This is a genomic window from Streptomyces sp. NPDC096048, from assembly GCF_044763415.1.
In the GTDB taxonomy this organism is placed as follows: Bacteria; Actinomycetota; Actinomycetes; order Streptomycetales; family Streptomycetaceae; genus Streptomyces.
On sequence record NZ_JBIWGG010000010.1, the window covers coordinates 1 to 115,343 of the forward strand.

A 115,343-nucleotide genomic window follows, 5' to 3' on the forward strand; every position below is an offset into this window, starting at 1 on the left:
AACTCCTTCGGATACGGCTTGGGCACTGCAACATCCTTCCAGGCCGCCTCTCAGCAAGCCAGGTCAGGTATCACCTATCCGTGCAGCAGTCCCTTTCTCGGCCTCGCCGCCGCCTTGTGCTGCTACAAGCGACTCGTCCGCCTCACCACGTAGGACACCGTCTAAAGGTCTGGGCAAGCTCCGCTACGTCGTGGAGCACACCTTCGCTCTGCTCCACCAGTTCAAACGCCTGGCCGCGCGCTGGGAGCAACGCCTCGAACTCCACGACGCCTTCGTCTCGTTGGGCTGCAGCCTCATCTGCTGGCGACGGCTCAAGAAGGCCGGATCATGATCGCGTTACGAACTCTTATGGTGTACAGAGATCAAGTACAAACCAACACTCTTGCATCACCCCAGGTCAGGCAGGGGATTCCCGCGCCCTCCGCTGTGGTCTGGTGCATGGCAGCGTGAGCGCGACGGCTCAGACCCTGGAACGTTATAGGTACGCAGGGCAGCGGGGGCTCTCCATGCTGGGGTGCATGTGTCACGAAGCGAGCATGGACGCTCGTACTGAAATGGGGAGTTACATATGACGGCTGTAAGGCACCTTGCTGCTGTGACGGGGAGCGTCGTCCTGGCTGTGAGCGGTCTGACCGCGCTGACCGCCACGTCGGCCACTGCGGCAGGCAGCTGCTTGAAAGCCCAGACGAAGGAAGTCACTGGCGCAAAGATCACGTACAGCAGGTGCGTCAACGGCGATGGTGAAACCCTGGTTCGGGGAACCCTCTACGACACCAACACGAACGACAGGAAGGCAGCCTACGCCGCGATCAAGATTGGATCCTGGACATCGCCGACGCTAGGAACGCCTAGCAGTGAAACCTACTCGACCGGGTGGCGCAAGTCTGGCACGGTCAGCGTCGCCGTTTGGGCTGCCGGGTAAGCGCTTCTTAGTGTGGAAGGGGCTGACTATTCAGAGTCAGCCCCTTCCACCGTTGGTTACGCGGCTTCTTCGCTCACCCACGTAATCCCTACCCGCTCGGGTCCCTTGAATCTGAATCCGCGTCCGCGTGCCTGGTTCACGCTGATGTGGTCGACTGCGAGGCTAAGTGAGCGTTTGATTCTCGGTTGTCTGTTTCATTTGGCTTAGCTCTCGCGCCAGTTGTGGGTGGTTTCGTGGGTGAGGCGGCGGGTCATGAGGTTGATGGCGGCGAGTTGGATCATGGCTGCCGATCGGTGGGGGTGGGCTTCGTAGTCGCGGGCCAGGCGGCGGTGGTGCATGAGCCAGCCGAGGGTGCGTTCGACGACCCAGCGGCGGGGTTGGACGTGGAAGCCGCGGGTGGTGGGGTCGCGTTGGACGATCTCGAGGTCGATGCCGATCTGTGCGGCGTGTTCGACGGCTTTGGTCTTGTAGCCGTTGTCGGCCCAGGCTTTGGTGATGGTGGGGTGGCGTGCGGCGATGTCGGCGAGGAGTTGGGTGCCGGCGGCGGAGTCGTGGACGCTGGCGGCGGTGACGGTGACGGCCAGGAGGAGGCCGAGGGTGTCGGTGACGATGTGCCGCTTGCGTCCGATGATCTTCTTGGCCGGGTCGACGCCTTGGCTGGTCAGGGGGACGGTGGCGGAGGTTTTGATGCTCTGGCTGTCGATCAGGCAGGCGCTGGGCTCGCTGGTGCGGCCTTCGGCTTGGCGGACTTTGCCGCGTAGCAGGCCGGTGAGCTGGTCAAAGATGCCGTCGGCTTCCCAACGGGCGAAGTAGCCGTAGACGGTCTGGTGGGGTGGGAAGTCGTGGGGCAGGTAGCGCCAGGGGATGCCGGTGCGGTCGACGTAGAGGATGGCGTTCATCAGGGCGCGCAGGTCGTGGGTGGGTTTGCGGATGCCGTTGCGGGCCTGGCGCCAGGCTTCGAGGGTGGGGCGGACGAGTTCCCAGCGGGCGTCGGACAGGTCGCTGGGGTAGGGGCGTGAGGATCGCATGGTGTCTGCGTACGTGGCGGATGCCGGCCTGAGCAGGGCGTGTGCGGGGGTGCCGGGTGCACCAGGGCGTGTGTTTTCAACTCGGTGCGAACCGGTGGGTTCCTGAATGAGACAGGAGCTCTCACCAAGAAACCGGCGCATTACCGCTCTACCGATTACCGCAGAAGCTATGTTTTCCGGCGAATCGCATCGCTAGGCGCTCGATATGGCTCCTTGAAATCTACGCGAACCATCCAGTATCGGAACCAAACGCTCACTAAGACGGTGTCCTACGTGGTGAGGCATCGTTGAACTCGGCATGGGGCGGGATACGTGGAGCTGGATCGTTCCGGACGGGCTGTGGGAGATCGCGAAGCCGTTGATCCCGCCGTCGAAGGTACGGCCTCAGGGCGGCGGAACGCAGGACACGCCTGATGAGACGCTCTTCGCCGCCATCATCTACGTGCTGGTCAGCGGCTGCGCCTGGCGGGCTCTGCCGCCGTGCTTCGGGGTGTCGAAGTCGACCGCTCACCGCCGGTTCCTGATCTGGTCGAGAGCCGGTGTCTGGGGCCGACTGCACGAGGCCGTGCTGCACCGGCTTGACGACGCCGGCCTCGTCGACGTCACCCGCGTCGTCCTCGACACCGCCCACGTCCGCGCTAAAAAAGGGGCGGACACACAGGGTCGAGTCCCGTGGACCGGGGCAAGCCGGGTTCCAAGATGCACGTCCTGTCGGACTCGAACGGACCGCCCCTCCTCGTCGGCGTCTCCGCCGGCAGCGTCCACGACAGCGAAGGGCTGAAGCCGATGGTCGAGGGTCACCAAACGAGACACGACCCCCACCACGGCCGGTACTTCAAGCCCCAGCGCCTACACGCCGACAAAGCCTACGATCGGGCCGACCTGCGCAGATGGCTCCGCGGGAAGCGCATCGGCGTGCGCATCGCCCGCAAGGGCATCGAGTCCAGCGAGCGATTAGGGCGACGCAGATGGGTCATCGAGCGGACGATGTCGTGGCTGTCCGGCTACCGCCGGCTCAACCCTCGCTACGAACGCGATCCCCGCAACTACCTGGCCTTTCTCGGCCTCGCCGCCGCCTTGTGCTGCTACAAGCGACTCGTCCGCCTCACCACGTAGGACACCGTCTTACGAGTTGGTGTGTGATAGCGGGTCAGTTGCTTCCAGCGTTTGTGATCGGCGAGGGCGTGTTCGACGGTGATGCGGTCGGAGGAGTGCCCGTGGCGGTCCCGTTCCCACTGCTCGACCCTGCCGGGCAGTGCCCCCGGCCGCGGTTTTCTGGGCGGTGTGATGGCTTGGCCACGGTGGTCGCGGCTCAGGCCGAGATAGCCGTCGTCCAGGAGGACCTCGACGTCGGGGAAGTGCTGGAAGCAGACGGCGATGCCTTCGTTGCGTGTGGCCGTCGCGTCGTGCAGACACCCAGGTCGCAGGGCATCGGTCCATAACGTGCGGCCGCGCCAGTCAGCAATCACGGTGGCCTTCATCGTGTTCTGCTTCTTCTTGCCCGAGACGAAGGCACGACGTCCGCCGCGGCCGGCCGGTGGCCGACGGACCTGGATCTCGGTGGCGTCCAGACGCAGCTCGACGCCTTCAGCCTGGACATAGGCAAATACATCCGTCAGCGTCCGTAGCCGCAGGCCGGGACGGTCGGGAACCGTGCACCCCCGCTCCGCCAGGAGCGTGCGCACCTCTCCGATCGCCCGGGTGACCGTGGAACGGTCGACACCGAACAGCAGGCCCAGCACCGAGTGCGGCAGGCCGTGCCTCAGATGGATCAGCGTGGCCACCAGCCTGTCGACGAATACCAACTGATGGCTGGCGCCGGCACCCGCAGCCCGCTTCCTGGCCCCGCCCCGCGTCGCATGGCGACGACCTTCGACCCCGGCCTGCCACGGCTCGGCCAACTCTTCGACCAGACAAACAAGATGAGGTCGAGAGAGCCCCGTGAACAGCCGATGCGCCCCCGCGGCCGGGCCGGCATCGTGCGGTCCATGGCGGGCCGAGGGCGTCGTCCGCACGGTGGAAGGACGACGAGTCGCGTGAGTGGAGCCGGTGAGAAGACGCAGGCCCCAGGCTTGGCGCTTCCGGGGTGCTCGGCCCGGACCAGCGGATGATCCTCGGGCTACGACGTGCCCTCCTCCTAGTGATCTGCCGGGGCTGGGAGATACCCGTCGGCGACCAGGCCGGCGAGGACTGCCTGGCCCAGGACCTGCACTGCGGACTGCGGGCGAACCATCACCGTGAATTCCTTGATCCTTTCCTCCGCGTCGAACTGCAGCAGGTCGATGCCGTGGATCTGCTTTCCGTTCACGGTGGCCCGGAACAGCAGGATCGTCGATGGGGCCTCACGGCCGTCGGCGCTCGTCTCTGCCGTGCCGTCGAACTCCCCGATGTAGCGGAAGTCCTCGAAGGTCCGCAGCAGGACACCGAAGAGCCCAAGGACCATGGGCTTGTCCTCGAACGGGGTGAACTTCACTGGGCTGTAGAAGCGGACGTCATCGGTGAACAGGTTGTCCAGGGCAGTGAGGTCGCGGTTTTCGACGGCGGCGCGGAAGAGGTCTGCTGTGGCCACGGCTTCTCCTCAATACTCTTAAAGTTGATTAGTCATTTTCTTGAGTATCATGAGTGGAGACTCGATGGCTAGAGGGAGAGGAGGCGGTCCGATGGCTTTGCGTCAGGCGGTTCTGGCGGCGCTGTTGGGTGAGGAGCTGAGCGGGTACCAGTTGGCCAAGTCGTTCGACATGGGTGTGGCCAACTTCTGGCACGCGCTGCCTCAACAGCTGTACGCGGAGCTGGCCAAGCTGGAGAGGGACGGGCTGGTCACGGGCCGGGAAGTGGTTCAGGACACCCGGCCGAACAAGCGCCTGTTCAAGGTCACCGAGGCCGGTCTCGCCGAACTGGAACGGTTCGCGGCCGCCTCCGCCAAGCCCTCCTTCATCCGTGAGGATCTGCTGGTCAAGGTCCATGCCTCCGATCGCATCGACACCGAGGAGGTCATCGCGCAGCTCATGGAACGGGCCGCCGTGGCCGGAGCCAAGGTCGAGCTGTTCGGGAGGATGCTGCGGAAGATGCGCGATGACCGCAGCGAGGAGGAGTTCCTGCGCCACGGCGAACGGATCGGGCCCTATCTCACGTGCCTGGCCGGCCTTGCCTTCGAGCAGGGCAACCGAGACTGGTGCGAGCGCAGCGCGGCGATCCTGCGGGAGAGGCAGACGGTTCATGTCGAGCGGTGAGTACCTGCGTTATGTCGCCTTGGGTGACAGTCAGACCGAGGGGCTCGGCGACGGTGACGACATCATGGGTCTGCGGGGGTGGGCCGACCGGCTCGCCGAACAACTCGCCGAGCACTGCCCGGGGGTCCAGTACGCCAATCTGGCCGTGCGCGGCCGCACCGCCGGGCAGGTCCGCGCGGAACAGCTCCGCCCCGCCATCGCCCTGCGTCCCGACCTGGCCACCGTCGTCGCCGGGGTCAACGACCTGCTGCGTCCCCGGTTCGACGCCGACGAGGTCGCCGGCCACCTGGAGGCGATGTTCGCCACGCTCACCGCTCAGGGTGCCTGCGTGGCTACCCTCACCTTCCCCGACGTCACACGGATCACCCCACTCGGTCGCCCGATCAGCTCCCGCGTCGTCGCTCTCAACCACCGCATCCGTGAAGCAGCACTCCGGCACGGAGTCGCTGTCGCCGAGACCTTCCGCCATGAGGTCGTCACCGATCCCCGCATATGGAGCCCCGACCGGCTCCACGCCAGCCCACTCGGCCACGAACGGATCGCCGCCGCCATCGCCCACGCCCTCCGACTACCCGGCAGCAGCAACTCCTGGACGCACCCACTGCCTCCCCCGGAAGCACCCACTCCCGCCGGATGGCACGCCACCGCCGCCGAACTGCGCTGGGCTGCCTCATTCCTCGGCCCCTGGTTCGGCAGGCGTCTGCGCGGCCGGTCTTCCGGAAACGGCAGAACAGCAAAACGCCCGCAGCTCCGACCTGTCCACGCACTCCCTGGCAGCGGAACAGAACAGTCCGGTCTACGCTCCGCCGACGATCCGTCACTCTCATGAATGAGTAGTTCTGAGAGACCGCAGACCCCCACCGGACCGTGTCCGGTGGGGGTCTGCGGTCTTCATTCGCATAACCTCTCGCAAAACAGCATTCGCAGAAAGCCCCTCGCGATAGGTTCTGCGACATACCGGACCTCGCCGAGCCAGCCACCGCCGTCGAACAGTTCGACGGCCCCACCTGTGAGGTGCCCGCCGGAAGCACTTGCCGCACCCGCGGCGGCAAAGTCGCCCCGAAGTACCACACCCCGCGCTTCATGCTCGTCCCCCGACTCCGCGCCGAACTCGAAGTCCGCCCCCCGCCGGCCGCGGACCGGACCATGCGTGGGAGATGGGCCCGGCCATGGACGCCGCGGTGCCCGAGGCCACCACGAAGCCCACAAGAGTGGGGTACGCGAGGTGCAGCACCGCCCAGCAAGAACTCCAAAGCCAGCTCGACGCCCTCGAAGAAGCGGGCTGCGATCCCGTCTTCTCCGAGAAGATCAGCACCCGGATCAAGGTCCGGCCGGAGTTCGTCAAGGCGATGGACTTCGCCCGCACCATCAAGAAGGCCGTCCCGCACCAGCGGGTGATCTTCACCGTGCACGAGATGAAGTGCCTGGGGCGCGGCGCCGCCGAGCTCCTGGCCATCGCCGAGGAGTTGCGCCACCACGACATCCAGCTCGAACGCCTCACCGGCCCCCTCCAAGGGGTCTACGACCCGTCCGGGCACGGCGCAGCCCTCTTCGCGTTCTTCGCCGGCATGGCCGAGTCCGAGCGCGAGTACATCCGGGAGAAGTCCCTCGAAGGCCAGGCGTCCGCCCGCAAGCGCGTCGAGTCCAGCGAACGCTTAGGGCGCCGCCGCTGGGTCATCGAGCGCACCATGTCGTGGCTGTCCGGATACCGTCGGCTCAGCCCTCGCTACGAACGCGACCCCCGCAACTACCTGGCCTTTCTCGGACTCGCCGCCGCCCTGTGCTGCTACAAGCGACTTATCCGCCTCACCACGTAGGACACAGTCTTAGGGGGCCTGCGACGCCCCGGCGTGGGCGAGGGCGCTGGGGGTCAGGCAGCCGACGATCGCCGGGGCTTCCCGGACGAGCGTGTCGTCGGTGAGCGCTTCCACCATGAACAGCGCGAAGTCCACCCGCCGCGTCAGGTTGCCGGCAAGTACCGGGTCGCCCACGTGCCGGCTCCACACGGGCAGGCCCTGGCTCTCGCCCTCCTCCAGGGAGCTGCCGCGCACCACGGTCCACCGGGTGTCGCTGGCGAACACCCGTCGGCACGCCTCGACCTGGTCGTCGATCTCGACAGCGCGGACGAGCTTGCCCAGCACGGCGGCGATCCGGACGCCCAGGGTGAACAGCCGTGAGTACCTGTCCTTGCCGTCGCGCGTAATGTGCCAGCCGCAGGAGAAGACCAGGCGCGCGCCCGGCCGTGCGTGGTCGAGCACCGCCTGCGCGGTGCCCGACGCGTACTGCCGGACCCCCCACGGCACCAGCACCGTCAGCACGCCGTCGCATCCGGCGACCGCCCGCCGGATCACCTCCGGGTCGTTGGTGGCTCCGGGGACGACGGTCATCCGGCCCTCGAACGCGGCCAGCTTCGGCACGCTGCGCTCCCGGCACACCCCCACCACCTCGTAGCCGCGCTCCAGCGCGTGCCCGACCATGTACTGCCCGAGCTTCCCCGAGGCCCCGATGATGCAGACCTTCTTCACGCGATCCGTGCCCATGGCTCGGCCCCTTTCAACGGGATGCCTACCTTATGTTGTAAGGTAAGCTAGCCTTATGCTGTAAGGCGGTCAAGGGAAGCGCCGAAGACGCCAGAAGGAGGGCCTGGATGCGCGAGGGAAACACGGGCCGGCGGGGGGCGTCGGCGCGCACTCCGCTCAGTCGCGAGCGCGTGATCGGCACGGCGATGGCAGTGGCGGACGAGAAGGGAGCGGCCGCGCTCACCATGCGGGCCATCGCCGAACCGCTGGGCGTCGAGGCGATGTCGCTCTACCACCACGTCGCGGGCCGGGAGGACATCCTCGACGGCATGGTGGACGCGGTGTTCGGCGAGATCGACCTACCGCCGCGCGGCACGGACTGGAAGAGTGCCCTGCGCCACCGCGCGGACTCCGCCCGCGCCGTCCTCCTGCGCCACCCCTGGGCCGTCGGCCTCATGGATTCCCGATCCCAGCCCGGCCCGGCGACCCTGCGCCATCACGACGCCGTCATCGGAGCGCTGCGCGCCGGAGGGTTCTCCGTCCCCATGGCCGCGCACGCCGTCTCGCTGATCGACAGTTATCTGTACGGGTTCGTGCTCCAGGAGCTGAGCCTGCCGTTCAGGGGCGCGGCGGAGCTGGACGAGGTAGCGGGTGCCATCCTGCGCGACATGCCCGCCGACACCTACCCCCACCTCACCGAACTGGCCACCGAGCACGTCCTCAAGCCCGGCTACGACTACGCCGGCGAGTTCACCTTCGGGCTCGCCCTCATCCTCGACGCCCTCCACCCAGACGAGGCCGCGAGCACATGACGAGTACGCGGGATGGGGTTCGAAAGTCCCGCACAGCACCCACGGCGCCCGGCACGCAGTCATGATGCGAGGGCGAGGTTGTGCATGTGGGCAACGGCCAGGCCGACGACCGCTGGTCGGCGCGCCACTGGCGCCAGGCAGCCCAGCGGGCCCTCACCGCCTCGGGCGAGCAGTGGACCACCGGCACCAGCCGCGACCGTCGGCTCCTCGTGGGCTGCCTGCGTCAGGACCTCACCATCGCCCGGGACTACAACCTCGACCCTGGCTGGCTCACCGACGCCGCCTGGACCTACGTCGGCGATTCTGTCTGGGAGCCGATCACCCGACCAGCCCCCGACGCCCCCACGCCCGGCGCGCCCGCCGACGCCCTCGTGGAACTCCTCAGCACCCTCACCCGCCGCCAGCACGAGCACCGCGCTCGCACCGTCAGCCGGCTCACCGCCGACCTCGACGCCGGCCTGCTGCCCGCCGACTCTCAGCAGATGGCGCTCTACTACCGGGCCAAGGCGCTGCGCGACACCGGCCGAGCCGCCCCATCATGCCGCGACTACCAGCACGTCGCCGACCAGGGCGGCCGCCTCGCCCCGGCCGCCCGCCGCGGCCTGGCCTACGCCGCCTGCCTGGCCAGCGACTCCCCTACCCCCCCCTCGCCGCCGCCCAGACCCTCGGCTGGAAAGGCCGCCACCAACGCGTGCTGGGCGACCTGTACTGGCTTCAAGACCACCCCGAGCGCGCCGCCGCGGCCTACCTCGCCGGACGCACCGAAGCCGAACAGCACGGCAAGACCGGCGAGGCTGCCCACAACCAGGCCCTGCGCGCCTTCGCCATCGCGCTCTACGCCCCCGACCAGGCCAACACGGAAATCGACCTCGCCCACCAGCTCCTGACCGGCCTCAACCCGCGCACCACCACCATCAACGTCTGCCGGGCCGAACTCATCCGCGACACCGGCAGCGACGGCGTCGACGACCCGATCACCACGCTGCGCACCGAACTCGACATCGCGGGCCTCACCTCACTGACACCCGCGATCGAACTGACCCGCGCCTTCCACCAGGCCGTCCTCGACGACCACACCGCACTGCACGCCGCCACCGCCCGCCTACGGGAACAGACATCCGCCGACGATCACGCCTACTTCGTCGACATCGCCCAGCTCCTGGCCGACATGCCCGTCGATCAGGCTGCCGTAGTCCGGTGGCTCGACAGTGAACAGGACACCGCAGCCGCTGGCGTGGCCTGATCGTCGCCCGGCAGGTGCGCCTGCACGCCGGGCGCTGACCGAAGAAGGGGGCCGTCTCCCGCGGGATTCGGCCCTGCGACGGCACGGATCAGGCGGGGTTCAGCGGAGTGCTGCCGATACCCGCGTACAGCTCGGGTTCCAGCGACAGGACCGTCAGCAGCTCGCCCGCCTTCACCGCGTGCCAGGCGACCGCAGCAGCGTGGGCCACCGGCCAGTCCACGTTCCTCCAGTCCATCGCGTCCACCGCATGAGCTGCGGTGAACGGAACGTTCGCCGCGAACCTCAAGGACGCGGCGTGCTTGTCTCTCGCAGCGATTTCCGCAGCCAATTCATGCGCCGTGTCGTACCACTTGCGACCGCGTCGCCTTTGGTCCAGTCACGGTGCCGGCCAGCCCTCATAATGCGGACTGGCCGTCAGCGTGCCGGGCTGGTGGCGGATGTCATCCCGTTGTGGGGGACTCCTGTTCCGCAGCGTTGCCGCGTCCGACGGTGAGGGCCCAGGTGACGGTCGAGGGCGCGGTGACTGCCACGGTGCCGGCCTTGTGGGCGGCATTCATGATGAGTTGGTTGTAGGTCACGGCGGGCTCTGCCGTGCTGCACTCAAGCGGGAAGTCCGTTCCCAGTACGGGGACCGACACCTTGATGGTGCCTGTGCCCCGGCAACTGACCACGACGATGAGCGCCTTGCCCCGGGAGCCCGCGTCGTAGGAGAAGCTCGCGTTGCCGCGAGTCTCACCACGCTGGCCGGCTACGACTTCACCGGCCTCGGGATCGAGTTCCGGCGGCGTGAGTGTACCGCTGTGCTTACTGGTCGGCGGGCTCGATGTCCTGGGGGTTGGAGTCGTGGGGGTGTCATCCGTCTCGTTGCCGGAGGTGCAGCCTGCCGCCGCCAGGGTCAGCAGCAAAAGGGCTGGCGCCGCTGTCCTGCGGCGGACCGTCACTTGGTTTCCCACAGCACCCAGCCGGTCCGGCGGGGCGTGTGGACGGTCACGTTCTTCTTCACGCCCCTGGTGCAGTTGGCGTACACGTACTGGTTGTAGCCGTGGGACTTGAGCCGGTACACCCCGTAGCGGGCGTGGGTGGTCCGCTTCGACGGAGTGTCGACGGCGATAGTGTTGCCCAGCTTCGCCGTGAGTTCCACGGCCACGTTGACGCTGAACTTGCCCTCGATCTCGGCGACCACGACCGAGGCTCCGACCTTCAGCTCACCGGTGTAAGCGATGCCGACCTTTCCGGTTACCTCGGAGGTGAAGGTGGACCTCGCGGTACGCGAGGTGCCGTTGTAGTTGGCCTGCTCGGCACCAACGCCCTTGTGGTAGTCCTTGTCCTTGCTGGTGGGCGTGTACCGGTAGCCCGGTTCGCAGGGCCTCGCGTCCAGGGTGGCGCTCGGCTTGGACATCGGCAGGTCGTTCTCGTCGTCTCCCGCGGTGGCATCAGGTGCGGGCGATGTTGTTGACGCAGGAGCCTCGCCGGTGGGAGCGCCCTCCACGAGGTCGGTCTCCTCAGGCTGTGGCGGCGGAGCGGTCTCGACGACTGTGGAGTCGGTGGCCGTCGGTGACGGCTCCTCAGCGAATGCTGTGCCGCCGGTGGTCAGTCCGGCGATGACAGACAAGCAGGTAAGGGCCAGCACTTTTCTGGGTATGCGGGCTCTGCTCATGAAGCCACCAGTTCCTGGTGGATCGCCCCCCGTGGCGATCGAGTGCCCCGAATGCTAGACGCAACGTCATGCTCACAACCATCACAGGTGCGTTTCCTGAGCATGATTTGAGCAACCAGCACGATGAAGCGGCCCGTCCGGTCGGCCAGACCCTCATTCGAGGGAGGGCACGCCATCGTTCCCTGCCCCACTGCCCCGGTCCGCGAGCACTGACAGCGGCACACAGTCGGCCCGTTCGGCCATCCCTGACAAGCTGTTGCTGTCCGCTCAACGCGAGGCACTGCTGACCGACATGTGTGAACGCTTCTGTCGGCATGCGCAGGGGTCGGCTGCTCGGTCGTAGGCGATGCCCAGGGCGGTGGTAGTGAGGGTACGGGCCAGGGCACTGTATGAGCAGACGATGATCAGTATGTGACGTGTACGTGGCGTCCTCGAGCGCCCTGCTGGTGAAGCCGGTGGGCCACACGTCGTGTTCGGTGCGCGCCTGGGCGAACCGGGCCGCAGCCGCCCCGCAGTACCTTTCTCCGCCGGAGGGATCGTGGTGACCCCTCTCCTCCGAGCCGGAACGTCGGGTGCCTCGCCTCGGCAAGGACGCCCGGGGCCGTTCCCTTCCTGTACGTAAGGGCGCTTCTGTGTCTGGTTGATGTCAGTCGGGCAGGCATGCCGCGTCGTGGTGGGTGCGGGGCGGTCTAGCAGGCAGCGGCCTCGTCCACCGTCTCCCTTACCGTCAGGACGGTGTCGACCGCGGTGAGCTGCAGCAGTCTTTTCAGTTGCCGCGCGGGGGCGGCCACGCGAAAGTCGGCTGCCTGGTGGGTGAGGATCAGCAGGTTCAGCAGCGCGGAGTCCGCGAAGGTGATGCCGGAGGCGTCCAGGACCACCTTCGGATGTTCCTTGGCCGCGGTGTCCAGCGCGTCCGCCAGCGGCGTGACCGTAGACATGTCATAAGGGCCTCGCGCGCCGACCACCCAGGCACCGCAGCGTTCGTACTGCACCACCGTGGCCCCGTCAGTCACCGGCAGCCGACTGCCGCCGGTGCTCCTCGGCTGCCCCGCCGCTTCGTCCACCGACACCCCGGGCCCCTCCTCTGGCTGCCCCGAACAGATTTACGTCACGTGTTGCGTGAAAAGTATGTCATGTATTGCTTGTCGCGCAAAGGCGGTCCCTAGAATGCTGTGCATGGTTGAAGTGCCTGGCTCTCACAGCGGATGGACGTTCGTCACCAACCACGCGCGCGTGCTGGCGGCCATCGCCGACAATCCGAATGTCCGGATCCGTGACATCGCCGCCCACTGCCGTCTCACCGAACGCGCCGTCCAGCGGATCATCTCCGACCTCGAGCAGGACGGTTACCTCTCCCACACACGCGACGGCCGCACCAACACCTACCGCATCCAGCCCCACAAGGTCCTGCGCCACCCCGCGGAAGCAGGCCTGACCGTGGCCGCGCTGCTCTCCCTGCTCGTGCAGGACGAAACCGACCGCACACGCGAGCCGGACAGCCACGCACCCCACCCGACCACTACCGGCGGCACGCGATAGCGAGAGGCGCCGGCCGCGGCACCCGCCTTACGGCGCCCTGGGGAGCGGCAGAGCGGTCCCCAGGGATCCCCGCGGCCGGCAAGCGCGAGGCGCCCGGGCCGCCTGGATACCGAGCCGAGGCAACCGCGCTTCCCACGAACGGCTTTGCTCGCGTTCAGCGGTGCGACAGCGGTACGTCCGTGGTCGACTCGGCTGCCCGTCGTGTCCTCGATAGCATGTGATCGTTTGCAGCGGTGCGACGATCAGCGAGCTTTCGGCGCCGGCTGCGGGCCGGGCCGTGGTGGCCGCCGTGCCGACGCTGCTCCTCGCGCCGCCGTCCCCAGCCTCCGGGGCGCACCTCGCGTGCCGGGGACTTCTGCCGCAGCGCGACGGTGCGGATCGCCGTGTCCCCCGGCCGCCTATGGGCATCGAACGGGCCACAGCGGAGGCCGCCGCGGTACCAGCCCCCGTCGCGCACGGTGTTGTCCGGGCATGAGCCGCGACGACGAGAGAAGCGAGGGCCGCGCGGTGGGCCGGGGGCTCGGTGGGACCGCGGTGCGCCCGCAGGGCGCCGGCCCCGGTGGTCCCAAGCGCAGCTTGGGTCCGCAGCGCGAGGGAGCGCAGCGGACCGCGCGTCGCGTCAGGGAGCGGCCGTTCTCTGCATCGAGCCATGAGCGGCGACTTCACGCGCAGCCTCACCGCGACGCGGCGGCCGCCGCCGCCGCCTCGGGCGTAGACGACGAAGCCTTCGGAACGGGCGAACGCGCACGGCGGACCTGGGCGCAGCCGATATCGCCGACGGGTAGACAGGCGGCCCGCCCTCGACTGGGCTGTCGGGCCTGCCGGGGCCGAGCAGCCCGTCACCGGGCGCACCGGCGTACATCCCAGACCTCGTCGCCGAGTCAGCCGGGGGTCGGCGACCGCGGTTCCGTCTCATACTGCCGGATGGTCTTCAGACTGCTCGTGAGGCCGGTGGGCGTCTTCCGGGCATCCGCCGCTGTGACGGAGTTTCGTTCCTCCAGGGGGCTTCTGCTTCAGCCGCCTCAGCCCTGGGGAGCCCGGTGCCGTTTCAGCGGGGGTCCAGCCCGGCGGCACACCATCACGGCCCGGCGCGGCCCCGGCGCGGGTGCAGCGTTCTGCGCGGAGGGCGCGTACGGGCCGGCGGGCATCCGCAGCCTGCGCGGCGCCGTCGCCGCGGGTGGCGCCGTAGTGTCTGCCGCGCCCTCGGGTCATGGCTGTGTGGCGGCGGCGCTGTCGGGGTGGAGGGGGAAGATCTGGTCGAGTCCGACCAGCCGTAGGACGCGCAGGGTGTGGTCGGGGACGGCAGCGAGTGCTACGTCGGCCTGGGCGGTGCGGGCGTGGTTGTGGGCTGCGATCATGGCGGTGATGCCGCTGGAGTCGCAGAACTCCAGGCCGGCCAGGTCCAGGACGAGGCGCTGGCCTGGCTTGAGGGTGAGCGCGGTGATCAGTGCGCGGAGTTCGCCGGCGGTGGTGTAGTCGAGGTCGCCGTTGATCTCCAGGACGGGTCCGGTTGGAGCGTGGCGGGTGGTGGTCTGCAGCGGGTTCATGCGGTGGCTTCGGTCCGGGGGGTGAGGGTGGGGACGCCGAGGGCGAGGAGGGCGGTGTCGTCGTCGAGGCCGTCACCGAGGTCGTCCAGCAGGCCGGTGAGGGCCTGGATCACGTCTTCGGCGGGGCGGCCGGCGTGGTCGGCGGCGAATTGGAGCAGAGCCTCTTCGCCGTAGAGGGCGGTGCGGTCCTCGCCGGTGCGGGCCTCGGTCAGGCCGTCGGTGTAGAGCACGAGCGTGTCCCCGGGTTCCAGCACTGCCGTGGCGGCGGTGAAGGTGGGGGCGGGCAGGACTCCGACGAGGAGGCCGCCGGGAGTAGGGAGGTGTTCGGCCTTCCCGTGGCCGCGCAGGACAAGGGCCGGAGGGTGACCGCCGGCGGCGAGACGGACGGTGACCCGCCCCGTGGTGGGGTCGGGGTCCAGGGTGCCGAAGATCGTGGTGCAGTAGCGCGGGTCACCGCCGGTGTAGCGCTCATGGAGCACCTTGTTGAGGGTCGTCAGGGCGGAGACGGGGTCGGGGTCGTGCACGGCGGCGGCGCGCAGGGTGTAGCGGGTCAGTGAGGTGACCGCGGCGGCTTGCGGCCCTTTGCCGCACACGTCGCCGAGGAAGAAGGCGAAGCGATCGGCGTCGAGGGGGAACACGTCGTAGAAGTCGCCGCCGAGCCGGTCCGGGGAGGCGGTGCGGTAGTGGGCGGCCGCCTCCAGTCCGGGCATCGAGGGCAGGGTGGCGGGCAGCAGCGACTGCTGCAGCACGGCCAGGGCGTCCTGCAGTCGGGCACGGTCCGCCTCCGCCTCCTTGCGCGCCTGCTCGGCCGCTTCGCGGGCTCTCAGGAGTTCTTGCTCGTAGGCGCGGCGGTCGCGGGCGTCGAAGACGGTGGTGCGGATCAGCTGGGGTTCTCCGCTGCTGCCGTGTTTGACGACGGAGGAGACCAGGACCGGCATGCGCCCGCCGCCGGCCTCCTTGATCTCCAGGGCGATTCCGCCGATCTCGCCCTGCATCCGCAGCAGGGGCGCGAAGTGCGTCTCGTGGTAGAGCTTGCCGCCCACAGTCAGCAGATCGGTGAACCGCATCCGGCCCACCACCGCCTCCCGCTCCAGGCCGAGCCAGTCCAGCAACGTGGTGTTGATCTTGGCGATGGTGCCGTCCATCAGCGTGGACAGGTATCCGCAGGGCGCGTTCTCGTAGAGCTCCTCGACGCTGTCCTCCAGCAGCGCGGCGAACGCCGCGGCCGATCCGTCATCGCTGTTCTCCTTGTCGGCGTCGTGCGGGCCGGACTCCTGCCCGGTGCGGCACATCACGGCAGGCGCGCCAGGAAGTCGGTGATCGCTTCGTTGGTGGCCTCGGGCGCGGAAAGGTGTGGGCAGTGCCCGGTCGCGTCGAGTGTCACCAGCTTCGAGCCGGGAATCGTCCGGTGGACGAAGGCGCCGACCTCCCGGGGGGCGATGACGTCCTGGGTGCAGTCCAGGATCAGCGTCGGCACCGCCACCGCCTTGAGGTCGTCCCGCGAGTCCGACAGGAACGTGGTCCGGGCGAAGACGCGGGCCATGTCCGGGTCGGTGGCGCAGAAGCTGTTCTTCAGTTCCTCACCGAGTTCGGGCCTGTCCGGGTTGCCCATGATCACTGGTGCCATGGCCGCCGACCAGCCCAGGTAGTTCGACTCCAGAGAGGTCAGAAGTTCGGCGATGTCCTCGGCGCTGAAGCCGCCCCGGTAACCGTCGTCGTCGATGTACCGAGGGGACGGAGCGACCATCACCAGCGCCCCGAGACGCTCCGGCGCCCTGCCAGCCGCCAGCACGCCGATCATCGCGCTGACCGAATGGCCCACGAACACCGCATCACGCAGATCGAGCGCCTCACAGACCTCGACCACATCCTTCGCGTAACCGTCCAGCGAGGCGTAACGATCTTCCGAGAACGCGGACAGGTCCGAGCGGCCCGCGCCGACGTAATCGAACAGCACCACCCGGTAGTCATCGACCAGAGCAGGCACGGTCAGCCGCCACATGTTCTGATCACAGCCGAACCCATGAGCCAGCACCACCGCCCGCCCCGACGGGTTACCGGTGACCGTGACGTTGTTCCTGCGTTCGATATCCACCCCCCCACTCTCTCAGGCTCTGTCCACTCCCCCGGCACGGCCACGAACGACCTGCCCGCACACCGCCGCCCGGGACGAGATCTCCGCCCACCTCGAAGCGGTCGAGGAACTCGAGCAGACCCCGCACCCGCTCGACCTGAGCCTCGTCGAGCCCGGCGGAGACAATCTCACCGCGACCTTCTCCCGCGGCCTCGTCGGCACCCAGGTCTGCGTCATCGACGTGACCGGCGACGACGTCCCCCGCAAGGGCGGCCCCGGCGTCACCGCCGCCGACCGCCTCGTCGTCAACACGGCCGACCTGCCCCCCCCCTCCGTCGGCGTCGGCCTGGACGCCATGAGGTCCGACACCCGCAAGCAGCGCAAGGACCTGCCGTACGCCCTCACCAGCCTCACCTCGCCCGACGGCGTCCAGCGGTCGCCGACCGGGTCACCGGCCGCCGGGCAGACGCCCGGGCGGCGCGTGCGGGGCGGGTGTACGCCGTCGTGTACGCGCGCTGCCCCCGGTCTGTGTTCCCTCGTTAGAGGGTTGTGGGGCGGCACGGACTGGCGTGGCGCTGGCCCGATGCGGAAGCGTCGTCTCCGGACTGGTGTGTGGCTGAACGGGAAGGCGAGGGATGCGGCGCGGGCTGGGATGGTTTGAGCGGGGGAAGGCCCCGGTGTGGTTCAGTCGGCTCGCTGCCAGGTGCTTCGCTCCTGTCGATGGGTGGCTCGGCCGGGTCAGCAAGGGGCGGTGGGGCTTTGGCCAGGTCCTGGGTGCACCGTCCCTTCTGCTGGTGACGACGGGCCGGTCCAGTGGGCTTACCCGGCGCTCGCCGCTGCTGTATGTGCCGTGGCAGGGGTCGTTCGCGGTGGTGGGTTCGAATTTCGGCAAGGATCAGCATCCGGGATGGACGGCGAACCTCTTGGCGTGTCCGGAGGCGTCCGTGGTGGTGGGGGGCCGCGAGGTCGCGGTGCGGGCCCGGCTGGTGAGCGGTACGGAGCGGGTGCGGCTGTGGTCGGCGTTCGTGGCAATGGCCCGGAGCTATCAGGCCTACGAGCAGCGTTGCGACCGTGGTCTGCGGCTGTTCCTTCTCGAACCGCTTGCGAAGCCGTCTCCTGCCCCTGCGGCGCGTTCGGCACGGACGGAGCGGGGGGAGACGAGCGAGCCGGTACCGGACGGCGGCGGGCGTTGAGCACCATGAACTGGCGGGGCCGGCTGCTTCGCAGCCTCGTGCGCGTCTCCTCTGCGGCAATGTTCGTCCCCCTTGCGCCCGTCGCTGTACAGCGGGCGCTGCTGGGGGCGGCTTCGCGGATGATCCCGGCCCGGGCGCAACCGGCGGTGGCCGTGGACGCGGCCGAGGGTTTGGCCGGCGAGGTGGTGAGTGTCCGGGAAGTGGTGCCGCAGCGTGTGGTGCTGTACTTCCACGGGGGCGGTGGTGTGCTGGGTTCTCCGCGTCAGGTGCGGGTCATGGCCTGTCATCTGGCGCGAGCGATGGCGGCGCGGGTCGTGGTTCCGCGGTACCGGCTGGCACCGAAGCATCCGGCGCCGGCGGCGTTGGTGGACGCGGTCAACGCCTATCAGCGCCTCCTCGCGGAGGGGACGGCGCCGGGACGCGTCGTGGTGGGCGGGGACTCGGTCGGTGCTGGCCTTGCCCTCGCGCTGGTGATGACGCTGCGCGACCGCTCCCTTCCGCTGCCTGCCGCTGTGCTGATGGTGTGTCCGTGGGCGGACATGTCGCCGGACGTGGCCGGCAGTCGGCCGGGCGGTCGGGCGGACGCGATGCTGAGCCCTGGGGTGCTGGCTCGCTGGGCGCGGGCATACACGGCTGGACGTGCCGTGAAGGATCCGGCCGTCTCTCCGCTGCACGGCCGTTTCGAGGGTCTGCCGCCGCTCGTGATCTCGTCCGCGGGTGACGATCCGCTGGCCCCGGAGGCCGAACAGCTGCAGGAACGGGCTGCTCGTGCCGGGGTGGACGTGGTGCATCACCGCAATCCCGGCTGCTGGCACGACTTCCATTTCTGGGCAGGGGTCCTGCCCGCGGCGCGCCGGGCGGTGGGCCAGCTCGCACAGTCGCTGATCCGGCTCGTGCCCGATCACCAGTCGAGCGGGGACCGCCTCCGTGCAGTCGGACCGCGGGTCGGGATCGTGGGAGCGGGGCCGGCGGGCCTGTGTATGGGGGTGAAACTGCGTCAGGCAGGGCTGGAGAACTTCACCCTGTTCGAGAAGGCCGGTGAGGTGGGCGGCAGCTGGCGCGACAACACCTATCCCGGTGTGGCCTGCGATGTCGCCTCCCAGTTCTACTGTTACTCCTTCGCCCTGTCGGCTGCCTGGCAGTACCGCTTCGCTCCCGGGCACGAGGTGCGCCAGTACTTGCTGGACACGGCCGCCACGTTCCGTCTCCAGGGGCACATCCGCACGCACAGCGAGGTCGTGGAAGCCCGGTGGCAGCAGGGCCGGTGGCGGCTGAGGCTGGCCGACGGCGGACTCGACGACGTCGACGTGCTCGTCGCCGCGACCGGAGTGCTGCGGGTCCCGCACACGCCCGACTTCAAAGGCCAGGACCGCTTCCGAGGTCCCGTGTTCCACTCGGCCGCCTGGGACCACGGCGCGGCGCTGACCGGCGCGCGTATCGCGGTCATCGGCAACGGGTCCAGCGGGGTGCAGATCACCACTGCGCTGGCCGGGCGGACCGAACACCTGCACCTGTTCCAGCGGACCCCGCAATGGATCTTTCCCGTGCCCAACCGGAAGGTGTCCCCCGCCGTCCGGGCGCTGATGCGGAACGTCCCCCCGCTGCGCCGGGTCTCCTACCACTTCTACCGGCTCGTGCAGGAGGTCTTCGGTCTCGCCGCGACCCGTCCGGGCCTGCTGCGGTGGACCCTGGCGCAAGCGTGCCGCCTGCACCTGCGTCTCGCGGTCGCAGACCCCGCGCTGCGCGCGAAGCTGACGCCGGACTACCGGCCGATGTGCAAGCGGCAGGTGTTCTCCGCGGGTTTCTACCCGGCCGTGCAGCGCCCGGACGTGACGCTGGTGACCGAGCCGATCAGCCATTTCGACGAGCACGGCATCGTCACCGCCGACGGCGTGCTGCACCGTGTGGACGCGATCGTGCTGGCCACCGGATTCGACACGCACGCCTATCTGCGCCCCATGGCGGTGCACGGCCACGCCGGCACCCGCCTTGAGGACGTATGGGCGGACGGTGCCTTCGTCTACCGCACCGTGGCCGTGCCCGGCTTCGCGAACTTCTTCCTGCTGATGGGACCACACAGCCCCATCGGCAACCACTCCTTCATCGCCATCGCCGAAACACAGGCCGACTACATCACACAGTGGATCAAGCGGCTGGCGCGCGGCGAAGTACGCACCGTCCACCCCACCACCGCGGCCACGGCCGACTTCAACGACCAACTGCGGCGGGCAGCGCGGGACACCGTGTGGGCCAGCGGCTGTGCCAACTGGTACACCGGGCCCGACGGAGTGCCCGAGACCTGGCCCTGGTCCACCCGACGCCACCGGCGCCTGCTGCGCCGCATCGAGGACAGCGACTTCCACCTCGAGCTGCCTGCTGCCGGCGAGCACGGCCTGTGACCCGCCGGCCCGCCCAGGACGTTCCCGCGAATGAGATGAGACCTGCACCGTGCATGACGCAGCACCCCTCCCCCAACGGCTCGATACTCCCGTCGTCGTGGTCACCGGCGCGGCCCGCGGTATCGGACAGGCCATCGCCACCCGGCTGCACCGTGACGGGTACCGGCTGGTCCTGGCCGACGTGGACGTGGCCCGGCTTCACGCCACCCGCGACGCCCTGTCCCCCGCCCACGCGGCGGTGCGCGCCGACGTCACCGAAGCGGCTGATCTGGATGCCCTCGCCGAGACGGCCGTGCAGCAGTTCGGGCGGCTGGACGTGTGGATCAACAACGCAGGGCTGATCCCGAGCGGGCTGCTCACCGAACAGAACGGGACGGACCTGTCCCGGGCCTGGCACACCAACCTCGGCGGCACCGTCCACGGCTGCCGCGCCGCTCTCCACCACATGCTGCCCGCCCGTCGCGGCCAGGTGATCAACATCGCCAGTCTGTGCGCCGTCAAGCCGCTGGCCGGCCTCGCCCTGTACAGCGCGACCAAAGCCGCCGTGGTCACCCTGTCCGAAGGGCTGCGCCGCGAGATCCGCGGCAGCGGCGTGCACATCACCTGTCTGCTGCCGTACATGGTCACCACCGACGCCAGCCACACTCTGCGGCCCCGGCTGGTCCCGGCTCTACGGCCCGACGACGTCGCGCGGGCCGTGACCGGGGCCATCCGCCGCCCCCGCCCCCGTATCTACACCCCGCCTCTGCTGGGCTGGGCACTGACCGCCGCGTCCCGGCTCCCGCACGGCGTACGCGATGCGGTGGACGACGTCATCCGCATGGACGAACTGGCGCTGCGTCCCGACCAGACCGGCAGACGACGCTTCCGGCGGTGCCGGACCGCACCGAAGCAGCACGGCGGCGGTCCGGGCAACTGACCTCGTCAGGGGCGCACCGGTAAGGGGACGGCGCGCCCGGGGCCGGACGGGCGGGGGTCCTTTTTCCGGCTGCTGTTCTTGGACGCCGGGTCAGGCGATGCGGTGGCTGGAGACGACGTGCCGAGCCATCTCCCACATCAGCTCCGTGCGCGGCGACCGCGGCAGCAACGGCTCCAGGTCTCGCCAGGTGGAGGCCAGCAAGTCCTCCGCATCCGCCATGCAGGCATCGAGCGCACCGCACCCCTCCAACCGCGCCCTGATCGCGGCGACCGTCTCCTCGTCGGCCGTGGCGTCCCGCACTCGGCCCCACATCCGTGCCGCCTCATCAGCCGGCAGCAGACGCACCGCGTGGGCCAGCGGCATGGTGACCTTACCGTTGTGCAGGTCCTCCCCAACCCGCTTGGTGGCCCTGCCCCCGCGCTGCGCCCCCCGCAGGTCGGCGACGTCGTCGGTGATCTGGTACGCCGTGCCCACCGCCGATCCGAAGGCGAACAGAGCGGCACACGTCGTCTCCCCGGCCGCCACGACCTGTCCCGCCATCCGCAGACTCGCCCCAACCACCGCGCCGGACTTCAACTGATGGGCGAGCCGCACGCACGCCAGCAGTTCCTGCGGGCAGCCGCCGCCCAGCGTGCGCTCCATCTCCTCCCGGTGACCTCGCACATCCAGCCCCTGGCCCGCGTGCGCCGCCCGCAGCGCCGCCAGATACGTCTCGTACAGACCGGCGCGCAGCACCGGGTCGTGAGCGGCGGTCGTTCGGATGGCGGTGTCGAAGGCGAAGTAGGCGGCCGTTCCGGCGTTCAGCGCCACGGATGTGCCGTACACGTGGTGTGCGGAAGGCCTGCCGCGTCGCAGCACAGCGTCGTCCTCGACGTCGTCGACCATGAGGGAGCCGGTGTGCATGGCCTCCACGGAAGCCGCCAGGGGAGCGAAGTGCTCGCTGTCGCCGCCCAGTACCTCGATGGCGACCAGCATCAGGCCGTGCCGCCAGCGTTGGCCGCCGGCCTCGATGAGGTGACGGACCGGGGTGGTCAGCGCGTCATGGAGGCGGCTGCGGGTCTGCTGCTGCTGTGCGGGGGCGAGAGCGTCCCAGGAAGGTGCCGAGGAGGTCAGGTCGGTGAGGTGGTCCCCCTCGGGCGTGGGCGGGTACAGCGCTTGGAGCTGGTCTTCGATCCGGCATGCCAGGTCGTCCAGCGTGCGCAGCAGGGCGGGCTTGTCCCGCAGGGCATGGTCCGTTGGGCCGTCGGTGAGGCGCGCGGGTGTGTCGGCGGTTTCGGATGTCATGACGAGGTCCTTCTCGGCGGGGCGAAGTGGGAAGGACGCGACCAGCTGACTGCAACGGCGGTCCGGTCGCCCTGCCCAGGGGGCGGGCGCCGCATGGGGCTGAGCCGCGGGAGGACGGTCGAGTGTCGGGCAGCGGCTGAACAGAGGCCGGGGCGCGAGCCGTGCGGTGACACGGCGCTCATTGCCGCGGTCCTGCCGTGAGACAGGCGTCGTACACGGTGAGGGCCGCTAGGGGCCGACTGCTGGTGAGGTAGTGCAGCGGTCCGCTGGGCCGGCTGATGAGCCGGGCCCGGGCCAGCCTGGCCGTGCCGGTCAGGTGCAGGGGCATGTCCTGGGCCGCTGCGGGCGGCTGGTCCAGGAGGGCCGGCTGCAGCAGCCGGGTGCGCAGCGGCCGCCGCAGGGGAAGACGCAGCACGTCTTGGTGCAGCGCTGTCACCCCGTCGGGAGGCTGTCGGCCAGAGTGGGTCCCGGCCCCGTCCTGGGGGATCATGCACGCGCGGTGGGTTCCCCTGCCCAGGCCCCGCCGTCCAGTGCGGCTGGTAAGAGCAGTACCGCCGAGGATGAACGCTCCCCGCTGCGCCGGTATATCCGACAGCACCGGCACAGGCGTCTGTTCGTCGCTCGTCCAGGCCTCCGTGACCGACAGTGCACGGCCACGGCCGTCGCACACAGCGAGGGCCACCATCAGCTGCTGACGGCGCAAGAAGCCGCCGGCCGGGCAGTCCGCCCACAGAGTGATCACGGTGGCCGCGCCGCCCACCAGCGACAGCCGCGCGCCCATCGGCAACCGCCACTGGCCGGGCAGATGCTGGGGCGCACTGCGCCACACGGCCAGCCGCAACGTCCCGCTCATCGACCACCGGCCAGGTCGCGGCTGCTGCTTGTCCACGGTGGAGCTCCTGCCCTTGAGATCGCCGGACGGGGGTTGCTGTGCTGGGGGTGGTGCAGCCGAGGGCTGGCACCTGCAGGCGAGCGCCAAGGCCCGACGTGCCCCGAAGAGGCGACAGTCGAGAGGGCTCACCTTCCCGTGTGGCCTCCAGGACCTCACGTCGCAGGAGTGCCTTCCGCTTGCTGCAACGGCCTCGACAGCCCAGATGTCACGGCCGACGGCAAGACGTGCCTATCTCATGGGCCCGGCCGATGGAGTGCGCGCGTGCAGTGGGCAGATGAGGGTTCAGCCGCGCCGGGTACGGCAGGTAGAAGTTCGGGAGTTCGACCGGCTGGCTCATGCCCCGGCCCTACCCCTGCGCCGTTGCCTGTACCCGTCACGCAGTGCAGGTCCACACGTTCGCGTGAACGGGCAGTGCGCGTGCCCGCGGTGGCCGGCCCGGTGCCGCGCCCGGTGGTCACCCTCCCGTTCCTCACCAGCCGCCCGCCCTTCGTTCCTCACCAGCCGCGCGCCCTGGCCTCGTGATCGATCCAGCAGGAGCGAAGGACAGATACGGGCCGGCGGCAGGAGCACGAGTTCACATCCCGCGGGGCGGAACCTGTCGCGCGCTGGGGTTGGTCGAGACGTGAACCGACTACGGCGGTCGTGGCGGGCTGTGGGTGTGCCGCTCTGGTGCCGCCGGTTTGGCGCAGGGCGCCGTTCTGCGCGCGTGTCCGGGCGCGCTCGGCGCTGTCGTCGGTGTCCTGGCGGGGAACCCGGAGGGCGCTGTCGCCTTCCGGCCGGTAGCGCGGCGAGCGTGACACCCAGGCCACTGATCCGGCCATGATGCTGCGCAGGCGGGGCGAAGCGCCCGCGGCCTCGCCCTTTTGTGCGCCGGATCGGTGAGGAGGTGGTCGTAGAACCCCCACGGCGACGTCCAGCCGCTGATGCGCTTCAGTTCTTCCGCCGGCGCGGTGGGGAAGGCCAGGACCGGCCGCGCTGGCAGGTCGTGGAGCATCTGCTGACGGATCATCTCCGGGCTGCCCGGGATCCCCATGGACTCCAGCCACGAAAGCGTGTGCGCGCGCTGCCTCTCGGTGCGGATGGCTGTCGGCGTCCCCCGGCTCAGGAAACGGCAGATCGAGCCTCCACAACCGCGGTTCTTCCGGGTTCTCACACCGCACCATGGAGCCCATCACGGAACCCTGCTTTCCTCGCATGCGCTGCCGGAGGACTCTTCAGCACGCAGCACTCCGCCGCGGACCTGCAACGCCGAGGCGAGGCTGTGCGGGTGAGGAAGAAGAAGCGAACCGCCCCCAGGGGCACACGGTGACGACCAGACGGTGGCAGCTCACGTGCCTTCCTGCGACCGGCCGGCCACGCCACCAGGCCAACGATACGAAGTCAGCGCGTCGTGCCCTTCGCGTCTGGCGGGGCGCAGTGATGTGCGGGCAGGGGCTTCCGGCAGAGCGGCTCATGGGGATGCCGCCCGGTGGTACGGCGATGAAGCCGCCACATCTCGCCTGCGCTGCGCGCTCCGGTACGCCCCGTTCGTCACTCCTCCGAGGCAAAGACCCGGCCAGCCGCGGCTGCGACGGTTGCTGAGCGTCCAGCCCCGCCCTGACGATCCGGGCGGGGCTGTGCCTCATGGCAGTACTCGCGCTCACGCAAAGGGGAGTTGGCATGGCAGACATCGTGCAGGCCCTGGCCAGGAGAGGGGCCGGATCAGTGGCTGGCCTGCCGCAGCACTGCTGGCGCTCGCGGCCCTGGCAGGTGCCGTTCCCGCGAACGGTGGCGCTCAACCTGCTGAGGTCACCCTCCCGCTCGGGAAGGCATCAGCCGGCTCCGAGTCGCGGTGGAGGACCGGACCGGCCACGACCGCAGCCGTGAGTTCGGCTCCGCGTGGACCGCTGCCGACCGCGACGGCCGCAACCCCCGCCAGGAAGTCCTGATCGCCGAAGCCGTCACCCCGCCGGCCGTGACCGGCCACCGCACCCTGTCGGGCGGAACCCGGTACTCCTGGTACTACTGGTGCGTGGCCAGAAACGGCAGGAGGACGTCGGCCATCTCGTCCGGTACTTCCTCTGCGAGGTCATGGCCGGCGTCGAACGTGTGTCCGGTGACGTGATGGGCCATGAGCCGCATCTGGGACTCGTTGCGGTCGCCGATGAACGCGGATCCACCGAGGGCCAGGACCGGTATATCCAGTTTCTTCTGTGCGGTCCTTCGGTTCTGTTCGGCGTTGACGAGCATGGCCCGGTAGATGGAGAGCATCGCGCGGATTCCGCCGGGCATGGAGTAGCAGCGCACGTATTCGTCGATCGCGTCGGGGGTGGCGCTGTCGGGCCGGCTGCGCTCGTACTTGATCATGAAGGTGATCAGCTCGCGCTCGCGTCCGGCGATCAGCATCTCGGGTATGTCCGGCTGGAAGTAGAAGCCCAGATGCCACAGGTGCATGCCGCTGGAGACGTTCTCAGGGGTGAGGGCCGTGTGGTCCTCGAAGCCGAAGCCAGGGAACAGCGCCTCGGCGAACACGAGAGCGGTGACGTGGTCGCGGTGGCGGGCGGCGAGCTGGTAGCCGATCACCGCTCCCCAGTCCTCGCCCGCCACGGAGTATGTCTCGTGTCCGAGGTGGTTCATCAACTCGGCGATGTCGTCGCTCATCGTCGCGGAGTCGTAGCCGTCCGACGGGCGGGCGGAGTCGCCGAGACCGCGAAGGTCCGGGACGACGACGGTGTAGTGGGGCGTCAGCTTCGGGACGAGGTGACGCCAGTGGTAGCTGGTCTTGGGCACGCCGTGCAGGAGCACCACCGCGGGGCCAGATCCGGCCGTGCGGTAGTGCAGACTCGTTCCGTTGACGGCGGCTCGGCCCGTGCGGACGGGCGTTCCGTCATGGTCGAACATCATGTTTCTCCACCTTCCTGGTGCACTTCGCGGTGTGGGTGTCAGTGGGCTTGCAAAGGGGCGACGAGGTCACTGGGTGGCTCGGTCCGCTGCCGCCGGGGGGCGTCGGAACGGCGGACGGCCGGCGGGGCGCAAGGATGACGCTTAATACCCTGGAGCAGCGGCTCCGTTGCGGTGGAGAAGCCGGGCGGTCAGGGTGGTGCCGGCCGCGGGGAAGGTGTCCCAGCGGCTTCCGCCGAGAGCGGGCGTACTCGGGGTGGGTGCGGGGGGGGGGCATGGGGCCTCTGGAGTCTTCGATTGAAGCGGGGGCGGGGTCGCCGGATCCCGTGTCCGAGCGGGCACCAGCGACTTTTCTGGATCGACTGATACAGATTCCGGGCATGAAAAAGTCAGTCGAGGGCGGCCAGCGCGACCTCCACAAGGGGTTCGAGGGCGCGGACGTCCGGTGTGATCTTCGAGGAGACCAGCAGTCCGTTGAGGAAGGTCACGAGGAAAGCGGCGAGGGTGTACGGGTCGTGCCGCGCCGCGATCTGACCCTGCTCCACCGCGACACGCAGCACTTCGGCGAGCGCGTCCCGGCTGGCGTCCTGCATGTCGCGCACGGTGCGCCGGGTCGCCGCATCCTCCGGCAGGCGCTCGCAGGCGGCATTGACCACCAGGCAGCCCCGGCCGTCGTCCTCCACGGCGATCCGGACGCGCTCGACCAGCATCGCGCGGATCGCCGACCGGGCATCCGCCCCCTCCTCCAGACTGCGCAGGGCGGCCGCCGCGAGGGTGGTGCGGTAGTGCTCCAGCGCCGCCCGGTACAGGCCGTCCTTGCCGCCGAACGCGGCATACAAGGACCCCTGCCCGATCCCCAGGTGCCCGGTCAGGTCGCGTACCGAGGTGGCCTCGTAGCCGTGCGTCCAGAACAACTCCATCGCGCGGCTCACCGCCGCCTCGGTATCGAACTCCCGGGTCCTTGCCATGATTCCACCGTAACCTATCTGGATCGTGCGCTCAAGAAACGAGCTGCGGCTATGGCCATTCACTGACCTGCAGGCCGGCCTCACGACTACTCGTCGTCGGCGTCCTCAGCGGTGTCCGGGTCGCGCAACGGGCGCAGGCCCTGGACGAATCGGTGGTCGGTCGTCACGACGGTCACGCCCTGACCGTCCGCGCCCAGATCACCGACGGCCAGATACTCCCCGGCCTGCCCGCCTGAACTCCCGGCAGGAGCGATGACGAGGCACCCCTACCAGGTCGTGGCACGGTGCACCGACCCGTCCTACCCGGGCACCACCCCCCTGATCTGCACCACCCACGCCACCTCGATCGAAGAGGCCGCGGCGAAGGTCCAGGCGCCGCGCCTCGCCAAGATGGCTCTGGGGCTCTACCGCATCACGCAGGACGGAGCGCGACCCGGAGTGCACCTGTGCCACCCCCGGACGCGGCGGGCGACGCGCCGGCGAACCCAGGTACCTCAAGGGGGAAGCAGCCGCGGACGCGCGCCCCGTGCCTGAGTGGAGCAGAGCGGCCCCACGGCCGCCGTACGGCCGATACCGTGGCGACACACGCCCGTTCGCGCCCTGAAGGCCCTCGATGAGCGAACAGCCGGCCCCCGCCGCCACCGCCCGGCAACAGCTGGAGCCTGACGCCGCCGACGGGGTGCGGGCGTACGCGGCCCGACTCCGCGAGAGCGCCGACCAGTTCGCCACCGTCCTGGAGGGCATCGCCGCCAACGCTCTGCCCTCGGTGGAGGACTGCACGCCGTGGGAGGAGCTGCACGAGACTCATCTCACCCGGCTCGCCGCCCAGCGTCCAGTCGTCGCCTGATGCCCGCAGTCAGCCGACGGACGCAGCGCTTTGGGGTGGCCGCTGACCTGGTCGAACGGCTTGATGCCGACGAGTGCGTACACATCGAGCGGGAGTGGTGCCTGAAGCGGGCCGGCTTCTCCCGCAGGCCGAACTTCTGCGCCAGCGGGGAACGGAAGCCGGAGGAGTCGACCAGGTACTTCGCCCGGTACTGCTCGGGTTCGGCGCCGGGTGCGGCACTCTGGCCGGTGACGGTCACACCGTCGTCGAAGTCGACCTCGGTGGCCCGCCAGGCCTGCCGCGCGGTGCACCCGTACTTGACGGTGACGTAGAACATGAAGGCGTCGCTGTCCTGCCGGAACATGTGGCTGTTGTGCAGGAAGATCTTCGGCAGCGCCGGCTGTGTGGCCTGCCGGGGGTCCGGCTCCTGGCCCACCTCGTGCTTCATGAACCCGAAGTGCCCCTTGGTGCCGAACGTGGGGGCGATGTCGCGGGTGGAGGCGTTGACGCTCGCCAGGCTCTTGAGCTCGGGGATCCGATGGCGTTCGGAGGCCGGCTTGCCCGCGCCGGCCGGGGTCAGCGGGCGGGCGAGGTTGGCGAGGTTGCCCGCGTAGGTGAGCAGGTCGAGCACGGTCACCCGGGCGTCGCGCCAGGCGGGGTAGGCGCCGGTGAGCAGTTCCCGTACGTAGGCCGATCCGATGAAGCCGGCCCCGCCGGTCACGAGTACGCGCATGTCCGCCCCTTGTGGTGACCGCCGGGGAGCGGGCGCCGCTCCCGGAGCGTGTGCCGTTGCGGGAGCGATGCCGTCTCACGGCCCGTGCGGGGTGCCTGGGCGGCGGAGCACCGGGGCTCGCCGCCGGGTTGGTTCGTTGCCGAGGCCGAAGCCTTCACTTCGCCTCTCCCTCCGCTTGCGTGGTCACAGGCCGGTCCGCGCCGTGCGGTCGCGTCGTGGGCGGTACCGGGGTGCTGGGCGCTCACCGCGGCAGACATGCCCGCCCGCACGGAAGACGGGGATCTCCGGGCGGGCGGAGCGGCGCGGGGCTCAGGTTCGCGTACGGCGCGTCAGCTGTCGGCCTTCTTGAGGGGCTTCGCCGCCTCGTCCCCGCCCTCCTCGGCGCTCTCCTCGGGGGCCGGCGGCGGGCCCGGCACCCGGGCGTCCCGCAGCAGGGTCACGGCGGCGGCCAGCAGGACGGCGAGTCCGGCACCTACGAGCACGGTCGCCTGCAGGCCCTGAACGAATGCGTCACGGGCCACCGACAGCAGGCGGGCTCCTTCGGTGTCCGGCAGGGTGCGGGCGGCGGCCACCGCGGCGGCGAGGGTGTCCTTGGCCGTCGCGGCGACGTCGTCGGGCAGCCCCTCGGGGAGGTTGTCGGACAGGTTCGCCCGGCAGGCGACGAAGCCGATGCTGCCGATCACGGCGACGCCCATCGAGGAGCCGAGGTCGGTGCCGGTCGAGGAGATCGCGGACGCGGCGCCGGCCCGCTCGGGCGGTGCGGATCCCACGATCAGTCCGGTGCCCAGCGAGATCATCGGCCCGCGCCCGAGTCCGCTCACGGCCGCCCCCGCCACGGCCAGGTACTGGTCGTCGGCACCGCCGACCCGGGCCAGTAACACCATGCCGAACGTCGCGATGACCAGGCCGCTGGCGAGCAGCGTGCTCAGCTTCATCCGGCTCGCGAGGGCGGGGGCGCCCATCGCGCCGATCATGACCGCGACGGTGGTGGGAATCGCCCAGAGCCCGGCCGACACCGGGGACAGCCCGCACACCAGTTGCAGGTACTGCAGGACGAAGAACTGCGAGCCCGCGGAGATCAGGGTCCCCAGGACGAGCATGGCGAGGGCCGAGCTGAACAGCTTGTTGCGGAACAGCGAGAGGTCGACCAGTGGCTGCGTGAGCCGGCGCTGACGGGCGATGAAGAACACGCCCAGGAGCAGGCCGGCGACGATGGCGATGGCCGGTTCCGGGTGCAGGCCGTCCTCGGCGATGCGCTTGAGGCAGAAGACGAGGGCGAGGACCCCGACGGTGGACATGATCGCGCCGACGACGTCCGGGCGGGTGACCGACGCGTCCCGGTACTCCGGCAGCAGGGACGGGCCGAACATGATCAGCAGCAGCATGACCGGGACACCGAGCAGGAAGGCCGATCCCCACCAGAACAGCTCCAGGAACGTGCCGCCGACCAGCGGCCCGATCACGGGCAGGATGATCTCGGGGTGGCGGGTGTGGTCCCGGCGTCGGAGCCGTCCTGGACCGGCCCGCTCCTTCTCCGCGTCCGCCGCCGACCGCAGCATCAGCCCTACCGGCCCCCGGCTCGTGCTCCAGCCCCGCTAACGGCCCCGCGAGGACACCGTGCGCATCGTGAACGGCGCCCTGGTACCCACCCGCGACCGCAACGTCGCCGGGCAGTCCGAGAACTACCACTGCTCCACCGCCCATCAGGTCGTCACCGACGCCGACACCCGCCCGGCCGCCGTGGACGGCCCGCCGCTCCCGGGCTACCGCCGCAAACTCCTGCGGCCGGCAGGAATCCGGCGCCAAGGACGCCGCCGGCGCGACGACGACGATCGCCGACGGCGTCTATCAGGGCACCGGCCTGGTCATTTCGCACCGCCGGACCAAAGGCGAAGAGCTCCCGGCCTGGAAGGAGGAACACAGCCGTAAGCGAGTGCGTGCCCTCGCCGAGCACGCCTGCACCCGAATGGTCAGACGACCGTTCACCCGGGCCCCGGCGGGCCCGTTCTCGGCTGCACCGGTGCGCGGATCACCTACTGGCCCGCCGGTCGAACACCTGGCACAGCCAACAACCCGGCGGTGCGGGGCCACAACTTCCCGGCGGAGACAGAGCCGGGCCCGGGCCCCATCGCGCCCCTGAGAGCCGGGGTGCCAGGGTGCCGGGGTGCCGGTTTATGCGGCCGGGGTGAGTTCGGCACGGCCGAACAGCAGCGCGTAGCCGGTGGGGAGCCGGCGGAGGACGCGGGTGATGAGGTCGGGGCCGGCCTGGGCGGCGACGGCCGCCAGGACGGAGCCCGTGTCCCAACGGGTCGTGGCCAGAGAGGCGCCGGAGCGGGCAGCGAGGTCCTTGACGAAAGCCCACCCGGTCAGCGGCTGGCAGTCGGGGATCTGCGCGGTCAGGACACGTGCGGCCTCCAGGGGCAGGCAGGCGGCCAGGTCGACGCGTTCGTCGCCGGTCAGCTGGCGCCCCAGCCCCGAAAGGACCAGGCGGACGACTTCCTCGGCCTTCTCACGGGTGGGGTAGGCGCCTTCGTAGCGGACTTTCTCCAGTAGCTGCTCGTACGCCGTCCCGTCCGGCTGCTGGCGCTCAAGCGGTGCGCGCGCGTCAGTGATCACTGCGGTGCATACCTTTCGTGGGCTCAGGGTGGGTAGGGGTCAGGTGGGCTGGGGGCGGCCGAAGAGGAGGTCGTAGCCGGCGGGGAGCTGGAGCAGGACCTGCCCCAGCAGATCGTCGCCGGCCGTGTCGGCGACCGTGGACAGCACGGCGCTGACGTCCCACGTCGCGGTCTGCTCGGTGGCGCCCTCGATCCAGGCCGCGGTCGCCCGCACGAACCGCTCCGGCGACAGCGGTTCGGCGCTCTGGAGCGGGTTGAGGAGGACAAGGGCGAAGTCCTCCGGCAGGCGGGCCGCGAGCTGGGAGCGGACTTCGCCGACCAGGTGCGCGCCGAGCAGGGCGAGCACCACGCGGGCCGCGCGCTCGGCTTCCTCCACAGTGCCGTACTCGCCGCGTTCCTTCACGTGGTCGAGGAACGGTTCGCGTCGCAGAGGCATTTCGGCCGTCACCCCTTTCTTGTCCTTCGCACCGCCCACCGGGGTGCGGAGGGCGGGGTGAGGGGGGATACAGGCGCCCGTCCTCCGCACACCTCCGGCCGGTGTCAGCCGGAGATCTCCTTGCGGTCGGATCCGACGCCGACGGAGATCTTGCGGGGCTTGGCACGCTCGGCGATCGGAATGCGCAGGGTGAGCACGCCCGCGTCGTAGTCGGCCTGGATGTGCTCGGTGTCGAGGGTGTCGGCGAGCACGATCTGACGGGAGAAGACGCCCAGCGGCCGCTCGGACAACTCCATCTGCACGTCGTCGGACTTCGCCACCGGCCGGCGCTCGGCCTTGACCGTCAGCATGTTCCGCTCGACGTCGATGTCGATCGCGTCCGCGGTGACGCCGGGCAGGTCGAAGGTCACCACGTACTGGTCACCCTCGCGGTAGGCGTCCATCGGCATCGCCGACGGCTTCGACCAGGTACCCGGCCCCATCAGCTGCTGCGCCAGCCGATCCAGCTCACGGAAGGGGTCAGTGCGCATCAACATCGTGAAAACACCTCCAGCGGGTTCAGGCAGTTGCTGCCAATGCGCCTCACTGACACTGTTGTAACATGTCATCCGAAGGATGACAAACATGATGTCGTCGAAACGATGACAATCTCAGGGAGGTGTCCGTGACCCCGGCCGACCAGCCGTCCTCGCCCAGCACCGACGTCCACAGCCCGGTCTCGTTCCTTGCCGCCGCGGCGGCCCTTGACGCCATCGCCGACGCACTGGACGAAGCCCAGCACACAACCCCGAACGCCCCCGTCCCCGATCCGGAACAGGCCCTGGCCTCCTTGTCACTGCTGCGGCAGGTACGTGAGCAGCTCGCCGGATGGGAGACCGGCCTGATCGAAACGGCCCGCGACGCAGGCGCCAGCTGGGCCGACCTCGCCCGCCCCCTCGGCGTCGCCAGCCGCCAGGCCGCCGAACGCCGCTACCTGCGCGGCCGCCCCGGCCCGGCCGGGACCACCGGCGAGCAACGCGTCCAGGCCACCCGCCAGGCCCGGGCCGCCGACCGCAGCACCACCGCCTGGGCCCGCCACCACGCGGCCGACCTGCGCCGCCTCGCCGGCCAGATCACCGCCCTCACCGACCTCCCCTCCGCCGCCCACCACCCACTCAGCGAACTCCACGCGGCCCTCGCCCACGACGACCCCACCCACCTCATCGCCCCCCTGACCGCCACCCGCCCACACCTGACCGCCACCCATCCCGACCTCACCGCCCGCCTCGACACCCTCACACCCCCCTGACTCACCCACACCACCAACCCCGAACCACACCCCAGACCTCCCCCCTCGACTTCTCCCACACCGAAAAGCACCACTGACAAGCCACACACCCGGCCCTCACAGCCCTCCGAAACAACCAGCACGCCACGTCGCCCTTCGAAACAACCAGCACGCCACTCGTCACACAGACCACCAACCCGACCAGCCCGACCCCATCACCAAAACCGAACCAGACCCACCAGCCCCGGCCTGTAGGGGTGTTGCAGAAGGCCGTGATCCCACAGGTCGCGTTTGCGGTGCGGGACGTCAGGCCGGGGTTGATAGGCGCTGTCGCCGAGGACCGTGACACCTGCGCAGTGCATGGCCAGGGCGCCTTGTCCCCGGCAGCTTCAATGCCGATGTGACTGAGCACGCCAGTTGGCCGGGATCACCAGGACGTGGCCCTACAGAGGGGCAGGACGCCCGAGCGGTTCTGACCTGCTCGGCCACGGGCAGCGGTCATCGACCGCAGTAGGTATTGCGCAACAGCGTGTTGAGCCGCTTGCCGTGGCCTCGGTCACCTTGTGGTTCCCGGTGCTGAACCGCCGCGCGGCGACCTGGTCCGGGTTGTCGGCGTTCCGCTGAAGGGCGGTGCAATGCACATCGGCGTGGCCAGGCTCTCAGGTGCGCCGAGTGCCGGATCGATATAGCGCAGACCGCTTTGAAGGGCAGCGCTGAGGACCGCGCGAAACGCCTCCTCGACTTGGTCGCCCGCGTCGGTAACGGAGTCCGCCGGGAGACTCTCGTCGGTGGGGCGGGAGGCATCACTCGGACTCTTGGGTCAGCGTGGTGTCCGGACTCGGTGACTGCGCTGCTGCGCTCGCCGACGTCCGGGCCGCGCTTGGTTGGTCTGGCGCGGACTTGCCTGAACCTTCGTTCCCGCACCCCACCAGCAGCAGGGCCACACCACACCCGGCGCGAAGAGTACAACGAGGATGCCTGGGCCTCATGTGGAGAGCTTCTCGCGCATGGGCTCCGCTCCGTGGCCACCACCAACGGCTGTCCTCGGCGAACCCATGATGGCGTACCGCGCCCGGGACCGGTCCCGGGCGCGGTACGTGACGACTACGGCAGGGAGCGGATCCCCACTACGCAGCTGAGCCGAGAACTCGCGGATGCGCGGGCACACGCCCAGAGAGGCCATCTGAAGCTCAATGGCCCACCCAGTCACAGCCGGTGTGACTGAGCGCTTCGGTCGGCGGGTTCCGCCCGCTGAAGCGCTCAACCACCTTCGCCGGTGCGTCAGGCCGGTTCGACAGGCAGCCACAGTTCGCAGGTCGCGGTGCTGAAGTCGTCCGCTCGCTCGAGGGTCGCCACGATCGAGGGACCCGGTCGCAGCCGCCACGGGTTCGAAGGGAACCACTCGGTCGCGGTCGCCGCCCACGCCGTCTGCAGGGCCTGGGGGTGCGGTCCGCTGGTACGGAAGACCGCCCACCTCCCAGCCGACACCTCGATGCTGTCGAGACCGTCAGGGACCGCTGTGTCGTGGGCGAGGGCCACGCCGTGCAGGTAGGTCAGTTCGCTGCCCTCCCGACCGTCGGGGTCGACGCCGTCGGAGATCTGAAGCAGACCTCCCGGCTCGGTGTCGCCGAGAGCCTTCAGCCGTAGGTGTTCCTCCTCAGGCAGTGCGGCGATGTGCCGCAGGATGTGGGGATTGGCGCCCTGGTGGATGAGCGGGACCCGGGCCGCGTGTCCGGCGAGCCGGAACGCGGGTCGGTCGATGAGGCGGGTGTCCATGGGGGAGCTCCCTTCGACGGTCAGGCGGAACCTGAGCTGCGGTTGTGTGCGCAAGGGGCCTCCATCGCGGCGCACGTCACCGGGGCCGGCGCCGTGGACCGCCCGGAACGCGCGTCCGAACGCCTCCCCCGAGCCGTATCCGTGCCGGACGGCGATACTCAGCAGATCACCCTCGCCCCGCACGACGTCGGCGGCGGCAACGGTCATCCGCCGCCGACGTACGTACTCCGACAGCGGCATGCCCGCCAGCGACGAGAACATCCGGCGCAAGTGGTACTCGGTCGTGCCGAGCGCCCCTGCCAACCCGCGTACGTCGGGATCCTCCGCGAGGTGCTCCTCGACGAGATCGACGAGCCTGTTGAGTGCCGAGATCACGAGACCCCCTTTCGATGTCAACCCTGGCAGCAGCCACCCCGGCCGCGCCCGACCGTTCCGAACCGATCCGATCACCCGCCCGGACTGACAAGCAGACACACACGCCCGACCTCGTAGTGGTTCCGCCAGGTACAGCGCTCAGCCCTCCAGCAACGGCGCTCACCCGCCACCTGAAGCGCTCAGTCACAGTGGTCCGGGGTCGCGCCGGACGTGGCCGACGTCACGGCCGGGCCCGCCTGCCTCCGACCGACCTGATCGTCGCCTCCGGCCGCGACTCGGACGGCGCGACCGCGTCCGCTTTGAACTCCTGCGGGTGGTCCCGCATGACCATGAGATGTCCGTTCTCAGATATTCATGGTCCAGTCTCTCTCGTGTGTCGATTCAGGGTCAGGCCCGAGGTTGGAGATGCCGAGCGACAGTGGCAGGCTGGCAGGCCCTGTTGGTCGACGGTGGGGTGGACTTCCTGTCCTTTCTTGCCGTGGCCGGTCGGATTCGGTCCCGGCAGCTGCCCCGCGCGAGGGCCGGAGGCAGCTGCGTGGACGGGCCGACGCCAAGCGCGCCTCAATCCGACTGGAGACCGCGAAGAAGCTACTGGAGAAGGCCGGCGATCGCGGCCTCCCCGCCACGCGTCGACAGCTCGCGGCGGTCGTGGCGAACTCCGCCGAATGGGACGGCACACAGGCCAGCTTCATCTCGAGCGTCAGCGGTGACCTGCGTATGACGGGCCGCCGAGTGGAGCAAGCCGAGGACTGAGCGTACGCCGTGAGACGGGCGGCAGCTCGGTACGGCTCCACTCCCCTGCCCTTCCCGGCTCCCACTTCCTTTCCCGGACGTCCGATACATGCCTGACCACGACCACGACCACCACCACAACCCTCGACTGGCCCGCTCGGCCCAAGCCTCGCCCGGCCCGCCCACGGCCCACACGATCAAGCTCGGAGCCACCTCGGCCGACCCCACCAGCGGGGAGGTGACCCGGATGGGCGTCAAGCACGGTCTGCTCTCCACTGGGGCGCCATTGACGCGCGTAGCGTGTTGCCGCATTCTGAGGCGTCGGATGTTGTCGTCTCAACGGTCGGGAGGCCGGGATGTTCAGACGCACGTCACGTCTACTACTCTCACTTGTCATGCTCATGGCTGGTGCGGTGGTCGGGGTCGGCGCCACCGCCGGCGCCGCGCACGCCGATTCCTGCTACACATGGAACCGCACCCTCTCCCAGGGGTCCTCCGGCAGCGACGTGACCCAGCTGCAGATCCGGGTCGCCGGCTGGGTGACCTCCGGCGAGCGGCTCTCCTACGACGGCCAATACGGCGCGCGGACCGCCGCCGCCGTCAAGAAGTTCCAGGCCGCGTACGGACTGAGCGCGGACGGTGTCGCCGGACCCGCTACCTTCAGCAAGATCTACGCCCTCCAGGACGCGGACTGCACACCCGTCCACTTCAGCTACGCCGAGCTCAACAAGTGCAACTCCGACTGGTCCGGCGGCGCGGTCTCCGCGGCCACCGCCAAGTCGAACGCGCTCAAGACCATGTGGAAGTTGGAGGCGATGCGGCACGCCCTCGGTGACGTCCCGATCACCATCTCCAGCGGCTTCCGCTCCCGCGCCTGCAACAACGCCGTCGGCGGCTCCGCCACCAGCCGTCACCTGTACGGCGACGCCGCCGACCTCGTCGGCTCGCCGAGTCTGTGTCGGCTCGCACAGCAGTCCAGGACCCACGGCTTCTCGGAGATCCTCGGCCCGGGCTACCCCGGACACAACGACCACACGCACGTGGCCTTCGACCCGTCACCGTACTGGTCGGCTCCCACCTGCGGCATCTGAGTCACCATGACCGGCGCGGGAGCGGGGCCAGGGCTCAGCACGCGATGATGTAGACCGCCGGCCCGTCCCGAGCAGGCGTTCTTCGCCGTCTCGGGCGGCTGCCCTGACGGTAACCCGCTACCCGCGGCCGGTCCTTGGGAGCGAGGGAGAGCAAATGGTGGGTGTCCACGCACCCAGAGCTGGAGCGGTTCTTCTTCCTCGATGACGACGACCGTGAGCTGATCGCGTCGCGGCGTACGGACGCGCACCGACTGGGCATGGCGGTGCAGATCTGCACCGTCCGCCACATCGGCTGGTTCCTGGGCGACGAGCCGCTGGCGGTGCCGTGGGAGGTCGCGGAGTACCTCGTCGAGCAGCTCGGCAGCGAAGACGCGTCGTGCGTGAAGCGGTCGCCGTCAGTAACCCCAACTGTCCAGACCCGCGCGCCGCCGGGCGGGCGCGGTCGAGACCGGCCTTGCAACGGTCGACAATCAAGAACGGATGCACCGCCGGGCACTTGCAGTCTCGAACTTTGATTCGATTATCATCTTGCCCGTGCATGAGAACCCACGTGCTCGGCGACGCGGCCGCTCCCGCCGGGAGCAACGACGTCGCCGCAGGGCCAGGCGACGTCGTATAGCGTGGACCACGACGTCGGTCGTGGTCCTGATCGGCGGTGCCACCACCTACGCCATCACCGGAAGCGACTCCGGCGAGTCGTCCGCGTCCGCCCGGGCGAAGGCTCCATCCGCACCGGCCGTCTCGGCCCGGGCGAAGGCACGCGAGGTTCCTGCGGACCCGCCGAAACCGCTACCGTCGCCCACCCCGGCGCAGAAACCGTTCGATCTCGGACCGGCTCTGGCGCCCGTGACCGCGCTCTTCGGCGACAACCGGATGTCCGTGGCGATACTGGACGTCGAGAGTGGTGCTATGGCGACGTACGGGCACGACGCCTTCGACACCGCCAGCATCGTGAAGGTGGACATCCTGGCGGCCCTGCTGCTCCAGGCCCAGGACCAGGGGCGGAGGTTGAGCACCGAGGAGCGCGCCCAGTCCGCTGCCATGATCCAGAAGAGCGACAACGACTCCACCAGTGCCCTGTGGACCCGGATAGGCAGTGCCCCGGGGCTCGACGCGGCCAATGAACGGCTCGGCCTGCTCCAGACACACGGCGGTAAAGGGACCGTCTGGGGCATCACCCAGACCACGGCGGAGGATCAGATACGCCTGCTCCAGTCCGTGTTCGGCGACAAGTCGCCCCTGAGCGAGGCGTCGCGTGCCTATATCCAGGATCTGATGCGGCACGTCGTGGGAAGCCAGACCTGGGGCGTGTCCGCAGCAGCCGACTCGGGCACGATCGCACTGAAGAACGGGTGGCTCAAACGGACCCAGACCAAGAAGTGGGACGTCAACAGCATCGGTCGGATACAGCATGAGGGCCGCGTCTATCTGATGGCGGTACTTCTCAACGGCTGCAGTACCCAGGAGGTCGGCATCAGCATCGTGGAGCAGGCGTCGCGCGCGTCGGCGACGGCGTTCTCCCGGAAGCTCAGGGAGAAGTCCACTACTTGACGCCAGCCTGGACCCGGGCCGTTCAGAGGCGCAATGGACTCGAAGGCAGGCCGCTCGCGGTCGGTGATCCGTAGCAGTTCCTCGATCCGCCCGGCCAGGAGCTTGCGCTGATCGAAGAGGGCGGTGAGCGAGGCGGCCAAGCTCGGGACGATCAGCGCGACCGCCTCGGTGCCGGGCACCACCACGGTCTGTTCGTCCAGCGCGGCGTCTTCGAGGACTCCGTCGCTCCCGTCCACGCGGCCGGACAGACTCTGCCCTGGGTGGGACGGCGGCCATGGCATCGACGCCAGTCTCCGCCTGGAACCCGCCCCAGGACACACCCCGGGTTCTTCCGTACTCACCCTGGTTCCCAAGGGCGACCGCGCCGTCTTCGTCGGAGATTTCCTCCAGGTGATCGGTCATGGAATCACCAGGCGGTATCAGCCGCGTACCCCGGCGCGGGCGGTCCGCCGATGGTCCCCTCGCGGCCTTGGACACCTGCCCCCGACAGAGTGCCTTCGAGTACGTCCCGGAGTTGTGACCGGGCGGTGATGCCCAGCTTGGGAAACACACGGTAGAGGTGAGAGCCGACCGTACGCGGCGAGAGGAACAGCTTCTCGCCGATCTCACGATTCGTCAGTCCTCGGGCTGCCAGCCGCACGATCTGCTGCTGCTGGGGGCTGAGTTCGGCGAAGGCACTGGGGACGACGCTGCTGGCTTCGATGCCGGCGGCGCGCAGCTCTGTCTGTGCCCGCTCGATCCAAGGCCGCGCTCCCAGCCGCTCGAAGGTCGCCAGGGCGGCGCTCAGCAGCGGGCGGGCCTCGGCGATGCGGCGCTGCCGCCGGAGCCACTCCCCGTAGTCAAGCCGTGTCTGCGCCCGTTCGAACGGCCACTGCTCACCTGTGGCGTCCGCGAGCGCCGCCTGGAAGTACGGCTCCGCGAGCTTGGGATCCGCCAACAGGGCGCGGCCCCGGGCGATCAGCGCGGCTACCCGCGCCGACGTGCCCGTACCCAGGCGTCGCGCCGACCGCTCCAGCAACTCCGTGACGTCCCCCCGGCGCCCTCGGCGGACGGCCGACGCGGCGAGTTCGGCCAGGACGGTGTAGGAGACGTGGTAGTGGACCGGATCGCCGTCATCGGTGAAAGCGGAGCGGAACTGCGTGTACGCGGTGTCGTAGTCGCCCTCGGCCACGGCCGCCATCCCCAGAGCCCGACGTGCGAAGACCGCGACGGAGCGGCTCTCCAGCGGATCGACCAGGGCCAGCGCCTGCTCGACGAGCCGGCGTGCGGCGGCCGTGTCACCGAGCAGGCTGAGCACCGTGGAGTCGAGGGTGCGAGCACACGCCTCGGCGTGGTGAAGTCCGGCCGACGATGCCATGGCGGCGATTTCGGCCGCCACCGACCGGGCCTCGGCCCACCGACCCTGCTCCAGATAGGTCCAGCCGGCCGCGCACCCCAGTCCGTCCGGGAGCGGTCCGTGGGCCTGCCACCGGTCGAACGCCTCGTCGAAGGTCCTGGCGGCCAGGGGGGTCTGGTCGAGGAGCCAGGAGACGATGGCAAGCATGGTCAGGCGCTTGGCGTCGTCCTTGGCCTCGGCGATGAGGCCGGGCAGCAGCGCTCCCAGGGATGCTCCTGCGCCGCTGGGGTCGGAGACGGCCAGCACCCAGGCGTGCAGGGCTGCCCTGGCGTCGTCGTCGGGCACGTGGGAGAGCAGGCCCTGGATCTCCCGCTGCTGGAACTCCTCACCCGAGTAGTAGCGGACCACGGCCGCCGCGGCGAGCGCGTCCAGTACGCGAGGCGACCGGGCGCCCGCCGCCTCGCGGGCGACGCGCAGGAGCATGGTGAAGGCCGCCGTGTGGTGCTCGCCCATGGCCATGAGCTGCCCGGAGGCCAGCGAGGCCTCGGCTGTCAGTGCCGGGTCGTCGGTGGTCTCGCGGACTTCGGCGGCCAGGCGTTCCACCCAGCCGAGCTGACCGGTGAAGACGGCTGCGGCGGCGGCTTCCGTCAGGAGTCGCGCCCGGTCCTCGCCGCGTGGGCTCAGTTCCGCGGCGCGCTCCAGAGCTGCGGCTGCGGCCGCATAGCCACCCCGGCGCCGGGCTCGGTCGGCCGTCCGTTGCAGGGCGGCCGACACCTCCTGATCGGGGCGCAGGGTTGCCGCGGCGAGATGCCAGGCTCGGCGGTCGGGCTCCTCACGCAGCAGCTCCGCGAGATCAAGATGCGCCCGGCGGCGTTCCTCGAAGGACGCGGCATGGTAGACGGCCGAGCGGATGAGCGGGTTGCGGAAGACGACCCTGGGGCCCTCCTGGCGTACGAGACCGGCCTGCTCCGCGGGCACCAACACCTTGTCGTCCGCCTCGGGGAGTCCCATGGCGGCCGCCGGCGCATCTGTCGCACCGGCGGCAGCGAGCAGCAGCAGGGTGCGTCGGGTCGGTCCCGGCAGGTCGGCCGCGTGTTCCGCGAAAATCTGCTTCAGCCGGTCGGTGAGCGGCAGTGGGCCCTCGATGCTGCTGCCCTCGAGCTGCCGGATCGCGGCGACGCGGGCGAGTTCCGCCAGGGCCAGCGGGTTGCCGGCCGCCTCCTCAAGGATCCGCACGCGGATGCGGCCGGTGGGCGGCGTCGGCTGCTGGTCGAGCAGCCGGTTCGCCGCCTCGATACCCAGTGGGCCGACCTCGAGGCGCTCGTATCCCTTGTCGAACCCGGGCAGCGCAGCCGCGGTGCGGACTCCCACCAGCAGCGTGACGGGTTCGCTGTCCATGCGTCGCGCCACGAAGGAGAGAACGTCCAGTGTTCCGCGGTCGATCCACTGGGCGTCGTCGACCACCACCAGCAGCGGGTCGGTTTCCGCCAGGTCCGACAGCGAGGTCAGGACCGCCAATCCGACGAGCATGGCGTCAGGCGTCTCGGTACAGTCGTCGAGACCCAGAACGGCTCGGAGCGCGGAGCGCTGCCGCGACGGCAGGCTCTCCATTTCGCCGAGCACCGGGCGCAGCATCTGATAGAGACCGGCGAACCCGAGGTGCGTCTCGGATTCGCTGCCCACCGTCCGCAGCACTCGGCGGCCCGAGCTTCGCGCGTGGTCCGCCGCGAGGTCGAGCAGCATGCTCTTTCCGGCACCGGGCTCGCCCGTGATGATCAACACGTCGCTGTGGGACCGGTCGGCGCCGACACGCCGGATGATTTCTGCGGTCTCGGTTTCTCGGCTCACCAGCGCCGGAGCGAAATCCCGAGTCGAGCGCTGGTCCCCACGAGCCCTTCCATTGTTTCGCACGGATGCTCCAGGGAATTGAGATTTGCCCAGATGATAGCGCGCCCGAACCGCGACAGTGCCCGCAGGTGCGGCGTCACCGGACTCGGGCCGTCTTCAGCCGCCTCAAACACACGCATTACCCGAGATATTCCGGCCGTCGCCTTGTCGGTTCGCCACAGACCGGCGCCCGGCCCCCTGCCGTGCGGGCTCCCGACCGGGGCGTCGAGGTCGCCGGGGCAGACACGACCGGCGCCGACGGTGGCGCGCTTCTGCGCAGAAGACCACCGAAGCGGCACATCTCTGACAGGAAAGGGCGCTTTCATGGTCACCGATGGCTCGTGGCTGGTGGGACTCGGGTTCCGCACGCCTTGCGGTCGGCTGATACGCCACTTCTACGTGATCGACGGCGCAGCCGATGCGGAGCACGCCCGCAAGGCAGCTTCTGAGAGAGCGGGCCATCCGCACGCCCGCGCAGCCCGCGCCGATCTGTGGCTCGAGGACGGGTGGGTCGAGATACGCCGGGTGCTCCGCGGTCCCATGGGTAGCCGGCGACTGTCCGTCCCAAGTACGTTCACCGCTCACCACCTCGACGCCTGAGCACGCGTTGCTCTTTCCCTTGCGATTTCGGCGGCAGTTCCCGCATCAGTCACGTGACTGATGCGGGCTTTTCCCATCTCAGTCACGTGACTGATACCCATTGATTGCCCCTTAAAGCACCATGGTTATAGCGGCCCTGATAACACGGACTCGGCCTTATCACGGTCCTGGCGGCCTCCCATGGCCGGCGCAATAGGACGTCATTTGTGGACTTCGCCGGAGTGCAAAAAGTGGATAGCGAAAATCATTCACGTTCCCTGAGCCGGCGCGGCTTCGTCGGAATGACCGCGGGCATCGGCGCGGCGGTCGGTGCCGCCGGCCTGTTCGGCAGTCGGCTCCCGGCGTCCGCCGCCGAACGCCGCACGCGGGTCCAGACGATCGAACTGGGCAAGGTCACCATCACCCGTGTCGTCGAGTTCAGCGGTCCCGTGGGCCTGACGTCGCACCAGTTCTTCCCGGGAGCGCGCCGAAGCTGTGGCAGGAGAACGAGACTGGCTGAGCCCGGACTTCTGGAACTCCAGCCCGGAGCACACGGGACACGGCTCGGCGCATCGGGGAGTGCAGCCCGTCTCCCGTCTCGGTGACGGGCTCCCGTGCCCGTTCCGTCACGACCCTCCGGAAGCAGTCGCCTGACGCATACCGGACGGGACCCCCGCTCGTCGAGACTGAGGACGCGGCAATGAGTCGGTCGGGACCTCCAGACCCCTCTCATCATCGTCCGGCTTGTCGCGGTGACGTAGAGCCCCACGCGGACTACCACCACGCGGTGGCTCCGCGCCGTCAGCCGTAGGCACGACCTCCACAGGCGGAAGGGTGACGGAGGACCCCATGGTGGCAAGGACAGAATCGCTGTGGGACCGCTTCACCGCCACTGACCCGGGGCTGATGCGTCTCACCTCCGCGATGCGCGCCGTGCTCGCCGCCGCCGCGACCCTCTCCGTGCTGACAGCGCTGCATGGGTCCGACACGGCCCTGCTGGCCGGCGGTTTCACCGCGATGGTGACGTCGCTTGCGATCAGTGACCTGCACCCGCGCAACCAGCTCATCACGCTCGGGCTCGGGGCTCCACTCTCCCTCGCGGCCCTGGCCGCCGGAGCCGTGCTGGCTCCGTACCCGACGGCAGCCAAGGTGCTGTTCCTGCTGCTGATCTTTCTGGCTGTCCAGGCCCGCCGATTCGGCGCGCGAGGGCTGGGGCTGGGGATCTTCGCCTTCATGGCCTTCTTCTTGTCGCAGTTCGCCCAGGCCCGAGTGGTCCAGCTTCCGCAGCTCGGGGCAGCGGTACTCATCGCGTTCGGGGCCGTCGCGACCGTGTGGTACTGCGCGGGCCCCAGGACGGCGTACGGCGTCCTGACGCGGCTGCGGCGCGCCTTCGACGGGCGAGTGCGCGATGTCCTTCGGGACACAGCCTCGATGATCGCCGCTGGTCAGGAAGTCCACACCCGGAGTCGTGCGTTGGAGCGCCGCCTGGACAGGCTGCACGCGTCCGTGCTTCTGATCGAGGACTTCCTCGATGAACGCGCGGTCGACCCGGCCACCGACGACCTGCTGCTGCAGCACATCTCTCGTGCCGAGGTGGCTGCGCAGCGGCTGGCCGTGCTCACCGTCCGCGCGGCCCGAACGCAATCGAGCCTCAACGACCTGGGCGAACGGACAGCGCGCCGGTGGCTCGCGGGACGGATTCAGGTTCTCCGACACCAGCTGACCGTTGGAACGGCCCCTCCCTCCGAGCACTACGAGGAGCAGCCTGAGGACGGTCCGGCACCCTGGCCGGCCATATCCGCACACCTGCGGGACTGCTTCCGAGCAGTCGACGAACTCACCGCGGCCCTGTGGGCTCTCGGCCCGCGCGTCGGCCTCCGGCCTGAGTGCGGGACGCCTCCTCGCGAGCCCGCTCCGCGGCGGAGGCAAGCCTTCGCAGTGGAGCGGAGCGGGGAAGGGGACACGAGAAGCCTGAAGCGCGCAGCCACCCGACAGGCCTTCCAGGTGACCGCTGCCTCGGCACTCGCCATCGTGGGCGGTCACCTCCTGTACCCGCACCTGTGGTACTGGGCCGTCGCGGCGTCCTGGGTCGTATTCGTCAAGAACGAGAGCACCGGCGAAGTCCTGTTGCAAAGTCTCCGGCGGCTGACGGGCACCGTCATCGGCGTGGTGGTCGGCTACGGTCTCGCCGGCCTGGTCGGCGGAGACGGCTTACTTCTCCTGGTCCTGCTGCTGGTCTGCATGTTCGGGATGTTCTACACGCCGTCCGTCGCCTACTGGGCGGTGACCTTCTTCATCACCTGCACGCTCAGCCTGCTGCTCGCGCTCCTGGGCACCTTCTCGACGGACATGCTGCTCCTGCGCGTCGAGGAGACGGCACTGGGAGTGGCCTGCGGGATCCTCGCCGCCGTCCTGGTTCTGCCCACCACGGTCCGCCGGGCCAGTGACGAGGAGTTGGTCAACTTCCTGCTGGTCCTCCACCACCTCCTTCGGGCCACCGCAGGAAGCCCGGACGCGGGAACATCGACGAGCTGGGTGCGCGCGGCACATGACCTCGACCAAGCGCTGGAGTCCTTCGGCAAGGCGTCTCTGCCACTCACCCACCCGCTCAACCCGCAGCGTGGCCGACGTGATCGCGCCCGCCACCTGGTGGAACTGCTGGAGGCTGCTGCTTACCACGCACGGAGCCTGGCCGTCACGGCCGGGCGTTCTTCGGCGGGCCAGGGCGCAGAGTGCGCCACCCGGCTCACCGCCGCGGCCGACCACGCACGGGAGACCGTGACACAGTTGATCCGCATCACGCACCATCGACCGGGAATCGCCTCGCGTACAGCACGCCCCAGGGTCACCAGGGCGCTGTCCCTGCTCTCGGACGAGCGACGCATGCGTCGCCCGGAGCAGCGCCTGCTCCTGCACATCGATCACCTCGACGCGACCTTGATCGCGCTCGCGCGAGCCTTGGATCCGCTCGCCCCGGAACCCGGCGGCGCCCCGGGCCGTCGTCCGCACGACACCGGGCCACGACCGGCCACACCACTTCGCGGGACGTGCACGTCCGCGGCTGCGGCCGTCCCCTGTGCCCACCACGCGTAGACGGCGACCGACCGTGTCGCCCGCCGGATCGAGCAGCCCCGAAGCCTTGTCGGCCGCCACCTCTCTCCCCTGACGGCGCAGGCCTGGGCGTGGGCCGGTGGGCACGGATCGTCGATGAGGCGCGCTCCCGTGCAGCGGTCGGCGGTCCGTCGTGGCCAGGTGCAGTCACGTGACGTATACCGCGGCACGGGCCCGGTGCCGCAGCATCGTGGTGCGGGGGCGCTCAAGGAGCGGTCGTACTCGCAGGGAGGCGGCCCTGTCGCCACCCGGCGGAGACTCGGACACCGCAGCCTCGGCCGTCTCCCACCCGGGTGGGCGTCGGGCGGAAGCGGATGTCCAGCCCGTCCCGCGGTCGCGTGCCGGCACGTCGAAGGCGCCCCGACCCGCGGCTGCGAGGCACCCGCGTTCCCGTAATGAACAGCCGCTCCTCCGCATCCGTGCCGCGCCACGGTCCCGAGCATGCGGATCCGATCGAACTGGAGATCAATCATGGATACCATCGCCCTGGGCGATGTCACGATGACTCGTGTCTGGGAATACTTCGGCCCCGTCGACATGACCCCCGAGGCGTTCTTCCCGGAGAGCCCGGCCCAGGCGTGGGAGACCCACCGTCCCTGGCTGGTTCCGGACTTCCTGGACGCCGAGACCCGGATCGTCAACACCGCGATCCAGACGTGGGTGCTGCGCAGCGAGGGCAGAACCATTCTGGTCGACACCGGTGTCGGCAACCACAAGGAACGCCCCTACGCGCCGGTGTGGAGCCGCCTGAACACGAATTTCCTGGACAACCTCGCCCGCGCCGGGGTCCGGCCCGAGGACGTCGACATCGTGATCAACACCCACCTGCACATCGACCACGTGGGCTGGAACACCCATCTCGACGGCCGGACCTGGGTACCCACGTTCCCGAACGCCACCTACCTCATGCCCAAGGCGGACTTCGACTTCTGGAACCCGGCCAATGAGCACAAGCCCCTGCTGGGCCGCGGCAACCAGAATGTCTTCGAGGACAGCGTCGCCCCGGTGCACCAGGCCGGTCTGACCCTGCTTTGGGAGGACAGCCACCAGATCGACGCCAACCTGCGCCTCGACCTCGCCCCCGGCCACACCCCGGGCTCTTCGGTCCTGACGTTGGACTCCGGATCGGACCGGGCGGTCTTCGTCGGCGACATGATGCACAGTCCGGTCCAGATCCACGAGCCCGACTCCAACAGCTGCTTCTGCGAGGACCCCGTCGCGGCCCGCGCCACCCGGCGGAAGATCCTGAGCTGGGCATCCGACAACAACGTTCTCGTCGTCCCCGCGCACTTGGGCGGCTCCGGCGCCGCCGAGGTGCAGCGCGACGGAGACAAGTTCGCGATCAAGTCCTGGGCCGCGTTCTCCCCGTACGCCCAGAGCTGATCAGCCGAGAGAGGCCCAACCGGTGACTAACCACACAGACCCCATCGTAAAAACCGCGCAGGGTGCCGTCCGCGGTCTGCGCCAGGACGGCGCCGCTGTCTTCCTCAACATCCCTTACGTTGCACCGCCCGTGGGTGCCGGCCGCTTCGCGCCCCCGCGGCCCCACGCTCCGTGGGACGGGATACGCGACGCCACCGAGGCCGGGCCCACGGCACCGCAGGCCAAGCGGGACGCGTTCGGCGATCTGGACATGTCCCCGTACTTCGGCCCCGGTTGGATCCCCGGTGAGGACTACCTCACCGTCAACGTATGGGCGCCCGAGGGAGCGTCCGGCGACCTTCCCGTGATGGTCTTCGTGCACGGCGGCGGGTTCGTGGCCGGCTCGACCCGGTCCGCGCTCTACGACGGCGGCGCGTTCGCTCGCGACGGCGTCGTCTTCGTGACCCTCAACTACCGACTCGGCATCTCCGGCTTCCTCGACTTCCCTGACGCCACCGCCAACCGGGGCCTGCTCGACGTCGTCGCCGCCCTGCGGTGGGTGCGTTCCAACATCGCGGCCTTCGGTGGCGACCCGGGCAACGTCACCCTGCTCGGTCAGTCCGCGGGAGCCACCATCGTCGGCGGTGTCCTGGCCCATCGTGAGGCGGAAGGTCTCTTCCAGCACGCCATCGTCCAGAGCGGCAGCGGGCTGGGTGCCTTCAGCCCCGAGCAGGCCGCCCGGGTGACCCGGGCGGCGGCGGAGGCCCTCGGCGTCGAGCCCCGTGCGGACGCCTTCGCCGCCATCCCCGACGAGCGGTTCGTCGAGATCATGCCCAAGCTGACGGGTATCGACCTGAGGACCGATACCCACTCCGATCCGCTGATCGGCCTGAGCCCCTTCAGCCTGGTCCTCGATGTGCAGCCGGCCGACGCCGTGGCCGCGGGTGCCGCCGAAGGCGTCGACCTGCTCGTCGGAACCAACTCCGAGGAGGGAAACCTCTACCTCGCCCCGACGGGCAACTACGCCACGTCGACCGACGCCGACGTCGACGCCGCCGCGACACGCTCGCACCGTGATCCCGCCGGACTCGTCGAGACCCTCCGCCGGGAGCGTCCGCGGGCATCCTCCGGGGAACTCCGGTCGGCCATCATGGCCGATGCGCTCTTCGGCAGGGGCAGCCGGCGTATGGCCGAGGCCCACGCCTCCCGGCACCCGAGGTCGGACACGTACGCCTACGAGTTCGCCTGGCGCTCCCAGGCGCTGAACGGTGAGCTGGGCGCCGCCCACGCCATGGAGCTCCCCTTCGTCTTCGACGTCACCGCCCTGCCGCAACTGCACGGCGCGAAGGCCATCCTCGGTCCGGTGGAACCTCCCGCCGAACTGCCGCGCCGGGTACACGCCACCTGGATCGAATTCGCCAGGAGCGGCTCCCCCGGCTGGGACCGCTACGAGACCACGCGTCGGGCCACCATGCGCATCGACAGCGAGTGGACTCTCACGGAGGATCCCCGCAGCGCGGAGCGACAGTTCTGGAGCTGAGCGCCGCCCTCCCCCGGGGGCCGCGGCACACGACGGCTCCCCGGGCTCCCGGCAGCCGCCCTCACAGGTAGGCGCAGGCCGGCTCCGGAACGGGGCGGGCGTCCGCGTCCGCCCTCGGGGCCGGGCATGAACCGAATCGGTCCATCCGCCCCCGCCCCCACCGGATCTTGACAGCCCGGGCCTCCCGCCCCGTAGCCGGGCGGCCCCCGCCGAGGTCACCCACTGAGACGCCTCGCGATCCTCCGCACCACGGATCCGGCCGTCTCGCAGACATGCGCCTCTGAAGAGAACCGAGGAAACTCCCATGAGCAGGACCCTCATCAGCACCAAGGACGCCCCCGTGCTTCCCGCTCCCCTGTCCCAGGGCGTGCGCAAGGGCGGACTCGTCCAGGTCGCCGGCCAGCTGCCCCTCGACCCGGCTACCGGGAACATCGTGGGCAGCACGGTCGCCGAACAGACCGCACAGGTTCTTCGCAACGTCACCGCGGTCCTCGAAGCGGCCGGTGCGAGCCTGGAGGACGTGCTCATCCTGCGCGTCTACCTCACCGACCCCGCTCATCTCGCCGAGATGAACCAGGCATACGCCGAGGCGGTGGGCGAGCCGTTCCCGGCCCGTACCACCGTCTACATGGCGCTTCCGCCCTGCATGCTGGTGGAGGTGGACGCCCTCGCCGTCATCGATGGCTGACCAGGCCCATCGCAGCGCGGCCGATTGCGACGGCCCGCCCCGGATCGCTGCAGCCGATCGGCCGCGTCATGACATACGGCACCCGTGAGGGCCATCGCTGACCCGGTGGCACCCGACGGACTTCTTCGGAGAACGGAAGGGCATGACCGATCGGTTGCCGCAGGCGTGCCGCGCGTTCCGCGTCACCAGGGCCGGCCTCGTGGACGCGGTGTGCGAGCTCTCGGGCCGACCGGTGCCTCCCCGGGGAGCGCACCCTGTACGGGTCCGAGGCCCGCTCGAAGACGGGCCCGAAGGTGCGGCAAGGCCCGCACCGTTCGGCCCGGAAGTCGATGATCACGAAGTCGTTTCCGGAGATGACCTGGCTGAAGTCGTCTGCGGTCGGCTCGATGGTGCTCACGAGTGCTGCGCCTGCGAGTGATCGGGGTATCGACCTACGCCGTGGCGCTGTGTCGCAGTCGGGCCCACCGCGAGGTCGCGGCGTGCCCGACTGCCGCTGCCGTGCAGGCGGTGTCGTGTTCCGTCCGCACGGAGTTTCCGCGCGGTCAGCGAGCGACGACGTTGTCCGTGACCCCGGTCTCGGGGGCTGCCTCGGCATCGGGCCGGAGGGGTGCGGTGTTCTTCGGGCCGCGCAGGGCGACGTAGACGAGCAGGGCGGCCATGACGGCGGCGCCGACCCACATGGACTGCTGCCAGCCGTCGACGAACGACTGCTGTGCGGCGTGGATCAGATCCTGGGCGTGGCCTCCGGTGGTGGGCGCGACCTCGATGGCGTTGGCGATGCCCTCGCGTGCGGTGTCCGCGGCCCCGTCGGGGATGCCGTCGAGCTTGCCGTCGATGGCGCCGCGGTAACCGCTGGCCAGCAGTGCGCCGAGCATCGCGATACCGAGAGCGGTGCCGAACTCGCGGGTGACGTCGTTGAGCGCGGAGGCAACACCCTGCTTCGCGCGGGGCAGAGCGCCGGTGATGGCCTCGGTGGAGGGTGTCATCGACAGACCCATGCCGATACCCATGACGATCATGCCGGCCAGGATGGACAGGTAGCCGCCGTCGACGGAGACGAACAGCGCCATCAGCGCCAGGCCGAGCGCGGAAAGGGCGACGCCCACCATCATGGTGGAGCGGGCGCCGATCCTGGCGGCCACCTTGGGGGCCAGGCCTGATCCCATCATCATCATGACGGCCATCGGCATCAGCGCCACGGTGGACAGCAGCCCCGACATGCCGAGCACGGCCTGGAAGAACGGGAAGAGGACCACGGCGATACCGGCCTGGACACCGAAGACGACCAGCAAGGTGATCGAGCCGCCGGCCAGTCCGCGCTCACGGAACAGGCGTACGTCCAACAGTGAGGCATCGCGGCGGCGCAGTTCCCAGGCCACGAAGGCAATGGAGGTGGCGACGCCGACGGCCAGGCCGACCAGCGTGACGGGGGCGGTCCAGCCGCGCTCGGGGCCTTCCTGCAGGACGAAGATGAGACCAGTCACGGCGATGATGGAGAGCAGCGCGCCGATGGTGTCGAAGGAATGGGCGGAGAGTTCGCGGGAGTCGGGCACCGACTTCAGTGTCATCGCCAGCGCCACGGCCCCCAGGACAACGGGCAGCACGAACAGCCAGCGCCAGTCGGCGACGTCGACCAGCAGGGCGGAAAGAAACATGCCTACGATGCCGCCGCCTCCGGCGACACCGGTCCATACACCTATCGCCTTGCCGCGTTCCTCCTCGGGGAAGGTGGAGGTGATGACGGCCAGTGTGATCGGCATGATCATCGCGGCGCTGACGCCGGCGGCCACCCGGGCGGCGATCATGATCCCGGCCGACGGGGCGAGTCCCGCGAGGACGCTGGCGGCGCCGAAGATGACCAGCCCCGCGATCAACATGGGCTTACGGCCCAGGCGGTCACCGATGGCGCCGAGCGGCAGCAGCAAAGCGGCGAGGGCCAGGGTGTAGCTGTTGATCATCCACAGGACGGTGTTCTGGGAGGCGCCGAACTCGACGGCGAGGTGGGTCTGGGCGACGCTCAGCCCCGACACCGAGGCGATGACGGCCATCAGCGCGATCGAGACGGTGATCAGGACCGCGCGCAGCTGACGCGCGTCCAGCGCATCCTCGTCGCCGACCGGGGTGTCCGACGTGTGGAGAGGCTGATGGGTACTCATGGTTTCCTTCCAGAAGGGCATGCGGAATCAGCGCCGGGGCGGAGCCGGTCGCCAGTTGGGTGAGACAGGGACTTGCTCACCGCGCGGACCGCTGATGGCGGCCGCGCGGTTGTTCAGCTGAAGGGCCTACGTGTCAGCCTGTGGCCTTCTGTGCGGCGGCGAGCGCGGAGTCGGTATCCGCAGTGGCCAGCATCGCGTTGATGTGGGAGGCGGCCAGGGCTCCGGCCGCCGCGGCGGTGCCGGCCTGGGCGGCGAGGTCTGTGGCATTGCCGGCCACCCACACACCCGGGATCTCGGTGGTGCCGGCCATGGCGGAGGCGAAACGGCGCCCCATGTTGTCGGGCAGGTCCTCCATGGGCAGCTTCAGCCCGTCCAAGCCCTCGGTGCGGGCCTCCATCCTTGTGGTGACGGCCAGGACCCGCCGCTCCACGAAGGTGTCGTCGGCCAGGCGGACGCCCGCGAGGGCGCCGTCGGCGTCGTCGACGACCTCCCTCACGTCGGTCTCGATGACGCGGATGCCCCGGGCGGCGAAGCGGGCGCGGGTGTCGGCGTCCAGGTCGGTGCCGCGGGTGAAGTAGGTCAGGTCGTCGGTCAGCTGGCGAAACAGCCAGGCGTGGTGGACGGAGAGAGGGCCGGTGGCGAGGATGCCGATGGGCTCGTCGCGCACCTCGAAGCCGTGGCAGTAGGGGCAGTGCACCACGCTGTGGCCCCAGTGCTCGGCCAGGCCGGGCACCTCGGGCAGCATGTCGCGCAAGCCGGTGGCCACCAGCAGCCGGCGCGCCGTCAGGGTGTGGCCGTCGGCCAGGGTGACGGTGAACCGCAGATCGCCGTCGGCCGAGGGAGCGGTGGGTTCCGCTGCGGCCACCTCCCCGAAGACGATCCGGCCGCCGTACTGGCGTACCTGCTCGCGTCCCCGCTTGAGGATCTCGGGCGGCGGGGTGCCGTCCAGGACGATGAAGCCATGCATGGCGGCGGCAGGGGCGTTGCGCGGGGTGCCGCTGTCGATCACGACAACCGAACGGCGCGAGCGGGCCAGCATCAGCGCGCCGTTCAGGCCCGCGACGCCACCGCCGATCACCACGACGTCGACGGTCTCGGTGGGCAGTGCATCGCTCTCGTGGTGGGAAGTCTGCGCAGACATCACGCGCCCTTTCGTCGTACCAGGCCCCTGAGCTGGGCCAGCTGTGTTCGACGTTAAGCCCACATTGCATCAAGGGCATACCATGTTGCCCATGACGCAAGAAGATGGTCAGCTGGACAGCCTCGTACGCAAACGGATCCGCGCCCTGCGCGTGGCACAGGGCTGGTCCCTGGAGGAACTGGCCACCCGGGCCCACCTCAGCCAGTCCTCACTGAGCCGCATCGAGAACGGTCAGCGCCGCCTCGCCCTGGACCAGCTCGTCACCCTCGCCCGCGCCCTGGACACCACCTTGGACCAGCTCGTGGAGAACGCCGCCGACGACATCGTCATCAGCCCGATGATCGACGGCGCCCACGGGACGATGCGCTGGCCCATAAAGGGCGACCCCGGTATGAGCGTGATGCGCCAGCGGATGACCGACCCGCCGCCCGACAACCCGGCCCGAATGCGCGCCCACCCCGGCCGCGAATGGTTCGTCGTACTGTCCGGCACCGCCGTCCTCATGCTCGGCCATCGGCGCTTTCGCATCGAGACCGACCAGGCCGCCGAGTTCCCCACCATGATGCCGCACGCCCTCGGGGCCGAGGGCGGCCCCTGCGAGATCCTGGGCATCTTCGACCGCGACGCCCGCCGGGGCCATCAGAAGGACGCCGGTGTCGGCGCCCCCGACGCCGACACCGGAGGAACCCAGGGCCCCTGCGAATAGCAGGCCGCGGTCGAGCCGAAGGCTCAAGGCGCGGCGGACACCGTTGCGTGCGGGGCAGCACGTCAAGCCATCTTCTTGCACACACGCAAGTGATCATGCTGGACGCGCATGACTGACTTACGGTGGAGCCGTGACCCACACTCATCAGCACACTCACCGCAGCAAGAGCGCTCGCCACCCCGACCACGGATATGGCGGCCACCACGAGCACAGCGATCGCGGTCAGGCGGAGATTCTCGATCTGGACGCCGAGGTGCTCGCCGAGCACACCGCGTCCATTACCGCCTGGCTTCCGCTGACGGACGAGCCGCGCCACATCGTGGACCTGGGCTGCGGGACCGGCGCGGGAACCTTCGCGCTCCTCGATCGCTTCCCGGACGCGCACGTCACCGCCGTCGACACCTCGGCCGGGCACCTGCAGCTCCTGCGTGAGAAGGCATGCGCCCGCGGTGTCCAGGGGCGCATACGGACCGTGCAAGCCGACCTCGACGCCAACAACTGGCCCGACCTCGGCAGGCCGGATCTGGTATGGGCCTCGGCTTCGATGCACCACGTGGCGAACCCCGACAACGCACTGCGCAACATCCGCGAACTGCTGGCCCCCGGCGGCCTGTTCGCCGTCGTCGAGCTCGCGGGCGTCCCCCGCTTCCTGCCCGCCCACGCCCCGGAGAACCGGCCCGGCCTCGAAGAGCGCGCCCATGCCGCGACCAACAGCTTCCACGCCGAGCGCGTCCCGCACCGGGGCGCGGACTGGGGCCCGATGCTGACAGCCGCCGGCTTCACGGTCGAGGACGAACGCGCCCTCACCGTCAGCATCGGAGGGGCGCGCAGCGAGGCGATCGGCCGTTACGCCTACGGCATTCTGCAGCGCGTCCGCGGCGTCGCCGCCCCGGTCCTCAGCCCGGAGGATCTCGCCGCCCTCGACGAGCTCCTGGACACCAGCAGCCCGACCGGCCTTCTGCGCCGCGAGGACCTCGCCGTACGCACCGAGCGCACTGTGTGGGCCGCCCGCCGCGCCTGACGAGCGGCCAGGCACCGCGGGGTGCTTGTCGGGTCCACATACGTCTCGTCCAGCTGAACCGCTCGCGAACGACGCGTGCAGCGGGTGTCCCGCCACCCTGAGCCCTGACACCCGCCACCAGTCCGATGCGCCGCTGCAGCCAGCACCGTCACCTGGCCCCGGCGAAATGGGCTGCGTCACTGCTACAGGGGCAAGTTGTAACGGAGGTTTCTGAACCGCCGCCGGGCCAGGGTGAGCCGACCTGACTCGGCCGGTTTCTCGCACGAGCGAAGGAGATGGACCACAAGGGGCTGTCCCACCCGGCGATCGCGACGGGAGCAGGCCGCCGCTCGGAGCGGCCTAGACGCACGCGTCATGACTGTTCATCGATGGGCCACCTTGTCGAGAAGTGCCATCGCGGTGATCACCGCTCGCACTTCCTGGTCGGTTCCGCACTCCTGCAGAGCGCGGGCGAGCCATGTCTGGCGCGCCAGGCGGTCGCCTTTGCGGCGAGCAAGACCTCGCTCGGTGACGGTGATGAACTGACGACGGCCGTCTTCCGGGTCCGGGCTGCGGGCAACGAGGCCGGCCTGCTCCAATGCGCCCACGGTCTTGGCCATGGACTGCGGCCGCACCCTCTCGATGGCGGCAAGGTCGCTCGCGGAGGCGGGGCCCTCTTTGGCGAGCCGCCGCAGGACCGATGCCTGCGACGGCGAGAGCTCGATCTCCCCGCCCTCTGCCGCAGTGGTTGCCGTGGCGCTGACGTCCAGGGTCTGCAGTCGTCGACGGAGCCTGCCCGCCACCACCCACACATCACCGGCCGCCTGAAGCGCTACTTCGCTAAGGGGTTCCTTGTCTTCGGGCACCCCATGACGATAGATCAACAGCCCAGGCAGTTCGATTTGGACCGTGGAAACGCCGCCAGGTACCCCGGGCGCTACCGGGGGGTGTGTCTGAGCCGTGCGGACGCGTCGCGTCGTCCAGCCCTCTGTTCCTCGGCCGGCTCATTGAGCCGACGCGGCAGGCTAGCCGCGAGAGAGTCGATGAACTGGCTGATCCACTGCGGAATGTGGGCGTCGGCCGCGATCAGCGGGTAGACGCCGGTCGGCGGGATGGGGAGGCTCGGAAGGACCCGTACCAGATTGCCACGGTCAAGACGCGGCCCGATATGCCAGCGAACGCATGATGAGGGCTCTGCCCTCCGCCCAGCCAGTCACCACGGCACCGTCGTTGCCGTCGTTGCCGTCGTTGCCGGAGAGCCCGCCATGGACGCGAACGTGGCGAGTGCCGCTTGTGTCGCCGAACCGCCGGAGCGCGGCCACGTCGAACTCGCGGAGGTGCGACAGCAGCGCCGAGGCCTGCAGCCTGGCGCGCGGATCGGGATGGGCCTCGGCGGACTCGCCGAGCGGCGGGGCGATGTGCGTACGCCCCGGGCCGAGTACCGCTTCGACGAGAAAGGGTCTCGCTCAAGCAGACCACCTGGAAGAACTGCAGGTCGCCCAGGGGCACTCGGTGCGCACCGCCGCGTTGTCAGGAAGAACGAGCGCTTTCCATGCGGGAAACCCTACCTTGCGCGCAACGGCGTTGTAACGCGCCGCATGGCTGGCCAGGGTAGAGCCCAGGCCGCATGCCGGCAGCAGCCCGCCCGGGCTCTGAGGCATGCGCCATCACCGATCGACGGTCCCCCACCTGCTGCCTGTCTGCCGAGGAGTGAGTTCGTGCCGAAGAGCTACCGCACCGCGGTCATCCCCGGTGACGGGATCGGCCATGAGGTCGTGCCCGAGTGGCCCCGGTGTCCGCAGTCCGCGGCCGACGTGCATGGACTCGCCCCGAGGGTCGCCCAGTTACGCCTTCGGCCTCGCTTGCACCGTCCGCACAAGCACCTCACGTGGGCGACGAAGAGCAACGGGACCTCGATCTCCATGCCCTACTGGGACGAACGCGCCGCCACCATGTCTGCTCGCGGCCGCCCTGGACAAGTGGGTCAGCACCGGTCGCCCGATCCCCTAGCAATCGCACGCTGCTGTACGTCTTTCCATCGGGACTGACGGACCGGCTGCTCCTGGGCCCTCCGCCGCTGGAAGCTGCAGAGCAACACCCGTGAAAGGCAGAAACACTTGATGTGCAGGATCCATCGCCGGACCCTACTCAAATCGATCGGGGCGAGCGCCGCCGTCACCGGAGCGTCTGCGTTGACGTCCGGCTGTGGCAACGAAGACGTCGGCAAGGAGCCCGGCCAGGAGCGCTCCGAAGTGACGTACATAAAGAACGCGAGGATCTTCGACGGCGAGCGCGTCATCGACGCTCGCACGGTGGTCATCGAAGGCCGCAAGATCGTCCAGGTCGGCGGTAAGGCACCGAATCACTCCACCGCCATTGATGCCGCCGGCGCCACCCTGCTGCCCGGCCTGATCGACAGCCACACGCACACCTCGATCGAAGGCCTGAGGAACGCCCTGGTCTTCGGCGTCACCACGGAGCTCGAGATGCAGGGCGGAGGGCATGACCGCGCTGAAGTCGACAAGCGCGACGACATTGCCGATGTCCGGTCGGCCGGCACCGGTCTGACCGCTCCGGGTGGGCACCCGAGTGAACTGTTCCCGGACGGCGCGCCTCCCGGCGCCCCGAGCGACGGGGAGGAGGGTGAAGGATCAGGCCCGCCACCGGACGGGGAGGTCTCGAACCCGAGGGAGGCGATCAAGATGATCCGTCGCCTCGTCGCGGACAAGGCCGACTACATCAAGATCATGATTGAGGAAGGCACGGTGCTGGGCGAGCCCGACCTGCCCACACTCAGCAACGACACGATCGTGGCCGCTGTGACCGAGGCGCAGAAGCTCGGCAAGATGACCCTGGCACACACACTGACCATCCCAGCGACCGAGCAGGCGATCGACGCGGGAATCGACGGTCTGGCCCACCTCTTCATCGATCAGCCTCACACCTCCAGGGTCGTGCGCAAGGTCGCGGAATCCGGCGCATTCGTCACGCCATGCCTGTGCCTCAACCGATCGATCATGGGCGAGACCGGCGCCGACCTCGCTGCCGACAAGCGCGTGAGCTCCAAGCTCAGCACGGAATGGCTGGACACCCTGCGCCACGGCAGTCTCAACAAGTACCCACGAGGCAACTTCGATGACGTCCTTGCGAGCGTCGCCGCACTCCACAAGGCGGGAGTGGACATCCTGGCCGGCACCGACGTCTCGGTGCCCGTCCGCTACCTCGGCGGCCTGGCCCACGGCGCCAGCGTCCACCACGAACTGCAACTACTTGTCCGAGCAGGACTTACCCCTGCCGAAGCCCTGAGAGCAGCGACCGCCGTCCCCGCTCGCCGATTCGGCCTTGCCGACCGCGGCCGCATCGCCGAGAACCTGCGCGCCGACCTCCTGCTGGTCGATGGCGACCCCACCACCGATATCTCAGCAAGCCTCTCCATCCGCGCTGTGTGGCGCAACGGAACCAGGCAACCGAGCCACTGACACAGCACGACACCGAGGGCAAGCAAGAGGGAGTCCGACATACACCGCCCGCTTCACGAAGAGCTCATGGTTGGGCTCCCACATCCCACGTGGCCTCCCGGTTGACTGGGGGACCATGAACGGCTCTCACGTCACCCAGCCGCCAGGGCCGTGTCCGCAAAGTGGCGGTGTCGTTGGCCTGTTCGTGGTGCGTCGTCATGAGCTGACCGATGAGCCGTGGGCGGTGATCGAGCCGTTGCTGGCTCCGCCGCGAACGGGCCGGCCGGTGCGGGATCGCCGCCAGGTCAACGACAGCCTGTGAAAAGCGCCGGTCGCGGCGGCCTGGCGGGACCTTTGGCCGTCCACCGACTCCAGTTCGCCCACCCACAACCTGACATCAGCAAGGTCACCACCCATGACCACACCAATGAACGGGCTGGCCAGCGGTCACGGCAAACACCGCTGCGGTACTTGAGCATATTGGGAGCGGCGACCTGTTGGATGCTGCTGCTCAGCATGCGAAGGCCTCCACGTCGGCTTCGTCAACGGGACAGATGGTGGGTTCCGGCCCCGACAGGCTTCCGACCCTGGCCGTCGGACACCTCGAAAAGGGCCGAGACCAGGTCACCCCCATGCGTGCCGCGCGCCCGGCGCGCAAGCCGTGACGGACGGCTGTCGCTCGGCAGTTGACGAGTTCACGCGTGCTTGACGGCACAGGATCAGCGGGCAGGAACCCGTCGAAGCCGGCGGGTCCCACCGCCGGGCAGCGGAAGCGGTCAACCACTCGCCGTCCGGCCGGGTTCACGGCGCTTCACGTAGAGTCGGTTGCTGGCCGGGCCGGTCCACTCCAGCCCTACGACACCCGGCACAGCCGCGTCGGCTGCATGCGCCGGGTCCTTCCAGTAGCCGGCGACCGGGTTGCGGAAGAACGTCGCCCACAGGAGGCCTCTGTGGTCCATGAAGATGTTGTTGTGCCCTGCGCCGACACCTAGGGTCCACCGCTCGGAGTACGGGCCCTCGAACCTGTCAGAAACGGCGACGATCGCGTCGTACTGGTACTGCACACGGCCAGTGCCTGGCGGATCGTAGGCGTTGCGTGTGCTTCCGTAGGCGTCGACCGACGACCGATCCCACGCGGCGTGCACCAGGTAGTACTTCTTCCTGTAGTGGAACACGTACGCGCCTTCGAGGTATGGCTCTGGCGAGTAGGGTGCCTGCCGGAATGTCGGCAAGTCCGTCGTGGTGACGATGTCTTCCATGTCGTGCCGGAACTTGGCGTACAGATCGTTGTGCAGTACGAGCCAGGCGTCGTCGCCCTCGCTGTAGAGGCCGCCGTCGATGTGGTGGTAGGCGCCGGGCTCGATGAAGGCGGGCCCGCCGGTGAACGAGTCGCCGAACGGCTTGTCGAGGTTGCCCTCGACAAGCCGGTACGGCCCCTCGACACCTCCCTCGCTCACGAGCATGAACGACCCGACCTTGCGGGAGTGGTCGCCCATGCACGCGACGATGTACCACTTGCCCTTGAAGTGGTGCACCTCCGGGGCCCACACGTTGCCGCGTTTGCCGAATCGCTCGTCGTGCCAGTACTCCTGCCAGGGAGCGACGACAGTGCGCCCGGGCCGGTTCTCCCCGAGGAACTCGGGTGACCACACCTTGCCCTTCTCGGCGTCCGACCGGATGCCGGTGGTGTCGGCCAGCTTCCACGGCCCCTTGAGGGAGCGGGACACCCAGACGAAAAGGCCGTCGTTCCACGGGCCGGCCGCGTCCAGTCCGGGCACGCGCGTGGTACCCGAGGCGACGTAGACCGGGCGACCGTCGACAACGAAGCAGTTGACGTAGGTGTCCCGCATCCAGACCCGGCCGAGTTCCCGGTCACGAGGGCGCAATTCCAGCGGAAGGACGAAGGAGTTGTCGTCACGCGGCCACAGATCCAGCCGAGTGTCCGCGAGGCCGTAGGGCTCAGGGTCGGGCCAGTTCGCCGGATACCTCCGTTGCTGCGTCTCATTCACCGGTGCCGCTGGTAGGGCCTGGGCGGCAGTCATGGGCAGTGCCGCCGCAGCTCCCAGGCCCACAGCGCCGGCTAGGAAGGAACGCCGATACGTCGCACCGTCGTTGGTGGCCATCAGTCATATTCTCCTTCGTCGTCCGTCTACCCGGCCAGGAATTGATGTCCAGCTTCTCCACCGGACGGCCACGTCGCCGCCGGTCGGAGTCGAGTCTGCTGGCGACGACGGCACCGTCCGCGACAAGCTTGGCGACCGTGTCGTACAAGGTCGTCCTCGAGAGGCCGCTGATCTCTTGAAGTGTGCTTCGGCTGAGTGGGCCGTTGGTGCGCAGCAGGTCGAGTACGAGTGCTTCGCGCCGCGCCGAGGGCGTGGGAGGGCTGTCCCTGGTTGGCATGCGGCACAGCATGAGAACGATCCGTCTTTTACGTCAACAAGGCGGATGAATAATCCGGCCTCTCGATGACCCTCGACTGCGGCGTTCATCGCGAAAACCTCAAGGTCGGACACAAAATCGACCAGCCCCCCAGCAGTGTCACGATCTCATAACAGGAGGCCGCTCCGGTCATCTCCGCTGGTCGATGACGCTCCGCTGCAGGTACCGACCCTTTGCTTCTTCGCGGAACGACCACGCCGCATTGGATCGAGAACCACTCCGGGGTTTTTCTGCCGGGGTGTTGACGGAATAATTGCGCCTACCTACCTTGACCGACATGCAAACGCCCAGCGGAGTGCACGCACTGGTCAGGCGTACCCATGAGGAGCGCGTTCTGCGAGCGTTGCAGGAGAGCGGAGCAATGAGCCGCGCTGAGATCGCACGGATCGTGGGCCTGTCCCGAACCACCTTGTCGGAAATCACCGGAAACCTGTTGCAGCGGGGTGCGATCGTCGTCGTGGACACCGATGCCTGGCGTCGCGAGGGCAGTGGCCGGCCAGCCGAGCGGCTGGCGCTCGATCCGGCGTCAGCGCAGTTCATGGGCGTCGACTTCGGCCATCGACGCGTCAACGTCGTCGTGGCCGACGCCTCGCACGAGATCATGGCGTCGGGTTCCGTGCGCTATGAGGACGCCACGCCTTGGCAGGAGCGCACCGGACTGGCCCTCGAACTGGTCGAGCGTCTGACCGCCGAGGCCGGTGCCCACTACGGAGCGCTTCAAGGCATCGGCATCGGCGTGCCGGGGCCCTATCCGGTTTCGGATGGCGCAGCCCGGCCCCGCACCACCCGGTTGGGAACGGTACTCCGCCCCGCCCCCGAAGGGGTCGACGTGGCCTTCGCCGAACGCTTCGACGCGCCGGTGCTCGTCGACAACAACACCCGCCTGGCCGCCCTCGCCGAGGCGATCAGCGGCACCGACAGCGTGGCCGACCTGGTGTACGTACGTCTGTCGGACGGCGTCGGCGGCGGACTCGTCGTCGGCGGCCATCTGGTGACCGGTTCGGGAGGGCTAGCCGGCGAACTCGGGCACGTGACCGTCGAACCGGCGGGCCGGCCCTGCCGGTGCGGCAAACGAGGCTGCTTGGAGACCGTGGCCTCGGTCCCCGCGATCCTCGCCGCCTGTTGGGAGTTCGGTCTGCCTCTGGAGGACCTCAACGACCTGGCGGAAGCAGTGGCCCGCGTGCACCCTGTCGCCGACCGAGTGTTGCGCGAGGCAGCCGCCGCGCTCGGCCGCGTGGTCGGAGCTGCGACGATGACCCTCAACCCCTCAAAAGTCGTCATCGGTGGCGAGATCGCCCAGCTGGCGCCTGTCGTCGTGGAGCAGGTCGCCGCCACCCTCGCCGCCGATCTCTTCCCGACCGCGTCGGTCGGTCCCGTCGTCGAGGCGGCCCGCCTCTCGGACGACGACGGCGCCCTCGGCGCCCTCGCCGCGGTCTTCCACAGCTCTCCCCTCCTGGCGCGGTACCCCGAAACCGCCGACGTGAAGGGCCGTTCCGATGCACCCGACTCCGCGACCGAGGAAGCCGCCCATGTCCGTTCTTGACAAGCGAGGTGCCGACCCACGGCGCCCCCTGCCCGTGAAGTCACCCGCGGACTCGCCCGCTTCCGCCGTGGACGGCGCGAAGACCGCGCCGGAACGCGCGCGATCGAGCCGTCGCGGGCTGCCCCTGGTCCTGAACGCCGTGTCCGTCGCGTTGGGCATCGCAGTCTGGTGGGCCCTGGCGTCCGCCGGCTTCAAGCTGCCGACCCCGCCGGAGGTCGTGTCGCGGGCAGGGACACTGATCGGCGACGGAACGCTCGGCGACGACGTCCTGGCCAGCCTGACGCGGGTGCTCATCGGCTTCGCCCTCGGCACGGCAGCGGCTGTTCCGATCGGCTTCCTCATGGGCTGGTACGGCATTCTGCGCGGCCTCATCGAACCCTGGATCCAGTTTTTCCGCACCATTCCGCCACTGGCGATCATCCCGCTGGCGGTGGTCGTCATGGGCATCGACGAGACACCGAAGATCTTCGTCATCTTCCTCGCCGCGTTCCTGGCGTGCGTGATATCGACCTTCCAGGGTGTGGTGAACGTCGATCGCACACTGATCGACGCCGCCAGGGTCCTGGGCGCCGGGGACGCGACGATCTTCGCCCGCGTGGTGGTCCCCGCCTCCACCCCGTTCATCCTCGTGGGCATGCGGGTCGGCCTCGGCTCGGCCTGGGCGACCCTGGTCGCCGCGGAGCTGATCGCCGCCCAGCAGGGCCTCGGCTACCGCATGCAGAACGCCCAGCTCTACTACGACCTCCCGACCATCTTCGTCGGACTCATTTCGATCGGAATCCTCGGTCTCCTCATGGACCGCGTACTCCTTCTCGCCGAACGAGGGCTCACCGGATGGCAGGAACGCCGATGACCAGCAAGCCGGCCAAGATATCCGTCCAGGGCGTAACCAAGAACTTCGCGCTGGGCCGGGAGTCCTTCACCGCCCTCGACGACGTGTCGATCGACATCGCGGACCACGAGTTCGTCACCGTCGTCGGCCCCTCGGGCTGCGGGAAGAGCACCCTGATGAACATCCTCGCCGGGCTGGAGACACCCACGTCGGGCCGTGCCCTGGTGGACGGCGCCCCCGTCTCAGGACCAGGACCCGAGCGCGGCGTCATATTCCAGCAGTACGCCCTCTTCCCCTGGCTGACCGTGCGTCAGAACGTGGAGTTCGGGCTGAGGACCACGGGCGTGCCGAAGCGTCAACGCCGCGACCGGGCCGAGCACTTCATCCAACTGGTGGGCCTCGAACGTTTCGCGGACGCGCTGCCCAAGACCCTGTCCGGCGGCATGCGCCAGCGCTGCGCCATCGCCCGCGCCTACGCCGTCGACCCGTCGATCCTGCTGATGGATGAACCGTTCGGCGCCCTCGACGCGCTCACCCGGGTCACGCTCCAGGAGCAACTGCTGGAGACCTGGAGCCAGGACAGGCGCACCGTACTGTTCATCACCCACGACGTCGACGAGGCCGTGTTCCTGGCCAACCGGGTGATCGTCATGGCGGCCCGCCCCGGGCGGGTCTACGACGTCATCGAGGTCGACCCCGCCATCGAGCGCAACGAGGGCTTCCGGCTCAGCGCCGAGTTCGCCGCACTGCGCAACCGAGTGTGGCACTCCGTGTACCACCAGGAAGGCCGCACCGCCGTCCTTTCCGGTCCCGGCTCCTCGACGACATGATCCGGAAGGAACTCACAGTCATGCCACCCACCCTCACCCGCAGACACCTCTCCGCCACCCTCGCCGGCGTGGCCGCGATGGCGCTGGTGGCCGCGTGCGGCAGCGGATCGTCCTCCGGCGGGTCGGGCGACAAGGTCCGCTTCGGCTACATCAACGACTTCAACGGCGCCAGCCTGATTGCGATAGCCGAGGCCGAAGGCCTGTGGAAAAAGCACGGGCTGACGGCGGAGAGCAAGGTCTTCACCAACGGACCGCTTCAGATCCAGGCCTTGGGGACGGACAACCTCGACTTCGGCTACATCGGCCCCGGCGCCATGTGGCTCCCCGCCTCCGGACAGGCCAAGGTCGTCGCGATCAACACGCTCGGCAACTCCGACCGGGTCCTCGCCCAGCCGGGTATCGACTCGATGCAACAGCTCAAGGGCAAGACCGTCGCCGTCCCCGAGGGCACCTCCGGCGACATGATCCTCTCCCTCGCCCTGGAGAAGGCGGGGATGACCAAGCGCGACCTGAAGGTCGTCCCCATGGACCCGTCGACCATCGTCTCCGCCTTCTCCTCCAAGCAGGTCGACGGCGCCGGCTTCTGGTACCCCGCTGCGGCCACGATCAAAAAGCAGGTCCCCGACCTGGTAGAACTCGCCAAGAACACCGACTTCGAGAACGACGTCTCCTTCCCCACCGCCTTCGTGGCGGGCAACAGACTCGTGGCCGACCAGCCGGAGAAGGTCAAGAAGGTCCTCGCCGTACTCCGCGACGCCATGGCGTTCCGCTCCGCGCACTCCGAGGAGGCCATCGCACTCACCGCCGACAAACTGAGGATTCCCGTCGACCAGGTCCAGGCCGACGCCGCCAACAACAAGGTGCTCAGCGTCGAGGAGCTGGACGCGCTGACCCGGGACGGCACCGTCGCCAAGTGGCTGACGGGCATGAACGACTACTTCGTCGGGACGGGGAAGCTGAAGAAGCCCGTCGACCCGAAGACGTACTACACCGGCGACCTCTTCACGGGAGCGGGCAAGTGAGCCAGTCCAGCACGTCCAGCCATTCCAGCACGTCCAGGAAGAACATCCTCTTCCTCATGACCGACCAGCACCGGACGGACACGCTCGGTGCCTACGGCAACTCGCGGGCGCACACCCCCGCACTCGACGAACTCGCCGCCACGGGGACCCGCTTCGACCGCTGGTACACGCCCACCGCGATCTGCACCCCGGCCCGGGCCAGCCTGCTGACCGGTCAGGCGCCCTTCCGGCACAAGCTCCTCGCCAACCACGAACGCAACGTCGGCTATCCGGAGGACCTGGCAGAGGACCGGTTCGCCTTCTCCCGTGCGCTCCGGGAGCACGGCTACAACTGCGGGCTCATCGGCAAGTGGCACGCGGGTAACCGCCGGACGGCGGCCGACTACGGCTTCGACGGCCCCGAACTGCCGGGCTGGCACAACCCCGTGGACCATCCTGACTACCTCGCCTACCTCGCCGAGCGCGGTCTGCCGCCGTACGAGATCAGCGACCGGGTGCGCGGCACGCTGCCCAACGGCGGCCCCGGCAACCTGCTCGCCGCCCGGCTGCACCAGCCGGTGGAGGCCACCTTCGAGCACTACCTGGCCACCCGGGCCATCGACAGACTCGAACGGTACGCGGCGGACTCTCGCGAGCGCGAGCAGCCCTTCTTCCTCGCCCTGCACTTCTTCGGACCGCATCTGCCTTACATCCTGCCCGACGAGTACTTCGACCTGGTCGATCCGGCGGACGTGGAGCTGCCGCGGTCCGTGGCCGAGACCTTCGAGGGCAAACCGCCGGTCCAGCGCAACTACAGCGCGCACTGGACCTTCGACACCATGCCGATCGAGACGACCCGCAAACTCATCGCGGTCTACCGGGGCTACGTGGCGCTCATCGACAAACAGATCGGCCGGGTCATGGCGGCCATGGAACGGCTCGGCCTGGTCGACGACACCGCGGTGTTCTTCACCTGCGACCACGGGGAGTTCACCGGCTCGCACCGACTGCACGACAAGGGGCCGGCGATGTACGAGGACATCTACCGCACACCCGGCCTGCTCCGTGTCCCGGGTGCGCCCCCCGGCATCGTGCGCAGCGAGTTCGTCAGCCTGCTCGACTGCACCGCGACCATCCTCGAACTCGCGGGCATCGACCCGAAGCCCGCGGTCGACTCGCGCAGCCTGCTGCCCCTCGTGCACGGCGAAGCGGTGGACTGGGTCCAGGACATCGTCTGCGAGTTCCACGGCCACCACTTCCCGTACCCACAGCGCATGCTGCGCGAGGACCGCTACAAACTCGTCGTCAACCCCGACTCCGTCAACGAGCTCTACGACCTGCGGACCGACCCGGACGAACTGCTCAATGTCTACGCCCATCCCGAACAGGCGGAGGTCCGCACCCGGATGATGCGCCGTCTGTACGAGGTGCTGCGGGAGCGCGGCGACAACTTCCACCACTGGATGACGTCAATGTACGACGTCGGCGAGGTGGGCCACGATCCGACCCTGAGCGGCCTCGACGAATCCACCTACCAGCCCTGTCCGGCAACACCCGGATCCCCATGACCCACCACCGGCCCGCCTGCTGCGCCCCGGCGGGCACGCCGGTCGCCGTTGCCGAAGCGGCGCCCGCCCCAGGGCCCACCCCAGCACCCGCCGGAGCACGCTCGACCCGCGGGCAGACCCGCCTGCCCGGAGGCGAATTCGCCATGGGCGACGCCTTCGGCGAGGGGTACCGGGCCGACGGCGAGACCCCCGTCCACCCGGTGCGTCTCAAGCCGTTCCACATCGACGAAACGGCCGTGACCAACGCCCAGTACGCCACCTTCGTCAAGGCCACCGGCCATGTCACCGACGCTGAACGCTTCGGGTCCTCGGCCGTCTTCCACCTCGTGGTGGACGCCCCCTCCGCCGACATCCTCGGCCACGCCGACGGAGCCCCCTGGTGGATCAGTGTCCGAGGCGCCCACTGGCGCCGCCCCGAGGGCGGCCACTCAGGCATCACCGACCGCCAGAACCACCCCGTGGTCCACATCTCATGGAATGACGCGACCGCCTACGCTCGGTGGGCCGGCAAGCGCCTGCCCACCGAGGCCGAGTGGGAGTACGCTGCCCGCGGCGGCCTGGCCGGCCGCCGCTACGCCTGGGGCGACGATCCCACCCCCGGCGGCCGGTGGCGCTGCAACATCTGGCAGGGACGCTTTCCGCACGTCAACACGGTCGAGGACGGGCACCTGACGACCGCGCCGGTCAAGTCCTACCGCCCCAACGGCTTCGGCCTGTGGAACACCGCAGGCAACGTGTGGGAATGGTGTGCCGACTGGTTCTCGCCCTCCTACTACTCAAGGGCACCCCGGACGGACCCGCAAGGCCCGAAGACCGGGAGCGCGCGGGTTCTGCGCGGCGGCTCCTACCTGTGCCACGACTCCTACTGCAACCGCTACCGGGTCGCCGCCCGCTCCTCCAACACCCCGGAATCCTCCTCCGGAAATCTCGGCTTCCGCTGCGCCAATGACGGTTGAGTCTCGTCCTCCGCGGCAAAGCGACAAGGGACGGAAGTCGGCAGTCGGCGAGACAGGACCACCATCCATGCAGTGAATCATCATCGGCGCACTAATCCTTCACTTGCGTGGCACCTGCCTCCGCCCTCGTCCCAACGATGGTGAGCAACGCCGCGGCAGGCCCGATCGAGCTGGTCCATGACCGCCCGGCCGGCTCGCCAGCGGAGGCCGTGGAAACGAGGTGGGACGGCCCTCGGGGCCGTCCCACCTCATGCGCCGCGCAGGGCGGGTTGCGAGGCGGCCCGTGCCTCCCACCCCATGCTCACCGTGTGCTCACTGCGAGCTGCGGTAGGTACGTACGTAGTCGAACGCCGCCGTGACGCCGGCCTTCGACATCGAGACCAGGCCGATCTCGTAGTCCCCCGTGCCGGGCAAGGTCCAGACGCCACTCCACACCCAGTGCTCGCCGTCCCTGCTGGTGGCGGCGCGCACTTCCGTCTCCTGATTGACGGTGTCGGTGTGGTACCGCAGGCGCAGCCACATGATGTCCGCGGTCGGACCACCGAACATGGGCGCCGAGGCCACGGGCAGTGGCGGATCGGTGGTCGGGCGCGGGCCCTCCTTACCGAACTCGCTGACCCGGGTGACGGCACCGTTGCTGTGAGCCAGCGGCAACACCGACCGGACGTGCTTGAAGAACCGGTCGTCGTCGCCGTACAGCACCAGCCCCGCCTGCTGGAACGGCTGTTCCGGAGCGAAGCGGAGTCTCGTCTCCACCATGTAGTCGCCCTGCGGTGCGGGCCGGGTGAGGACGGAGGCGGTGTTCGTGCCCAGGTTCAGCTCCGCGTTCTGCGTCGGCCAGGACAGCACGCCGTCGCCCAGCGACGCACCTGCCGCCGGGCCCCGCACCCAGGACCACGGCGAACCGGCCGACGTACCGGGCACGCCCGCACCGTCGAACTCATCGCTGTAGCCAGGCAGCAGCCTGCCCGGACGGGGCTCGGGCACCCGACTCTCGACGGGCGTGTAGAGCTTCGCCGCACCCACGTTGTCGGCCGCGACGGCACCGCCGCGGGCCGCGGTACCCACCTTTCCGACCCATGAGGCGCCGGCCGGCAGCTCGTGCGCCTGCACGGCCAGCGGGTCGTCGAGCCGGTCCTCGGTGACCTCGACGCTCAGTCGCGTGCCGCGCAGTTCGGCCACCACGGTGTGCCAGGAGTCCCAGTCGAAGTTCTCGGGCAGCGCGGTCGCCCGCCGGTCGGGGGCCTCGCCCCTTCCGACGACCTCGGTGACCAGCGCACCGCGGTCACGGTCCAACCAGGCCGCGACATGGTCGCGGGGACCCTTGTAGGCGACGACCAGGGCTGCCGAGCCGGAGCGCGAGGTGACCTTGAGGTCCGCCTCCGCTCGCACGTGCGCGGGCGCGGTGCCGCGGGTCACGAGAAAGGCAGGGGCCGGGCCGGCCCCGGAGTGCGAGGCATAGCCGCGCGCGTCCGGATCGTAGGACGTCCGCCAGGCGTCCTGGGCGGCTCCCGCCCGGCGCCACCCGCCAAGACCCGCGTTGAACGTCCCTCCGACGTCCCACGTGGTGACCGGCGCCGGCTGGGGCCCCTGGGAGGGGCCGGCGCCCGCCCGCAGCACCGGCCAGCCGTCGATCCAGTCGAGCCGGTCAATGAGCATGGGCCGCCGTGCCAACTGGCGCTCGACACCGTCGATGCGCTTCATCTCCGGTGCGTCCACGGGAACGGCGTGGTAGACGAGCCAGTCCTGGCCGGACAGGTCGGTCTGCTGCGAGTGGTGCCCGGGACCGATCCACCGGTTGCCGTTGGCGCCCGCCACGATCGCTCCCTTGCTGGTCGGCGCCAGAAGGTCGACGCCCTCGTCGTCCGTGAAGGGCCCCAGCGCGCTCGTCGACCTGCCGGCCTTGACCTGGTATCCGCTATAGGCGCCGTCGCAGCAGGCCGCGTCGGAGTACATGAGGTAGTAGTAGTCATCGTGGCGCACGACGTAACCGCCCTCCATCCGGCGGCCCTTGGCGACCTCCTTCGCGGGGTCCTCGATACGAGTGCGGTCGCCGTTCAGCTTCGCGACGCAGATCGTGTCGTAGCTGCCCCAGTACATATAGGCGACGCCGTCGGTGTCGGTGAACTGCGCCTGGTCTATGTTGTAGGTCGCGCAGCCGGTGGGTTTCGGCAGCATCGCGCCCTTGTCGGTCCACGGCCCGGTCGGGGTGGGAGCAGTCGCGAGTCCGACGGTGTCCCCGCCGGCTACGGAGTAGGTCAGTTGGTAGGAGCCGCTCGCGTACCGGATATCGGGCGCCCACAGCCGTGACCCGGCGTGCCAAGACGGCTGGGTCGCGGGAGTGAAGACCTCGCCGGCGTACGTCCAGTGGGTCATGTCTTCAGAGCGCAGAATCGGCAGCGTACGCTCGCCGTCCTCACCACGGTCCTGGAACACGGGATTCTGGGTGCCGTACGCGTACCAGTAGCCGTCCTTCCCCCGGATGATGGCGGGGTCGGGGAACGTGTCGACCGTTCCGGCGGTGACCGGGTTGCTGTAGGTCGTCGCGCGAGCGGCCGGGGAATCCGCCGTTGCCCGGCCTGCGGGCAGCAGGAGTGCGGCCGTCAGCATCAGTGCCAGGGTGCCGATGGTGCCGGCGAACGCTGTAGTACGTCTCGCGCGGGATCGGGGTGGAAAGGGCATGGCAGGAGTTCCTTTCACAGAGGTGCGTCCGGGTCTCACCCGTGCTCCCTGCTGCGGAGGCGGGTGTTCGGACGGCGGGGAGCATGCTCCGGGACGACGAGGGCGACGACGCCCCCACGCACCGGACAGACCTGATCTCTCTTCCGCCGGGAGCGTCCTGACCCGATGGGGCGGCGGTCGGGTGACAGCCGGGCTCCGAGGCAGCCGATGGCCGCTACCCGGCACCGCGTCGGCGGTGGCGAAATCTGGACCGGCTGCGGCTGAGTGCCGGCCGCTGTCAGGGTGTCCGAGGGGCCGGCTGAAGAGCGCGAAAGTCCTCGTAGAAAGCCGGGTTGTGAGCCGCGATGCTGTCTTGTGGGGGCCTTGCCACCCGGTTGGCGTAGAGGCTGTTCAGGAGCCACGGCATCTTCGTCGGCCCTATGTCGCGCACTATGGCGGGTTGCTGGACGGAGCCGTAGGTCGCCACCGCCAGCCGGCCCGTGGCCCGGAACTGCGGTACCTGGTTGGTCAGGTAATCGTGGCGAGAGGCGAACCACGGGCTGTTCATCAGCAGGTCGGTCCAGCGCTGCTGAGAGACCGGGGCGGCTGCGGCGTCCCGTATCGCCTCCCACACCATAGTGCCGGTCGGCACCCTGTAGCGGCTGGCGTAGACAACGGGCACCGGATCGCTCCAGTGCTGCGTCCACCAGTGCACCAAGGAGAACTCGGTTACCAAAAAGCGCTGTCGGGGTCGGATCCGCGGCAGCACGTAGTCCGTGAACACTTTGGCACGCTCGATGGCGACGACATGCGGGTGAATGTCCACGCCCGCAATCGCGGGTGTGGACCTGACGTAGGCCAGCCAGTCGTCGACGGCAGGGGTGCGCCACGCGGGGTCGTCCAGGCGGTTGAGGGCACCCATGTACAACTGGGTCCGGCAGCCGGCTCCGCGGCGCCTGTTGCGCTCGGCGATGACGTGGGCGGCGACAGCCCTGTAGAACGGGTTCAGGCGTGCCGCGTGGTCCTCCACACGCGCTTCGATAAACGGCTCGTTCCCGATGATCAGAATGTCGATCTTGCCCAGTGCAACTTCCAAGAACTTGTCGAGCCTGGCGAGTTCGGCGTGCATGGCGCTGGTACCCGGCTGGGGCAGCACCCGGCCCCGGTACGGGAACTTCAGCGACAGCACGGTCCCATAGCCGGACTCCGCGAACGACAGCAGGGCACGGATCGCCCGCTGATCACGCGCCTGCAGGGTGTCCAACTGGGGCATGGCGACACATCCGCGCACCCACTGGGTACGCAGGTCGTCCAGGACCTCGGGGGTGGTGCCGCCGGGCTTCTCGTTGAAGTTGGCGCCGAGCGCCCCGTCCGCCATGGCGAGAGACGTCCCGATGCCGGCGACGGCATGTGGACCCCCGCCGGTGTGACGGGACGTCGGCGCGCCGGTGGCGCCCCGAGCCACGTCTGCCCCGCGTCCGGCGAGCAGCATCCCGGCACCGCAGCCCAGGCCCAGCAGGCTCCGGCGGCTGGGGCCGCGGCGTTGACCCCGGTTTTCGGTTCGCGGCCCGTCCTGTTCGGACACTTGCGTCACCTCATTCGTGTAGTCCTTGACCGCCCAGCGCGGCAGGTGCGGAGCGATAAAGCCGTTACGGGCACGAGTGCGCGGTCACGGCCGAAGAGACAACGGGCATACCGTCGACGTCCGAGAGTCTCCACCGGGGGCACACGGTGGAACCGCCGTCGGCGAAGCCGGAGCCGGAACCGATGTACCTCTACCACTCGGCGGAAGGGTGGCCACGGAAATTCCGGCACAGGCCGCAGGGGTTCGCCGACCGACGCCTTCCGCTCCAGGGTGTCTTCATCAGTCGCGCTCTCCTGTTCCGTCAAAGGGCGGTGGCTGCGCGCGGTTCCCTCTCCAGCAGCACGTCAGCTTCCCCGTGCCGGCCTGGAACGCGGTGTGATCGGTGGTCTCCTGGATGGCTGCCGCCCAGCATGCGAAGGCCCGCCCGGCTCCGTCAACGGGGTGGGGAATTAATCCGAGTCGTGCGGTGTCACGGTTTCGTCGAATGGCAGCCCCCGTGCGCGTCGGACGGCAAGGGCAATGGAAGCCTGACTCGTCGCACCATGCTGCATGGCGGAGCTTCAAAGCCGGTCGTGAAGACGCAACTTCAGCGCTAGAACGGCAGTCGTGAGCAGGGCCGCCCACAACTCCCAGACCGACCGCATCGACCGCATCGACCGGCGGGGAACGCCTGTATAACGCGGTGTCGTTCGCGGTCATCGGTGGCCTTCTCCTGCGTCGTCCCTCAGCACGGCCAGGAATCGTTGCCCAGCCTCGCCCCCCCCAAGCCCGCGGTCGGCTGCCGCCGTCGGCGCACGGCGAGAAGATGGACCGGACCAGGACTTGACCTGCGCGTTCCGGGGCCCCCGACTCGTTCCGATCACAAGGAGCGCCTGTCAGCAACACGGCCCACTGGCGGTCGGGAGCCTCGGTGACGGCCGATGCCCGAACTATTTACATCGATGTATTAGGCGCCCTACCCTGACGCAGATTTCACCCCGCCTGAAGGGAATCAGAGTGTCCATGTTACGGATCGCATATGCTTTGAGCCGCCTGCGCGGCCCCGGCAGACGTGTCGCCCCCACGCGGCACGCCGCCAACGGCCGGACCGTTCGGCATCTGACGCGAGCGATGGTGCTGGGTCTGGCCGGCACGCTGAGCCTGGCCTTCACCCCCGCCTCCGCTCCTGCGTCTCCCGTCTCCTCCACGTGGTGCCGGACGTCTCCCCGGCGGACACGAGGACCGCTTTGAGGAACGGAACCGGTCTGTACCCGCGGGTCATCCGGCTCGCCCACAACGGGGCGGCGAACGGGCGAATCCTCGCCAGTGTCGTCACCTTCGAAGGCAACAACGGCATCGGGGCCATCCACGAAAGCACCAACTCCGGAACGTCCTTCACCCAGGTCGGCGGAGTCACCGACCCCCAGTCGGCCGCGGGCCAGGGACTCTGCTGCGCCACGCTGTTCGAACTGCCGCGGCAGGTGGGCGCGCTACCGGCCGGCACACTGCTGTGGGCCTCGTCCGCCGGTCAGGACGAGCCGAACCGCCGTATGGCACTGCGGATATGGCGAAGCAACGACGTGGGACGCACCTGGTCCTACCTGTCGTCCTGCGCCGTCGCCTCGGGAACGGGCGGGTTGTGGGAACCTGAGTTCTCCATGGCCGCCGATGGGGCACTGGTCTGCCACTACGCGGACGAAACCGATCCCGCGCACAGCCAGAAACTCGCCGCGGCTCGCAGCTACGACGGGGTGCACTGGGAAGGCCGCCACAACACGGTGGCGAGCAAGCTGTCCACCGACCGGCCTGGTATGCCGGTGGTGCGGAGGCTGCCGAACGGCACCTACTTCATGAGCTACGAAATCTGCAATCCCGGCGGCCAGTACCAGTGCGTGGTGCACTACCGGACCTCCGCCGACGGCTGGAACTGGGGAAACGCCGCCGCCCTCGGGATCCGGCCTGAGACCGCCGACGGCAGGTACTTCCGCGCCGCGCCGACCATCGCCTGGTCACCGACCCCTGGCGCCGGAGCCGACGGACGGATCCTGCTCATCGGACAGCGCCTGCTCAACCGGGACGGCACGCCCGCCGCCGGCAGCGGCCGCACAATCCTCTCCAACACGCGGAACGGCGCCGGGACGTGGTCCGCGATGCCCTCGCCGGTGACGGTGCCGAATCCGGCGGTGAATCCCTGCCAGAACTACAGCTCGCCGCTCCTGCCCTCGACCGACGGCCGCCGAGTACTGCAGATCGCCACCGACTTCGACGGCACACCCTGCCGGGCCTACTTCGCCACCGGCGACATTCCCTCCTAGACTCAGTCGACACCCCATCAAGCTCATCGGCCGGCGATGGTGCCAGGTAGTGACCTTGGCCATGCTGTCCAAGCAGACACATGTGCGCCGGCTGGGATGTGGCCGCTCATGCCGATGTGGGTCGTAGGTGGTGGTCCCGGCCAGGCAAGTCGGGACTCGCCGCCCGCCTTTCTGTGACCGTGATGCAGGGCCCGTGGTGGTGGGCATGTTCCCGTTCCCCGAGCAGGGTGCGGTGAAGGCCTGGGACACATTCCGGACCAGCCTCACCCTGCGACACCTCACCCCGCTCTCCGGAGTCCCGAAGTCTGCGCCCGACCGGACCGCCGGCCACCTGGAGGCGGCGCTTGTGTTCCGGCCGCGCAAGCGGTCTGGCAAGGACACCCTGCTGGTCACGGATCACGCTTCGGTGGCCACCCGTGACCAGACGGGGGGCGGACTCAACGTCCGTGCTCTATCTCTGAGCTGACTTCGATCCCGTGCTTCCCGGCAGCCTGACGGGGAGCCTCAGTCGGCGGCACCCGCATGTCATCGTCGGCCAGACCGGTCGCCTGCACGGCAGACTCACGTACCACCTGCCGCAGCCACCGGTGGGCCGGGTCGGTGTCGACACGCGGGTGCCAGGCGATTCCGTAAGGGAAGGGCAGGAGTTCTTCGGGGGCCGAGGCGATGCGGTAGGCGGGATCGTCCGCGTACCCGAGGACCGCCCGGCGCGGGAGGGTGGCGATGAGTTCGGTGCCACGCACCGCGACCGCCGCCGCGGAGAAGTAGGGCACCCGCAGTCCCGAGGGGCGGCGCAGTCCGTGTTCGTCCAGGCGGCGCTCGACCATCGTCTGCCCATCGGTGGAGACATTGACGACAACGTGCGGATACGCGATGAAGTCGTCCAGGGTCAGCCGCTCGGCTCGGACGGGGTGGTCCCGGGACAGCAGGCAGACGAAGTCCTCCTCGAACAGCGTCTCCCAGTGCAGCGAACGGGGCGCCACTACCCCGGAGACGGCCAGGTCCGCCCGGCCCTGCTCGACGTCGGTGAAGGACTGGTCGCCAAGTGACGACACGGTCAGCGAGACGCTCGGCGCCTCACGGAAGACTCGGGAGAAGATGGTCGGGCCGAGCAGAGAGGTGGCGAAGTCGGTGCACTGCACGCGGAAATGACTGTGCGCCGTCGCAGGGTCAAAGATGTCGCCGCGCAGCAGTCCCTCCAGCCGCGGCAGGAGATCGGCGAGCTCCGACTGGATCTGCTGCCCTCGCAGTGTCGGCTCGTATCCACGCCGGGTGCGCACAAGGAGTTCGTCGCCGAACATCTCTCGGAGCCGGTACAGAACACGGCTCATCGCCGACTGGCTGAGATGGAACCGGTTGGCCGCCCGTGACACATGCCTCTCCTCAAGCAGCACCACTAGCGCTTCGAGCAGGTTGAGATCAACATTTCGAAGATGCGACACGTGCATACTCTACGCACCTTTCATGCAGGTCACGACCGTAAGAGGGGCTTCTCCTGCCAGTGGATGCATGACACGCATAGCCAGGATTCACATTTTGCGTTGGACGGGTGACTCCCTCGACGCCAGGCTCGGCATCATCTCGACGTACGGAACGAGGAGTTGCTGCCCATGTCACGACACAGTAGGCGCGATGTGCTGAGGACGGGGAGCGTCGCAGCGGCTGCCGTGGTGGTTCCCCTGACGGGAACCGAGTCAGCCACGGCGGCGCCGGAGGCTTTGCCCGAGGCCCGACCCCGGGCCGTGGCCGACCTCGTCCTGGAGGTCAACGGCAAGCGGCACCGTCTTCGGGCCGTCGAAGCCCGTGTCACCCTGCTCGACGCGCTGCGCGAACGGGTCGGGCTCACCGGCACCAAGAAGGGCTGCGACCGGGGCGAGTGCGGTGCCTGCACGGTGCTCGTCGACGGGCGACGTGTGAAAGCGTGCCTGACCCTGGCCGTGATGCAGGAAGGTCACTCCATCGCCACCATCGAGGGACTCGCCCGGGACGAGGAACTGCACCCGGTGCAGGAGGCCTTCGTCCGCCGGGACGCCTTCCAGTGCGGTATTTGCACACCGGGACAGATCATGTCGGCGGTGGCCTGTATCGAGGAGGGCCACACCGGTTCCGAGGACGAGATCCGGGAGTGGATGAGCGGCAATCTGTGCCGGTGCAGCTGCTACCCGAATATCGTGGACGCGGTGGCTGACGCGGCGAAGGCGGTGCGGCGATGAGGGACTTCGCCTACGCACGCACCGATCGTGCCGCCGAAGCCGTACAGCTCGTGGCCCGAAGGGCCGACGCGGCGTTCATCGCCGGCGGCACGGACCTGCTGAACCTGATGAAGGACGGTGCCGAGGACCACGACCTGGTCGTCGACATCAACCGCCTGCCGCTCAAGGACATCGAGGTGTCCAGGGACAAGCTGCACATTGGCGCCCTGGCCAGGATGGCGGACGTGGCCATGCACCCGGTGGTCCGCAGGCAGCTGCCTGTGCTGTCCCAGGCACTGCTCGCCGGGGCGTCCCCGCAGGTGCGCAACGTGGCCTCGATCGGAGGCAACCTGCTGCAGCGCACCCGCTGCGGGTACTTCCGCAACGAGGAGTTCGCCTGTAACAAGCGCCGACCGGGGTCCGGATGCTCCGCGCTGGAGGGCCGCAACCGCTGGCACGCGATCCTCGGCGTCAGCGACCACTGCATCGCCGTCCACCCGTCCGACCTCGCGGTCGCCCTGCGCGCCCTGGACGCCACGGTCCACACCTTCGGTCCGGACGGCGCCCGCACCATCGCAATGGCCGACTTCCACCGAGTGCCGGGGGACACTCCCCACATCGACAACTCGCTGCGGCACGGCGAGTTGGTCACCGCGGTCGAGATTCCGCTGCCGGACTCGAGAAACACCCGCCAGCGCTATCTGAAGGTGCGGGACCGCGCCACCTTCGAGTTCGCGGTGGTGTCCGTCGCGGCGGTGCTGCGTACAAGGGGCCGCTCCGTCGAAGACGCCCGCCTGGCCTTCGGTGGGGTAGGCACGCGCCCCTGGCGGTCCGCCGAGGCCGAGTCCGTCCTGCGCGGCAAGCCCTTGACGGAGCGGAACATAGCGGCGGCCGGACGCATCCTGGTCAAGGAGGCCCAGCCGCGCCCGGACAACGCATTCAAGGCCGAGCTGGTGCAGCGCGCCCTGCAGGACACGCTCGGCCGTTTCACCGGAGGTTCCCGATGAATACAGACGTCGTCGGCCGCGCGCTGTCCCGCGTCGAATCCCGGCTCAAGGTGACAGGCGAGGCCGAGTACACCGCCGACGTGCGCCTTCCCCGTCTGGTTCACGCGTTCATGGCCTTGAGCACCATCGCCCGCGGCCGGATCGCCCGGATCGACGTCCGGGCGGCGGAGGCCGTGGGCGGCGTGATCGCCGTGTACACGCACGAGACCATGCCGCGTGTGGCCCAGCCGGTCCACCGGCCGTACTTCAAGCGGTACGTACCCATCCAGACGCCGGAGATCCACCACGCGGGCGAGCCCATCGCCCTCGTCGTCGCCCGGACCCTGGAACAGGCTCAGCGCGCAGCGGAACTGATCGAGGTCGAGTACGACGCAGCGGGCGAACCCCAGAGCGACCTGTCCGCCGGTGAGGTGTCCTCACCTCCCACTGGGCCGGACGGCCCCAACACCCACGAGCGCGGCGACGTGCCGGCCGGGATGGCTCAGGCGGACGTCCGGGTCAAGGCCGAGTACACGATCCCTATGCAGCACCACAATCCGATCGAGCCCCACGCCACCACGGCGGTGTGGGAGGGCTCGAAGGTGCTGGTATACGAAAGCACCCAGGGTGTGGACAACACCCGCCACGTGGTCAGTGAGGCCATGGGGGTCCCGCTCGCCGACGTCCGGGTCATCTCCCGGTTCCTCGGCGGCGGCTTCGGCTCCAAGGGTCCGGTGTGGCCGCACACCATTCTGACCTGCGCCGCCGCCCGCGCGCTGGGCAGGCCGGTCAAGCTCGTGCTGTCCCGGGCGCAGATGTACAGCTGCAACGGGCACCGCGCGCAGACCCGCCAGACGATCGAGATCGGTGCCCGCCGCGACGGCCGCATCACCGCCCTCGACCACGCCATCGTCCAGCAGGTCACCCGCGAGGACATCGCCGCGTTCAACAGCAGCGAGCCGATCCGCATGCTGTACGACATCCCCAATCTTTCCAACAAGCAGCGCGTCGTACGCCTGGACATGCCCACCCAGAGCTTCATCCGCTCTCCGGAGGCCTGCACCAGCCACGTCCTGGAGACGGCGCTGGACGAGCTCGCCCACGCCATGGCCATGGACCCGGTCGAGTTGCGCAAGCGCAACTGGAGCAGCCGGAACATGGAGAGCGGCGAGGAGTGGGGAAGCAATCACCTGCGCGAGTGTTACGACCGCGCCGCGTCGGTGTTCGGCTGGTCTCGGCGGAACCCGCGCCCCGGCTCGATGCATGAGGGCGATGAACTCGTCGGCTGGGGCATGGCCACGTCCTCGCACACCGCGGGCGGTCGACCCGGGGCCGGCGCCCGTATGACGCTGGGTACCGACGGCAGGGCGCTCATCCAGGTCGGCACCCAGGACAACGGAACCGGCACGTACACGATCATGACGCAGATCGCCGGTGAGGTGCTCGGCGTTCCCGTCTCGGACGTCACCTTCGAACTCGGAGACAGCGCCTTCCCACTCAGTTACACCTCCGGCGCCTCCACCACCGCGCCCGGCGTCGGCAGCGCGGTCAACCGCGTGTGCACCACCGCCCGTAAGGCCGTCATCGACCTGGCGGTAGCACAGCCTGCATCCCCACTGCGCGGTGTGCCCGCGGAGCGCGTGGACACCGCCGACGGTCACCTCTTCGACACCGCCGACCCCCGCACCCGGGTGAGCTACCGTTCCGTGGCCGGCCACGCCGGCAAGCCCCTCACATTCCAGGTGGAGCCCACCGACACACCGCTCGGCTACTCGGTCGGCGCCGTCTTCGTCGAGGTACGCGTCAACCCGCTGCTCGGCAGGATCCGGGTGACCCGCGTGGCCGGCTGCTACGACCCCGGTACCGTCCTCAACCGCAAGACCGCCCGCAGCCAGGTCCTCGGCGGAGTGATCTGGGGCATCGGCTTCACCCTCTTCGAGCACACTCTCGTCGACCCCGCGACGGCCAGGATCGTCAACCCGAACCTGTCGGGCTACCTGCTCCCGGTCAACGCCGACGTCCCCGACATCCAGGTGCAGTTCATCGACAAGCCCGACCCGGCCAGCGACGCACTCGGCGCCCGCGGCTTCGGCGAAACACCGATGACGGGGGTCACCGCCGCCATCGCCAACGCCGTCTTCCACGCCACCGGCAAACGCCTGCGCGACCTGCCGCTCACCCAGGACAAGCTGCTGTGACCCGCCACGGCAGCGTCTGGACCACCCTGTACGAGGCCTGGGCTACCGAAGAGACCTCCGGCCTGGCGACTGTGGTGCGCACCTCCGGCTCCGCTCCGCGCCCGGTGGGATCGGCCATGGTGCTCACCCCGCGCGGGCGCGTCGTGGGCTCGGTGTCCGGCGGCTGCGTCGAAGGCGACGTCCTCGAACGCGCCCGCGCGGCCATCCTGAACGGCATACCCCAGGAGGCTTCCTACGGCATCAGCGACGACGATGCTTTCGCCGTCGGCCTCACCTGCGGCGGCACTCTGGACGTCTTCGTCGAGCCCGTCGACCTCGACACCTACCCGGAGCTGGCCAAGGTCATGGACTCTCTGCGGGCCGGCTCTCCGGTAGCCGTCGCCACCGTGCTGGCCCATCCGCGTGCGGAGGCCGTGGGCGCGCATATGGTCCTCGACGCCGAGGAGAGCTCCGGCCGTCTGCTCCCGCAGGACACCCCGGCGGGTCTGTTGGAAAGGGCACGGTCACTGCTGCGCAACGGAGAGAGCACGCTGCTCAGCTACGACACCGAGGGCGTTCGCGTCTTCGTGCACTCTTTGACTCCGCCCCCACGGATGCTGCTGTTCGGCGCCGGCGAGTTCGCCGCCGCCCTAGCGTCGATCGGCCGGACCATGGACTACCGGATCACCGTGTGCGACGCCCGCCCGGTGTTCACCACGGCTGACCGCTTCCCGGACGCCCACCAGGTCGTCGTAGCCCGTCCCGCCGAGTATCTGTCGCAAGAGGCCGCGGACGGGCGGGTGGACGAGCGGACGGTGATCGTGTCCTTCAGCCACGATCCGAAGGTCGACATTCCCCTGCTGGAGACCGCGCTGGGGCTGGATGTCGCGTATGTGGGTGCACTGGGTTCGCGTCGCACTCATCAACGCCGCGCCGCCGCACTTCTCGACGCCGGTGTCTCCACGCCCGCCATGGCGCGGCTGGCCTCCCCTGTCGGGCTCGATCTCGGCGGGCGCTCCGCCGCAGAGACGGCCGTTTCCATCGCCGCCGAGATCATCGCCACCCGGCACGGTGGCCATGGAGCGCGTCTGTCCGACCGTGAGGGGCCGGTCCACGTCATGGCGACCGTCGGGTGACCGGCGTCCCCGCGCGACGCGCCCTCCGCGTGACACCGTGGAGGGCGTGACCAGCGAGGCCCAGGCTTCGAGGGTGCCGGTCGCCGTCCCCACGCTCTCCACTGCCGCACACGCCGCGACGTCCGACCCGCCCGCCGCGACCAGGGTGGCCACCACGGTGCACGTGCCGTCGTCCTCCCAGGTTCCGTCGTCGACCCCGTCCAGCAGTGAATCGGTGAGGGCTTCCAGCGTGGCGCTCAGCACCAGTGCGGGCAGGTGGCCGTGGAACCCTCCCGCGCGCCGGCCCCGTCGAGGATGGCGGTGGCCCGGTCGCGTGCGGGAGCTGGAATCTCGGACACGTGCTCCGGGCCGAGGTATTGGCGGGCGAGCGCGAGGAGCAGCCGGTAGCGGCCGCCGACGGGCCGGTTCGGCAGGACGAAACGGGCCAGTGCGTGCTCGGGCGGCTCCTCGGCATCGGACGTGCCGACCGTGACGCATCGCAGCGCCTCGGGCGCCTCTTCGGCCGGCGCGTCCACCAAGCCGATCGTCCCGGGAAGTGCCCGAAGAGAGTGCGGCGGACGGCACCGGCTGCCCGTGCGAACCCCTCCTGGGTCGCATCGGGGCTCCGGCCGAACCCCTGCTGGGCCATGCCGAGAATGCGGGCACGGTGGGAGCGCACGTCGCGGCGCAGGGGTTCACGGGCGACGGATCTGGTCCCGGCACTCGGTCCCTTGACGGCAGAGGCCGGACGGAGAGCACCGGACGACGCGGCAGACCTACATGGGCGGCACGCCCCGCAAGCACAGCGGCACCTGGCGCGGACTCCGGCCGGGGAGCCGCCTCGGGCGGCGTCGGCAGGCGGCCGACCGGCGGTCACGGCGACGGTCGGGTCGGTGACGGAACGGCGGCGGGCGGCGCCGACGTCCCGAACGGATCTCACGCACTGTTCGGGGCCGGAAACGGACTGTATCCACCGGGGGCACGGTCGCGCGACGCCTGCCGCACCCGGGACCGGCAGCCCGCCAGGACGAATCAGATGGCGCCTGCGGACGCTGCCATCGGGCCCGCATCGCCGCGCAACCTCTGATCACTGAGGTTGCTCTTCGAGGGCCGGCCGCACCCCCGCGCCGGACGGCTCTGCGTTCGGCGCGCCGCCGCGTCGCGGGCAGCCGGACCCGGCGCCGCGGGGCAGGGCTGACGTGGACGTGCGCACCGTTCCTCGAAGGAACTGCTCACCTCACCCTTCCGGTGATCTCGCGGTGTGGTGCCGGCTGACTTTGCCACCTTTTCGGAGCCAGCTATTGACGATCAAAGAGTCAAAGCTGATGATTTCCTCATTACCACGATGTTGCTTGGAGGACACAGTGTCCGAAACCCTCTCCGACGGTGCGGACGTCAGGACGGCCCACCAGAACCTCCACAGCGAAGAGGGCGCGCTGCGCGGCGAACACACCGGGCGGTCGCGCAACCCCGTCATCCGGGTCACCGACCTTGCCTGGCTGGAGTTCCAGAAGCCCGACCTGGACCGCGCGGCGGTCTTCGCCCGCGATTTCGGCTTTGATATCGCCGCCCGCACGGAGCGGGAACTCTGGCTTCGCGGCTCGTTCGCAGGCTCTCCCTGCATGGTGATCCGGAGCGGCCGGACCTCTCGCTTCATCGGGCCCGCGTTCCGCGCGGCCGAGCAGGCCGATCTGGACCGGCTGGCCAGAGCGACGGGGACAAGCGTTCGGCGCGCGGACGTACCGGGCGGCGGCCAGACGGTCGACCTGCTCGACCCCTCGGGCTTCCCCGTGCGCGTGGTGCACTGCGGCGAGGAACTGCCCGCCCTGCCTGAGCAGCAGCCGCTGCTGCTCAACTTCGGAACCGACCACCCTCGCGTCAACGTCACGCAGCGCCCGCCACGCGAACCGTCGCGTATCCAGCGGCTGGGCCACGTGGTGCTGGAGACCCGTGTGTTCGGCCAGGCGCTGGACTGGTATCTGGACACCCTGGGCATGATCGTCTCCGACTTCCTGTTTCTCGACGGACAGCGCGACCGTGGCCCGACGATGGCCTTCATCCGCTGCGACCGGGGCAGCCTGGCCGTGGACCACCACACCCTGGCGATGCATCTGGGGCCGGGCACGGGCTATGTCCACTCCGCCTATCAGGTGACCGACCTGGACTCGATCGCCGCCGGCGGCGAGTACCTGGCCGAGCGCGGATACCAGCGCAGTTGGGGCATCGGCCGGCATATCCAGGGCAGTCAGCTCTTCGACTACTGGCGCGACCCCGACCGGTTCATGCTGGAGCACTTCGCCGACGGCGACCTGTTCTCCTGCGACATCGAGCCCGGCTGGGCGCCCATGTCGAGCAGCGGTCTGGCCCAGTGGGGCCCGCCCGCCACCCGCGACTTCCTCGGCACCAGCCCTTCACCTCAGCGGGTCCGCGAGGTCGTCCAGGCCCTGCGCGGCCACAACGAGATGGACGCCGCACGCCTGATGGGCCTGCTCAAAGCCGCGAACTCCTGACCACCTCCCCCAGAGAAGGCACTGACATGAGTACCAACATCCTGCGCACCGCCGACGGCTGGTGGGTCGTCGGCGGGGAGCGAGCGGTTCCCGTCGACACCAAGGCCGTCACCACCGCCGAACTCCTGGCGGACCGAGCTGCCGTCGAGGAGGCCGCCACCTCCCGCGCGACGGGGACACCCGTCACCGACCTGGTGGCCCTCTCCCCCGTGACCGTGCCTTGCCGCGTGGTGGCTCAGATGGTCAACTACCACAGTCATGCCCGTGACTCGGGCTTCACCGGTGACATCCCGCCGACCTTCTTCCGTAAGGCCTCCGGTTCCGTGAGCGGACCGCACGAAAGCATCGTCCGGCCGTCGCATGTGAAGTTCCTCGACTACGAGATCGAGCTCGGCCTGGTCATGGGCGCACCGTTGCCCGTCGGCACCGTCGTCGAGGAACGCGACCTGCCCTCGCTCGTAGCCGGGCTGGTGATCACCAACGACGTCAGCGCCCGTGACGTACAGCTCACGAAGACTCAGTTCTACGAGAGCAAGTCGTATCCCACCTTCACGCCGACCGGCCCGTATCTCACCCTGCTGGAAGCGGAGGAGTTCGCCCACCTCATCGGCCTGCGGCTGCGGTTGTCGGTGAACGGCGAGCTGCGTCAGGACCGCACCCTCGCCGACATGATCGTCCGCCCAGCGCAGGCACTGACCCTGCTGGCCCGATTCCAGACCCTGGAAGCCGGGGATCTACTGCTCACCGGAACGCCCGGTGGTACCGCGCTGAAGGCCCCCCCGAAGCCGGTCGAGAAGATCGGTGCGCTGCTCCCGCCCGCGGTGAAGTGGAACACCTTCTTCAAGAGCCAGGCGAAGAACCCCCGCTATCTACGCTCCGGCGATGTGGTGACCGCGTCCATCGCCACCCCGGACGGCAGAATCGATCTGGGCAGCCAGCGCACCTCCGTGGCCGACGAGCACTGAAGACCGAAGCGAGCCGCACATGACCGTCGAGCCCTGTTCAGCAGACGTACCCGTAGTGATCGTCGGAGCCGGACCCGTGGGTGTGACTGCCGCCCTCCTCCTGGCCCGCCGCGGAGTGAGGACCGTCCTCCTCGAACGCCACGATGACATCTACCCGCTGCCGCGCGCCGTCGCCACCGACGACGAGGTGCGCCGCATTCTCCAGGCCGCGGGCATACAAGAGGAGTTCGCCGCGATCGCCCGCCCCGCCCGGGGGCTACGACTGCTGGATGCGCGGCACCGGGTGATGGCCGAGTTCCCGCGCGCCGCGCTGGGGGCCCATGGCTTCCCGCAGACCAGCATGTTCGACCAACCCGAGCTGGAGCGCGTCCTGCGTGACACCCTGGCCCGCACCCCGGATTGCGAACTGCGCGGCGGAGTGGAGGTGATCGGCCTCGAACAGGGCCCCAGCGGCCCGGTCCGCGTCAGGTTCCGGGACGACGCGGGTGAACACATGATGCTCGCGGACGCCGTCCTCGGTTGCGATGGCGCCAACGGCCTCACCCGTGAAGCCATCGGCGCCGTGTGGGAGGACCTGCGCTTCGAGGAACGCTGGACGGTCATCGACGCGCGCACGAGCCTCCCTGTGCGCTCCTGGGAAGGCGTCGAACAGATCTGTGACCCGCGGCGGCCGGCGACGTTCATGCGGATCGGCGACGACCGCTACCGCTGGGAATTCCGGCTGGACGACGGACCGGAACTGAATGACGAACGGCTTCGGGAGCTGGTCGCCCCGTGGGTGGGTCTCACCCACACGTCCGACTTCGACGTGCTCCGACAGGCCCGGTACACCTTCCGGGCGCGCATCGCCGATCGCTGGCGCCGGGGCCGCGTCTTCCTTCTGGGCGACGCGGCCCACCTCACTCCGCCCTTCATCGGGCAAGGGCTGTGCTCGGGTCTGCGGGACGCCTACAACCTGACCTGGAAGCTCGCTCTCGTACTTCAACAGGCCGGCGACGAGAAACTTCTGGACACGTACGAGAGCGAGCGCAAGCCGCACGTCCGCCATGTGATTAGGCTGGCGGTCGCCATGGGTTGGGCCATGACCGGCGGCCAGGACAGAGCCGCCGCCGTCCGGCGCGGCATTCTGGGCACTGTCTTCCGTGTGCCCGGGCTGGGTGCGGCAGCCGCCCGCGACCTCAGTCCGGCCCTGGCCGCGGGGCCGCTCGTGCACCGCCGGGTCCGTGGTGCCGGCCGCAGGCTCATCGGCCGCTTCTGCCCTCAGCCGTGGGTGACCGCCAACGGGCGCCGCACCCGCCTCGACGAGTTGCTCGGTGCCTCCTTCACCGTGGTGACGGCCGCACCGCTGTCTCCCGCTTCGCGGGCGGTTGCCGACGGCCTCGGCGCCCGCATCGTCCGCACCACCGGGCTCGGCGACGACGGCCGACTCACCGCGTGGCTGCGAGCCGCGCGGGTGGACGCCGTGATGCTGCGGCCGGACCGGGTGGTGATGGATGTCGTCCCCCGGGGCGGACACGGCTTCACGGCCCCGGCCGCGTGGGCACCTCTGGTGCACTCTGCACGCAACCCCCCGTCCGTCCGACGGACCGCCCCCGAAAGCCTGTTGAGGAGCTCCACACGATGACAACGCCGGAACCGTTCTTCACACTCGAACCGCAGGCCGTCTCCTCCAGTCGCATCGCGGACTTCGCGCGCCGCGCCGGGGTGGACGGCTCCGACTACTCCGCACTCCACCAGTGGTCGGTCACCGACCTGGAGGGCTTCTGGGGGGCGGTATGGGCGTACTTCGGCGTAGAGGCGCAGAGCCCGTACGAGCGGGTACTGGCCGAGGAGACCATGCCGGGCGCCCGCTGGTTCACCGGTGCCACCCTCAACTACGCCCACCACGCTCTGCGCAACCTCGCCGACGACGAAGCGGCGATCATCGCCCTCGACGAGACCGGGTCCTCGTACGAGGTGACCGGGCGCGCGCTGCGCTCCCAGGTGGCCTCGGTCGCCGCGACGCTGCGCGAGCTGGGCATCGGGCAGGGTGACCGGGTGGTGGGCTACCTCCCCAACACTCCGCACGCGATCATCTCCTTCCTGGCCGCCGCGAGTCTCGGCGCCGTGTGGTCGGTGTGCGGGCAGGACTACGCCCCCAAGGCCGCCGCCGACCGGTTCGCCCAGCTCGACCCCACCGTTCTCATCGCCGCCGACGGCTATCTCTTCAACGGCACCTCCCACGACCGCCGCGAGGCCGCCCTTCGACTGGCCGAGTCACTTCCGACGCTGAAGGCGACGCTCCTGGTGGACCACCTCGGCCTGCCGGGTCCCGGTGCCCCCTACCCGAGCCTCGTGGTGCCCTGGGAGGACGCCTCCACCCGCACCGAGGAACTCATCTGTACTCCGGTGCCGTTCGACCACCCGCTCTGGGTCGTGTTCTCCTCCGGGACCACCGGCCTGCCCAAGGGCATCGTCCACGGCCATGGCGGGGTCCTGCTGGAGCATCTCAAGACCCTCGGCCTGCACTCCGACCTTGGTCCCGGCGACCGCCTGCTCTGGTACACCACCACCCACTGGATGATGTGGAACCTGGTCGTCTCGACGCTGTTGACCGGTGCCACGACGTGCACGTACGACGGCAGCCCGGCACCTCACGCCAAGCTCGACGTCCTGTGGGAGCTGGCCGCGCGCCACCGCGTCACGGTCTTCGGTACCAGCCCCCAGTATCTGCTGGGTATGGCGAAGTTCGGCATCGATCCCTCCGGGCACGACCTGTCGTCCGTCCGCGTGGTCGGATGCACCGGTTCGGCCCTCCCCGCCTCGGCCTACCCCTGGGTCCGCGACCACGTGGGCGACCACGCCCTGCTCGCCTCCATCAGCGGCGGTACTGATGTGGTGTCCGGATTCGCCGGCAGCGCGCCCAACACGCCCGTATGGGCGGGCGAGCTGTCCGCACCCCACCTCGGCGTGGCACTGGCCGCCTACGACTCGGACGGCCTGCCGGTCATCGACCAGGTGGGCGAACTCGTCATCACTCGGCCCATGCCGTCGATGCCCCTGTACTTCTGGAACGACGCCGACGGCACCCGCTACCGCGACGCCTACTTCGACTCCTACCCCGGCGTGTGGCGGCACGGCGACTGGGTCTCGGTCACCGGGCATGGCTCGGTGGTCGTTCACGGCCGCTCCGACAGCACACTGAACCGCAACGGCGTCCGCCTGGGCAGCGCCGACATCCACGAGGCCGTCGAACTCCTCCCCGAGATCACCGAAGCCCTCGTCATCGGCGTGGAGGAACCCGACGGCGGCTACTGGATGCCCCTTTTCGTGGTGCCCGCCGCGGGAGTCGACCTCGACGACACCCTGCGGGAGACGATCAAGGAGGTGATCCGCACCGGCGCCTCCCCCCGTCACGTCCCAGACGAGATTCTCGAAGTCCCGGCCATTCCGCACACCCGTACGGGCAAGAAGCTCGAAGTCCCCGTCAAGCGCCTTCTTCAGGGCACACCGGCCGAGCAGGTCGTCAGCTCCGCCGCCGTCGACAACCCCGATCTTTTCGACTACTACGCCCGTTTGGGAGCCCGACGCCGCAGTCGGAGGAAGGAATGAGAACGGCACAGCTCATTCTCTCCGTCGTCCTGGCCCTGGTCTTCCTTCCCCTGGGAGCGGCGAAGATCGCCGCCGCGCCGGTCATGCGCCGAGCGGCGGCACACCTCGGCGCGACGCCGGGTCTCTACCGCGTCGTCGGCGCCCTTGAGACCGCCGGCGCCGCCGGGCTCCTGGCGGGCCTGGCGTGGGCCCCGCTCGGGGTGGCCGCCGCGGCAGGACTGGCGGCACTGATGGTCGCCGCGGCCGTGGCACACCTCCGCCACGGCGACCCGCCGGTACGAGCCCTGCCCGCCGGGGTACTGGCCCTGACCACGGTGTGCGCCGCGGTGGCAGCGACCTGACCCGACGCTGGAAGGCGGTCCGGCATGCGCGGTGACCGTCGCGGCAGTCCCCGGTTACGCGCGACGGATCCGTGGAGGCGCAAACCCGCTGATGGAATCGTCAGACCGTCTATTGACTGAGATGCAGATCATAGTCGATGATTTTATCAACAACGGGTGGGGGGCGCGTACCGGACCATGGCTGACTGCGCCCGCTTCAGGCTCGCCCGTGAGCGAGCGCGGCGGACGAGCCCTTGCGGGGTCCACGACGTGTGCGACAGGCGCCTGGTGTAAGCGAGGTGCGAAGAGCCGACGAGGCCGGGCCAGAGTGCCCGCCGCGACCCGGGGGTTTGCCGCTGCCCGTGGCGAACCGGGGTCTTCCTGTAATGAGGAGTGAAGAAGTGGCGCGTGCAGAAAGAGGGATCAGCCGCCGAGGATTCGCGGGTGTGGTAGGGACCGGAGCGGCGGCGGCTGTTGTGGGGGTATCGGTGCCGACCGCGCAGTCCGCGCAGTCGGCAGAGAGCTCGGGCGGACCGAAGGAGCACACTTTCAGGGCTGCCTCCGGCCGGAAGTCCAAGCGGCCCAACATCTTGTTCATCCTGGCGGATGACCTGGGTTACGCAGACCTGTCGTGCTTCGGTGCACGTCACATCAGCACGCCGAACCTGGACCGGCTGGCCGCGCAGGGGGTGCGTTTCACCGACGGGTACTCCGGCTCATCGAGTTGTTCACCAACGCGGCTGAGCTTGTACACCGGCCGCTACCCGGGACGTATCAGGGCGGGTCTGGAAGAGCCCATCGAGGACAGCGACAAGGTGGGACTGGACCCCACGCACCCGACGCTCGCGTCGCTGCTGCGGGACGCCGGGTACACCACCGCGATGATCGGCAAGTGGCACTGCGGGGTCCTGCCCGACTACGCGCCCACGAAGTCGGGATGGGAAGAGTTCTTCGGCAACTTCGGCGGTTCACTGGAGTACTACTCCAAGCTCACCTCGAACGGCTCCTACGACCTCTACGAGGGAGAGACGACCGTCAAGGACCTGCGCTATTACACGAACGTCCTGGCCGAGCGGGCCGGCGACTTCGTCCAGCGCAAGCATGACAAACCATGGCTGCTCAACCTCAACTTCACCGCGCCGCACTGGCCGTTCATCGCCGAGGGCGACACCGAGGAGGCGGCCCGTCTGGAGAGGCTCGTACGTGAGCTTCCGCCCGCCAAGGCCAAGCTGGCGCTGGCCCACCTCGACGGGGGTTCGCTGGACACGTACCGCAAGATGGTCGAGGGTATGGACCGGGCCGTCGGCCACGTACTGAGGGCGCTGGACCGCTCCGGCCAGACCAAGGACACCGTGGTCGTCTTCTCCAGCGACAACGGCGGCGAACGGTTCGCCTACAGCTGGCCTTTCGCAGGAATCAAGGAGACCCTGCAGGAAGGCGGCATCCGCGTGCCAAACATCCTGCGCTGGCCGGCCCGCGTCCACAGCCACCAGGTAAGCCACATCCCCGTAATGACGCCCGACTGGACGGCGACTCTGCTGGAGATGGCAGGCGCCCGTCCGGACCCCGACAAGCCGCTCGACGGCACCAGCCTCGCGGGCTACCTCCTGCGCGGCGACGCCGCCCCGCAGCGTGACTTGTTCTGGCGCCAGACCGGTGAACGCGCGCTGCGCCGCGGAAAGTGGAAGTACCACCGGGCCGTCGACCCCAAGATCCCCCCGAACAAGAACAAGGACGTCCTGTTCGACCTGGAGACGGACCCCAGCGAATGCGCCGACAAGTCGGCCCAGGAACCGGCGCTGCTGGCCGCCCTCAAGGCGACCTGGGAGAAGATCGACGCCACGCTGATTCCCTATCCCATCGCCTAGTGGCGCGGCCGACCTGACGCACTCCGAGTCCCCAGCCGGCCTGCCCGGTCAGCCGGGGCCTCCACCGTCACGGGGCCGGCTGACAGCATGGCCGAGGGCTCAGGCGACGACGGGCAGTGGGCGCCGCGCGACCTCGTCGGCCTCGTCGGGCGGCAGACCCAGCATCCGCAGCGTCATGCCCGCCATGTCGACGGCGGCGGCAGTGCCATCGATGTCGGGGCGCGCGAACCGCAGCTCCACCAGAGCCAGCAAGGCGCCGCCCAGGGCGGACACCGCGACGACGGGATCGACGGCGGCGAAGCGACCCGACGCGATGCCGCGCTCCACGTCACGCCGCGCACGCGGGGCCAGCCCCAGATCGGAGTGCAGGTGGGCGAGGCCGCGGCGACGCACGACCTGCATGAGCTCGGGGTGCGAGTCTGCCATGCGGGCACTGAGCCGGAAGCCCGCGGCGACCAGCTCGGCCGGGTCCTCCACGCCCCGCAACTGGTCGTCGAAGGCCTGACCGAACTCCTCCAACGCGTCCGCCACGGCCGCGTCGAAAAGCTCCGCCTTCGACTCGAAGTGGTTGTAGAACGAGCCGAACCCGACGTCCGCCCGTTCCGCGATCGCCTGAATGCTCACACTCGTGTCGTCCGTGTCGGCAAGGATCTCCCGGGCGGCACGCACGAGGGCCCGCCTGGTCGCGGCACGACGCCGCTCAAAGCGGTTGCTGGATGGGGCTGTACTCGGCATGCGATGACCCTACCAACCAAGGTGATGATGAACACGAATATGATGAAGTCAGCAGATTGACAACTGTGGTCATCCGCAGCCATGGAATCTGAATCCATGATCTCAGCATGGAACGTTCGGAGGACCTACGTCCTTCCCCAAGGCCTCCAACTCACTGAGAACCGGTTCCCGCCGACACACCCGGCCTCTGGCGGCGGCCCGACAAAGACCTCGGCGGGCAGGAGCCGACAGGATGTACTTGGCGTCCCCCGCGACCACCACGAGCCCGTCCGAACCAGTCAGTCCGGAAGACCTCGCGAGGCTGACCTGGAACTACTCACGAATGGGACAGCACGTGAGCCCTGAACACACCACCCCGCTTACTGACGCCATCGACGTGCACGCGCACTTCGTCACTCCCCGTCTGCGGTCCGCGATGCACGCCGCCGGACATGGCCGGCCCGACGGCATGCCCGCCATTCCCGACTGGTCCCCGCAGGCGGCGCTGGAGGCGATGGACAACACCGGCATCGCCGCCGCCCTGCTGTCGGTGTCCTCGCCCGGCGTGCACTTCGGGGATGACACAGCCGCACGTGAGTTGGCGCGTGCGGTCAACGAGGAGGGCGCCGCGCACGTAGACACCCATCCGCACCGCTTCGGACTTCTCGCCTCGCTTCCGCTGCCCGACCTGTCCGGGGCCCTGGCCGAAGTGCGTCACGCGTTCGACATACTGGGTGCCGACGGGATCACGCTCCACACCCACTACGCCGGCCGGTATCTCGGGGACCCGTGCTATGAACCGCTGATGGCCGAACTCGACCAACGCGCCGCGGCCGTCCTGCTCCACCCGGCCTCGCCGCTGTGCTGGGAAACCACCAGCATGCGATTGCCCCGGCCCATGCTGGAGTTCCCCTTCGAAACGACCCGCGCGGTCACAGGACTGATCCTCAACGGCGTTCTCGACAGGTACCCCGCTATTCGCTTCATCGTTCCGCACGCGGGAGCGACGCTGCCCGCGCTCGCCGACCGGATCTCCGCTTTCTCGATCGCCGTCAGTGACAGCCCCGTGGATGTGCTTGGCCATTTGCGACGGCTCCACTACGACCTGGCCGGTTTCGCCCTGCCTCGGCTCCTGCCCGCTCTTCTGACCCTCACCGACGCGGACCATCTGTTCTACGGCAGCGACTACCCGTTCACGCCCGACTGGGTCGTCCACGGTCTAGCGGAAGCCCTCGCCCGTGACGAGGCGCTCACCGCCGAACAGCAGCGGGCGATGCAGCGTCAGTCCGCCGCAGCGCTGTTCCCCCGGCTGGCGCCGTCCGACTGATCGGACCACCGTACCGGGCCGGTCCACCGACAAGCCCGGACCGAGACCTTCACCTTCTCCGAGGAAGTTACGCATGCCCTCGGCCCACGACGCCTTCCCTCGCTACCGACCCCGAGGATCGCGCCGCCCGGCTCATCCGACCTGCGGTCGACGGCCATCCGGCTGAGAAAGCGGCTGGTGACGACGAACCTGGTGGCCGCCGTCATGCTGATCGGCCTCGGCCAGATCCACGACGACGCCCACTCCACCACTGTCGCCGGTGCGTTCACCCTCGGTATGGCCCTGCCCTGCCTCCACGCTCCGGTTCTGTTCGTCTGCGCGGTTTGGTACAGGCGCGCCTGCGTTACCGGCTGCGACCCGCTCATCGACGCGCGCCCGGCATCGGAGAGCAGAGAGAAGATTTCTTCGCATCGTTCGCGGTGGCGGTGGCCTTCTCCGTCGTCCTCCCCGCTCTCTGCTCTGCACCCTGTTCTGGAAGGGGCTCACCCGCCGCAGCCTCCTGTGGTCCCTCTACGGCGGAGCTGGCTGCTGCTTCGTGATGCATCTGTTCGGCCCCACCGTTTCGAGCATGCCGACAGCGTGCTCCCCCGACCTCGACCTCGACTGGCTCCCGGACTGGTTCCCTCTGAAGAACGTCGCGATCCTCACTGTCCCCGTGGGCCTCCTTCTCGGCTGGGTCGTCAGCCGACTGGGCCGCCGGTTCCCTGGCGAACACTCACGTACGAGCACAAGGTGCTCACCGGCGTCGACATCAAGTGCCGCAACGGTGCTTGCCGTGGAAGCGCAGCTGAGGTCCGAGGCACGGTCCCGGTGCGGACACTGCCCAGCGGCCGTCGATGTCGAAGAGGGAAACCAGCCGGCCAGGCCGCCCGCCCTCGGCGCCCAGGGTCGCGAGGACGCCCGCCCGGCCATGCTGCGCCGCTCACACAACACCCACCGTGCGCGGCGCGTTCCCCCTCGGGGCGACGGCCATCCTAGACACCGGTGAGAATCTTGCGCTCAGCGTCCTCGTAGTCCAGGGCGGCACGCCGACCGTCGAAGCGACTGACCAACCAGCCGATGAGAAAGCCCGCCGGGACGGTGACGATCGCGATGTTCTCGACGGGGAGGACGGCGAAGTCCGACTCGGGGAAGAGAGCCCCCGGAACGCCGGAGACCGTAGGGGAGAACAACTGCGCCGTGACGCAACAGATGGACCCTGCGTACAGGGTCCACAGCAGGCCCCATCGAGTCAAACCCTTCCAGAACAGGGTGAAAAGCAAGGCGGGCAGGATCGTCGAGGCGGCGACCGCAGCGGCGAACGAGGCGAAGAAGATGACGTTCCAGTCGTGCAGAATCACCGCGAGCGCCACGCTGAGAATGCCGAGGACGCCCAGCATCCAGCGGGTCATCCGGACTTCACGCTCCTGGTCCACCCGGCCGCGCCGCATCACCGTGGCGTACACATCGTGAGACAGGGACGCTGCGGCCGCGAGCGTCAGCCCGGCGACCGATCCGAGGGCCGTGACGAACATCGCGCAGGCGAACGCGGTGGACAACAGCGCGTTCTGCCCGGCGGAGATGTCGTCGAAGAGCAGGTACATAGCCGAGTAGCCCGCCTCGCTGTCCGCCATGATGGTCTCCCCTCCGACGAGGGCGGCTGCTCCCAGACCCAGCACGGTCATCACTGACGAGACAAGGCCGAAAGCGAGGACGGCGTGCCGGGCCGACCGGCGGGCAGAAGGACCCGTGCGTGAAGCGCTGATACGCATGAGGAGGGGCGGAAGCACCCCGAAGCCGAGAGCAAGGGTCAGGCACGCCGAGAGCCGCTCCACCGTTCCGAACCGGACATTGTTGTAGAGCTGGCCGGGTTCCAGGTACTGCTCGGCGCGACCGCTTCCCGTAGCGGCGGACTCGAGCACGCTGTCCAAGCTGAAGTCGAACCGCTCGAAGACAACGTAGACCGCCGCAAGGAAGACGCCGAGGACCAGCACCACCTTGACCACCTCGATCACGCTGGTGGCCCGAAGCCCGCCGAACGCCGCGAAGGAGACGATGAGCAGTCCGAGGAAGGCGATGCAGACCTGGGCGGCGCCTGGCCGGTTCACTCCCAGGAGGTATGCGGTGGCGTCACCCGCCACTACGAGCTGGACGACGATGAGCGGGACGCACACCAAAATCGTGACGGCGACGGCGGCGAGGCGGACGCGGGAGTGGTCGATGCGACTGGCCAGGATGCCACCGAGAGTGAAGGCCCCGGTGTTGCGCACCGGTTCCGCCACTGCCAGCACCACCGCGAGAGCGGCCACGGAGCACGCGGCGAAAACCATGCCGTCGTAGCCGGCCAGGGCGACCGTGCCGACGGGTATGAGGAGCGCTGTTACGGATAGGGAGTCACCGCACATGGCCAGCCCGTTGCGCAGGCCGGAGAGGGAGCGGTCGGCGCTCAGGAAGCTGGAGACGGTGTCCTCGCCGGAACCAACGACGAGGCAGAGAAGGAACGACGCGACGATGACCAGCAGGAAGGCTGTCAGGGACGTGCCCAGGCCACCGCTTTCGAGTGCCAGATACGGCGTCATCTGCGCTCCTCGACACTGGTGAGACCGGTGGACATCTGATCGCACCGGGTCGCGAAGGCCCTGTCGTACCAGATCGCGCTGGCGATCAGGACGGCTCCGTAGAGGCCGATGAGTGCGATGCCCAGCGTGATGCGGCCGACGACGGGGGTGGCCAGAGCGTCCGGGAAGATCAGATTGAGTCCGGCCAAGGCCAGTACGGTCACGATGTTGACCGCGCCGAAGGTTCTCCTGATGCGCAGGGCGCTTTCCCGCAGCTGCTGTGGAACCGCAGGCGGATGGAGGGCCGTTGCGTCGGTTCTGGGTGAGGTGAATGCGTCATGGAAAGACACGGGCGACTCCGTGGACAGAGGTGGAGAAAAGGGTTGCCCCAGGGGCACCGGTCTGAGGTGCATCGCGGTTTGGCACCGCGGGATGTGCGGCCTGCCCACCGGAGTAGTGCATCTCCGTGCGAGACGGGGTACGGCTCAGCGCGCAAGGGAGCAGGCAGCATGATCGCCGGCCCGGCGGCCACGGATCCCGACATTGCGGTCGACTCGGCAGGCCGAGCGGATGGACAACGAGCCGCCCGGGCGGGTAGGAATCCGCGCTCCGGGCGTGCGCGGACGTTCCATACGCCTTCCCTCCGTACACCGAGAAGGGAACCCGGGGCAGCGCGTGGCGGTTCACGCGGCCTCCCGGGGCCGAGGAGGCTGTCAGCGTTCCCAGCGCGTCCTCGTGCCTCAGGGTGCGATGCCTACGCCGTCGATCTTGCTCCAGATGCGTTCCCGCGTGGCGGACATAGCGGGCCAGCGGCGGTCGCCGGGCCGCGGAGAGACCTTGGTGTGGAAGGGCTCGGGACGGAAGGCCGGATCGAAGTGGCACCCTCCGCCGTGCTCGGTGTCGAAAGAGGCGCATGAACGCGCGATGGCCGCGGTGGTGGGCTTGCGGCCGGTACTCGCCCAGGTGTCCAACGCATCCAGGATCGTGGCGTACTCGGCGGTGCTGAGTTCACCGTGCTCGCTCTCCTTGGTGAACGTCTGCATGAGATTCTCGTCCCGCTGGGCGGTACGCACGGCGGCTTCGTAGGCCGCCTCGTGCTCGACGAAGACTTGAGGGTCTCCGATCGCGTGCATCGTGAGGACCGGGATGGAGATCCGGCCGGTGAGGTCGGTGTCGTAGGAGAAGTCGCGCTTTGCGGTGGGATCGGCGGAGAACCGCGCCACGCCCGCGTTGAGTGCCTTGTCGTCGTGGGAACCCTCGTAACGGATCCCGCGGTTGGTGAACGGGTTACGGCCGTCCAGCCTCTTGGAGACGATGTCCTGGAAGAGGAAGGTCGCATACAGCATGTTCGTGGGCAGCGTCTCCTCAGTGGTGCGGGTGACCGCCAGGATGTTCTTGAGGTTGCGCCGCTGCTGCGCGGTCCGCTTCGCCGGATCCGAACCGACGCCGGTGCACTCCGCCACCCGGGCCGCGACGTCCTCGGGCGTCAGCTTCGAGTCGGCGGGCAGTCCCTGCCACAGGGGGTACTGCTTCTCGCTGGGGCGGGGGAGATTACGGCAGTAGTACTGGTAGACGACCCGCAGGTCCAGGCGCGTGTTGTAGCCTCGCGTGCCGCCCGCCAGGAAGCCGTTGGTCGTCATCACCCCGTCGTAGCGGCCCTTTCGCCCGCCGTAGATCTCGGCCGCCTTGGCCGCGATGTTGCCGCCCCAGGACTGGCCGTGCAGGAAGGTCCGTTCGGGACGACCGAAGTCCTCGACGAACAGCCGGCGTACGTTCTCCGTGTCGGCGGCGGCCATCCGCACCCCGTAACCGCCCCGCCGGTAGGAGGAAGCAGCCCACGCGTACCCCTCCTCGACCATGACCGCCCAGAGTTCCAGGTCCTCGGTCGACGTGGACTCGTCGTAGGAGAAGTCCGGCCCACCATGGGCATGGACGACGAGAGAGCCGTTCCAGTCGTGGGGAACGGCCATCGTGTAGTAGGCGCCGTTGTCGTCCTGGCCGGTGTAACACTTGGCCTTCTCCTTCAAAACGGCCGGACAGGCCGCAGGGTCGGATTTCGTGGTCTCGGCCCCGGACGAGGGAACGTAGTTGACCACCCCGATCACCACAACGGCAGCGACGGCGGCGGCCACGAGCGCATACAGCCGTCCCCGGCGACGACGGCCGGACGAGGGCGCGGCAAGTGTGTCCAATGAACTGCTCCTTCGAGTGCGGGTCGAGGGTGAGCTGACGGAAGACTGCGCGTCTCGATTCATGCGGCTCGCCCCGTCACGGGCGAACGGCGCTCGCGGGTACGCAGGACCGTGGTGTAGCGCCTGAGGACGCGGTGGGAAGCACATCAAGAACATGCGCGGGAAGAGGTCACGGCGAGGCCGTGCGTGCGTTCGGCTCCACTGCCGGGCCGGCGGTGGTGCCGGCCCGGCTGTCACGTCATCGTCGTCAGAGCGTGGTGCCCGGCCCTGTGCCGTCGGCGTCGCCTGTGCTCTATTGGCTCTGTTGCCCGGAGCCGCAGCCGTGTCAGGAGGCAGCGGGCACGGGCAGGACGGCCAGCGGCACATGGTGCTGACCGGAGTGCACGTCTCGGTCCCGCAGCGACGCCTGGCCGACGGGCCGCGGGAAGGAGATCTTGACGACATTCAGCGACGGGATCCGGAACATCAGGATGTCGGCTTCGTCGAGTCCATAGAGTCGGGCGACCGTGCCCTCGTTGAGGAACGTCTCATCGGCGGCGATGCGATAGCCGTCCGCATCTCGCATGAACAGCTCCATGGTGACCCAGAATGGTCCCGCGTTCTTGGACCGGACCTCGTGCGCCAGGTCACCCAAGGTGGTGGGAGCGGTCTCAGCCATGGTGGGGAGCCTCCTCGATCTCGACGCGGAAAAGGTCGGTGGGGGTGATGCTGTCGACGACGTGGTTGAGCACGAACTCGTAGGCGGGTCCGCGTTCGGTCTCGGCCGGCGAGGTGGCGAACGCCAGGCTCGGCAGGAAGTCCATGTGGACCGTCGGCAGATGCAGCATCAAGGGATTGGCGATCTTCGCGACGCCGGTGGCGGTGCTCTGGTCCGGCGCGTTGACCAGGAGCATGACCCCTACCTCGCGAGGCGGACCTACCGCCGGATCGAGATCCCCGAGGATGGCGTTATGGCCGTAGAGTCGCAGGTCGAAGGCATACTTGTCCTCGCTCAGACCGATCGTCTGCTCCACCCGCTGCCGGATCATCGTGCGCATGAGCTCGGCCCACCCGTCGATGTTCGCGAGGATGTGCGGATCCCTGATCGCGGTGAAGGACATCGTCTCGTAGCCGGTGATCCGGGCGCCTTCGAGCTTGATGGTGTGCTGGTCGGCGACGTGGAACTGGGAGCCCTCGACCCGTACTGTGCGCTCGTCCAGGGCGGTGTAGACGGCGTCACGGACGTCGAGGGTGCCGTCCGGCTCACGCATCTCGAACGGGTTCACCGTCTCGTAGAGCATGTGGGCGGCGACCAGGATCGGTGTGCAGGTGACCGTCGGGTCCAGCGGCTCGATGGTGAAGCCCTCGGCGTCGATGGTGGCCAGCACGCCGCCGGCACGCGGATCACTGGTGCACTGCCCGCCACACTCAATGATCTTGGACGCGTGCCACGTCGGCCCGGCCGGCATCCCCTTCATCATCGGGTAGGCGGCGGCGATGGCAGTATCAGTGGCGCGGCCGGCCAGGACGACCTGGGCACCGGCCTCCAGGGCGGCGACGATCGGTTCGTGCCCCATCACGCCCACGATGTGCGTGCAGCTCTGCAACGTCTCCGGTTGCAGTTCACCGAGCGGAGGCAGGGCGTGGATGCGGCCACCCTGCAGGCGCTCCAGGAGCGTGCCCTTGTCCTGCTCACTGTAGATGCGCGCCACGCACATGCTGAGTCCCTCGTCTGCCAGGATGTCGGCGACAATGCCGGCAACCCAGTCGACACCGGAGTCGGTTCCGCTCGTTCCGCACGAACCCACGATCACCGGGATCTGCGCGCCCGCCGCCGCCTTGAGCAGGACGCGTAGGTCGCGGGCGACCGCCGCACGGGTGGTCTTGGGCTGTGAGGCGCCGAGGTAGTGGGGACCGGAGTCGGTGCTGCCCCCGTCGACGGAGATGACGTCGGCGCCCAGTTCCACACCGCGCGCGATCGTGGCTTCGGGGAAACCTGCTCCGAGCATGCCAGTGGGTGAGAGGACTTTGACCTGGTCCACCCGTTCGTTGTCCATTCTTCCTCTTCCTATGGGGGTGTGGGGCCGGTGGCGGGCGGGTTGTCACCCGTCGACCCGGGCGGGGCGGGTATGGGGCAGCAGATGGGTGTTCACGGCGAAGCGGGGATGACCCGCGAGCGCGGCCACCGCCTCGGCCGCTCCCTCGAGGCCCGCGGCCGCTCGTGCTTCCGCGGTCTGGCCCGCAAGGTGGGAGAACACGGTGATCCCGTCCACGTTGCGCAGCGGACTGTCGGCGGTGAGCGGCTCCTCGTTCACCACGTCGAGGGCCGCCGCGGCGATTTGACCGGTGCGCACGGCGTCGGCGAGGGCCTGTTCGTCGACGACGGCACCTCGTGCGGTGTTGACCAGGACCGCCGTGGGTTTCATCCGCCGGAACGCGGAGGCGTCGAGGAGACCCCGGGTCCGCTTCGTCAGTGCGGTGTGCACCGAAATGTAGTCGGCGGTCGACAGCAGCTCGGGAAGGTCCACGAACCGCACCAAGGGATCGTCCGTGCGCTGGGCCGCGGGCACATTGGTCGTACAGAGCACACCCATGCCGAAGGCCTGCGCCAGAGGTATCAGGGCCCGTGCGGCCGCGCCGTATCCGATGAGACCGAGAGTGGATCCGCGCAGTTCGTGCCCGTCCTCCCTCGGCCAGCCGCCGACCGCGACGCCCACTGCGCTCTGCACCAGTCTCCGCGCCGTGGCCAGCAGGAGGCCCATGGTGTACTCGGCCACGGCGTTCGCGTTGATGCCCGGCAGGTTGCTGACCGTGATCCCGAGCTTGCCCGCGGTGTCGATGTCGATCGAGTCGTAGCCGACACCGGTCCGCACGATGGCGCGCAGGCCGGAAGCCCGGGACAGGACCTCGGCGGTCAGGGGTTCGTTTGCGACGAGCGCCGCGTCGATCCCGTCCAGGGCCGCCGCGAGTTCCTCAGGATCACGGCGGCCGGTCATCGGCAAGTGGACCGTCGTGTGTCCGTGCTCCCGAAGGTACTGATCGACGTCGTCGCCGGGCCGTAGATAGTCCGTGGTGATCAGGATGCGGGGCACCGTACCTCGTCTCTTGCTGGGCCCGCCGTTCGCTCGCGCCGGGCTACGGGGGCTGTCTACTTGGTGAGAGTCCGGGTGGTGCGGCGCTGCAGCGCGCCGATTCTGGCCACGATGACGATCGACGGCGCGGTGATCAGGGCGATGTCCATGAGCATCAAGGGCCAGCCGTTGATGTCGACCATCCCGCCGACCAGCGCCGGGCCGAGGAAACCACCGCCGGCCCAACCGACGGTGTACATACCGGCGTATGTTCCGAAGACCCGTGCCGAGGGTGCGAGGTTCCACAGGACGACCACCGCGTTCACGAGGAAGCAAGTCGCGCCGGCGGCCGCGAGGCACAGTGCCACGGCAGCCCCCACCGGGGTCTGGATGAGCGTGCCCAGCACCATGGCGCCGGCGAAGACCGACATGCCCACGGTCATGACCCGGAGCCGGCCATAGCGCTCGGCGAACAGGGCTGCCGGATAGGCCGCCACGATGAACGCGACACCGCTGGGCAGGGTGAGGCCACCGGCAGCTCCTCGCGACATGTCGAGAGCTTCCATCCCGTACGGCGTCATCAGCGACCGCGACGCGGCCCAGGCGCTGCCGAAGAGGAAAATCGCGAGGAGGAGCAGGAGCCGGCTGCGGTCAGTGTCCTTGAGGATCTCGACGAAAGTGTCCCGGACCCGTGGCCCGGTGCCCTCGGCGCTGTCCATCTCGCTGCTCTCGGCCACCGCCGCCTGGTACGCCGGGGACCGGTTGTCGCGCACGGTAACCGCGAGGACCCCGACCGATACCACCATGATGACCGCGGGTACCGCGAACGCCAGATCCGGGTGATCGTCCACCAGGAAGATGCTGAGGAGCGCGGCGACGATTGCGGTGATACTCGATGCGATCTTGACGACGGCGTTGGCTCGGCTGCGTCGCTCAGGCGCGATGAAGTCCGGCACGAGTGCTTCGGCGATCGGCTTGAACGTGTTGGCCACGAGCGCATACGTGAACATCACCGCGATCAGCAGCGGCAAAGACGCCGAGGTGTGCGGGATAACGGCGAACAACACGGCGGCGACCGGCATTCCGACGACGAGGTAGGGCATCCGTCGTCCCCAGGAGGTCCTGGTGCGGTCCGAGCGGTTACCGATCCACGGTTGGATGAAGATGCCCAGCAGGTTGTCCATGCCCATCAGCAGACCCACGACGGCTGCGCTGGTGAGATGCTCCCGCAGAAGCGGGGGGACTTGAGCTTCGTAGAAGTTCCAGGTCGACTCTTGTGCGAAGACCGCGAGAGCAACCAAGAACGTGATGCGCCGGGTATTCGAGCGCTGCCCTGCTGACGTCGTCGTCATGAGGGTCGTCCCTTCGCGCTGCCACCATGTCGGGCAGCCGCTGGATAGTTTATCGGTGCGGGCGGGTGTTATCGGGTGACGGTTGCGCCCGGCATGGCCGGCCCGCTCTGGATCGATGAATCCGTCCGGCTGGGGGAGGCCGATGTCCTGTCCGACCGGGACGAAGGGCCGTGAAGCCGGCTCGCGGTGGGGAGCACCCGGTTCCGGCTACGGATGTCCCGCGTTCTTCCCCCGTGGCCTCCTGGCGCCACCTTCCTCACGGATGGCGCTGCCTTCCTCAGAGACGACGATCACGAAGGCCGGGTCGGCCCCGGCCCGCTTCCCGCGAACCCCGGATCCGCTCTTCGCCTCCCGCGGCGCAGGCTGGCCGGCGGGCAACTCCCCGCCGCCTCATAGGTCGGCCTCGGCCACGAGCGTCAGGTCGTCGGTGACCTTGATCCGGAACTCCGGGCCGAAGGAGCAGGACGATTCGCGTTCCTCGAAGAGCGCGGGACCCTCTATCTCGGTTCCCGGCGTGAGCTCATAGCGGTTCCACACCGTGGCTTCGAGCAGCCCATGCCCGGAGAAGTAGACCGACCGGACGCCGCGGGCCGCCTCGCCTCCTTGCCCGTAACCGCCCCCCGTCGACATCTCGTGGCCGGGCAACTGGGCCGACAGCCGCCAGTTGACGACTTCGACGTCTCCGTCGAGGGAGCGGCCGAACACCGCCCGGTAGGTGGACTCGAAAGCGGCCCGGATACGCTCGAGACCCACCGGGCCCAGGTCCTGTTCGGGCAGGGTCACCTCAATCTCGAATCCCTGGCCGAGGTAGCGCATGTCGGCCGATCGGCGGGCCTGCATCAGCTCCGGATCCGTCGGCCGGAGCGTTCCTGTCGCACGGACCATCATCTCGTCGTAGAGCGCGCCGACCCGGTCCCACTCGGTGTCGGTCAGCGCGGCGGGCAAACTGCGCACCTCGTCGACCGTGGGAGCGGCGGCCAGAAGCCCGCAGGCGGACATGACTCCGGCCCGCATGGGCACAATGACCTTGGAGATCTTCAACGCCTTCGCCAGCCCGTAGGCATGTGCGGGTCCGGCTCCACCGAATGCCAGCAACGCGAAGCCAACAGGGTCTTTGCCCTGCTCGGACAGATGCATGCGGGCCGCTGCCGCCATGCTCTCGGTCACCACCTCCACGACCCCGGCGGCGGCATCCGTGGTGTTCAGTCCCAGCGGTCCCGCCACCTCACGCGTCATCGCCTTGTGGGCCTCGCGTGCACATAGGTTCATCTCGCCGCCCAGGAAGCTCTCCGCGTCGAGATACCCGAGCAGAAGGTCGGCGTCCGTCACCGTGGGCTGCTCGCCGCCGCGGCCGTAGGCGACGGGTCCGGGCACGGAACCCGCGCTGCGCGGGCCCACCTTGAGCAGTCCTAGGGAGTCGGGTGCCGCGATCGAGCCGCCCCCCGAACCGATTTCGATCATATCGACGACGGTCAGGCGCACCGGCAGCCCGGAGCCAGGCTTGAACTTGTCGACGCGTCCCGCCTCGAAATCGTGCTTGAGCCGGGGCCGGCCCGCCTGCACAACCGCGATCTTCGCCGTCGTGCCGCCCATGTCGAAGGAGACGACGTCCCGCTCCCCCAGGGCCCGGGCGGCGGCGGCCGCTGCGATGGCACCGGCCGCGGGGCCCGACTCCAGCAGCCGTACGGGGAACTGCTTGGCGTCCTCGATGGTGGTGACGCCGCCGCCGGAGAGCATGATGCGCAAGGGCGCGTCGATCCCCATGCCGATCAGATCGTCACGCAAGTCGTCGAGGTAGCCGGCCATCAAGGGCTGGACATAGGCGTTGAGGCAGGCGGTGCTGGTCCGCTCGTACTCGCCGATGACCGGTGCGACATCGCTGGAAAGGGTGACCGGGAGCTCGGGATACCGGCTCGCGATCAGGTCCCGTACCCGGTGCTCGTGCGCGACGTTGCGGTAGGAGTGCATCAGGGCCACGGCCACGGCCTCGGCACCACGGCCCACCAGGTCGTCCACGGCCGTACGGACGGCGCCCTCGTCGAGAGGTTCGAGTTCGCGTCCGTCGGCGGTGACCCGACCGGGAACGCCGCGCCGGAGATGGCGGGGCACCAGTGGCTCGGCCGGCCGGGCGTGCAGGTCGGTGGTGTCGAACCGGACCTCCCGGCCCATCTCGACCACGTCACCGAACCCGCTGGTGGTCAGCAGGCCGACCACAGCTCCGGTGCGCTCCAGCAGGGCGTTCGTGACCAGCGTGGTGCCGTGGACGATGCCCGCCACGTCGCCGGGCGCCGTGGCGGTCTCCCCCAGCAGACGGGCCACGCCGGCGGTGATCGCCTCGTTGGGGGCATTCGGTGTGGTGGGCAGCTTTCCCGGCCGGATCAGATTTCGGCGCGGGTCGTGAAGCAGCAGATCGGTGAACGTTCCGCCGACATCGACGCCGATCCGTACCGTGCGGCTCATCGGCCTGCCTCCTCACGGGCGCTTCCGCCTGCCGTCTGAACTGTGAGCGGTTCGGTGGCCGCAAGGGTGTACCCGGCGGTCTCGTCGGCGATCAGGAGGTGGGGCTCGCGCTCCTTCTCGTTGCCGAACCCGCCACCGCCGGCGAACGAGATCACCACGGAGGACCCGGGAGCCAGCCGGGAGATCGATTTCAGCGGCACGCGTGCGCCGGAGTCGAGGACGACCTGGGCCGTGGCGCCCGGCCCGCCACCGGCCAGACCGAGCGCCGGGTGCTGCTCGCGGTCTCCGAGCAGGACCATCTGGACCGGCCGGCTCGTGGGGTTGCGGACCTCGATGTCCTGGCCGAGGCCTCCGCGCCGACGGCCCCGGCCACCGGATCCGGCACGCAGTTCCTTGCGGAGGAAGTGCAGCGGAGACGCGGCTTCAAGGGCTTCGACGCTTCCGCTGCCCGAGTTGGTCGGGAAGGCGGTGGTGGAGAGTCCGTCCGATTCCTTGGAGGCGCCCATACCCGCGTTGGCGAAGAGCATGAGGCTGAAGGGCCGGCCGTCGTCACCGACACCGTCGAAGCGGACCCGCAGGGCGGGCGCGCCTCCGCTGTCGGCGATGACGCGGTCGGGCAGCACGGGGGCCAGCGCCTGGTAAAGCGCGCAGGACAGGAGGTGTCCGGTGAGGTGCCGTGCCACGACGGGGGCGGGGAACCTGGGGTTGACGATCGTGCCCTCCGGTGCGGTGACCGAGATGGACCGGTAGGAACCCCAGTTGGTCCGGGTGGAGGGGTCCAGCACGATTTTGAGCGGATTCATGGAGTAGGCGCGGGTGTAGTTCAAGGTCGAGTTGGTCGCGAAGGGCACCTGGGGCGAGCTGCCCGTGTAGTCGATCTCGACCTCGTCGCCGCGGATGGTCACCGCGCACTCGATGTGCGTGGGATGACCTTCGACGCCGTCCGCGTCCAGGGCCGCGTGGTAGACGCCGTCGGGCAGCTCTCGCACCGCTGCGCGCATGGCGGCATCGCTCACCGCGTGGACCTGGGCCGCGAATCCCTCGAAGTCCGGCTCACCGAAGTCGCTCAGGAACTCCTGTGCACGCCGACGGCACACGGAGTGCGCTGCGGCTTGGGCCTCCAGGTCACCCCACACCTGGTCGGTCAGGCGTACGTTCGCCAGCAGGAGGTCCTTGACGCCTTGCTCGACCCGTCCGGCGCGAAACAGGCGCAGCGGCGGAATCAGGATGCCCTCGGAGATCAGGTCGGTCGTGCTCATCGAGGGTGTTCCCCCAATGTCCGGTGAGTGCGCCACAGTGCCCGCGAAAGCGACGAGACGGCCCTGGTGGAAGATCGGCGTGATCATGGCGATATCGGGCAGATGCCCGGTGGCGATCCACGGGTCGTTCGTGATGACGCAGTCGCCGTCCTCCCACTCATCGGCCGGGTACTTCTCCAGGACCAGCGCGGTGAGTGAACTCATCAGTGCCGCGAAGGCGGGGATGCCGGCCCGCGACTCGGCCATAGTGTGGCCGACGCGGTCCATCAGCACGACCGTGTAGTCGTTGGACTCCCGGATGATCGTGGAGAAGGCGGTGCGGAGCATGGTGGAGGCTGCCTCGTCGGTGGCGGCGGCAAGCCGGTCCCACCGCACTTCGAGGCCGACAGGATCGGTGACGGGCCTGGTCATGACGCTGCGATCTCCTCTCTGACCGTGTGGCCGGTCTGCTCGCCGGTCACCGCTCCGTCGTCGTCCGTGAATGACTCGTCAGCGATACGGGCCGCGATGGCCTTGCCCAGTCCCACAGTGGTTCCCGTACCTCCGAGGTCGGGCGTGGCCGCTGCGGGCTGCTCAGCAAGGACGCTCTCGATCGCGGCCACCATGCGCGCGGCCGCCTGGTGCTCGCCGAGGTGTGTGAGCATCATGGCGCCGCTCCAGATCTGACCGACCGGGTTGGCGATGCCCAGTCCTGCGATGTCCGGCGCCGATCCGTGCACCGGTTCGAAAAGACTCGGGAAGGTGCGGTCGGGGTTGATGTTGGCGCTGGGGGCGATGCCGATTGTTCCGGTGCAGGCCGGACCCAGGTCGGAGAGGATGTCACCGAAGAGGTTGCTGGCGACAACTACGTCGTACCGGTCGGGCTGGAGGACGAACTTCGCGGTCAGGATGTCGATGTGGTCCTTGTCTGCGGTCACATCGGGGTACTGAGCGGCCATCGCGGTGGCACGCTCGTCCCAGTAGGGCATGGAGATCGAGATTCCGTTGCTCTTCGTCGCCCACGTCAGATGCTTGCCCGGTCGGCCTGCGGCAAGCTCGAAGGCATAGCGCAGAACCCGGTCGACGCCGGTCCGCGTCATGACCGTCTCCTGCACCACCGTCTCGCGGTCCGTGCCCTCGAAAATGCGGCCGCCGATACTGGAGTACTCGCCCTCGGTGTTCTCACGGACGACATAGAAGTCGATGTCCCCCGGCTGGTGACCGCGCAGGGGGCTGCGCACACCGCGCAGCAGCCGGACCGGACGCAGGTTGACGTACTGGTCGAACCCCCGCCGCATCTGCAGCAGGCTGCCCCAGAGCGACACGTGGTCGGGGACCACCTCGGGCCATCCGACGGCACCGAAGAAGATCGCGTCGAAGGAGCCGAGTGCGTCCCGCCAGTCCTCGGGAAGCATCATGTCGTGTTTCAGCCAGTAGTCGGCGCTGGCGAAGTCGAACTCGGTGACGTCGAGGGTGAAGCCGTACACCTCGGCGGCGGCCTGCAGGCACCTCAAGCCCTCCGGTACGACCTCCCGGCCGATCCCATCGCCGGGAATCGCTGCGATGCGATAAGTGTGCGGCACGGATTCACTCCTCAGACTGTGTGATCGATGCGCTCGCTCAAGGGCTGACACTCCATCGAAGTGTTCCGGCCACGGCGCGACTGGCCCTACCTTGGCCAGCAGTGACACCCGTTACAAGGGCGAAACTGGAAAGGTATGTTTTCTCCTGTGGAAACCCATGGATCCTCTGGTCGCGCCTGGTCCAAGAACCATTCATTCGCAGATGACCTGCAGTTCTTCCACGTGGTCGCGTCGAGTGAGACCCTGACGGCCGCGTCACGGGAGCTCGGTTGCTCCCTGCCCGTCGTCAGCAAGCGCCTGCGCGCACTGGAGCGCCGCCTCGATGTCCGGCTCGTCCAGCGGGGCGCCCGCCGGCTCGCGCTGACCTCGGAGGGTGAGCTCTACGCGGCGCGTGTGGAGGTGATCCTCGACCAGGTGCGTGAACTCGAGGACACGATCTCCGAGAGGGCCGGGGAGTTGCGCGGGTCCGTGGTCGTCGAAGCCACGCTTGGTCTCGGCCGTGCGCACGTCGCGCCGCTTCTCGGCGAATTCGCCGCGACCCATCCGGGACTGCACGTCCGGATGCAGACCTCCGCGCTTCCCCTGCGACCCCATCGGCGTGACTTCGACGTGGCCGTCCACGTCGGCATGCCGCCCGATTCCTCGCTGCGCATGCGGCGCCTGGCCAGGAACCGGCGCATCCCCTGTGCGTCACCGTCCTACCTCGCTGAGCGCGGCACCCCGGCCGGCATCGAGGATCTGGCCGACCACAACTGCATCGTGTTGCGGGAGAACGAGAGCGACTTCGCGCTGTGGCGTTTCGGGGACGCGGACCGTCCGCAACATGTCCGCGTCCAGGGCAGCCTGTCCAGTAACGACGGTGCGGTGGTGACCGGCTGGGCTCTGGAAGGTCGTGGCGTGATCATGCGTTCGGAGTGGCACGTCCGGCCGCATCTGGTGCGTGGCGAGCTCGTCCAGGTACTGCCGCACGTGCCGACGCCGGCGGCCGACATCTACGCCCTGACCAGGGAGGACGGACATGTCCCGCGGCGTGTCAGCGCGCTCATCGACTATCTCGCCGCACGGCTTCCGGTACGGCTGGGGCGTGCGCGGGAGGGGCACGGAACTCCGCAAGGCAGGGTCTGACGCCCCCATGGTGACGCTCCACCGCCGTCGCCCTCACCCGGGCCCCCTCCGGTGCGCAGAGGCCGTTCGGGGTCGGTCGTGGACATGGGGCAGTCCCGGGCTCATACCCAATACGCCCGCAGCGCGGCCGGCGGGGCCCTGGACAAGGCGTGCTCGCCACGGCCTCGCTCGGTGACACCGCTCCTGGCGCCCTCCCTGCCACCGCGTGAGCCGCCGACCCGTCCGCCCAGTGGCGACCTGTCCGGGGGCGTTCCGGGCTCGGCCCGACGCACCTGACAGCACCAGGGGGGAACCGTCAAGGAACCCTCAAGGTCGCCGTGGGGTGGCCGTCAAGTCCTCTCACCAGGATGTGACGAGTCGTCTCCCTAACAGTGAGGAATCGTTGATGGCTACGCTCTTGTACCGGCTGGGCTCGTTGGGCGCCCGCCGGTGGCGAACGGTGTTGATCGGGTGGGTCCTCGCCCTCGGTGCGGTAGTCGGTCTCGGGCTGTCCTTCGCCGGCTCCTTCTCGGACAGCAGTTCCATTCCAGGCTCGCCGGCCCAGACCGCCCTCACCAAGATGGAACGGCACTTCCCCGAACCGGACGCCCAGTCAGCGCAGATCGTCTTCGAGGCGCCGTCCGGCCGCAAGGTGACCGACCCTGACCTGCGCGGGCCACTGGAGGCAACACTGGAGGCCATGGGCCAGGTCCGGGGGGTGAGCGAGGTCAGCGACCCGTCCGACAGCGGCACCGTCTCCGCGGACGGCGGGACTGCGGTGGCGCAGGTCACCTTCGCCACCAAGGAGGAGGACGACGTACCGACGGGCACGCTGGACGCGGTGACGGCGGCGGGCAGCGACGCCGAGCAGGCCGGTCTGCGGACCGTTTATGGCGGTGAGCCGTACGAGACCTCGCATCCGCCCGTGGGCCCCACCGAGTTGATCGGACTGGGCGTCGCCCTGGTGATCCTGGTGATCACCTTCGGGTCGCTGCTCTCGGCGGGCCTTCCCCTGATCACCGCAGTTCTCGGGATCGTCGGCACGATGGCCGGGATGATCGGTCTGGCCACGGTGTTCGACGTCTCCGACAACGCGCCCACTCTGGCGATCATGCTGGGGCTCGCCGTCGGTATCGACTACGCCCTGTTCATCCTGTCCCGTCACCGTGCCCAGCTCGGCACCGGCGTGCCCGTGCGGGAGTCCATCGCCAGGGCCACCGCCACGGCGGGCAGCGCAGTCGTCTTCGCCGGAGCCACGGTCCTCATCGCGCTCGCGGGTCTGTCCGTCGCCGGTGTGCCGATGCTGACGTCCATGGGCCTGGCGTCCGCCGGAGCGGTCGCAGTCGCCGTGGTGACGGCGGTGACGCTGCTGCCCGCGCTGATGGGAATGGCCGGCCGCAGGCTCATCCCCAAGGCGCCCCGATCCGCCGCCCGGCGCCGCAGGTTCCTGCCTCTGGGCCGTAGGCGCCACGGGCAGGCCGTCCACGGCGGCCAGGCTCCCACCATGGGTGTGCGCTGGACCCAAGGCGTTCTGCGCCACCCCGTGCGCAACCTGATCCTGGGAACCGTCACCCTCGTCGCCCTGGCCGTTCCTGCCATGGAGCTGAAGCTGGCGCTCACCGACGAGGGCTCCAGCGCCCCCGGCAGCTCAAGCCGCCAGGCCTACGACATGATCAGTAGCGCTTTCGGCCCTGGCGCCCACGGCCCCCTCGTCGTGCTCGTCGAGGACGACGACCCGGCGATCGTCAACACCACGGCCGCCGCCGTCGAGGACGCACTCCAAGAGGTCCAGGGCATCGCGGACGTGAGCGGTGTGGACGTTGCACAGAACACACGGGCGGCGCGGATCCAGATCATTCCTGAGACTGGGCCGCGGTCGCAGGAGACCAGTGACCTTGTTTCCCAGCTACGCACCCTGATGGAGCCACTGGCCCAGTCGAGCGGGAGCTACGTCGCCGTCACCGGCATGACCGCGGTCAGCATCGACGTCTCGGAGAAGCTCGGCGGCGCCCTTGTCCCGTTCGTGATCGTCGTTGTCGGCCTCTCCCTGCTTCTGCTGATGGTCGCCTTCCGGTCCGTCGCCATTCCCATCAAGGCCACCATCGGGTTCCTGCTGTCCGTGGGCGCCGCCTTCGGAGCCACCGTCGCGGTCTTCCAGTGGGGATGGCTGGCCGGGCCGCTGGGCGTGCCCAGCGAGGGGCCCGTGGCCAGCTTCGTGCCGATCATCGTGATGTCCGTGCTCTTCGGACTGGCCATGGACTACGAGGTCTTCCTCGTCTCTGCCATGCGGGAGGACTACAACCGCCACCGCGACGCCCGCACGGCCATCATCAACGGAGCCCGCAATGCCTCCCGCGTGGTCACGTCCGCCGCACTCATCATGATCTCGGTGTTCGTCAGCTTCCTCTTCTCCCGAGACGCGGATATCATGCCGATCGCCTTCGCGCTGGCCTTCGGAGTCCTGGTCGACGCGTTCCTGGTCCGTATGACCCTGGTGCCGGCGGCCCTGGCGCTCCTGGGAGACCGGGCCTGGAAGCTGCCGCGCCCCTTGGACCGAGTACTGCCCCATATCGACGTCGAGGGCGAGAACTTCCATGCTCCCCGGACCACGGCACCCGACACCCCCGTCAAGGAATCCACTCCTGTGAGCCTGTGAGCCTGTGAGCCTGTGAGCCTGTGAGCCTGTGAGCCTGTGAGCCTGTGAGCCTGTGACACGATGATCAGCGAAGCGGATACCGGAATACCCGCGCCCGCTACACCGGTAGCAACGGCAGACATCGAGCGGCCGTCGCCGCCACCAGGAGTACACATGAACGCCGTCAACGCACCGGGCACGGCCGACCGCGTCCTCGTCATCGACGATGACCCCGGTATCAGACGCCTGCTGATCTCAGCGCTGGAGTTCGCCGGATTCGACGTCGACGTGGCCTGCGACCTGAGTGAAGCCCTCGCTCAGGTCGCTCACCAGCCGCCGGACGTCATCGTCCTCGATGTCATGCTTCCCGGCGCGGACGGCTTCGAGATCCTCCAGCTGCTGCGCGCCCGCGCCATCGATGTACCCGTGCTCTTCCTCACCGCCCGCGACTCCGTCGAAGACCGCGTCCGGGGACTGCACCTGGGCGGCGACGACTACGTCACCAAACCCTTCAGCGTCGTCGAGGTCGGTGCCCGGCTGCAGGCGCTCCTGCGCCGGGCCCGCAGCGGGGCCCCCGTTGCCGAGGAGACGCGCCTGCGCTGCGGCGACCTCAAGCTCGACGACCTGGCCCACGAGGTCCGCCGCGCCGACCGACTCATCGAGCTCTCCCCCACCGAGTACCGCCTGCTGCACTACCTGATGAGTCACCAGGGCCAGGTGCTTTCCCGCGCTCAGATCCTGGAGGCCGTATGGCAGTACGACTTCGGCGGCGACTCCGTTGTGGTCGAGCGGTTCGTCTCGAACCTCCGACGCAAGATCGACCACGGCCGCACGCCGCTGCTGCACACCGTCCGCGGCGTGGGGTACGTCCTGCGAGAGCAGTCCGGCACGTGACACTCCGCAGCCGCCTCCCCTGGGCGTTCTCCAGCGTCCGTCTGCGCCTGCTCGCCGGGCTGGCCGTCCTTCTGGTCGTCGGCCTGATCTCCAGCGCCCTGATCAGCGCATTCCTGCTGGAGGGCTTCCTGGACAAGCGCAGCCAGGAGACGCTCGAAGCCAACGCCGAGCGTCTGACCCGAGTCATCAACCAGGGGCCTCAGACCGCCAATGCCGACCAGCTCGGTGCTCTCCTCGGCTCGCCCCTGGGCACAGTGGGCGTCGACCAGGACAACACGGTCCTGCTGAGCACCGGTTCGGCGGCCCGGGCCGCCGAGGAACTCGCCGCCCTCAGCGTGACGGCACCGGCCGGCACCATCGTCACACTTGACGGAGGTGACCTCAGCGCCGTACGCATCCCCAGCCCTGGCCTGGAGATCGACCGCGGCCCCGTCGAAGGCGTCGTTGCCCCGGCAGCTGTCATCCTCGCCATCGACACGTCCGTCGACGACGCCACCACCGACGCCCTCATCAAACGCCAACTGGCTCTGATCGGCGCCACGCTACTCCTGCTGCTGGCGCTGTCCGTGATCGTTCTGCGCCTCGGTATGCGCCCGCTCGCCCGCATGGCCCACAGCGCCGACGCCATCGCGGCGGGCTCTCTGACCGAGCGGCTTCCCACCCACCGCAACGGCAGCGAAGCCGACCTGCTGGCCAAGGCAGTCAACCGGGCGTTCGACGCTCAGGCCCGCGCGGAGGCGACCGTTCGCTCACTGGCCGCCGACACCTCACACGAACTGCGCACCCCGCTGTCCACCATCTCCGGATGGCTCGACCTGCACCGCCAGGGCGGCCTGTCCGGCCCGGGCCTGGAGAACGCACTCGAGCACATCGAGAACGAGGTAGGGAGAATGCGCCTGCTCGTGGAGGACCTCGCGCTGCTGGCTCGCCTGGACGCCGGCCGCCCCGTGGAGCAGGGTCACGTGGACCTCACCGTTCTGGCCGCCGGCGTGGTTGACGACGCTCAGATCATCTATCCCCAACGCGACATCGCCATGGCGCCCGCCCCACCCGCACCGGTCATCGGTGATGCCGCCCGCCTGCAGCAGGTTCTGCGCAATCTCGTCGGCAACGCCGTCCAGCACACCCCGCCCCAGACCGTTGTCCGAGTCGATCTCACCCTCAACGGGAAGGATGTCATGCTGAGTGTCATCGACGACGGCCCCGGGATCTCCCCCGAGGACCTGCCCCGCGTGTTCGAGCGGTTCTGGCGCGCCGAAGCCAGTCGCAGCCGCGCCTACGGCGGTTCCGGTCTCGGTCTGGCCATCGTGGAGGCGATCATTCACGCTCACCACGGAGGGGTGACCGTGCAGTCAGAAGTGGGTGTCGGGACCAATGTCACGGTCCGACTCCCCTACAACCGCCTACCGCAATGACTTGTGCACCGCGGAGTCGCGGCCGCCGCACCCCACGCCCGCCGTCCCTGGCAACCGGCCCTGCTGTGACCAGCACCTGACCGGCTGGCTCGGCCCGGCCAGGTCTTCCGGCGACCGCCCCAGCACGATGACGTCCGGCGACGGCCGGACACCTCCCCACCCACCCCTTCACCGGGCCCCGTCCTTCGCGGAGGATGTCGTGCACGACATACAGGCACGAACCGAGAACCGCCCGCCGTCCGTCGCGAGTCTCTTCCTGGAACGTGTGGCGGCCGCACCGGACGCCGAGGCCTATCGCCATCCGGTTCCAGCGGCCTCCGCTGGGGGTCCGGACGGTTGGAGGTCGGTCAGTTGGTCCCAGGCCGCCAAGCGGGTGTACGAGATCGCCGCCGGCCTGATCGAACTGGATGTGCGCCCCGAGGAGCGGGTGGCGCTGGCCGCCTCGACCCGGATCGAGTGGATTCTGGCCGACCTCGGCATCATGTGTGCCGGCGCCACGACCACCACGGTCTACCCGCAGACCAATGCCGACGAGTCCGCCTTCATCCTGTCCGACTCGCAGAGCCGGGTGCTGATCGCGGAGGACGCCCAGCAGGTGGCCAAGGCGGTCGAGATGCGTGCCGAACTGCCCGAACTCACTCGCGTCGTGGTCATCGACCCGAACGGCGCCATGTTGGACGACGAGTGGGTGCTCAGCCTCGCCGAACTGGAGGCCCTCGGCGCGGGCCGCCTGGAAAGAGAGGCGGAACTGGTCAAGGAGCGGGTGGGAGAGATCACCAAGGACCAGCTCGCCACCCTCATCTACACCTCCGGCACCACCGGCCGTCCCAAGGGCGTCCGCCTGACGCACGACAACTGGTCCTACTTGGCCAAGGCGATCGGCGCGACCGGACTGCTGCACAGGACCGACGTGGAGTACCTGTGGCTGCCGCTCGCCCACGCGTTCGGCAAGGTGCTCACCTCCGGCCACATCGAGACCGGCCACACCATCGCCGTCGACGGCCGCCTCGACAAGATCACCGAGAACCTGCCGGTGGTGCGGCCGACATATATGGCGGCCGTGCCCCGCATCTTCGAGAAGGTCTACAACGGTGTCGCCGCCAAGGCGAAGGCCAGTGGCGACACGAAGTACAAGATCTTCCAGTGGGCCGACGAGATCGCCCGCGAGTACGCCAAGATCACCCAGGACAACTTCCGCCGCACCGGCAACGCGAGCGCCCCCTTCGGCCTGCGCACCAAGCACGCCGTCGCCGACAAGCTCGTCTACGCCAAGATCCGCGAGGCCTTGGGCGGCAACCTCCGCATGTGCGTCTCCGGCTCGGCCGCCCTCGCCCCCGACATCGGCTACTTCTTCGCGGGCGCCGGCATCCACATCCTGGAGGGCTACGGCCTCACCGAGTCCTCCGCCGCGTCCTTCGTCAACCCCGGCGAGGCCTACCGCACCGGCACCGTCGGCAAGCCACTGCCCGGCACCGAGGCGCGGATCGCGGACGACGGCGAGATCCTGCTGCGCGGCCCCGGCATCATGGAGGGCTACCACAAGCTGCCCGAGAAGACCGCCGAGGTGCTGGAGGCCGACGGCTGGTTCCACACCGGCGACATCGGCGAGCTCTCGCCCGACGGCTACCTGCGCATCACCGACCGCAAGAAGGACCTCATCAAGACCTCGGGCGGCAAGTACATCGCGCCCGCCGAGGTGGAGGGCCGGTTCAAGGCGGTCTGCCCCTACGTCTCCAACATCCTGGTCCATGGCGCCGACCGGAACTACTGCACCGCGCTCATCGCCCTCGACGAGATCGCGATCACTCAGTGGGCCGAGGAGAACGGCCTGGCGGGCAAGCCGTACGCGGAGATCGTCGCGGCGCCCGCGACCGTCGAGATGGTCGACGGCTACGTCAAGCAGCTCAACGAGGGTCTCCAGCGCTGGCAGACCATCAAGAAGTTCCGCCTGCTGCCCCGCGACCTCGACGTCGAGCACGGGGAGATCACGCCGAGCCTGAAGCTCAAGCGGCCGGTCGTGGAGCAGGAGTACCAGAACCTGATCGAGGAGATGTACGAGGGAGCACGCCAGCCGAACGCCCCTGGGCGCCGGTCCGGGCACCGGCGCACAACCTAGTACTGCAGCGGTGCCTGCCGTGGCTGATGGTCAGGTCGGTCGCTGGTTCGGTGAGCGCGGATGCCGCCTACGGCTTCTCCAAGGGCTGGCGGTCCGGGCTGGAGCGGGCGGACGTCCTCCACGTCATGGCCACCACCCGGCACGACACCATGCTCACCGGCTGGGCGATCGGTCATCCCCTCCACGATGTGTTCGACAACCTTGCCAGGCAGAAATGCAAGCGGCGTTCCTGCGGCACGGAGGCTCACGGCCTGCGGATCCACGACTGGGCACACGTCGAAGTGCGGCCCTGGCACCGGCACGACCGCCGGCACGGGGTGATCGCCCGCCGCGGCGTCGCCCGCCCGCAGAAGAGCTCGTACTGCATCGCCTGCTACCCCGCCCGGACCACTCGGGACCCGATCCGCGTCGCGGACAGCCGCTGACCATCGAGGAATGCTTCCAGCTCATCCACCTCAGCCTCGCCCAGATACGCCGACTGATCATCCGTCTCACCTACCGCCGGCCCGCCCTCGCCGAGCACATCCCGCACTGATCGACCTGGCACCGACGCCGGCACCAAGCCGAGCCCGAGCCCGAGGCAGTCCTCGTGCGCCCTCACGACGCTACGAGGCTGCTCGCAGCCCGTCTCCGATGAAGCTGGTGTGGGTCCTGCCGGGGACGATGAGGCCGCTTTCATAGGCGAAGGCGACCAGCTGTCCGCGTTGGCGCATGCCGAGCTTGCCGAGCATGCGGGTGATGTGGGTCTTCACAGTGAGCGGACTGAGCCCCAGGTCGCGGGCGATGGAGGCGCTGTCCTGTCCCCTCGAAAGCATGGTGAGGACCTCACGTTCTCGGGCGGAGAGGTCCCGGGTGGGCTCGGGCACGACCTGTGGCGAGGCCGTGTCGACGGACGGAACCGTTCCCAGGGCGATTACGAGCCCACCCCTGCTCACCGTTTCCAACGCCGAGACGAGCTGTGAGGCGCTGACGTCGGCGGTGAGAATGCCCGTAGCACCGGCGCGCACCTGGGCGTCGACCTCCTGGGCACTGGGGACGCCGAAGACGACCGTCCGAGCCACGGCGCGGACCTCCCGGATCAGACCAGTGAAGTCGACTGGTCTCCCCGTGTCGATGGAGCTGTCAAGCAGGACCAGGTCCGGATCGGCCCCGGCCTCGAGCAGGTCTTCGAAGTCGTCTCGGTGCGCGACTTCGCCGACCACCCTCATGGTGAGGCTCGCATCGATCACCTTGGCGAGTGCGGCCCGCACGAGAGACGGCCCACCTGCGACAATCACCTTGTTCACGAGTCCTTCTTTTCGGCTCGGCAGACCTTCCGTCATGGCCCGCCCGGTCCAGAACTCAGCCATGACCGGATTCCTCCCCGACCGGGATGACACGACCGATCATTCCCCGCGCACTTGACGGTCGCCCGGCCATGGAGCTGAGCGTTTCTTGACGGTTGCGCCGCGGACGGCGGGAAGAAGGGGCGCGGCGACCGCGAGCACAGCGCTTTGCGCGAGCCCGCTGCGCCGGTGCCGTGACGAGACGGGCCGTTCCAAGCAGGACACGCCCCGGCCCGGCGGCCTACGGCGAAGCCGTCACCTGGCGCCGGCGGTTCAGTTGAATTGGTCAGGTCGTAACCGGTTGACAATTCTGCTGTAGCAAATACGGTATTGCTATGGCACAGCTTCCGCAGCTCACAGTCTCCGCGACCCTGGGCGACCAGGCATACGCGGCGATCCGTGAGGCGATCGTGTCGGGCGTCCTCAAACGCGGCCAGAAGGTGACTGAACGTGGCCTGGCCGAGTCCCTGGACATCAGCGCGACACCCGTACGCGA

The 115,343-nt window shown here is 69.2% G+C and carries 93 protein-coding genes and 7 pseudogenes (1 of these 100 running past the window's edge); 54 read left to right on the forward strand and 46 right to left on the reverse strand.

Translation table 11 applies throughout. The features are described from left to right. The first annotated feature begins 190 nt into the window (after nucleotides 1-190). Entirely contained in the window at nucleotides 191-331 is a 141-nt protein-coding gene (locus ACIQ6R_RS26650) for a hypothetical protein (RefSeq protein WP_404223871.1), read from the forward strand. A gap of 237 nt (nucleotides 332-568) precedes the next feature. Continuing rightward, entirely contained in the window at nucleotides 569-922 is a 354-nt protein-coding gene (locus ACIQ6R_RS26655) for a hypothetical protein (protein WP_404223873.1), read from the forward strand. Nucleotides 923-1,125: 203 nt separating this feature from the next. Here the strand turns inward: ACIQ6R_RS26655 and ACIQ6R_RS26660 are convergent, their stop codons facing one another. Next, nucleotides 1,126-1,950: an IS5 family transposase gene (locus tag ACIQ6R_RS26660; protein WP_404223874.1), complete on the reverse strand. Its 825-nt coding sequence runs from the start codon at nucleotides 1,948-1,950 to the stop codon at nucleotides 1,126-1,128. 298 nt (nucleotides 1,951-2,248) lie between these two features. On the opposite strand from ACIQ6R_RS26660, the gene ACIQ6R_RS26665 reads away from it, so the two are divergent. Further along, nucleotides 2,249-3,066 (forward strand): IS5 family transposase gene (locus tag ACIQ6R_RS26665; RefSeq protein WP_404223876.1). Its coding sequence is split into 2 segments (ribosomal slippage): nucleotides 2,249-2,603 and nucleotides 2,603-3,066, totalling 819 coding nucleotides; the frame shifts between segments, so codons are not numbered across the junction. Here ACIQ6R_RS26665 and ACIQ6R_RS26670 read toward each other — a convergent pair. Both ACIQ6R_RS26670 and ACIQ6R_RS26675 read right to left on the reverse strand, forming a co-directional pair. Continuing rightward, entirely contained in the window at nucleotides 3,036-3,965 is a 930-nt protein-coding gene (locus tag ACIQ6R_RS26670; RefSeq protein WP_404223878.1) for a transposase family protein, read from the reverse strand. The genes ACIQ6R_RS26665 and ACIQ6R_RS26670 overlap by 31 nt on opposite strands. Nucleotides 3,966-4,087: 122 nt before the next feature. Continuing rightward, nucleotides 4,088-4,519: a nuclear transport factor 2 family protein gene (locus ACIQ6R_RS26675; RefSeq protein ID WP_404223879.1), complete on the reverse strand. Its 432-nt coding sequence runs from the start codon at nucleotides 4,517-4,519 to the stop codon at nucleotides 4,088-4,090. A 91-nt stretch (nucleotides 4,520-4,610) separates the two neighbouring features. Between ACIQ6R_RS26675 and ACIQ6R_RS26680 the strand changes: the two genes are divergently transcribed. From ACIQ6R_RS26680 to ACIQ6R_RS26690, 3 genes are all read left to right on the forward strand, one after another. Next, the gene (locus tag ACIQ6R_RS26680) at nucleotides 4,611-5,180 is read left to right on the forward strand and encodes a PadR family transcriptional regulator (RefSeq protein ID WP_404223881.1); all 570 of its coding nucleotides are present in this window, start codon (nucleotides 4,611-4,613) and stop codon (nucleotides 5,178-5,180) included. Next, on the forward strand, nucleotides 5,167-6,009 hold the full coding sequence (locus ACIQ6R_RS26685) for an SGNH/GDSL hydrolase family protein (protein WP_404223883.1): 843 nt from the start codon (nucleotides 5,167-5,169) through the stop codon (nucleotides 6,007-6,009). The genes ACIQ6R_RS26680 and ACIQ6R_RS26685 overlap by 14 nt, the downstream gene beginning before the upstream one ends. 340 nt (nucleotides 6,010-6,349) lie before the next feature. Further along, nucleotides 6,350-6,997, forward strand: coding sequence for a recombinase family protein (locus ACIQ6R_RS26690; protein WP_404223884.1), 648 nt, complete (start codon nucleotides 6,350-6,352; stop codon nucleotides 6,995-6,997). Between the two features lie 9 nt (nucleotides 6,998-7,006). Here ACIQ6R_RS26690 and ACIQ6R_RS26695 read toward each other — a convergent pair whose 3' ends face one another. Beyond that, entirely contained in the window at nucleotides 7,007-7,720 is a 714-nt protein-coding gene (locus tag ACIQ6R_RS26695) for an NAD(P)-dependent oxidoreductase (protein WP_122216678.1), read from the reverse strand. 107 nt (nucleotides 7,721-7,827) lie between these two features. Here ACIQ6R_RS26695 and ACIQ6R_RS26700 point away from each other — a divergent pair, with 107 nt between their 5' ends. Further along, nucleotides 7,828-8,511 (forward strand): TetR/AcrR family transcriptional regulator, encoded by a 684-nt coding sequence (locus ACIQ6R_RS26700; protein ID WP_404223886.1) that lies wholly within the window; start codon nucleotides 7,828-7,830, stop codon nucleotides 8,509-8,511. Between the two features lie 691 nt (nucleotides 8,512-9,202). Further along, nucleotides 9,203-9,754: a hypothetical protein gene (locus ACIQ6R_RS26705; RefSeq protein ID WP_404223888.1), complete on the forward strand. Its 552-nt coding sequence runs from the start codon at nucleotides 9,203-9,205 to the stop codon at nucleotides 9,752-9,754. Nucleotides 9,755-9,842: 88 nt separating this feature from the next. Here ACIQ6R_RS26705 and ACIQ6R_RS26710 read toward each other — a convergent pair whose 3' ends face one another. The 4 genes from ACIQ6R_RS26710 to ACIQ6R_RS26725 all read right to left on the reverse strand — a co-directional run bounded on the left by ACIQ6R_RS26710 (nucleotide 9,843) and on the right by ACIQ6R_RS26725 (nucleotide 12,481). Next, nucleotides 9,843-9,989, reverse strand: coding sequence for a hypothetical protein (locus tag ACIQ6R_RS26710; protein ID WP_404223889.1), 147 nt, complete (start codon nucleotides 9,987-9,989; stop codon nucleotides 9,843-9,845). A 205-nt stretch (nucleotides 9,990-10,194) separates the two neighbouring features. After that, nucleotides 10,195-10,695: a hypothetical protein gene (locus ACIQ6R_RS26715; protein WP_404223891.1), complete on the reverse strand. Its 501-nt coding sequence runs from the start codon at nucleotides 10,693-10,695 to the stop codon at nucleotides 10,195-10,197. Then, the gene (locus ACIQ6R_RS26720) at nucleotides 10,692-11,153 is read right to left on the reverse strand and encodes a hypothetical protein (RefSeq protein WP_404223893.1); all 462 of its coding nucleotides are present in this window, start codon (nucleotides 11,151-11,153) and stop codon (nucleotides 10,692-10,694) included. The genes ACIQ6R_RS26715 and ACIQ6R_RS26720 overlap by 4 nt, the downstream gene beginning before the upstream one ends. Before the next feature lie 947 nt (nucleotides 11,154-12,100). Further along, entirely contained in the window at nucleotides 12,101-12,481 is a 381-nt protein-coding gene (locus ACIQ6R_RS26725) for an STAS domain-containing protein (protein WP_404223894.1), read from the reverse strand. 106 nt (nucleotides 12,482-12,587) lie between these two features. Here ACIQ6R_RS26725 and ACIQ6R_RS26730 point away from each other — a divergent pair, with 106 nt between their 5' ends. Then, nucleotides 12,588-12,950 (forward strand): helix-turn-helix transcriptional regulator, encoded by a 363-nt coding sequence (locus ACIQ6R_RS26730; protein WP_404186674.1) that lies wholly within the window; start codon nucleotides 12,588-12,590, stop codon nucleotides 12,948-12,950. 1,208 nt (nucleotides 12,951-14,158) lie between these two features. Here the strand turns inward: ACIQ6R_RS26730 and ACIQ6R_RS26735 are convergent. The 3 genes from ACIQ6R_RS26735 to ACIQ6R_RS26745 are packed head-to-tail and all read right to left on the reverse strand — an operon-like array spanning nucleotide 14,159 to nucleotide 16,592. Further along, entirely contained in the window at nucleotides 14,159-14,497 is a 339-nt protein-coding gene (locus tag ACIQ6R_RS26735) for an STAS domain-containing protein (RefSeq protein WP_404223895.1), read from the reverse strand. Continuing rightward, on the reverse strand, nucleotides 14,494-15,789 hold the full coding sequence (locus ACIQ6R_RS26740) for a PP2C family protein-serine/threonine phosphatase (RefSeq protein WP_404223897.1): 1,296 nt from the start codon (nucleotides 15,787-15,789) through the stop codon (nucleotides 14,494-14,496). Before ACIQ6R_RS26740 ends, ACIQ6R_RS26735 begins: the two co-directional genes overlap by 4 nt. Continuing rightward, the gene (locus ACIQ6R_RS26745) at nucleotides 15,789-16,592 is read right to left on the reverse strand and encodes an alpha/beta fold hydrolase (protein WP_404223898.1); all 804 of its coding nucleotides are present in this window, start codon (nucleotides 16,590-16,592) and stop codon (nucleotides 15,789-15,791) included. The genes ACIQ6R_RS26740 and ACIQ6R_RS26745 overlap by 1 nt, the downstream gene beginning before the upstream one ends. A gap of 28 nt (nucleotides 16,593-16,620) precedes the next feature. Between ACIQ6R_RS26745 and ACIQ6R_RS26750 the strand changes: the two are divergent. The 4 genes and pseudogenes from ACIQ6R_RS26750 to ACIQ6R_RS26765 form a co-directional block, all read left to right on the forward strand. Next, nucleotides 16,621-17,114 (forward strand): annotated as a pseudogene (locus tag ACIQ6R_RS26750) (GTP-binding protein); the annotation flags it as partial. Between the two features lie 92 nt (nucleotides 17,115-17,206). Then, nucleotides 17,207-17,764: a nitroreductase/quinone reductase family protein gene (locus tag ACIQ6R_RS26755; RefSeq protein ID WP_404223899.1), complete on the forward strand. Its 558-nt coding sequence runs from the start codon at nucleotides 17,207-17,209 to the stop codon at nucleotides 17,762-17,764. Nucleotides 17,765-17,823: 59 nt separating this feature from the next. Continuing rightward, the gene (locus ACIQ6R_RS26760; RefSeq protein WP_404223901.1) at nucleotides 17,824-20,163 is read left to right on the forward strand and encodes an alpha/beta hydrolase fold domain-containing protein; all 2,340 of its coding nucleotides are present in this window, start codon (nucleotides 17,824-17,826) and stop codon (nucleotides 20,161-20,163) included. Between the two features lie 49 nt (nucleotides 20,164-20,212). Next, nucleotides 20,213-21,082: an SDR family NAD(P)-dependent oxidoreductase gene (locus ACIQ6R_RS26765; RefSeq protein WP_404223902.1), complete on the forward strand. Its 870-nt coding sequence runs from the start codon at nucleotides 20,213-20,215 to the stop codon at nucleotides 21,080-21,082. A 90-nt stretch (nucleotides 21,083-21,172) separates the two neighbouring features. Here ACIQ6R_RS26765 and ACIQ6R_RS26770 read toward each other — a convergent pair whose 3' ends face one another. The 4 genes from ACIQ6R_RS26770 to ACIQ6R_RS26785 all read right to left on the reverse strand — a co-directional run bounded on the left by ACIQ6R_RS26770 (nucleotide 21,173) and on the right by ACIQ6R_RS26785 (nucleotide 27,106). After that, nucleotides 21,173-22,366 (reverse strand): polyprenyl synthetase family protein, encoded by a 1,194-nt coding sequence (locus tag ACIQ6R_RS26770; protein ID WP_404223904.1) that lies wholly within the window; start codon nucleotides 22,364-22,366, stop codon nucleotides 21,173-21,175. Nucleotides 22,367-22,544: 178 nt separating this feature from the next. Continuing rightward, entirely contained in the window at nucleotides 22,545-23,255 is a 711-nt protein-coding gene (locus ACIQ6R_RS26775) for a hypothetical protein (RefSeq protein WP_404223906.1), read from the reverse strand. Between the two features lie 2,004 nt (nucleotides 23,256-25,259). After that, nucleotides 25,260-26,141 (reverse strand): alpha/beta fold hydrolase, encoded by an 882-nt coding sequence (locus ACIQ6R_RS26780; RefSeq protein WP_404223908.1) that lies wholly within the window; start codon nucleotides 26,139-26,141, stop codon nucleotides 25,260-25,262. 386 nt (nucleotides 26,142-26,527) lie between these two features. Further along, complete coding sequence (locus ACIQ6R_RS26785) at nucleotides 26,528-27,106, reverse strand: TetR/AcrR family transcriptional regulator (protein ID WP_404223909.1); 579 nt, start codon at nucleotides 27,104-27,106, stop codon at nucleotides 26,528-26,530. Nucleotides 27,107-27,358: 252 nt separating this feature from the next. Here ACIQ6R_RS26785 and ACIQ6R_RS26790 point away from each other — a divergent pair, with 252 nt between their 5' ends. Both ACIQ6R_RS26790 and ACIQ6R_RS26795 read left to right on the forward strand, forming a co-directional pair. Continuing rightward, nucleotides 27,359-27,640: a hypothetical protein gene (locus ACIQ6R_RS26790; RefSeq protein ID WP_404223910.1), complete on the forward strand. Its 282-nt coding sequence runs from the start codon at nucleotides 27,359-27,361 to the stop codon at nucleotides 27,638-27,640. Nucleotides 27,641-27,719: 79 nt separating this feature from the next. Then, nucleotides 27,720-27,953, forward strand: coding sequence for a hypothetical protein (locus ACIQ6R_RS26795; RefSeq protein ID WP_404223911.1), 234 nt, complete (start codon nucleotides 27,720-27,722; stop codon nucleotides 27,951-27,953). On the opposite strand, the gene ACIQ6R_RS26800 is transcribed toward ACIQ6R_RS26795, so the two are convergent. Together ACIQ6R_RS26800 and ACIQ6R_RS26805 are read right to left on the reverse strand one after the other, a co-directional pair. Then, a complete protein-coding gene (locus ACIQ6R_RS26800) occupies nucleotides 27,916-28,665 on the reverse strand; it encodes an NAD-dependent epimerase/dehydratase family protein (protein WP_404223912.1) in 750 nt (249 codons plus the stop codon). The genes ACIQ6R_RS26795 and ACIQ6R_RS26800 overlap by 38 nt on opposite strands. Before the next feature lie 329 nt (nucleotides 28,666-28,994). After that, nucleotides 28,995-30,224: an MFS transporter gene (locus ACIQ6R_RS26805; protein WP_404223913.1), complete on the reverse strand. Its 1,230-nt coding sequence runs from the start codon at nucleotides 30,222-30,224 to the stop codon at nucleotides 28,995-28,997. Here ACIQ6R_RS26805 and ACIQ6R_RS26810 point away from each other — a divergent pair. Beyond that, nucleotides 30,184-30,634: pseudogene (locus tag ACIQ6R_RS26810) on the forward strand (IS5/IS1182 family transposase); the annotation flags it as partial. The gene ACIQ6R_RS26805 and the pseudogene ACIQ6R_RS26810 sit on opposite strands and share 41 nt — an antisense overlap. Before the next feature lie 203 nt (nucleotides 30,635-30,837). Here ACIQ6R_RS26810 and ACIQ6R_RS26815 read toward each other — a convergent pair. The 3 genes from ACIQ6R_RS26815 to ACIQ6R_RS26825 all read right to left on the reverse strand — a co-directional run bounded on the left by ACIQ6R_RS26815 (nucleotide 30,838) and on the right by ACIQ6R_RS26825 (nucleotide 32,252). Continuing rightward, the gene (locus ACIQ6R_RS26815) at nucleotides 30,838-31,281 is read right to left on the reverse strand and encodes a DUF2267 domain-containing protein (protein WP_404186644.1); all 444 of its coding nucleotides are present in this window, start codon (nucleotides 31,279-31,281) and stop codon (nucleotides 30,838-30,840) included. 39 nt (nucleotides 31,282-31,320) lie between these two features. Continuing rightward, entirely contained in the window at nucleotides 31,321-31,716 is a 396-nt protein-coding gene (locus ACIQ6R_RS26820) for a DUF2267 domain-containing protein (protein ID WP_404186642.1), read from the reverse strand. Nucleotides 31,717-31,820: 104 nt separating this feature from the next. After that, entirely contained in the window at nucleotides 31,821-32,252 is a 432-nt protein-coding gene (locus ACIQ6R_RS26825) for an Hsp20/alpha crystallin family protein (RefSeq protein WP_404223914.1), read from the reverse strand. Nucleotides 32,253-32,380: 128 nt separating this feature from the next. On the opposite strand from ACIQ6R_RS26825, the gene ACIQ6R_RS26830 reads away from it, so the two are divergent. Next, nucleotides 32,381-33,004, forward strand: a complete 624-nt coding sequence (locus ACIQ6R_RS26830; RefSeq protein WP_404223916.1) for a type III effector protein — start codon at nucleotides 32,381-32,383, stop codon at nucleotides 33,002-33,004. 1,260 nt (nucleotides 33,005-34,264) lie between these two features. Here ACIQ6R_RS26830 and ACIQ6R_RS26835 read toward each other — a convergent pair. After that, on the reverse strand, nucleotides 34,265-35,134 hold the full coding sequence (locus ACIQ6R_RS26835) for a GyrI-like domain-containing protein (RefSeq protein ID WP_404223917.1): 870 nt from the start codon (nucleotides 35,132-35,134) through the stop codon (nucleotides 34,265-34,267). Between the two features lie 1,088 nt (nucleotides 35,135-36,222). Here ACIQ6R_RS26835 and ACIQ6R_RS26840 point away from each other — a divergent pair. The 3 genes and pseudogenes from ACIQ6R_RS26840 to ACIQ6R_RS26850 all read left to right on the forward strand — a co-directional run bounded on the left by ACIQ6R_RS26840 (nucleotide 36,223) and on the right by ACIQ6R_RS26850 (nucleotide 38,508). After that, the gene (locus ACIQ6R_RS26840; protein WP_404223919.1) at nucleotides 36,223-36,957 is read left to right on the forward strand and encodes a D-Ala-D-Ala carboxypeptidase family metallohydrolase; all 735 of its coding nucleotides are present in this window, start codon (nucleotides 36,223-36,225) and stop codon (nucleotides 36,955-36,957) included. Nucleotides 36,958-37,124: 167 nt separating this feature from the next. After that, nucleotides 37,125-37,346, forward strand: a pseudogene (locus tag ACIQ6R_RS26845) (DUF4158 domain-containing protein); the annotation flags it as partial. Between the two features lie 145 nt (nucleotides 37,347-37,491). Next, nucleotides 37,492-38,508, forward strand: coding sequence for a serine hydrolase (locus ACIQ6R_RS26850; RefSeq protein ID WP_404223920.1), 1,017 nt, complete (start codon nucleotides 37,492-37,494; stop codon nucleotides 38,506-38,508). A gap of 71 nt (nucleotides 38,509-38,579) precedes the next feature. Here the strand turns inward: ACIQ6R_RS26850 and ACIQ6R_RS26855 are convergent. Further along, nucleotides 38,580-38,711, reverse strand: a pseudogene (locus ACIQ6R_RS26855) (IS110 family transposase); the annotation flags it as partial. Here ACIQ6R_RS26855 and ACIQ6R_RS26860 point away from each other — a divergent pair. Further along, a pseudogene (locus tag ACIQ6R_RS26860) lies at nucleotides 38,677-38,865 on the forward strand (hypothetical protein); the annotation flags it as partial. The pseudogenes ACIQ6R_RS26855 and ACIQ6R_RS26860 sit on opposite strands and share 35 nt — an antisense overlap. Before the next feature lie 49 nt (nucleotides 38,866-38,914). On the opposite strand, the gene ACIQ6R_RS26865 reads toward ACIQ6R_RS26860, so the two are convergent. Together ACIQ6R_RS26865 and ACIQ6R_RS26870 are read right to left on the reverse strand one after the other, a co-directional pair. After that, the gene (locus ACIQ6R_RS26865; RefSeq protein ID WP_404223922.1) at nucleotides 38,915-41,755 is read right to left on the reverse strand and encodes an AAA family ATPase; all 2,841 of its coding nucleotides are present in this window, start codon (nucleotides 41,753-41,755) and stop codon (nucleotides 38,915-38,917) included. Between the two features lie 824 nt (nucleotides 41,756-42,579). Continuing rightward, nucleotides 42,580-42,777, reverse strand: coding sequence for a hypothetical protein (locus ACIQ6R_RS26870; protein WP_404223923.1), 198 nt, complete (start codon nucleotides 42,775-42,777; stop codon nucleotides 42,580-42,582). 382 nt (nucleotides 42,778-43,159) lie between these two features. Between ACIQ6R_RS26870 and ACIQ6R_RS26875 the strand changes: the two genes are divergently transcribed. From ACIQ6R_RS26875 to ACIQ6R_RS26890, 4 genes are all read left to right on the forward strand, one after another. Next, nucleotides 43,160-45,403 carry an FUSC family protein gene (locus ACIQ6R_RS26875; RefSeq protein ID WP_404223925.1) on the forward strand — a complete coding sequence of 748 codons (2,244 nt, stop codon included), beginning with the start codon at nucleotides 43,160-43,162 and terminating at the stop codon, nucleotides 45,401-45,403. Nucleotides 45,404-45,892: 489 nt separating this feature from the next. Continuing rightward, entirely contained in the window at nucleotides 45,893-46,804 is a 912-nt protein-coding gene (locus ACIQ6R_RS26880; protein ID WP_404223926.1) for an MBL fold metallo-hydrolase, read from the forward strand. A gap of 22 nt (nucleotides 46,805-46,826) precedes the next feature. Beyond that, nucleotides 46,827-48,323: a carboxylesterase/lipase family protein gene (locus ACIQ6R_RS26885; RefSeq protein WP_404223928.1), complete on the forward strand. Its 1,497-nt coding sequence runs from the start codon at nucleotides 46,827-46,829 to the stop codon at nucleotides 48,321-48,323. 304 nt (nucleotides 48,324-48,627) lie between these two features. Next, nucleotides 48,628-49,011: a RidA family protein gene (locus tag ACIQ6R_RS26890; RefSeq protein WP_404223930.1), complete on the forward strand. Its 384-nt coding sequence runs from the start codon at nucleotides 48,628-48,630 to the stop codon at nucleotides 49,009-49,011. Here ACIQ6R_RS26890 and ACIQ6R_RS26895 read toward each other — a convergent pair. The 3 genes from ACIQ6R_RS26895 to ACIQ6R_RS26905 all read right to left on the reverse strand — a co-directional run bounded on the left by ACIQ6R_RS26895 (nucleotide 48,998) and on the right by ACIQ6R_RS26905 (nucleotide 52,308). Beyond that, nucleotides 48,998-49,408 carry a thioredoxin family protein gene (locus ACIQ6R_RS26895; RefSeq protein WP_404223931.1) on the reverse strand — a complete coding sequence of 137 codons (411 nt, stop codon included), beginning with the start codon at nucleotides 49,406-49,408 and terminating at the stop codon, nucleotides 48,998-49,000. The two genes, ACIQ6R_RS26890 and ACIQ6R_RS26895, sit on opposite strands and share 14 nt — an antisense overlap. A gap of 145 nt (nucleotides 49,409-49,553) precedes the next feature. Further along, the gene (locus tag ACIQ6R_RS26900) at nucleotides 49,554-51,167 is read right to left on the reverse strand and encodes an MFS transporter (protein WP_404223932.1); all 1,614 of its coding nucleotides are present in this window, start codon (nucleotides 51,165-51,167) and stop codon (nucleotides 49,554-49,556) included. A gap of 133 nt (nucleotides 51,168-51,300) precedes the next feature. Continuing rightward, nucleotides 51,301-52,308: an NAD(P)/FAD-dependent oxidoreductase gene (locus ACIQ6R_RS26905; protein ID WP_404223933.1), complete on the reverse strand. Its 1,008-nt coding sequence runs from the start codon at nucleotides 52,306-52,308 to the stop codon at nucleotides 51,301-51,303. 91 nt (nucleotides 52,309-52,399) lie between these two features. Between ACIQ6R_RS26905 and ACIQ6R_RS26910 the strand changes: the two genes are divergently transcribed. Together ACIQ6R_RS26910 and ACIQ6R_RS26915 are read left to right on the forward strand one after the other, a co-directional pair. Continuing rightward, on the forward strand, nucleotides 52,400-53,014 hold the full coding sequence (locus ACIQ6R_RS26910; RefSeq protein WP_404223934.1) for a helix-turn-helix domain-containing protein: 615 nt from the start codon (nucleotides 52,400-52,402) through the stop codon (nucleotides 53,012-53,014). 130 nt (nucleotides 53,015-53,144) lie between these two features. Further along, a complete protein-coding gene (locus ACIQ6R_RS26915; protein ID WP_404223936.1) occupies nucleotides 53,145-54,035 on the forward strand; it encodes a class I SAM-dependent methyltransferase in 891 nt (296 codons plus the stop codon). Between the two features lie 362 nt (nucleotides 54,036-54,397). On the opposite strand, the gene ACIQ6R_RS26920 is transcribed toward ACIQ6R_RS26915, so the two are convergent. Beyond that, nucleotides 54,398-54,880: a MarR family winged helix-turn-helix transcriptional regulator gene (locus tag ACIQ6R_RS26920; RefSeq protein WP_404223938.1), complete on the reverse strand. Its 483-nt coding sequence runs from the start codon at nucleotides 54,878-54,880 to the stop codon at nucleotides 54,398-54,400. 1,386 nt (nucleotides 54,881-56,266) lie between these two features. Here ACIQ6R_RS26920 and ACIQ6R_RS26925 point away from each other — a divergent pair. Then, complete coding sequence (locus tag ACIQ6R_RS26925) at nucleotides 56,267-57,493, forward strand: amidohydrolase family protein (protein WP_404223940.1); 1,227 nt, start codon at nucleotides 56,267-56,269, stop codon at nucleotides 57,491-57,493. Nucleotides 57,494-57,608: 115 nt separating this feature from the next. Further along, nucleotides 57,609-57,791, forward strand: a pseudogene (locus ACIQ6R_RS26930) (transposase); the annotation flags it as partial. 457 nt (nucleotides 57,792-58,248) lie between these two features. Here the strand turns inward: ACIQ6R_RS26930 and ACIQ6R_RS26935 are convergent. Both ACIQ6R_RS26935 and ACIQ6R_RS26940 read right to left on the reverse strand, forming a co-directional pair. Beyond that, nucleotides 58,249-59,544, reverse strand: a complete 1,296-nt coding sequence (locus tag ACIQ6R_RS26935; protein WP_404224342.1) for a family 43 glycosylhydrolase — start codon at nucleotides 59,542-59,544, stop codon at nucleotides 58,249-58,251. Continuing rightward, complete coding sequence (locus tag ACIQ6R_RS26940) at nucleotides 59,474-59,884, reverse strand: MarR family transcriptional regulator (RefSeq protein WP_404223942.1); 411 nt, start codon at nucleotides 59,882-59,884, stop codon at nucleotides 59,474-59,476. Before ACIQ6R_RS26940 ends, ACIQ6R_RS26935 begins: the two co-directional genes overlap by 71 nt. A 322-nt stretch (nucleotides 59,885-60,206) precedes the next feature. Between ACIQ6R_RS26940 and ACIQ6R_RS26945 the strand changes: the two genes are divergently transcribed. Genes ACIQ6R_RS26945 through ACIQ6R_RS26970 form a run of 6 tightly spaced genes read left to right on the forward strand, consistent with a single transcriptional unit; the run spans nucleotide 60,207 to nucleotide 66,641 of the window. After that, a complete protein-coding gene (locus ACIQ6R_RS26945; RefSeq protein ID WP_404223944.1) occupies nucleotides 60,207-61,454 on the forward strand; it encodes an ROK family transcriptional regulator in 1,248 nt (415 codons plus the stop codon). Then, on the forward strand, nucleotides 61,441-62,307 hold the full coding sequence (locus ACIQ6R_RS26950) for an ABC transporter permease (protein WP_404223946.1): 867 nt from the start codon (nucleotides 61,441-61,443) through the stop codon (nucleotides 62,305-62,307). Before ACIQ6R_RS26945 ends, ACIQ6R_RS26950 begins: the two co-directional genes overlap by 14 nt. Then, entirely contained in the window at nucleotides 62,304-63,116 is an 813-nt protein-coding gene (locus ACIQ6R_RS26955; protein ID WP_404223948.1) for an ABC transporter ATP-binding protein, read from the forward strand. Before ACIQ6R_RS26950 ends, ACIQ6R_RS26955 begins: the two co-directional genes overlap by 4 nt. A 20-nt stretch (nucleotides 63,117-63,136) precedes the next feature. Then, nucleotides 63,137-64,138 (forward strand): aliphatic sulfonate ABC transporter substrate-binding protein, encoded by a 1,002-nt coding sequence (locus ACIQ6R_RS26960; RefSeq protein WP_404223950.1) that lies wholly within the window; start codon nucleotides 63,137-63,139, stop codon nucleotides 64,136-64,138. Next, entirely contained in the window at nucleotides 64,135-65,685 is a 1,551-nt protein-coding gene (locus ACIQ6R_RS26965; protein WP_404223952.1) for a sulfatase-like hydrolase/transferase, read from the forward strand. Before ACIQ6R_RS26960 ends, ACIQ6R_RS26965 begins: the two co-directional genes overlap by 4 nt. Next, complete coding sequence (locus tag ACIQ6R_RS26970) at nucleotides 65,682-66,641, forward strand: formylglycine-generating enzyme family protein (protein ID WP_404223954.1); 960 nt, start codon at nucleotides 65,682-65,684, stop codon at nucleotides 66,639-66,641. The genes ACIQ6R_RS26965 and ACIQ6R_RS26970 overlap by 4 nt, the downstream gene beginning before the upstream one ends. 312 nt (nucleotides 66,642-66,953) lie before the next feature. On the opposite strand, the gene ACIQ6R_RS26975 is transcribed toward ACIQ6R_RS26970, so the two are convergent. Together ACIQ6R_RS26975 and ACIQ6R_RS26980 are read right to left on the reverse strand one after the other, a co-directional pair. After that, entirely contained in the window at nucleotides 66,954-69,251 is a 2,298-nt protein-coding gene (locus tag ACIQ6R_RS26975) for a family 43 glycosylhydrolase (protein ID WP_404223956.1), read from the reverse strand. Between the two features lie 349 nt (nucleotides 69,252-69,600). Then, complete coding sequence (locus tag ACIQ6R_RS26980; protein ID WP_404223958.1) at nucleotides 69,601-70,887, reverse strand: hypothetical protein; 1,287 nt, start codon at nucleotides 70,885-70,887, stop codon at nucleotides 69,601-69,603. Between the two features lie 1,226 nt (nucleotides 70,888-72,113). On the opposite strand from ACIQ6R_RS26980, the gene ACIQ6R_RS26985 reads away from it, so the two are divergent. Next, a complete protein-coding gene (locus tag ACIQ6R_RS26985) occupies nucleotides 72,114-73,181 on the forward strand; it encodes a sialidase family protein (protein ID WP_404223960.1) in 1,068 nt (355 codons plus the stop codon). Nucleotides 73,182-73,618: 437 nt separating this feature from the next. Here the strand turns inward: ACIQ6R_RS26985 and ACIQ6R_RS26990 are convergent, their stop codons facing one another. Next, on the reverse strand, nucleotides 73,619-74,629 hold the full coding sequence (locus tag ACIQ6R_RS26990) for a LysR family transcriptional regulator (RefSeq protein WP_404223962.1): 1,011 nt from the start codon (nucleotides 74,627-74,629) through the stop codon (nucleotides 73,619-73,621). Nucleotides 74,630-74,899: 270 nt separating this feature from the next. Between ACIQ6R_RS26990 and ACIQ6R_RS26995 the strand changes: the two genes are divergently transcribed. The 4 genes from ACIQ6R_RS26995 to ACIQ6R_RS27010 are packed head-to-tail and all read left to right on the forward strand — an operon-like array spanning nucleotide 74,900 to nucleotide 79,672. Continuing rightward, nucleotides 74,900-75,394: a (2Fe-2S)-binding protein gene (locus tag ACIQ6R_RS26995; protein WP_404223964.1), complete on the forward strand. Its 495-nt coding sequence runs from the start codon at nucleotides 74,900-74,902 to the stop codon at nucleotides 75,392-75,394. After that, nucleotides 75,391-76,380, forward strand: a complete 990-nt coding sequence (locus ACIQ6R_RS27000) for an FAD binding domain-containing protein (protein ID WP_404223966.1) — start codon at nucleotides 75,391-75,393, stop codon at nucleotides 76,378-76,380. Before ACIQ6R_RS26995 ends, ACIQ6R_RS27000 begins: the two co-directional genes overlap by 4 nt. After that, complete coding sequence (locus tag ACIQ6R_RS27005; RefSeq protein ID WP_404223968.1) at nucleotides 76,377-78,557, forward strand: xanthine dehydrogenase family protein molybdopterin-binding subunit; 2,181 nt, start codon at nucleotides 76,377-76,379, stop codon at nucleotides 78,555-78,557. The genes ACIQ6R_RS27000 and ACIQ6R_RS27005 overlap by 4 nt, the downstream gene beginning before the upstream one ends. Continuing rightward, complete coding sequence (locus ACIQ6R_RS27010) at nucleotides 78,554-79,672, forward strand: XdhC family protein (protein ID WP_404223970.1); 1,119 nt, start codon at nucleotides 78,554-78,556, stop codon at nucleotides 79,670-79,672. Before ACIQ6R_RS27005 ends, ACIQ6R_RS27010 begins: the two co-directional genes overlap by 4 nt. Before the next feature lie 236 nt (nucleotides 79,673-79,908). Here the strand turns inward: ACIQ6R_RS27010 and ACIQ6R_RS27015 are convergent, their stop codons facing one another. Continuing rightward, nucleotides 79,909-80,187: a hypothetical protein gene (locus ACIQ6R_RS27015; RefSeq protein WP_404223972.1), complete on the reverse strand. Its 279-nt coding sequence runs from the start codon at nucleotides 80,185-80,187 to the stop codon at nucleotides 79,909-79,911. Nucleotides 80,188-81,015: 828 nt separating this feature from the next. Between ACIQ6R_RS27015 and ACIQ6R_RS27020 the strand changes: the two genes are divergently transcribed. From ACIQ6R_RS27020 to ACIQ6R_RS27045, 6 genes are all read left to right on the forward strand, one after another. Beyond that, nucleotides 81,016-82,161, forward strand: a complete 1,146-nt coding sequence (locus tag ACIQ6R_RS27020) for a VOC family protein (protein WP_404223973.1) — start codon at nucleotides 81,016-81,018, stop codon at nucleotides 82,159-82,161. A gap of 26 nt (nucleotides 82,162-82,187) precedes the next feature. Then, a complete protein-coding gene (locus ACIQ6R_RS27025; RefSeq protein WP_404223975.1) occupies nucleotides 82,188-83,126 on the forward strand; it encodes a fumarylacetoacetate hydrolase family protein in 939 nt (312 codons plus the stop codon). 19 nt (nucleotides 83,127-83,145) lie between these two features. Then, nucleotides 83,146-84,750: a bifunctional 3-(3-hydroxy-phenyl)propionate/3-hydroxycinnamic acid hydroxylase gene (locus tag ACIQ6R_RS27030; RefSeq protein ID WP_404223976.1), complete on the forward strand. Its 1,605-nt coding sequence runs from the start codon at nucleotides 83,146-83,148 to the stop codon at nucleotides 84,748-84,750. Beyond that, nucleotides 84,747-86,717 (forward strand): acetoacetate--CoA ligase, encoded by a 1,971-nt coding sequence (locus ACIQ6R_RS27035; protein WP_404223978.1) that lies wholly within the window; start codon nucleotides 84,747-84,749, stop codon nucleotides 86,715-86,717. Before ACIQ6R_RS27030 ends, ACIQ6R_RS27035 begins: the two co-directional genes overlap by 4 nt. Further along, nucleotides 86,714-87,058, forward strand: coding sequence for a DoxX family protein (locus ACIQ6R_RS27040; RefSeq protein ID WP_404223980.1), 345 nt, complete (start codon nucleotides 86,714-86,716; stop codon nucleotides 87,056-87,058). Before ACIQ6R_RS27035 ends, ACIQ6R_RS27040 begins: the two co-directional genes overlap by 4 nt. 365 nt (nucleotides 87,059-87,423) lie before the next feature. Further along, a complete protein-coding gene (locus tag ACIQ6R_RS27045; protein ID WP_404223981.1) occupies nucleotides 87,424-88,905 on the forward strand; it encodes a sulfatase in 1,482 nt (493 codons plus the stop codon). Between the two features lie 99 nt (nucleotides 88,906-89,004). Here the strand turns inward: ACIQ6R_RS27045 and ACIQ6R_RS27050 are convergent, their stop codons facing one another. Continuing rightward, on the reverse strand, nucleotides 89,005-89,640 hold the full coding sequence (locus tag ACIQ6R_RS27050) for a TetR/AcrR family transcriptional regulator (RefSeq protein ID WP_404223983.1): 636 nt from the start codon (nucleotides 89,638-89,640) through the stop codon (nucleotides 89,005-89,007). 238 nt (nucleotides 89,641-89,878) lie between these two features. On the opposite strand from ACIQ6R_RS27050, the gene ACIQ6R_RS27055 reads away from it, so the two are divergent. After that, entirely contained in the window at nucleotides 89,879-90,946 is a 1,068-nt protein-coding gene (locus tag ACIQ6R_RS27055) for an amidohydrolase family protein (protein WP_404223985.1), read from the forward strand. 974 nt (nucleotides 90,947-91,920) lie between these two features. On the opposite strand, the gene ACIQ6R_RS27060 is transcribed toward ACIQ6R_RS27055, so the two are convergent. The 10 genes from ACIQ6R_RS27060 to ACIQ6R_RS27105 form a co-directional block, all read right to left on the reverse strand. Next, the gene (locus tag ACIQ6R_RS27060; protein WP_404223986.1) at nucleotides 91,921-93,504 is read right to left on the reverse strand and encodes a cation acetate symporter; all 1,584 of its coding nucleotides are present in this window, start codon (nucleotides 93,502-93,504) and stop codon (nucleotides 91,921-91,923) included. Next, on the reverse strand, nucleotides 93,501-93,692 hold the full coding sequence (locus ACIQ6R_RS27065) for a hypothetical protein (RefSeq protein ID WP_404223988.1): 192 nt from the start codon (nucleotides 93,690-93,692) through the stop codon (nucleotides 93,501-93,503). The genes ACIQ6R_RS27060 and ACIQ6R_RS27065 overlap by 4 nt, the downstream gene beginning before the upstream one ends. A 531-nt stretch (nucleotides 93,693-94,223) precedes the next feature. Then, entirely contained in the window at nucleotides 94,224-95,675 is a 1,452-nt protein-coding gene (locus ACIQ6R_RS27070; protein ID WP_404223990.1) for a DUF6351 family protein, read from the reverse strand. Between the two features lie 325 nt (nucleotides 95,676-96,000). Continuing rightward, on the reverse strand, nucleotides 96,001-96,333 hold the full coding sequence (locus tag ACIQ6R_RS27075; RefSeq protein WP_404223991.1) for a DUF4387 domain-containing protein: 333 nt from the start codon (nucleotides 96,331-96,333) through the stop codon (nucleotides 96,001-96,003). Further along, complete coding sequence (locus tag ACIQ6R_RS27080) at nucleotides 96,326-97,711, reverse strand: acyclic terpene utilization AtuA family protein (RefSeq protein WP_404223992.1); 1,386 nt, start codon at nucleotides 97,709-97,711, stop codon at nucleotides 96,326-96,328. The genes ACIQ6R_RS27075 and ACIQ6R_RS27080 overlap by 8 nt, the downstream gene beginning before the upstream one ends. A 45-nt stretch (nucleotides 97,712-97,756) precedes the next feature. Next, nucleotides 97,757-98,746: a phosphoglycerate dehydrogenase gene (locus ACIQ6R_RS27085; RefSeq protein WP_404223994.1), complete on the reverse strand. Its 990-nt coding sequence runs from the start codon at nucleotides 98,744-98,746 to the stop codon at nucleotides 97,757-97,759. Between the two features lie 56 nt (nucleotides 98,747-98,802). Beyond that, nucleotides 98,803-100,077 carry an MFS transporter gene (locus tag ACIQ6R_RS27090; RefSeq protein ID WP_404223996.1) on the reverse strand — a complete coding sequence of 425 codons (1,275 nt, stop codon included), beginning with the start codon at nucleotides 100,075-100,077 and terminating at the stop codon, nucleotides 98,803-98,805. 390 nt (nucleotides 100,078-100,467) lie between these two features. Further along, nucleotides 100,468-102,537, reverse strand: coding sequence for a hydantoinase/oxoprolinase family protein (locus tag ACIQ6R_RS27095; protein WP_404223997.1), 2,070 nt, complete (start codon nucleotides 102,535-102,537; stop codon nucleotides 100,468-100,470). Then, nucleotides 102,534-104,207, reverse strand: a complete 1,674-nt coding sequence (locus ACIQ6R_RS27100; RefSeq protein WP_404223998.1) for a hydantoinase B/oxoprolinase family protein — start codon at nucleotides 104,205-104,207, stop codon at nucleotides 102,534-102,536. Before ACIQ6R_RS27100 ends, ACIQ6R_RS27095 begins: the two co-directional genes overlap by 4 nt. Beyond that, nucleotides 104,204-105,358 carry a tartrate dehydrogenase gene (locus tag ACIQ6R_RS27105; RefSeq protein WP_404223999.1) on the reverse strand — a complete coding sequence of 385 codons (1,155 nt, stop codon included), beginning with the start codon at nucleotides 105,356-105,358 and terminating at the stop codon, nucleotides 104,204-104,206. Before ACIQ6R_RS27105 ends, ACIQ6R_RS27100 begins: the two co-directional genes overlap by 4 nt. Before the next feature lie 147 nt (nucleotides 105,359-105,505). Here ACIQ6R_RS27105 and ACIQ6R_RS27110 point away from each other — a divergent pair, with 147 nt between their 5' ends. From ACIQ6R_RS27110 to ACIQ6R_RS27135, 6 genes and pseudogenes are all read left to right on the forward strand, one after another. After that, nucleotides 105,506-106,483, forward strand: a complete 978-nt coding sequence (locus ACIQ6R_RS27110; protein ID WP_404224000.1) for a LysR family transcriptional regulator — start codon at nucleotides 105,506-105,508, stop codon at nucleotides 106,481-106,483. Between the two features lie 385 nt (nucleotides 106,484-106,868). After that, nucleotides 106,869-109,118, forward strand: coding sequence for an MMPL family transporter (locus ACIQ6R_RS27115; protein WP_404224001.1), 2,250 nt, complete (start codon nucleotides 106,869-106,871; stop codon nucleotides 109,116-109,118). Between the two features lie 153 nt (nucleotides 109,119-109,271). Beyond that, a complete protein-coding gene (locus ACIQ6R_RS27120) occupies nucleotides 109,272-109,991 on the forward strand; it encodes a response regulator transcription factor (RefSeq protein ID WP_404224002.1) in 720 nt (239 codons plus the stop codon). Next, nucleotides 109,988-111,406, forward strand: a complete 1,419-nt coding sequence (locus tag ACIQ6R_RS27125) for an ATP-binding protein (protein ID WP_404224004.1) — start codon at nucleotides 109,988-109,990, stop codon at nucleotides 111,404-111,406. The genes ACIQ6R_RS27120 and ACIQ6R_RS27125 overlap by 4 nt, the downstream gene beginning before the upstream one ends. A 127-nt stretch (nucleotides 111,407-111,533) precedes the next feature. Next, on the forward strand, nucleotides 111,534-113,522 hold the full coding sequence (locus ACIQ6R_RS27130) for an AMP-dependent synthetase/ligase (RefSeq protein WP_404224344.1): 1,989 nt from the start codon (nucleotides 111,534-111,536) through the stop codon (nucleotides 113,520-113,522). 44 nt (nucleotides 113,523-113,566) lie between these two features. Continuing rightward, nucleotides 113,567-113,967, forward strand: a pseudogene (locus ACIQ6R_RS27135) (IS701 family transposase); the annotation flags it as partial. Between the two features lie 160 nt (nucleotides 113,968-114,127). On the opposite strand, the gene ACIQ6R_RS27140 reads toward ACIQ6R_RS27135, so the two are convergent. Continuing rightward, nucleotides 114,128-114,871, reverse strand: a complete 744-nt coding sequence (locus tag ACIQ6R_RS27140) for a LuxR C-terminal-related transcriptional regulator (protein ID WP_404224006.1) — start codon at nucleotides 114,869-114,871, stop codon at nucleotides 114,128-114,130. A gap of 311 nt (nucleotides 114,872-115,182) precedes the next feature. Between ACIQ6R_RS27140 and ACIQ6R_RS27145 the strand changes: the two genes are divergently transcribed. Further along, nucleotides 115,183-115,343: the beginning of a GntR family transcriptional regulator gene (locus tag ACIQ6R_RS27145; RefSeq protein ID WP_404224007.1), read on the forward strand. Its footprint extends 559 nt past the window's final position; 161 of the gene's 720 nt are visible here — the first part of the coding sequence; it begins with the start codon at nucleotides 115,183-115,185; its stop codon lies off the right edge, out of view.

Bases quoted from the DNA above. Each gene is read 5' to 3' on its own strand.
- ACIQ6R_RS26655 (WP_404223873.1), top strand. From the start codon at position 569: ATGACGGCTGTAAGGCACCTTGCTGCTGTGACGGGGAGCGTCGTCCTG.
- ACIQ6R_RS26660 (WP_404223874.1), bottom strand. From the start codon at position 1,950: ATGCGATCCTCACGCCCCTACCCCAGCGACCTGTCCGACGCCCGCTGG.
- ACIQ6R_RS26680 (WP_404223881.1), top strand. From the start codon at position 4,611: ATGGCTTTGCGTCAGGCGGTTCTGGCGGCGCTGTTGGGTGAGGAGCTG.
- ACIQ6R_RS26685 (WP_404223883.1), top strand. From the start codon at position 5,167: ATGTCGAGCGGTGAGTACCTGCGTTATGTCGCCTTGGGTGACAGTCAG.
- ACIQ6R_RS26690 (WP_404223884.1), top strand. From the start codon at position 6,350: ATGGACGCCGCGGTGCCCGAGGCCACCACGAAGCCCACAAGAGTGGGG.
- ACIQ6R_RS26695 (WP_122216678.1), bottom strand. From the start codon at position 7,720: ATGGGCACGGATCGCGTGAAGAAGGTCTGCATCATCGGGGCCTCGGGG.
- ACIQ6R_RS26700 (WP_404223886.1), top strand. From the start codon at position 7,828: ATGCGCGAGGGAAACACGGGCCGGCGGGGGGCGTCGGCGCGCACTCCG.
- ACIQ6R_RS26710 (WP_404223889.1), bottom strand. From the start codon at position 9,989: ATGGACTGGAGGAACGTGGACTGGCCGGTGGCCCACGCTGCTGCGGTC.
- ACIQ6R_RS26720 (WP_404223893.1), bottom strand. From the start codon at position 11,153: ATGTCCAAGCCGAGCGCCACCCTGGACGCGAGGCCCTGCGAACCGGGC.
- ACIQ6R_RS26730 (WP_404186674.1), top strand. From the start codon at position 12,588: ATGGTTGAAGTGCCTGGCTCTCACAGCGGATGGACGTTCGTCACCAAC.
- ACIQ6R_RS26735 (WP_404223895.1), bottom strand. From the start codon at position 14,497: ATGAACCCGCTGCAGACCACCACCCGCCACGCTCCAACCGGACCCGTC.
- ACIQ6R_RS26740 (WP_404223897.1), bottom strand. From the start codon at position 15,789: ATGTGCCGCACCGGGCAGGAGTCCGGCCCGCACGACGCCGACAAGGAG.
- ACIQ6R_RS26755 (WP_404223899.1), top strand. From the start codon at position 17,207: ATGCGGCGCGGGCTGGGATGGTTTGAGCGGGGGAAGGCCCCGGTGTGG.
- ACIQ6R_RS26760 (WP_404223901.1), top strand. From the start codon at position 17,824: ATGTTCGTCCCCCTTGCGCCCGTCGCTGTACAGCGGGCGCTGCTGGGG.
- ACIQ6R_RS26770 (WP_404223904.1), bottom strand. From the start codon at position 22,366: ATGACATCCGAAACCGCCGACACACCCGCGCGCCTCACCGACGGCCCA.
- ACIQ6R_RS26780 (WP_404223908.1), bottom strand. From the start codon at position 26,141: ATGATGTTCGACCATGACGGAACGCCCGTCCGCACGGGCCGAGCCGCC.
- ACIQ6R_RS26785 (WP_404223909.1), bottom strand. From the start codon at position 27,106: ATGGCAAGGACCCGGGAGTTCGATACCGAGGCGGCGGTGAGCCGCGCG.
- ACIQ6R_RS26790 (WP_404223910.1), top strand. From the start codon at position 27,359: ATGACGAGGCACCCCTACCAGGTCGTGGCACGGTGCACCGACCCGTCC.
- ACIQ6R_RS26795 (WP_404223911.1), top strand. From the start codon at position 27,720: ATGAGCGAACAGCCGGCCCCCGCCGCCACCGCCCGGCAACAGCTGGAG.
- ACIQ6R_RS26800 (WP_404223912.1), bottom strand. From the start codon at position 28,665: ATGCGCGTACTCGTGACCGGCGGGGCCGGCTTCATCGGATCGGCCTAC.
- ACIQ6R_RS26805 (WP_404223913.1), bottom strand. From the start codon at position 30,224: ATGCTGCGGTCGGCGGCGGACGCGGAGAAGGAGCGGGCCGGTCCAGGA.
- ACIQ6R_RS26820 (WP_404186642.1), bottom strand. From the start codon at position 31,716: ATGCCTCTGCGACGCGAACCGTTCCTCGACCACGTGAAGGAACGCGGC.
- ACIQ6R_RS26825 (WP_404223914.1), bottom strand. From the start codon at position 32,252: ATGTTGATGCGCACTGACCCCTTCCGTGAGCTGGATCGGCTGGCGCAG.
- ACIQ6R_RS26840 (WP_404223919.1), top strand. From the start codon at position 36,223: ATGTTCAGACGCACGTCACGTCTACTACTCTCACTTGTCATGCTCATG.
- ACIQ6R_RS26875 (WP_404223925.1), top strand. From the start codon at position 43,160: ATGGTGGCAAGGACAGAATCGCTGTGGGACCGCTTCACCGCCACTGAC.
- ACIQ6R_RS26880 (WP_404223926.1), top strand. From the start codon at position 45,893: ATGGATACCATCGCCCTGGGCGATGTCACGATGACTCGTGTCTGGGAA.
- ACIQ6R_RS26890 (WP_404223930.1), top strand. From the start codon at position 48,628: ATGAGCAGGACCCTCATCAGCACCAAGGACGCCCCCGTGCTTCCCGCT.
- ACIQ6R_RS26900 (WP_404223932.1), bottom strand. From the start codon at position 51,167: ATGAGTACCCATCAGCCTCTCCACACGTCGGACACCCCGGTCGGCGAC.
- ACIQ6R_RS26905 (WP_404223933.1), bottom strand. From the start codon at position 52,308: ATGTCTGCGCAGACTTCCCACCACGAGAGCGATGCACTGCCCACCGAG.
- ACIQ6R_RS26910 (WP_404223934.1), top strand. From the start codon at position 52,400: ATGACGCAAGAAGATGGTCAGCTGGACAGCCTCGTACGCAAACGGATC.
- ACIQ6R_RS26940 (WP_404223942.1), bottom strand. From the start codon at position 59,884: ATGCTGTGCCGCATGCCAACCAGGGACAGCCCTCCCACGCCCTCGGCG.
- ACIQ6R_RS26950 (WP_404223946.1), top strand. From the start codon at position 61,441: ATGTCCGTTCTTGACAAGCGAGGTGCCGACCCACGGCGCCCCCTGCCC.
- ACIQ6R_RS26955 (WP_404223948.1), top strand. From the start codon at position 62,304: ATGACCAGCAAGCCGGCCAAGATATCCGTCCAGGGCGTAACCAAGAAC.
- ACIQ6R_RS26960 (WP_404223950.1), top strand. From the start codon at position 63,137: ATGCCACCCACCCTCACCCGCAGACACCTCTCCGCCACCCTCGCCGGC.
- ACIQ6R_RS26970 (WP_404223954.1), top strand. From the start codon at position 65,682: ATGACCCACCACCGGCCCGCCTGCTGCGCCCCGGCGGGCACGCCGGTC.
- ACIQ6R_RS26975 (WP_404223956.1), bottom strand. From the start codon at position 69,251: ATGCTGACGGCCGCACTCCTGCTGCCCGCAGGCCGGGCAACGGCGGAT.
- ACIQ6R_RS26990 (WP_404223962.1), bottom strand. From the start codon at position 74,629: ATGCACGTGTCGCATCTTCGAAATGTTGATCTCAACCTGCTCGAAGCG.
- ACIQ6R_RS27000 (WP_404223966.1), top strand. From the start codon at position 75,391: ATGAGGGACTTCGCCTACGCACGCACCGATCGTGCCGCCGAAGCCGTA.
- ACIQ6R_RS27005 (WP_404223968.1), top strand. From the start codon at position 76,377: ATGAATACAGACGTCGTCGGCCGCGCGCTGTCCCGCGTCGAATCCCGG.
- ACIQ6R_RS27025 (WP_404223975.1), top strand. From the start codon at position 82,188: ATGAGTACCAACATCCTGCGCACCGCCGACGGCTGGTGGGTCGTCGGC.
- ACIQ6R_RS27030 (WP_404223976.1), top strand. From the start codon at position 83,146: ATGACCGTCGAGCCCTGTTCAGCAGACGTACCCGTAGTGATCGTCGGA.
- ACIQ6R_RS27035 (WP_404223978.1), top strand. From the start codon at position 84,747: ATGACAACGCCGGAACCGTTCTTCACACTCGAACCGCAGGCCGTCTCC.
- ACIQ6R_RS27040 (WP_404223980.1), top strand. From the start codon at position 86,714: ATGAGAACGGCACAGCTCATTCTCTCCGTCGTCCTGGCCCTGGTCTTC.
- ACIQ6R_RS27045 (WP_404223981.1), top strand. From the start codon at position 87,424: ATGAGGAGTGAAGAAGTGGCGCGTGCAGAAAGAGGGATCAGCCGCCGA.
- ACIQ6R_RS27050 (WP_404223983.1), bottom strand. From the start codon at position 89,640: ATGCCGAGTACAGCCCCATCCAGCAACCGCTTTGAGCGGCGTCGTGCC.
- ACIQ6R_RS27060 (WP_404223986.1), bottom strand. From the start codon at position 93,504: ATGACGCCGTATCTGGCACTCGAAAGCGGTGGCCTGGGCACGTCCCTG.
- ACIQ6R_RS27075 (WP_404223991.1), bottom strand. From the start codon at position 96,333: ATGGCTGAGACCGCTCCCACCACCTTGGGTGACCTGGCGCACGAGGTC.
- ACIQ6R_RS27080 (WP_404223992.1), bottom strand. From the start codon at position 97,711: ATGGACAACGAACGGGTGGACCAGGTCAAAGTCCTCTCACCCACTGGC.
- ACIQ6R_RS27090 (WP_404223996.1), bottom strand. From the start codon at position 100,077: ATGACGACGACGTCAGCAGGGCAGCGCTCGAATACCCGGCGCATCACG.
- ACIQ6R_RS27095 (WP_404223997.1), bottom strand. From the start codon at position 102,537: ATGAGCCGCACGGTACGGATCGGCGTCGATGTCGGCGGAACGTTCACC.
- ACIQ6R_RS27100 (WP_404223998.1), bottom strand. From the start codon at position 104,207: ATGACCAGGCCCGTCACCGATCCTGTCGGCCTCGAAGTGCGGTGGGAC.
- ACIQ6R_RS27115 (WP_404224001.1), top strand. From the start codon at position 106,869: ATGGCTACGCTCTTGTACCGGCTGGGCTCGTTGGGCGCCCGCCGGTGG.
- ACIQ6R_RS27120 (WP_404224002.1), top strand. From the start codon at position 109,272: ATGAACGCCGTCAACGCACCGGGCACGGCCGACCGCGTCCTCGTCATC.
- ACIQ6R_RS27130 (WP_404224344.1), top strand. From the start codon at position 111,534: ATGACGTCCGGCGACGGCCGGACACCTCCCCACCCACCCCTTCACCGG.
- ACIQ6R_RS27140 (WP_404224006.1), bottom strand. From the start codon at position 114,871: ATGGCTGAGTTCTGGACCGGGCGGGCCATGACGGAAGGTCTGCCGAGC.